We start from the raw sequence: 115,343 nt of genomic DNA on the forward strand, positions 1-115,343 counted from the left end.
GGCATGCCAGCGTAGGCGGCCAGCGGGGGCATGACGAACGACTGGATAACCTGAATGGCCAGGAAGGCAAAGATCGGCGAGATGTCCATGCCGCCCAGGTTAGGCACGATGCGGCGGAACGGTGCCAGCACCGGCTCGCTGATCTGGTAGGCCAGCTCGGCAGCCGGGTTGTGGCTGTTGGGCGCGACCCAGGACACGATCACCATGACGATCATCGCGACCCAGAAGATCTTGAGGAACAGCGAGGTGATACCGATGATCGCCCACATCAGCAGGTGCAGGACATCACCGAAGGTGCCGTAGGTAACCATCAGTACGAAGCCCATCAGCAACGCCTGGATGACCACCGACAGCAGCAACGACGAGGTATCCAGGCCGCCAACGCTGGGGATGATGCGACGAATCGGCTTGAGCAGTGGTTGGGTGGCGCGTACCGCGAACTGGCACAGCGGGTTGTAGAAGTTGGCCTTGACCAGCTGCAACACGAAGCGCAGCAGGACGATCACCAGGTACAGGCTGACCAGGGTTTGCACCACGAAGATCGCGGCGCCGGACAGTGCATTCATCAATGACTCCTTATTTGCCCAATTGCTCGGCCAGCTCGGCGGAACGCTTTGACGCAGCCTCCAGCGCCTGCTCGACGATGGCCTCGAAACCGTTGCTCTGGAACGATTTGATCGCCGCTTCCGTGGTGCCCGCCGGAGAGGTGACGCGGCGGCGCAGTTCGGCGGCGTCGACGTCACTGGCCACGGCCATGCGTGCGGCGCCCAGAGCAGTCTGCAAAGTCAGCTGGGAGGCGGTTTCACGCGGCAGGCCAAGTTTTTCCCCCGCCGCGGTCATGGCTTCGATCAGCAGGAAGAAATAGGCCGGGCCGCTGCCAGACACGGCAGTGACGGCATCGAGTTGTTGTTCCTGCTCCAGCCACAGGGCGGTGCCCACGGCCGACAGCAGCTGCTCGGCCTGCTGGCGTTGCTCGGCAGACACTTCTGCCGTGGCGTACAAGCCACTGACACCCTGGCGCAGCAGCGCCGGAGTATTGGGCATGCAGCGCACCACCGGGCGGGCGCCGACCCAGGCCTGCAGGCTGGCGCAGGTGATGCCGGCGGCGATGGAGACGATCAGTTGGCCCTTCTGCAGGGTGGGCTGCAGGGTCTGGCACACGGTCTTCATCACCTGCGGCTTGACCGCCAGGACGATGACGTCGGCATCGGCGATGGCCTGGGCGTTGTCATCGAAAACCTCGATGCCGTGCTCGGCCTGGACGCGGGCGCGGGTCTCGGCGCCCGGGTCGCTGGCGCGGATCTGTGCGGCGTCCAGGCCCTGGGCGCGCAGGCCGCCGATCAGGCTGGCGGCCATGTTGCCGGCGCCGATGAAAGCAATACGTGTCTTGCTCATGTCAGGTCCTTGAGGGAAAGAGTGAGTAAAGCATGGAATCAGACAGGCCCGTAATTGCGCACGCCGAACAGGGCGGTGCCGATACGCACCCAGGTCGCGCCTTGTGCGATTGCGGCTTCAAGGTCATGGCTCATGCCCATGGACAGCGTGTCCAGGCCGAGCCCCAGGCCTTCCTGCAACTGACGCAGGCTGGCGAAGGCAGCCTCTTGGGTAGCACGGTCTTCGCTGGGTTCGGGGATCGCCATCAGCCCGCGCAGGCGCAGGTTGGGCAACGCGGCCACGGCGTTGGCCAGTGCCGGCAGGTCTGCCGGGGCGCAGCCAGATTTGCTCTGTTCGCCGCTGACATTTACCTGCAGGCAGATGTTCAGCGGCGGCAGGGCACTGGGCCGCTGTTCTGACAGGCGTTGGGCAATTTTCAGGCGGTCCACGGAATGTACCCAGTCGAAATGCTCGGCGATGGCTTTGGTCTTGTTCGACTGAATGGGGCCGATGAAGTGCCAGATCAAGGGCAGGTCGCGCAGTTCGACCTGTTTGGCCAAGGCCTCCTGAAGGTAGTTTTCGCCGACATCGCGCACACCTGCGGCATGGATCTCGCGTATCGCGCTGGCCGGTTTGGTCTTGCTCACCGCCAGCAGGTGGACGCTGGCCGGCTCACGCCCAGCGGCCCGGGCTGCGCTATCGATACGGGTGGCGAGGGCGGAAAGGTTGTCTGCTATGGTGGACATGGATCGATGCCGTCGGCTCAGGAGTCTGCGGCATTCTACCTGCTTGATGGCCTTTGGGGAGTCTCATGGACGTGACCGACCTGCTGGCCCGGGCTGCGGAGGCAGGGGCCAGTGACCTGCACCTGGCTGCGGGCGAAATACCGATGTTGCGCCTGGATGGCGAGCTGCACCGCATGAACCTGCCTTGCGTACTGCCGGCGGCACTGACCGATAGCCTGGCGCCCTGGCTCGATGACGACCAGCGCCAGCAGTGGGCGCAGGGTGACGAGCAGGATCTTGCGCTGGCGTTACCGTCGATCGGCCGCTTTCGTCTGAACCTGTTTCGTCAACTGAAGGGGCCGGCGGCGACCTTTCGCCTCATTCCAAAGCGAATCGCGACCCTCGAGGAACTGAACCTTGAAGAAGTGTTTCGAGCTGTTGCGCAGTGCACGGATGGTCTGATTCTGGTCGGAGGGCCCACTGGCAGCGGTAAATCCAGCACGCTGGCAACCCTGATCGACCAGATCAACCGCGAGCGGTCCTTGCATATCGTCACACTGGAGGACCCAGTGGAAGTTATCCACAGCAGCCAGCGCAGCCTGGTCAACCAGCGTGAGGTCGGTCGGCACTGCCGTGACTTCGCTCACGGCTTACGCAGCGCGCTGCGCCAGGACCCGGACGTGATCATGATTGGCGAGCTGCGTGATCTTGAAACCATTCGCCTGGCATTACGGGCGGCGGAGACGGGGCACCTGGTGCTGGCGACAGTGCATACACGCTCGGCGGCGAGCAGCGTCGACCGGCTGGTAGAGGTGTTCGCTGCTGAGGAGAAGCCATTGGTGCGGGCAATGTTGGCCGAATCACTGCGCATGGTGGTGGCTCAGGTGTTGGTAAAGCGTGTGGGCGGCGGCCGTGTGGCTGCCAGGGAGGTGCTCATGGCCACGCCTGCGGTGCGCAACCTGATTCGCGAAGGGCGGATGGCGCAACTGTGCTCGGTGATGCAGGCGGGGGCCGCAGAGGGGATGCGGACAATGGAGGGGGCGCTGCGGGGGTTGAGGGATAAAGGGTTGATCAGCCCGTGCTAAGGGCGATCAGGGCCTCTTGCGCCGAGTGACGCGAAGAGGCCCGAATTGTCAGCGCTTGGCCAGCGCCAATTGCTGTTGATCCTTCGGCAGCACCCGCTTGGCGACCACATAGTGCTGCTGCCAGTAGGGCTTGCTCAGGTTGTCGATGCTCACTCGCTTGCCGCGCCGCGGTGCATGGATGAAGCGGTCGTTGCCCAGGTAGATGGCAACATGGTTGACCCGGCGGCTTTTAATGTTGAAGAAGATCAGGTCGCCTGGCTTGAGGTCACCCTTGGCCACCTTCACGCCGTGGCCCTGGGCCATGGCATTGGAGGTGCGCGGCAAATCGACGTCAGCCACATCGTTGAAGGCGTATTTGACCAGCCCGCTGCAATCGAAGCCTTTTTTAGGGCTGCTACCGCCCCAAACGTAGGGCGTACCGAGCACGTTGACGGCGCGGCTAAGGACGTCGCTGCTCTGCTTGGGCGACATCGCCGCCACGGCCGGCAGGTTATGGGCCTTGGCGGAAGAGCCCGGGCGGGCGCGCAACGTGGTCTGTTTGACCGGGGCATGTTTCACCGTGGCGTTGCTGGTATAGCCGGTGAAACCGCTGGGAAGACGTTGCTCACGGTTGGTGGCATGAGCGGCCAGGGGCAATAATAGGCAGAGGGTCAGCCATGTCTTGAATAAAGGCGGCATAGATGAAGCTCTTATGAATGTTGTGTGTAGGCGCGCAACTTTATAACAGCTTTTTGATCAGTTTCTGGGCCGTTGGTCGATTGTCATGGTGCCGTACGTCGGGCTGTGACGGAAAAGTCACATTTTTTCTTAGAAAATTTTCAGATAACCCTCGGGGGCTATGAATGAACAGTTATCAACAGGGGGCGCCGTATCACGACACCCATAGCAAGGTCATTGGCTACCTGCTGTGGATTTTCGGCTTTACCGGTTCGCACCGTTTTTATTACGGCAAGCCGATCACTGGGACGATCTGGTTCTTCACCCTGGGCCTGCTGGGCATAGGCTGGCTGATCGACCTGTTCCTGATTCCGTCCATGGATCGGGAGGCCGACATGCGCTTCCAGTCTGGGCGCATCGACTACAACATTGCCTGGCTCCTGCTGACATTCCTGGGCATTTTTGGCGCGCATCGCCTGTACCAGGGCAAATGGATCACCGCCATCATCTACTTCTTTACCGGCGGGCTGTTCCTGGTCGGTGTGCTGTATGACTTCTGGACGTTGAATGGCCAGATTTCCCAGGCCAACACCGAACGCCGCTAGGCAGAAAAAAGGCCTTGTCGCGCTGAGCGGCAAGGCCTTCTTCGTCACTGGCGCGTCTGGCGCTGTTGCAGCAACAGATTACTGAAACCTGCCCCTGCCAACTGCTTCTGCGCCACGGTCAGTTGTTCGCGGTTGCTGAATGGACCGACCAGCACGCGGTACCAGGTCTCATCCTTGACGGTGCCCGACTCCACCTTCACCGCCTGTCCGAGCAGAATGATCTGCGCTCGCACTTTATCGGCGTCGGCCTCCTTGCGGAACGAGCCGGCCTGCAGGAAGAACAGGGTGGTTGCCGCCGGCTTGATCACCGGAGGTGCTGGCGGTGGCGTTTGCCCCAGCAGGGCAGCCTGAGCCCGAGCAGTATCGATCTTCGCTGCTTCAGCAGGCGTAACCGGGGGCACCGGTTGTGCGGGCACGGGCGGCGTTTTTTCTGGCACCGCTTCTGGCGGCACGATCACTTCCGACTCGGGCAGCAAGGTGTAGAAGTCGTACTTCGGCTTCACGGGCTGCTGCTGCTGTTGCTGCTGGGCGCTGGCAGGCGTGGACTTGCTGGACTCGACGACCTTCTCCGACTTTTGTGGCTCGGGCTTGGCGCGTTTGATGTCGCCGCCACCGGGCTCGAGCTTCATCAGGAAGACGATGAAGGCGCCGACGGTGAGACCGACCGCCAGCCAAACCCAGCCGGGTATCGGCTGTTTGGCCGGCGCCTGGGTGCGGCTGGCGCCGCGCTTGGGTGCGGGTTTTTTCTTGGCAGCCAACTTACATGCGCTCCAGGGTTTCCAGGCCGAGCAGCTCCAAGCCTTGTTTCAGGGTGCGACCGGTCAGGGCGGCCAGGCGCAGGCGGCTTTGCTGCTGCTGCGGGGTTTCGGCTGCGAGGATCGGGCAGTTTTCGTAGAAGCTGGAGAACAGACCGGCGAGGTCGTACAGGTAGCTGCACAGCACGTGGGGCGTACCCTTTTCAGCCACGTTGTTGAGGATTTCGCCGAATTGCGCCAGGCGTGCGGCCAGGTCCTGCTCATGGGCGGCGTGCAGCTCGATCTTACCGTCCACCTCGTTGAAGCCTTTGCCCAACTTGCGGAACACACCCGCCACACGGGTATAGGCGTACAGCAGGTAGGGCGCAGTATTACCCTCGAAGTTGAGCATCAGTTCGAAGTTGAAGCTGTAGTCGCTGGTGCGGTGCTTGGACAGGTCGGCGTATTTCACTGCGCCGATACCCACCACTTCGCCGATGTGTCGCAGTTCTTCCTCGGCCAGGCTCGGGTTCTTTTCCTTGACCAGCGCGTAGGCACGGTCTTTGGCTTCAGTGAGCAGGTCGATCAGCTTGACCGTGCCGCCATCGCGGGTCTTGAACGGGCGGCCATCGGCGCCGTTCATGGTGCCGAAGCCCATGTGCTCCATCTGCATCGGGTGGCCGACGAAACCGGCGCGACGCGCAACTTCGAACACCTGGTTGAAGTGCAGCGCCTGGCGCTGGTCGACGAAGTACAGGGCGCGGTCGGCCTTGAGCACGTTGCTGCGGTAGCGCACGGCTGCCAGGTCGGTAGTGGCGTACAGGTAACCGCCGTCAGCCTTCTGCACGATCACTGGCAGCGGCTCGCCTTCGCTGTTCTTGAATTCATCAAGGAACACGCACTGGGCGCCCTGGTCTTCGACCAGCAGGCCCTTGGCCTTGAGGTCGGCAACCACGTTGGCCAGGTCGGCGTTGTAGGCGCTTTCGCCCATCACGTCGGCCATGGTCAGCTTGACGTTGAGCAACTCGTAGGTCTTCTGGCAGTGGGACAGCGAGATGTCTTTGAAGCGCGTCCACAGTGCCATGCATTCAGGGTCGCCAGCCTGCAGCTTGACCACCAGCCCGCGGGCGCGGGTGGCGAACGCTTCAGACTCGTCGAAGCGCTTCTTGGCGGCGCGGTAGAAGTTCTCCAGGTCCGACAGCTGGTCGCTGGTGATGGGATTCTCTTCCAGGTAGGCCAGCAGCATGCCGAACTGGGTGCCCCAGTCGCCGACGTGGTTTTGACGGATGACCTGGTCGCCGAGGAACTCCAGCACGCGGGCCACGCTGTCACCGATGATGGTCGAGCGCAGGTGGCCGACGTGCATCTCCTTGGCCAGGTTCGGTGCCGACATGTCGATCACCACCTTCTGGGCCGGGCCAGCCTTGCGCGCACCCAGGCGGGCGTCGGCCAGGGCGGCGTCCAGGCGGTTGGCCAGGGCATCGGTGTTCTGGAAGAAGTTGAGGAAGCCAGGGCCGGCGATCTCGACCTTGCTGATGTCGGCGCTGGCCGGCAGGGCGTCGATCAGTTTTTCGGCCAGCTCGCGCGGCTTCATGCCGGCCGGCTTGGCCAGCATCATGGCGATGTTGCTGGCGAAGTCGCCATGGGTCTTGTCCCGGGCGTTTTCCACCTGAATCGCCGGCGACAGCCCTTCAGGCAGCACACCGTCGGTGACGAGTTGGGTGAGGGCTTGCTGGATCAGCTGGCGAATGGTGTCTTTCATGGGGATCTCTTTTCGACCGCAAGCGCGGTGGAGCGCCTGGATGCGCAGGTGGAAAAACTGGGCATTATCCGTTGCCGGGGCCGGGTTGCCAACCTTTGAAGCGGTAAGCGTCAAGCGGCAGGCTGGTGGCATGCAGCCTGCTATTGTCTGCAGCTTAAGGCTCAGTACAGGTCCACCGGGTCCACATCCAGCGACCAGCGCACCTGGCGCCCACTCGGCATGTGCTCCAACACTAGCAACCAGGCACTGATCAGTCGATGCAGTGGCGCACGAGTGTTGGCCTGGATCAACAACTGGGCACGGAAACGCCCGGCTTTGCGCTCCATGGGAGCGGGCACCGGGCCCAACAGTTCAATGCCAGGCAGGTGTTGTTCAGTCACCAGGCGTTCTGCCGCGTTGCAAGCTTCGTCGAGGAAGCCTTCGGCTTGGCCCGGCTTGTGCGCTTCGGCGCGCAACAGTGCGAGGTGCGAGTACGGGGGCAGACCGGCAGCGTGACGCGCTTCCAGGGCCTGCTCGGCAAACGCGAAGTAGCCTTGTTCAGTCAACTGCACCAGCAGGGGGTGGTCAGCCAGATGGGTCTGGATGATTACCTTGCCGGGCTCTTCTGCGCGACCGGCACGCCCGGCCACCTGCACGATAAGCTGGGCCATGCGCTCGGTGGCACGGAAATCGCCGGAGAACAGCCCGCCATCGGCATCAAGGATGGCAACCAGGGTAACCCGCGGGAAGTGGTGCCCCTTGGCCAGCATCTGGGTGCCGACCAGAATGCTCGGCTGGCCACGCTGGATGGTGCTGAACAGGTTGTGCATGGCGTCCTTGCGCGCCGTGCTGTCGCGGTCCACCCGCAGGATCGGGTAGTCAGGGAACAGCACCTTGAGCCGCTCCTCGGCGCGCTCGGTACCTGCGCCCACCGGGCGAAGGTCGACGTGGCTGCACGTCGGGCACTGGTGCGGCAGGCGTTCGTCATAGCCGCAGTGGTGGCAGCGCAACACCCCAGAGCGCTGGTGCACGGTCATGCGCGCATCGCAGCGCGGGCATTCGCTGAGCCAGCCACAGTCATGGCACAACAGCGTCGGAGCGAAGCCGCGGCGGTTGAGGAACACCAACACTTGCTGGCCGGCTTCCAGGGTCTGACGAATGGCTTGCTGCAAGGGGCCGCTGATGCCGCTGTCCAGCGGCAGGCTTTTCACATCCAGGCGCAGCATGCGTGGCGGGCGCGCACCACCGGCGCGCTGGTCCATGCGCAGCAGGCGGTAGCGGCCGGTCAGTGCATTGTGCAGGGTTTCCAGCGATGGGGTGGCCGAGCCAAGCAGGATCGGAATGTTTTCCTGGTGGGCGCGCACCAGCGCCAGGTCGCGGGCGTGGTAGCGCAAGCCTTCCTGCTGTTTATAGGAGCCGTCATGCTCCTCGTCGATGATGATCAGGCCGGGGTTCTTCATCGGTGTGAACAGCGCCGAACGTGTGCCGATGATGATGTCGGCTTCGCCATCACGCGCCGCCAGCCAGGCATCGAGGCGCTCGCGATCATTTACCGCCGAATGCAGCAAGGCGATGCGGGCGTTGAAACGCTGCTCGAAGCGCGCCAGGGTCTGTGGGCCGAGGTTGATCTCCGGGATCAGGACCAGCGCCTGTTTGCCGGCTTCCAGGGTTTCGCGGATAAGTTGCAGGTAAACCTCGGTCTTACCGCTGCCGGTAACCCCTGCCAGGAGGAAAGCATTGAAGCCGTCAAAACCTTCGCGCACGGCGTCGAACGCTTCACGCTGTTCCTCGTTGAGCGGCAGCTCCGGTTGGGCCAGCCAGTGCTCATGACGTTGCGCTGGCAGATGGCGGCGGACCTCGAGCTGGACCAGTTCCTTGGCCAACAGCAGGTCCAGGCTGTCCTTGTTCAGGTTCAGCTTGCCCAGCAGGCTGTGCGCCACCCCGTGCGGGTGCTGGGCCAGGGTCTTCAGGGCATCGCGCTGGCGCGGGGCGCGGGCGATCCGGGGGTCTTCGAGGCGCGCACCTGGGGCCACATGCCAGAAGCGCTCCTGGCGCATCTCGGCCGGTTCACCCTGGCGCAGCAGCGTCGGCAAGGCCCAGCTCAGGGTATCGCCCAGGCTGTGCTGGTAGTACTGGGCGGTCCACAGGCACAGCTTGAACAGCGACGCCGGCACCGGTGATACGGGGTCGAGCAGGGAACTGGCAGGCTTGAGCTTGTCGGCGGGGACCTCGCTGTGGTCGCACACCTCGACCAGTACGCCGATCATCTCGCGACGGCCAAAGGGCACGCGAATCCGCATGCCTGGGGTAAGCGCCTGGCGCGCCATGCTCGCCGGTGCCCGGTAGTCGAACAGGCGACGCAGGGGAGAGGGCAGGGCAAGGCGCAGGATGACGTCGGACACGCGGAAGGTCTCGCAGGGCGTTTCAAGACTGGCGAGCCTAGCAGACGACGGTCGGTACAAGCGACAACTTGCGTCGACGCGGCGCTCTGGTATTATTCCCCGCCTAATTACGTGCGGTATTCAACAATTGGTGTTGGGTGGCGGCACGCAGCTCGAGGAAGTGACCATGAAAGCAGATATTCATCCGAACTACGAAGTAGTTGCAGTCACCTGCAGCTGCGGCAACAAATTCGAAACCCGTTCGACTCTGGGCAGCACCCTGGCGATCGACGTTTGCAACCTGTGCCACCCGTTCTACACCGGTAAGCAGAAAGTTCTGGACACCGGTGGTCGCGTACAGAAGTTCGCCGATCGCTTCGGTATGTTCGGTACCAAGAAGTAATCATGCGCATGGCGAATCCTTCGGGCTTCGCGTTGTTGCTGAAAAAGGCGCCCCTTGTGGGCGCCTTTTTTGTGGCTGCGATCTGGCACTTCCCGGCCCAGGCGTTCTGCCCGTTGCCGGGCAACCCACAAGCGGTGGCGGTGCGCCAGGTGGTCGATGGCGATACGTTGCGTCTCACCGATGGCCGTAGCGTGCGCATGATCGGCATCAATGCTCCGGAAATGGGGCGCAAGGGGCGCGCCAGCGAGCCTTACGCCGAGGCTGCCAAGCGGCGCCTGCAAGCGCTGGTCAAGGCCAGTGATGGGCGCGTGGGGCTGGTGCCGGGCGTCGAGTCCAAGGACAAGTACGGCCGCACCCTGGCGCACGTTTACGACCGTAGTGGTAACAATCTTGAAGCGCAATTGCTCAGTGAAGGGCTGGGTTACCGCGTGGCGATTGCACCCAATGTGCGCCTGGCTACCTGCCAGCAGATTGCCGAACAAGCGGCGCGCAAGGTGGGGGCAGGCTTGTGGCGCACGCCTGCGGTACGCCGTGCAAGCGACATCAGGCAATCGGGTTTTGCCCTCATCACGGGCCATATCCGCTCTATCGAGCGCAATCGCGGCGGCGTCTGGCTGGAACTGGACGGCAACGTGGTGCTGCAGATTCCCGCTCGTCTGCAACGCAACTTCCCATCCAGCTTCTTCGATAACCTCAAGGGGCGCCATGTCGAGGCGCGCGGCTGGGTGCTGGATCGTTCCCGCAAGGGTGGGCTGAAGCCGGGTCAGCAACGCTGGCTGTTGCCAATCACCGATCCGAGCATGCTTGAGCGTGTTTCGAGCTGAAAGATGTAGACATTTCGCTATTGGATTGTACACACTGCTAATCCAACGCCCCCGCGGGTTATAGCGTAAAGTCGTAGGCTAAAGGCCTTGACACAAGTGACCGACCAGTCTTGTGGCTCCCCGGCTCTTTGCGTATCCTCGGCGGTCCGTCAGAACAGTAAATAGCGGAATGCCCACCATGTCAGACCTGAAAACCGCCGCTCTCGAATACCACGCTCACCCTCGTCCGGGGAAACTGAGCGTCGAGCTTTCCAAGCCCACTGCCACCGCCCGTGACCTCGCCCTGGCCTACAGCCCAGGCGTAGCAGAACCAGTGCGTGAAATTGGCCGTGATCCTGAGCTGGCTTACAAATACACCGGCAAGGGCAACCTGGTCGCGGTAATTTCCGATGGCACCGCCATCCTCGGTCTGGGTGACCTCGGCCCACTGGCCTCCAAGCCGGTTATGGAAGGCAAGGGTGTTCTGTTCAAGCGTTTCGCCGGCATCGATGTATTCGACATCGAAGTCGAGTCGGAAAGCCCACAAGCGTTCATCGATACCGTTCGCCGCATCTCGATTACCTTCGGTGGCATCAACCTCGAAGACATCAAGGCACCTGAGTGCTTTGAAATCGAGCGCACCCTGATCGAACAGTGCGACATTCCGGTTTTCCACGATGACCAGCACGGCACCGCGATCGTTACCGCGGCCGGCATGATCAACGCCCTGGAAATCGCCGGCAAGACACTCGAAGACGCCAAGATCGTCTGCCTGGGTGCCGGTGCTGCCGCGATCTCCTGCATGAAGCTGCTGGTCAGCATGGGTGCCAAGGTCGAAAACATCTTCATGATCGACCGCAGCGGCGTGATTCACGCTGGCCGTGACGATCTGAACCAGTACAAGGCGCAGTTCGCCCACGCTACCGACAAGCGCACCCTGGCCGATGCCCTGAACGGTGCCGATGTGTTCGTTGGCCTGTCCGGCCCGAACCTGCTGAGCCCGGAAGGCCTGAAGTCGATGGCGGCCAACCCGATCGTGTTCGCCTGCTCGAACCCAGACCCGGAAATCTCGCCAGAGCTGGCCCACGCTACCCGCAACGACGTGATCATGGCTACCGGTCGTTCCGACTACCCGAACCAGGTCAACAACGTACTGGGCTTCCCGTTCATCTTCCGTGGTGCCCTGGACGTTCGCGCCAAGCGCATCAACGAAGAAATGAAGATTGCCGCCGCCATCGCCCTGAAAGACCTGGCCAAGCTGCCGGTGCCTAAGGAAGTGTGCGAAGCCTACGGCGTCGAGGGGTTGGAATTCGGCCGTGAGTACATCATTCCGAAGCCGCTGGACGCGCGCCTGATCACCGTCGTTTCCGACGCAGTGGCCAAGGCAGCCATCGAGTCCGGCGTTGCCACCCTGCCGTATCCGACGCACTACCCGCTGAACAGCGTGGACGAAGTGTTCAACGGCTAAAGCAGGACGCAAAAAAAGAACCGGCTCTTATGAGCCGGTTTTTTTTGCGTCAGCTTTCTGCGTCGTTCGCCAGGCCACGCCAGTCAGCACGGGCGCGGCCGACTTGGAGTGGCGGCTTAGAACAGATCCATCGGCGCGGCTTCGTCTGCCGGCAGCGGGCTGCCTGGCGCTGAACCGTTGCCCAGCTCATCCACCGACGGCGGCGAATCTTCAGCCTTGAATAGCTCGAAGTACGCATTCGGCGTGCTCGGTGAGGCCGCACGGCCGCTGACCGGATCAACGCGCAGGCTGAGGATGCCTTCCGGTTCCGCGGGCGGATGGTTCGGTTTGTCCTTCAGCGCCGCACCCATGAAGCTCATCCAGATCGGCAATGCCGCAGTACCGCCGTATTCGCGACGACCCAGGGTTTCTGGTTGGTCGAAACCGACCCACACGGTGGTGACGTAGTCGGCGTTGTAACCGGAGAACCACGCGTCCTTGGACTCGTTCGTGGTGCCGGTCTTGCCCGCCAGGTCGGTACGGCCCAGCGCCAGCGCACGGCGGCCTGTACCGCGCTTGATCACATCCTGCAGCATGCTGGTGAGGATGTAAGTGGTGCGGCCATCGATGATCTGCTCGGCGGCCACCGGCGCTTGTGGGGTTGGCGCCAGCTGCCCAGAGGCTGAAGGTGCCTCACCTGGCATGGCTGCAGTGCTGATCGGCTGTTCGGGTGCTGCCAGGCCCGCGTGGTCTTCGGCGCCTTGAGGCACCCGCGGCGGGTTGGCGATGAACAGCGTTTCACCGTTACGGCTTTCGATGCGATCGATCAGGTAAGGGGTGACCTTGTAGCCGCCGTTGGCGAAGGTGCTCCAGCCGGTGGCAATCTCCATCGGCGTCAGGGTCGCTGTGCCCAGCGCCAAGGACAGGTTGCGCGGCAGGTCCTGTTTGTTGAAGCCGAACTTGGTGATGTAGTCGATGGTGCGGTCAATGCCCATGGCCTGCAGCAGGCGGATCGACACCAGGTTACGCGACTTGTACAACGCTTCGCGCATCCGGATCGGCCCCAGGAAGGTGTTGGTGTCGTTCTTCGGGCGCCAGACCTTGTCCAGGTATTCGTCGACGAACACGATGGGCGCGTCGTTGACCAGGCTGGAGGCGGTGTAGCCGCTGTCCAGTGCAGCGCTATAGATGAACGGCTTGAAGCTCGAACCGGGCTGGCGCTTGGCCTGCATGGCGCGGTTGTAGTTGCTCTGCTCGAACGAGAAGCCGCCGACCAGCGCTCTAATGGCGCCATTGGCAGGGTCCAGGGTCACCAGTGCGCTTTGCGCGCCAGGTACCTGGCTGAACTTGAGCTTGCCGTTGTCCAGGCGCTGCAGGCGCACCAGGTCGCCAATTTGGGCCACGTCGGCCGGTGATTGCGGCGCGCGGCCCTGTGAGTTGCTGTTGATGAACGGGCGCGCCCACTTCATGGTGTCCCAGGCGACGGTTTCTTCCTCGCCGCTGCGGGTCAGTACCGTAAGGCCACTTTTGGCGACCTGGGTGACGATGGCCGGCTCCAGGCCGCCCAAGGTGCGCTGCTTGTTCAGTTCCTGCAGCCAGGCGGTGTGTGTCCTGCCTGGGAAGCGCGCCTCAGGGCCGCGGTAGCCGTGGCGCTCGTCATAGTCGCTGAGGCCGTTGAGGACAGCCTTGTTGGCCATTTCCTGCATGTCGCTAGGCACCGTGGTGGTGACACGGAAGCCTTCGGTGTAGGCATCGCTACCGTAGCGGCCAACCATTTCGGCCCGGGCCATCTCAGCCACGTAGGGCGCATTCACTTCAGGTGTCGGCACGTGGTAGCTGGCGTTGAGCGGCTCGGCCAGGGCGGCCTGGTAGCTGGCCTGGTCAATCTTGCCAAGCTTGTACATGCGCCCCAGGATCCAGTCGCGGCGTTCCTTGGCGCGCGTTGGGTTGGCCAGCGGGTTGAAGCGTGACGGCGCCTTGGGCAGGCCGGCGATCATGGCCATCTGCGCCAGGCTCACATCGCGGATCGACTTGCCGTAATACACCTGCGCGGCGGCATCGATGCCGTAGGCACGGTTACCCAGGTAAATCTTGTTGACGTACAGCTCGAGGATCTCGTCCTTGGTCAGCTCGCGCTCGATCTGCAATGCCAGCAGGATTTCGTTGGTCTTGCGCGAGAAGCTGCGCTCACTGGTCAGGAAGAAGTTCTTCGCCACCTGCATGGTGATCGTGCTGCCGCCGGTCTGGATGTGGCCGGTTTTCACCAACTGGGTGGCAGCGCGCATCAGGCTGCTTGGGTCGACCCCGTAGTGATTGAGGAAATTGTCGTCCTCGGCTGACAGCAGTGCCTGAATGAACTGTGGGGGAATTTCCGCAAAACGGATCGGCGAGCGCCGCATTTCGCCGAACTCGGCAATGAGTTTGCCGTCGCTGCTGTACACCCTCAGGGGGATCTGCAACTGGATGCTTCTGAGCGAGTCGACCGACGGCAGGCTGGGGCTAAGATACAGAAACGCACCGCTCACACCGAGTACGAGCGCGCAGATGACTGCGACAAAAGACCACCAGAAGAACTTCAGCAGGCGTATCAAGGCTTTTGGGTGTCCAGGTTGAGGGTGAATTGCGCACGGGGCCGGCGGACGAAAAAACGCTGGGCATTATAAGCATTTTTCGCCTCGCCGGGTGACCGGCCAGGCGGTCCGCTGCACCGTCTGGCCATGAAGGCCTGGCGCTGATGCGGGTTGATGAGTGTAACAAGGGAGCAGCGATGCTTGGACGCTTTGGCAGGGATGCCGGTTCACTGATGGGGGTGGAAATTGTCCCCGGTTCTGTACGTGTTTTACAGCTCAAACGCCGCAAGCGGCGCTGTGAGGTGGCTGCCTGGGCAACTGAAGCTTTCGAGCCGTGGGGCGGTGGTGACGGCTGGCACGACCCGGTCCGCATCGCGGCCGCGTTGCGCAATGCCCACAGGCGCAGTGGCAGCCGCCAGCGCCGGGTTGCGCTTGCGTTGCCAGCCTCGCAGGTCATCTGCAAGTTATGCCAGTTGCCGGCCGATCTGCCTGAAACCCAGATGGAGGCGCAACTGCTGGCGGACGCGGACAGGCTGTTCCCGTTCCCCTTGGACGATCTGGTAATCGATTTCCAGGTGCTCGCGCCTTGCCGAACGCAGGCGGGAATGCTGGATGTCATGGTGGCTGCCTGCAGGCAGAGCGCGCTGCAACCCCTTGAGCAGGTAGTCGATGAAGCCGGATTGCAACTGGGCGCGGTGGAGGTCGACAGCCTCGCCTTGCTACGGCTGTTGTCGCAACCGAGCGCTGGCGGCTCAGCAGTGCTGCGCATCGAACCCGACACGGTGACACTGCATTGCTGGTCGCCGGAAATGTTGCCGCTGAGGCGAGAATTGCCTTTGGAAGGGGCGGTGGGCCGGCTTCATGAGCTGTTTGACCAATGCCTGCAGTTGGAGGAATTGCTTGTTGCCGGTGCTTCATTGATCGAGCAGAACCGGCTTCGTGAGCTGGGCGAGTACCTGCAGGTGCAATGCCGGCCTCTGCCGCCGTTGGCTGGCCTTGAAGGTAGCGAAAACATGGCCCTTGCCTGGGCCTTGGCGCTGGGAGGTGTGCAGTGATGCTGCGTATCAACCTCTTGCCGTGGCGCGAACAGCAGCGCCTGGCAGCGTTTCGGCGCTTGCGGCTGATGGTACTGGGAGGGGTGGTCCTGGCGTTGGGTGCCGTGCTGTTGATGGACCAGCTGGCGCGTCAGCGTGCGCATCATCAGGCGCTGGCCAATGCCAGCCGCCAGGCTGCTGTGGCCGAGCTGGATGCGCAACTGGAGCAACTGGACGGTATCAGGCTTGCGCTCGAGTCTGTGCGGGGGCAAACGGACACCCTGGCCAGCCTGCATGCTGAACGCGGGCTTTTAAGCGTACTGCTTGCCGACCTGGAGCGGGCATTGCCGGAGGGGGTGCAGGTCATCGAGCTGACACTTGAGCACGCGCGGTTGCAGATCGTCGGGGTGGCTGTTTCTGGCGCCGTGGTGGCGCAATTCATGCGTGACCTTGAGCGCTCGAGCGGGTTGTTCGACCTAGAACTCAAGGGTTTGAAAAGCGTGGCAGCGGGCGATGAATTTGTGCTGCTGGCGCGTGTGGCGGCGTCCTGGTCGTGAGCCTGCTACCCCCTCTGGATTGGCAGGCGTTCATCGTACGCTCGCGCTTGATCAGGTGCACATTGCCTGTGCTCGCGGCGTTTCTGGTGCTTGCGGTGGGTTGCCTGGTTCGCCTCCCAGAGTGGCAGCAGCTGCAGCAACGAGAGCACGCCAGGCACAAGGCATTGGATGAGGAGCATGAAGGCAAGGCCACGCGGATGCAGGCACTGGCGCAAAGCCGCGAGGCCCTGGTTGGCGCCGAACAGCTGCTGCAGGACGCGCGCTGGCGCCTTGCGGCAGGGGGCAGCATGAGCGATCTGCTCGACCAGTTGGCAGCGTCAGGGCAAACCCATGGGCTGCACTTCGAGCGGCTCGATGTACTGGATGAGGTGAGGCAGGCGGGCTTTGTGCAAACGCCCTTGGATGTGCGCGTTGTGGGGCGTTATGCGGCGTTACGCCTGTGGCTAGAGGACTGGCTTGGGCAAATGCGCCTGCTGCGGGCTGGTGAACTGCACTTGGCCAGCGCTGATGGCAAGCCTGGGTTGGTGCGTTTACGCCTACGGGTCAACGCCTTTCACGCCCAGGGGCCCGTATCGGCACCCGCCTCGCTGGCCCTGGTGCCCGCCCGTGCAGCGGCGCTGCCGCCGGCGCTCGACCCCTTTTCGGCCTGGTCTACCCGTCGCGTCCGGGAGGGGTTGGCCCAGGTTCCGCTGGCTCAGTTGGAAATGGTCGGCAGTTTGTCCCGGGGGTTGGAACACGAGGCGCTGCTGGCATCGGCCGGGCGCTTGTACCGCGTGCGGCCCGGGGACCGGCTCGGGCGCGATGAAGGCGTGGTGGTGCACATAGGCCCGCAGCAGGTCGAGGTGCGTGAACGGTTGTTCGTAGGGGGCATGTGGCGCGAGCGCATGACATCGCTAACGCTCAGGAAGGGCGTGGACAGGGAGGTCAAGGAAGATCATGAAGAGGCTGATGACGTGGCTGGCGCTGGCCCTGCTGCCGATGCCATTGCTGGCGGCTACCCCCCATCGGGGTGAGCCGATTTCGCTGAACTTCCAGGATGTGGAAGTGCGTGCAGTGCTACAGGTGCTGGCCGATTACGCGGGTATCAACCTGGTCGCCAGTGACTCGGTGCAGGGCAACATTACCCTGCGTCTGCAGGACGTGCCCTGGGATCAAGCCTTGGCGCTGGTGTTGCGCAGCAAGGGGCTGGCCCGGCGTGAAGAGGGCAATGTACTGCTGGTGGCACCAGCGGCCGAGCTTGCCGAGCAAACCGTTGGTGCCCGCATCGGGCAGGCGCTGGACGCCCAGTTGCAACCGTTGCGCCGAGAGTTGCTGCCCATCCACCACGCCGACGCCGCGGCGCTGGCCGAGTTGCTGCTGGCCACGCTGGCTGACGACGGTATCCTGACCGGCCGCGGCAGTTTGAGTGTCGACGCCCGTACCAACACCTTGGTCGCGCATCAGCCCGAGGAGCGGTTGGTCGAGTTGCGACAGCTGGTTGCGCAACTGGACGTGCCGGTGCGTCAGGTAGCGATCGAGGCGCGCATCGTCGAGGCCAATGTCGACTACGAAAAAAGCCTTGGCGTGCGCTGGGGGCGACAGCTTTATGGCGAGGTCGCGCAACTGGGCAAGGACATGTTTGTCGATCTAGGGGTCGAGCGGGCGACGTCCAGCGTGGGCGTGGGGGTGTTGCGCGGCGGTGTGCTGCTCGACCTTGAGCTCAGCGCCATGGAAAAAAGCGGGAATGGTGAAATCATCTCCCAGCCCAAGGTGGTCACCGCCGACAAGGAAACCGCACGAATCCTCAAGGGCACCGAGGTGCCGTACCAGGAAACCACAAGGAGCGGTGCTACGTCTGTCGCATTCCGGGAGGCGTCGTTGTCCCTGGAGGTTACCCCGCAAATCACCCCAGGCGGGAATGTCATCATGACGGTCAAGGTGACCAAGGACGAGCCCGACTTCGTCAATGCACTGAACGATGTGCCGCCGATTCGCAAGAACGAGGTGAACGCCAAGGTCCGTGTGGCCGATGGCGAAACCATCGTCATTGGTGGCGTGTACTCGACCACGCAAAACAATGTGGTGGATAAGGTGCCATTTTTAGGCGATCTGCCGTATGTTGGGCGGCTGTTTCGACGCGATGCATTACAAGAGAAAAAATCCGAGCTGCTGGTCTTCCTGACTCCGCGTATCATGAGTGACCAGGCGATTGCTGTGAGTCGTTGATTCTGTGCGAAATTTGATACTTGTAGGGCCCATGGGGGCGGGTAAGAGCACCATCGGGCGCCTGTTGGCCAAAGAACTGCGTCTGTTGTTCAAAGATTCCGACAAGGAAATCGAACTGCGGACCGGTGCCAACATCCCGTGGATTTTCGACAAAGAAGGCGAGCCGGGCTTCCGTGACCGTGAGCAGGCGATGATCGCCGAGCTTTGCGCGCTCGATGGCGTGGTCGTGGCAACCGGTGGCGGCGCTGTCATGCGCGAGGCCAATCGCCGAGCGTTGCACGCCGGAGGCCGGGTCATCTACCTGCACGCCTCGGTGGAGCAGCAGGTTGGGCGTACCGCACGCGATCGCAATCGCCCCTTGTTGCGCACCGCCAACCCGGAAGCGACGTTGCGTAACCTGCTGGAGACGCGCGACCCGCTTTACCGTGAGATCGCCGACCTGGTGGTAGAAACCGACGAACGGCCACCGCGCATGGTGGTGCTCGACATTCTCGAGCGCTTGCAGCAGTTGCCGCCCCGCTAAGCCGGGACTATTCTCGGCCAGCGCCGGGGCGAGGTTCAACGTTAGTGCGTGGGTCGCTCAGCCGGCGCCGCGCCCAAGTACATTGTGGGGATACATGCAGACACTAAAGGTCGACCTGGGCGAGCGTAGCTACCCGATCTACATTGGCGAAGGCCTGCTGGACCAGCCCGAGCTGCTGGCGCCGCACATTGCCGGCCGGCAAGTCGCCATCGTTTCTAACGAAACCGTCGCGCCTCTGTATCTCGAACGTTTGAGCAAGACCCTCGGCGCCTACTCGGTACTGCCGGTGATCCTGCCGGACGGCGAAGCCCACAAGAACTGGCAAACCCTGCAACTGATCTTCGACGGCCTGCTGACTGCCCGGCATGACCGCCGTACCACCGTGGTGGCGCTGGGGGGCGGCGTGATCGGCGACATGGCGGGCTTTGCCGCCGCCTGTTACCAGCGTGGTGTCGATTTCATCCAGGTGCCGACTACCCTGTTGTCCCAGGTCGATTCCTCGGTGGGCGGCAAGACTGGCATCAACCACCCGCTGGGCAAGAACATGGTAGGTGCCTTCTACCAGCCCAACGCTGTGCTGATCGATACCACCAGCCTCAAGACCCTGCCCGAACGCGAGCTGTCGGCAGGCCTGGCGGAGGTAATCAAGTACGGCCTGATCTGCGACAAGCCATTTCTGGGCTGGCTCGAAGACAATATGCAGGCCCTGCGCGCCCTGGAGCCTGCAGCCCTGACAGAGGCCATTCGCCGTTCCTGTGCTGCCAAGGCAGCCGTGGTGGGCGCTGACGAACGTGAGTCCGGGGTGCGGGCCACGCTGAACCTTGGGCATACCTTCGGGCATGCCATCGAAACGCACATGGGTTACGGCGTCTGGCTACACGGTGAAGCCGTGGCGGCGGGCACCGTGATGGCCCTGGAGATGTCCATGCGCCTGGGCTGGATCGACCAGGCCGAGCGTGATCGCGGGATCCGCCTGCTGCAGGACGCAGGTTTGCCGGTGGTGCCACCACAGGAAATGACCCCGGCGCATTTCATGGAGCATATGGCGGTCGACAAGAAGGTGCTCGACGGTCGCCTGCGCCTGGTGCTTCTGCGCCAGCTGGGCGAAGCCGTGGTCACCGACGACTATCCGAAAGAGATTCTTCAGGCCACGTTGTCGGCGGACTACCGCGCGCTCGTGGCCCAGCTTTGAGGTTGTGACAGCGCAATGACCAGTTTGCATGCCGATGAGGCGTTTCTCGACCACTATCAGTTGAGCCACGATCCGTTCGCGCCGCGTGTGCCCGGCTTCAAGTTCTTCCCCGCCCAGCGCAAGCCTGTGCTCGGTCAATTGCATCACCTGGCCCGCTACAGCCAGCTGATGCTGGTTGTCACCGGCCCGGTGGGCAGCGGCAAGACCTTGCTGCGCCAGGCCTTGGTGGCCAGTACCAACAAGCAGTCGGTGCAAAGCGTGGTGGTGTCTGCCCGGGGCGCAAGCGATGCTGCGAGTGTGCTGGCGCAGGTGGCCCAGTCGCTGGAGGTGGCCCAGCCTGAGGTCCAGACCATTCTGTCCAAGGTGGTGCAGCTGGCGCTGACCGGGCAGGAAGTCTATTTGCTGGTGGACGATGCGGAACAACTTGACGAGTCGGCACTCCAAGCGTTGCTGGAACTGGCAGCGGGTGTTCCGGAAGGGCGCCCGCACGTGTTCCTGTTCGGCGAGCCGTCACTGATTGCCGGGTTGGAAGAGCTCAATGTCGAGGAAGAACGCTTCCACGTCATCGAACTCGCCCCCTACAGCGAGGAGGAGACCTGCGAGTACCTGGAGCAGCGCCTGGAAGGTGCCGGTCGGGGCCTGGAGGTGTTCACCCGTGAACAGCTTGTCGATATCCATGAAAACTCCGACGGCTGGCCTGGCAATATCAACCAGGTCGCCCGCGATACTTTGATCGAAGCCATGATCGCCAGCCGTACCACGGCCAAGCGACCATCCATGGGGTTCAAAATGCCTAAGAAACACGTGCTCGCGCTGTCCGCTGTGGTCGTGGTCGCCGTTGCTGCCGCGGTTCTCATGCCCAAGAAAGGCGACAAGGCGCCGGCTGAAGCGCCAGCGGCCCAGGCTCAGTTGCCATTGGGTGACGGCAAGTCGAACAACGGTAACCCGGCCATCGAATTCTCTGGCTCGTCGCAGCCGATGCCGCTGCCGCTGGTTGGCCAGTCGCAGCCGGTGATGCGTGAGCCGCTGGCGCAGGCCGCGGGCATGGGCGATGGCGATGAAAGTGGCCCGGCCGGTAACACGGCATTGCAGCCTGGTAACCCGCCGACGGTGACCACTATTGCGCCGCCGCAAGGCGTGGCGGCGGGGCCGGCACCGACTATGGCCCAGGCCACCACCAGCGCACCGGCGCAGCCGGTTGCGCCGGCCCAGAAGCCTGTAGCTACCCAGCCGGCCAAGCCGGTTGCACCCGCCAAGCCTGCCCCGGCGCCTGTCCAGGTCGCCACCGCCAAGCCTGCAGCCAAGCCTGTTGAAAAACCGGCGGCCGGTGGCAGTGGCAGCGGCGGTTGGTATGCGGGCCAGAAGCCAGGCAATTATGTGGTGCAGATCCTGGGTACCAGCTCGGAGGCATCCGCCCAGGCCTTCGTCAAGGCGCAGGGTGGCGACTATCGCTACTTCAAGAAAAACCTCCAGGGCAAGCCGCTCTACGTGGTCACGTATGGCAGCTTCGCCAACCGTGATGCGGCGGTTGCGGCAATCAAGAACTTGCCAGCGAAGGTCCAGGCTGGTAAACCTTGGCCACGTACCGTTGCCAGCGTCCAACAAGAGCTGGCGTCGGCCCGCTGATACCTTCCGGGCGGCATTACCCCGCCGCCCAGTTGCTGAGCGAATCCTGAACTTCGATTAGCCTGCTGCGCCACGTCGCGGCAGGCTTTTCTGTCCCAGACTGCCGGCCACAAGCCAATCTTGCAGTCATGGCTGAAACGCTTCAGACTCGAGCCAAGCCGCTATCACGGCGAATGGCGCAAAAACATTCAAAATTGCGACATAAATTTTCAATGGTGAGACATGAAAATTTGTGGGCATCGCTGTCGCTGTGCAACAATGGTTTTCCATGGCCACCGCAAAAAAGCTGGCATTTGATCGGCGTGGATGGTAAGTGGTTGTTAAAAAAGAGATTTGCCTCCGGTTGAGAGGTGAACCTGGTGAGAAAGTGTCTATGAAAACAGGTCTGTACCATCCCGAAGAATTCAAGGACAACTGTGGTTTTGGCCTGATTGCCCATATGACGGGCGAACCGAGCCACCACCTTCTGCAAACCGCCATGCAGGCGCTGACGTGCATGACCCACCGCGGTGGTATCAACGCCGACGGCAAAACCGGTGACGGTTGCGGCCTGCTCATGCAGAAGCCCGATCAATTCCTGCGTGCCATGGCCCAGGAGCACTTTGCAGTCGAGCTGCCCAAGCAGTACGCCGTCGGCATGGTGTTTTTCAACCAGGACCCGGTAAAAGCCGAAGCCGCCCGTGCCAACATGGACCGCGAAATCCTGGCTGCTGGCCTCACGCTGGTTGGCTGGCGCAAAGTCCCGATCGACACCCGCGTGCTTGGCCGTCTGGCCCTGGAGCGCCTGCCGCAGATCGAACAGGTGTTCATCGGCGGTGAAGGCCTGAGCGATCAGGACTTCGCCATCAAGCTGTTCAGTGCCCGTCGCCGTTCGTCCGTGGCCAACGCCCACGATGCCGACCACTACATCTGCAGCTTTTCGCACAAGACCATCATCTACAAAGGCCTGATGATGCCGCGCGACCTCGCGGCCTTCTACCCGGACCTGGGTGACGAGCGCCTGCAAACCGCGATCTGCGTGTTCCACCAGCGCTTCTCCACCAATACCCTGCCGAAATGGCCGCTGGCTCAGCCGTTCCGTTTCCTCGCCCACAACGGCGAGATCAACACCATCACCGGCAACCGCAACTGGGCCATGGCCCGTCGCACCAAGTTCGCCAACGACCTGATCCCCGATCTGGAAGAGCTTGGCCCGCTGGTCAACCGCGTGGGCTCCGACTCTTCGAGCATGGACAACATGCTGGAGCTGATGGTCACCGGTGGCATCGACCTGTTCCGTGGCGTGCGCATGCTGGTGCCGCCAGCCTGGCAGAACGTCGAGACCATGGACGCCGACCTGCGCGCCTTCTACGAGTACAACTCCATGCACATGGAGCCGTGGGACGGCCCGGCCGGCATCGTCATGACCGAAGGCCGCCACGCGGTGTGCCTGCTCGACCGTAACGGCCTGCGTCCGGCGCGCTGGGTGACCACCACCAACGGCTACATCACCATCGCGTCGGAAATCGGCGTATGGGATTACAAGCCGCAAGACGTTATCGCCAAGGGCCGGGTCGGCCCAGGGCAGATCTTCGCCGTCGACACCGAGACTGGCCAGATCCTCGACACCGATGCCATCGACAACCGCCTGAAGTCGCGCCACCCGTACAAGCGCTGGCTGCGTCAGCACGCCACGCGCATCCAGGCGACCCTGACCGACGACCAGGGTGCGGCCAGCTACGATGCTGACCAGCTCAAGCAATACATGAAGATGTTCCAGGTCACCTTCGAGGAGCGTGACCAGGTGCTGCGTCCGCTCGGCGAGCAGGGCCAGGAAGCCGTGGGCTCGATGGGCGACGACACGCCGATGGCAGTGCTGTCGCAGCGCGTGCGTTCCCCTTACGACTTCTTCCGCCAGCAGTTCGCCCAGGTCACCAACCCACCGATCGACCCGCTGCGCGAAGCGATCGTGATGTCGCTGGAAATCTGCCTGGGTGCTGAGCGCAACATCTTCCAGGAGTCCCCGGAGCACGCCTCGCGGGTCATCCTCAGCTCGCCCGTCATCTCGCCCGCCAAGTGGCGTTCGTTGATGAGTCTGGAGCGCGAGGGTTTCGATCGCCAACTGATCGACCTCAACTACGAACAGGGCGTCGGCCTGGAAGCCGCCATCCGCAACATCGCCGACCAGGCGGAAGAGGCGGTGCGCAGCGGCAAGACCCAGCTGGTGCTGAGCGACCGCTACATCGCCCCGGGCAAGCTGCCGGTGCATGCTTCGCTCGCCGTCGGCGCGGTTCATCACCGCCTGACCGAGCAAGGCCTGCGTTGTGACAGCAACATCCTGGTCGAAACTGCCACCGCGCGTGACCCGCACCACTTCGCCGTGTTGCTGGGCTTCGGCGCTTCGGCCGTGTACCCGTACCTGGCGTATGAAGTGCTGGCCGACCTGATCCGCACCGGCGAAGTACTGGGCGACCTGGACGAGGTCTTCAAGTACTACCGCAAAGGCATCTCCAAAGGCCTGCTCAAGATCCTGTCGAAGATGGGGATCTCGACCATCGCCTCGTACCGCGGTGCCCAGTTGTTCGAAGCCGTGGGCCTGGCTGAGGAAGTGGTCGGCCTGAGCTTCAAGGGCGTGTCCAGCCGCATCAAGGGCGCGCGCTTCGTCGACCTGGAAGGCGACCAGAAGCTGCTCGCCGCCGAGGCCTGGAGTGCGCGCAAGCCGATCCAGCAAGGTGGCCTGCTCAAATTCGTCCACGGTGGCGAATACCATGCCTACAACCCGGACGTGGTCAACACGCTGCAGGCTGCGGTGCAGCAGGGCGACTATGGCAAGTTCAAGGAATACACCACGCTGGTCGACCAGCGCCCGGTGTCGATGATCCGCGACCTGCTGAAAGTGAAAGTGGCCGACCAGGCCCTGGCGCTGGACCAGATCGAGCCGCTGGAGGCGATCCTCAAGCGCTTCGACTCCGCCGGTATCTCGCTCGGCGCACTGTCGCCAGAAGCGCATGAAGCGCTGGCCGAGGCGATGAACCGCCTGGGCGCGCGCTCCAACTCCGGTGAGGGCGGTGAAGACCCATCGCGCTACGGCACCCTGCGCAGTTCGAAGATCAAACAGGTGGCCACCGGCCGTTTTGGGGTGACTCCGGAGTACCTGGTCAACGCCGAAGTGCTGCAGATCAAGGTCGCCCAGGGCGCCAAGCCAGGCGAGGGCGGGCAACTGCCGGGCGGCAAGGTCAACGGCCTGATCGCCAAGCTGCGCTATGCGGTGCCCGGCGTGACCCTGATCTCGCCACCGCCGCATCACGATATCTATTCGATCGAAGACCTGGCCCAGCTGATCTACGACCTCAAGCAGGTCAACCCGCAAGCACTGGTTTCGGTCAAGCTGGTGGCAGAGGCAGGTGTCGGCACCATCGCCGCCGGCGTGGCCAAGGCCTATGCCGATCTGATCACCATCTCCGGTTACGACGGCGGCACCGGCGCTTCGCCGCTGACGTCGATCAAGTACGCCGGCGCTCCGTGGGAACTGGGCCTGGCTGAAACCCACCAGACCCTGCGCGGCAACGACCTGCGCGGCAAGGTGCGGGTACAGACCGACGGTGGCCTGAAGACTGGCCTGGACGTGATCAAGGCCGCCATCCTCGGCGCCGAGAGCTTCGGCTTTGGCACCGCGCCGATGATCGCCCTGGGCTGCAAATACCTGCGTATCTGTCACCTGAACAACTGCGCCACTGGCGTGGCGACCCAGAACGACAAGCTGCGCAAGGACCACTACATCGGCACCGTCGACATGGTGATCAACTTCTTCACCTTCGTCGCCGAAGAAACCCGTGAATGGCTGGCCAAACTGGGCGTGCGCAGCCTGGGTGAGCTGATCGGCCGCACCGACCTGCTCGAAGTGCTGCCTGGCGACACTGAGCGCCAGCAGTACCTGGACCTGACGCCGCTGTTGGGCAGCTCGCACATTCCGGCTGACAAGCCGCAGTTCTGCGAAGTCGACAAGAACCCGCCGTTCGACAAGGGCGAGCTGGCCGAGAAGATGGTCGACATGGCCCTGCCGGCCATCCGCGACCAGGCCGGGGGTGAGTTCGCCCTCGACATCTGCAACTGCGACCGTTCCATCGGTGCCCGTATCTCTGGCGAAATCGCCAGGCTGTACGGCAACCAGGGCATGGCTGACAAGCCGATCACCTTCCGCTTCAAAGGTACTGCGGGGCAGAGCTTTGGCGTGTGGAACGCCGGTGGCCTGAACCTGCACCTGGAAGGTGACGCCAACGACTACGTCGGCAAGGGCATGACCGGCGGCAAGGTCACCATCGTGCCGCCAGTTGGCAGCCCGTTCGAAACCCAGCACAGCGCCATCGTCGGCAACACCTGCCTGTATGGCGCGACGGGGGGCAAGCTGTTTGCCGCCGGTACTGCGGGCGAACGCTTCGCTGTGCGCAACTCAGGTGCCCACGCCGTTGTCGAGGGTACTGGCGATCACTGCTGTGAATACATGACCGGCGGCTTTGTCTGCGTTCTGGGCAAGACCGGTTACAACTTCGGTTCTGGCATGACTGGCGGCTTCGCCTACGTGCTCGACATGGACAACACCTTCGTCGACAAACTCAACCACGAGCTGGTGGAAATCCAGCGTATCAGTGGTGAGGCGATGGAGGCCTACCGCAGCCACCTGGCGCGCGTCCTTGCCGAGTACGTTGAAGAAACCGGCAGCGAGTGGGGGCGTGAGCTCTCGGAAAACCTGGACGACTACGTGCGGCGCTTCTGGCTGGTCAAGCCGAAGGCGGCCAATCTCAAGCAGTTGCTGTCCAGCACCCGTGCCAACCCGCAGTAACAACAGCTGCAAGTGGCAAGCCTCACGCTGCACATCCAGCAGCGTGAGGTTTGCCGGACCCAAGTGATCGACTTGCAGCTTGCAGCTTGTAGCTTGCGACTGCGGTAAAGAGGTTTTGAAAAATGGCTGAACGTCTGAGCAACGACTTCCAGTTCATCGAAGTGGGCCGCAAGGACCCCAAGAAAAAGCTGCTGCGCCAGCGCAAGAAGGAGTTCGTGGAGATCTACGAACCGTTCAAGCCGCAGCAGTCCGTAGAACAGGCGCACCGCTGCCTGGGCTGCGGTAACCCGTATTGCGAGTGGAAGTGCCCGGTGCACAACTTCATCCCCAACTGGTTGAAGCTGGTGTCCGAAGGCAACATCCTGGCCGCGGCAGAGCTGTCGCACCAGACCAACACCCTGCCGGAGGTGTGCGGCCGTGTCTGCCCGCAGGATCGTCTGTGCGAGGGGGCCTGCACCCTGAATGACGGTTTTGGCGCGGTAACCATCGGCTCGGTGGAGAAGTACATCACCGATACCGCCTTCGCCATGGGCTGGCGCCCGGACATGTCCAAGGTCAAGCCGACCGGCAAGCGTGTTGCCATCATCGGTGCTGGCCCTGCTGGCCTGGGTTGCGCCGATGTGCTTGTGCGTGCCGGCGTAACCCCGGTGGTGTTCGACCGCAACCCGGAAATCGGTGGGCTGCTGACCTTCGGCATCCCCGAGTTCAAGCTGGAAAAGACCGTGCTGAGCAATCGTCGCGAAGTCTTCACCGGCATGGGTATCGAGTTCCGCCTGAACACCGAAGTGGGTAAAGACATCACCCTGGAACAACTGCTCGCCGAGTACGACGCCGTGTTCATGGGCATGGGCACCTACACCTACATGAAGGGCGGCTTCCCGGGCGAAGACCTGCCGGGTGTGCATGACGCACTGGATTTCCTGATTGCCAACGTCAACCGCAACCTGGGCTTCGAGAAGTCACCGGAAGACTTCGTCGACATGCAGGGCAAGAAGGTCGTGGTGCTGGGCGGTGGCGACACTGCGATGGACTGCAACCGCACCTCGATCCGCCAGGGCGCCAAGTCGGTAACCTGCGCCTATCGCCGTGACGAGGCCAACATGCCCGGCTCGCGCAAAGAGGTGAAGAACGCCAAGGAAGAAGGCGTGAAGTTCCTCTACAACCGCCAGCCCATCGCCATTGTCGGTGAGGACAAGGTCGAAGGTGTGAAGGTGGTCGAGACGCGTCTGGGTGAGCCAGATGCCCGTGGCCGCCGCAGCCCCGAGCCGATCCCGGGGTCTGAAGAGATCCTGCCGGCTGATGCCGTGGTAATCGCTTTCGGCTTCCGCCCAAGCCCAGCGCCGTGGTTTGAGCAGCATGGCATCCAGATGGACAGCCAGGGCCGCGTCGTGGCACCGGAGAAGGGCAAGTTCAAGCACCAGACCAGCAACCCGAAGATCTTCGCAGGTGGCGACATGGTGCGCGGTTCTGACCTGGTGGTGACGGCCATTTTTGAAGGCCGTACGGCTGCTGAAGGCATCCTGGACTACCTGGAGGTCTGATCCATGGCATTCGCCGGGCACGCTCGCCCTTACAGGTTCCACGCCGAATCTATGCGGGCGGGCTTGCCTGGCGAAGGTTTTGTATACAAAAACGCTTGATCTATGGCATCCAATAGACAAAACGCATGGCCATGGCCGTGCCTTTTGGGCTGGCGTCTGAGAAAATGCCCGCACTTTTTTGCCGGATGCCGACATGACTGCCCTGAAGAACGATCGTTTCCTGCGTGCACTGCTCAAGCAACCCGTAGACGTGACCCCGGTCTGGATGATGCGCCAGGCTGGCCGCTACCTCCCGGAATACCGCGCCAGCCGCGCCAACGCCGGGGACTTCATGAGCCTGTGCATGAACCCGCAGTTCGCCTGCGAGGTCACCCTGCAGCCGCTGGACCGCTATCCACTGGACGCAGCGATCCTGTTCTCGGACATTCTCACCATCCCCGACGCCATGGGCCTGGGCTTGTACTTCGAAACGGGTGAAGGCCCGCGCTTCAAGAAGGTCATCAGCACCCCGGCCGATATCGAAGCGCTGCCGATTCCAGACCCGCAGAAAGACCTTGGCTATGTGATGGATGCGGTCAGCACCATTCGTCGCGAGCTCAACGGCCGCGTACCGCTGATTGGTTTCTCTGGCAGCCCCTGGACCTTGGCCACCTATATGGTCGAGGGCGGTTCGTCCAAGGACTTCCGCAAGACCAAGGCCATGGCCTACGACAACCCACAGGCGTTGCACCTGCTTCTGGACAAGCTGGCCCAGTCGGTGACCAGCTACCTCAATGGCCAGATCCTGGCCGGCGCCCAGGCGGTGCAGATCTTCGATACCTGGGGCGGCAATCTGTCGGCGGCGGCCTACCAGGAATTCTCCCTGGCTTACATGCGCAAGATTGTCAGCGGCCTGATTCGCGAGCACGAAGGCCGCAAGGTGCCGGTGATCCTGTTCACCAAGAACGGCGGCCTGTGGCTGGAAAGTATCGCCGAAGCCGGTGCTGACGCCCTTGGCCTGGACTGGACCTGTGACATTGGTGACGCCCGCCGCCGTGTCGGCGACAAGGTGGCCTTGCAAGGCAACATGGACCCAACCGTGCTGTACGCCAAGCCCGAAGCCATCCGTAACGAAGTGGCACGCATCCTGGCCAGCTATGGCAAGGGCACAGGCCATGTGTTCAACCTGGGCCACGGCATTACGCCGGAAGTCGACCCTGAGCATGCCGGTGTGTTCATCAATGCCGTGCATGAACTGTCGGCGCAGTATCACCAGTGACCTGATGCACGAAAAAGAACCGGCCTGCGTGCCGGTTTTTTTTGCATAAGTTATTCAGGCGTGTGGCGTAAGAGCGGGCATGGCCCGTGGAACAGGCAACGCGGTGGTTGGCCCCCGGCTTGGCCGCGGTTCGCGGGGCCAGCCCGCGCCCACAGAAGCCCTGCGTCAGGCGGTCTTGGGCGCCAGCTTGCTCAAGCGCAAGGCCACCAACAACGCCACCGTCAGCAAACTGCCAATGAACAGCCCGATGCCATTCCAGCCCCATTGGTGCCAGAACACCCCACCCGCCGTACCCGCCACGCTCGACCCTGCGTAATAGCAGAACAGGTACAGCGATGAAGCCTGCCCCTTGGCCGTCAGTGCCCGGCGGCCAATCCAGCTACTGGCCACCGAATGCGCGCCAAAGAAGCCAAAGGTGAATACCAGCATGCCAAAAATTACCAGTACCAAAGGCGTCGCCAAGGTCGTCAGCAAGCCGCCTGCCATCACCACGATACTGGCCCAGAACACCTTGCGCCGGCCCAGTTTGTCGGCCAGGGCGCCGACCTGCGCCGAGCTGTAGATACCCGACAGGTAAACCACCGACAACAAGCCGACCAACGCCTGGTTCATGTGGTAAGGCTCGGCCAGCAGGCGGTAACCGATGTAGTTGAACAGGGTGACGAAGGCGCCCATCAGCAAGAAGGCTTCGAGGAACAGCCAGGGCAGGCCGGCGTCCTTGAAGTGCATGACGAAGCCATTGAGCAGGCTGCGCGGGTGAAGCGTCTGCGGGCGGAAGTTGCGTGATTCGGGCAGTACCTTCCAGAACACCAGTGCTGCGAGCAGCGCCAGGCCACCGATGGTCAGCATTGCCGTGTGCCAGCTGACGAAGTCGATCAGCACGCCGGTAATAAGCCGGCCGCTCATGCCGCCGATGGCATTGCCACCGATGTACAGGCCCATGGCCAGACCGATGTGCTGGGGATGGATTTCTTCACTCAGGTAGGTCATCGCCACGGCCGCCAGGCCACTGAGTGACAGGCCCACCAGCGCGCGTGTGGCGAGCACCCCTTCCCAGGTCGGCATCACGGCGCTGACCATGGTCGATAGCGCGGCGCACAGCAACGCGAACACCATGACTGGCTTGCGCCCGATACGGTCGGAGATTGGCCCCGTGATCAGCAGGCCGAATGCAAGCATGGCGGTCGAGACCGACAGCACCAGGCTGCTCTGCGCGGCGTTGATCGAAAACTCCTGCGACAGCAGGGGCATCATCGGTTGTACGCAATACAGCAGGGCGAAGGTGGCGAAGCCGCCGCTGAACAGCGCCAGCACGGTTTTCATGAAGGCAGGCGTGCCTTTTTCGATCCAGATCTCGTTCAGCGTGGCAGGTTCGGGGTCGGCGGAAAGGGGGGCTACAGCAGTTTTCACGGGTGGGTACCTCAGGCGCAATGAAAAAAGCATATAGCTGGCTAATGATTAGATCCAATATATTGTTCGACCTATTTAAGAGCTTTTGCGACTCGTTTGGAGCCCTCTATGGAACTGCGCCATCTGCGTTATTTCATCGCCGTTGCCGAAGAGCTGCACTTTGGCCGCGCCGCCCAGCATCTGGGGATCTCCCAGCCGCCACTTAGCCAGCAGATCCAGGCCCTGGAGCAGGAGCTGGGGGCGCGGCTGTTCGAGCGGACCAATCGTCGGGTCGAACTGAGCGAGGCCGGGCGGTTGTTCCTCGACGAGGCCCGGCAGGTCATGGCGCAAGTGGAAAAAGCGGCCGATGTCGCGCGCCGTGCGCAACTGGGTGAGCTGGGCGAGATGAAAATCGGCTTCACCTCGTCCGCCCCGTTCACGTCGAAGATCCCCAAGGCCATTCATGCATTTCGCCAGCGGTTCCCCGCGGTACACCTGAACCTCAAGGAAATGAGCAGCCGTGACATTGCCGAGGGCGTCTTCGACGAGTCCATCGAGGTGGGGCTGATGAGGCCCATGCCGCTGCCGGACGGGCTGGTAGCCACCGAACTGTTTCGCGAGCCGCTGGTAGCCGTAATCAATGCGTCCCATCCGCTGGCCGAGGGGGCCGAGCAGGGTGTGTACATGGCGGCACTGGCGCAAGAGCCGTTCGTGTTCTTTCCACGCAGTTATGGCAGCGGGTTGTACGCGCAGTTGCTCAGCCTGGCGCGGCAGGCGGGCTTCAGCCCGCATTTTGCTCAGGAGGCCGGGGAGGCGATGACCATCATCGGGTTGGTGTCGGCGGGTCTGGGCGTGTCGGTGTTGCCGGCGTCGTTCCAACGCATGCGTATCGAGGGCGTGGTGTATCGCACGCTGCTCGATGAGGATGCAACATCGGCGGTGTGGCTGGTGCAGCGAACACAGGGTGGCTCGGCGATGGCAAAGGCGTTCGCCGAGCTGTTGACGGGGCGACCGCTGGGCTCAGTTGAGGTGTAGCGACCAGTGGCGCTCAGCGATACGCCGCAGGCACAGGCGCAAGTCGCTTTCCAGGGCACGGTCCTCGATGACGGGAGGGAAATCCGCCAGCAGGGCCGCGTGCATCTGTGCCAGGGGCGGTGGCAACGGTCGGCTGCCTGTCTCGCGGCCACGTAGCCATACGCCCTGGTTGGCAGCCAGCAATGCTGCTGCGGCGACTTGCTCGCTCAGCTCCAGCACGCGCAGGGCATCACGGGCCGCGATGGTGCCCATGCTCACTTTGTCCTGGTTGTGGCATTCCGTGGAGCGCGAAAACACGCTGGCCGGCATGGTCTGCTTGAGGGCCTCGGCGGTCCAGGCGCTGGCGCCGATCTGCACGGCCTTGAAACCATGGTTGAGCATGGCCCGCTCGGCCTGGGCTCCGGACAGGTTGCTCGGCAGGCCATGGTTGTAGCGCACGTCCACCAGCAGGGCGAGTTGGCGGTCGAGCAGGTCGGCGACGTTGGCCACCAGCGTCTTCAGGCTGTCCATGGCAAAGGCGATATGGCCTCCATAGAAATGCCCGCCATGCAGCACCCGTTCGGCATCACCGTCGATGATCGGGTTGTCGTTGGCGCTGTTGAGTTCCGTCTCGATGAAGCCGCGCAGCCAGCCCAGGCTGTCAGCCAGCACGCCCAGCACGTGCGGTGCACACCGCAGGGAATAGCGGTCCTGCAAGCGGTGCAGCGGTGGCAGCGGGGCGTCGACGGCCAGGTCCTGGCGTAGCCAGGCGGCGACCTGGGCCTGGCCTGGGTGCGGCTTGGCGGCGAACAGCCGTTCGTCGAAGTGCTCCGGGTTGCCCTGCAGGCCGATCACGTTGAGCGCGGTGATGCGGGTGGCCAGCTTGAGCAGGTAGTCGGCGCGGGCAAACGCCAGGCAGGCCAGGCCGGTCATTACCGCGGTGCCGTTCATCAGTGCAAGGGCTTCCTTGGGGCGCAGCACCAATGGCTGCCAGCCGAGCTCACGGTGCACCTCGGCACTGTTGCGGCGTTGCCCTTGGTACATCACTTCACGTTCACCGGCCAGGGTCGCGGCGACGTAGGACAAGGGCGTCAGGTCGCCACTGGCGCCCACCGAGCCTTCTTCGGGGATCAGCGGCAGGACGTCGTGGGCCAGGAAGTCGCGCAGGCGCTCCAGCAGCACCAGGCGCACACCCGATACGCCATGGCTCAGCGAGCGTAGCCGCGCGGCCAGTACGGCGCGGGTGGCGGACGCATCGAGCAGGCGCCCCAGGCCGCAACCGTGGAAGGTGTAAAGGTGGCGTGGCAGGGCTTCTACGTGCTCCAGGGGCACGGCGACCACACAGGAATCGCCGTAGCCGGTGGTGACGCCATAGATCACGCCTTCCTTGTCCAGCAGCGTATCCAGGAAGCGGGCGCCGCGTTCGATACGCTCGCGGTACGCCCCATCGTCCTGCAGGGTTACCGTGGCACGGCGTTCGGCCAGGGCCAGGACGTCTTCGATCACCAGCGGCAGCTCGCCGAAGGTTACAGGCTCATGCGGGTGCATCGTCATCGGTCTTCCGTCGTGTGTGGCGATTGATCTCGCGGGCAGGGTACCGTTGCCATCGGTGTCCGGCAATTGCTGCTGGCCATTGCTGCCGCGCCGCCACATACTCGGGCATTCGTTGATACACGGAGGTCTCTCATGCGGCGCGTGGTGTTCAATCAGAAAGGTGGCGTGGGCAAGTCGAGCATCGCTTGCAACCTGGCGGCGGTGAGTGCCAGCGAAGGCTACCGGACCCTGCTGATCGACCTGGATGCCCAGGCCAACTCGACTCAGTACCTGACGGGCCTGACCGGTGACGACATACCCATGGGTATCGCCGACTTCTTCAAGCAGAGCCTGTCCAGTGGGCCGTTCAGCAAGAAGAACAAGGTGGATATCTACGAAACGCCGTTCGACAACCTGCATGTGGTCACCGCCACCGCGGAGCTGGCCGACCTGCAGCCCAAGCTTGAGGCCAAGCACAAGATCAATAAGCTGCGAAAGTTGCTCGACGAGCTGGACGAGGATTACGAGCGAATCTACATCGATACCCCGCCCGCGCTGAATTTCTATGCAGTTTCCGCGCTGATCGCAGCCGATCGTGTACTGATTCCCTTCGATTGTGACAGTTTCTCGCGCCAGGCCCTGTATGGCCTGCTGGCAGAAATCGAAGAGCTCAAGGACGACCACAATGAAGACCTGGTGGTCGAAGGCATTGTGGTCAACCAGTTTCAATCCCGCGCCACACTGCCCCAGCAGATGCTTGACGAACTGCTCGCCGAGGGGTTGCCGGTGCTACCGGTGTACCTGGGCAGCTCGGTGAAGATGCGCGAATCGCACCACGCCAGCCTGCCGCTGATTCACCTGGAGCCCCGGCACAAGCTGACCCAGCAGTTTGTCGAGCTGCACGATCTGCTGGAGCGCGCTGACTGAGTCGAGCGATTGGGCGCTGGCATACCGGTAGGTGGCGGTCTTGGGCATGAAGCCTAGACCCCTTGGCTACGCAGCCACTCGAGCAATGACTGCAGTGGAAATGCGCCTGCCTGGCGGCTGATTTCGCGGCCGTTCCTGAACAGGATCAGGCTGGGGATCGAGCGGATACCCAGTTGCCCGGCCAGGTTGCGGTTGGCTTCGCTGTCGAGCTTGGCCAGGCGGCAGCGGCCGTTGAGCTGGCGGGCGGCCTGCTCGAAGGTGGGGGCGAAGGATTTGCACGGGCCGCACCAGTCGGCCCAGACGTCGATCAGCAGCGGCAGGTCGCCTTTGATCTGGCTGGCGTAGTTGCCTTCGCTGAGCTCGAATGGGTGGTTCAGCAGTACATCCTGTTTGCAGCGCCCGCATTTCGGTGCATCGCCCAGGCGCGCGGCGGGCAGGCGGTTGAGGCCGTTGCAGTGGGGGCAGGGGATCAACAGTGGCTCGGTCATGTCATTTCCTTGTGTTGTTCGTCCAGGCCTCGTCATGAGGAACAGCTGATTTCCAGATGCTTGCCCCATTCCGGTGGTCGCTCGGCGTAGCCCTGCATGCCGGCCTGTTCCTCGAACGGCTTGCTCAGCACCTGATGCAGCTGCCGTACTTCACTGTAGTCGCCGGCCTCGGCTGCTTCGATGGCTTTTTGCGCCAGGTAGTTGCGCAGCACGTAGAGCGGGTTCACCGCATGCATCCGTTCCCGGCGGCCCTCTGCGTTACCGGTTTCGCGCGCGCAGCGGGCCAGGTAATCGGCACCCCAGGCATCGAAGCCTGACAGGTCGATGAAATCATCGCGCACCACCTTGAGCGCCTCGTCCACCGGCCGCTCGCCCAGTTTGCGGAAGAACAGGTTGTAGTCCACGCCGCCGCTCTGCATGCGCTGCAGCAGGCGCTCGACCAGCGCCATGTCGTCGTCCTCGGCGGTGGTCAGGCCCAAGCGGCGGCGCATCAGGTCCAGGTAATGCGCCTGGTACAGCGGCAGGAACAGCCCCAGCGCTTCCTTGAGCGGTTCGACTTCGACAACCGTGGTCATGGCCTGGGCCAGTGCACTGAGGTTCCAGTGGGCGATAGGCACCTGATTGGCGTAGCTGTAGCGGCCGCGATCATCGGAATGGTTGCAGATGAAGTTGGCGTCGAAGTCATCCAGGAAGGCGTAGGGGCCGAAGTCGAAGGTGATGCCGAGGATCGACATGTTGTCAGTGTTCATCACCCCATGGCAAAAGCCATAGGCCTGCCATCGTGCGATCAGCTCGGCGTTGCGCTCGACGAGGGTACGGAACAGGGCCAGGTACGGTTGCTCGGCGTCGCGGCATTCAGGGTAATGCTGTTGCAGCACATGATCGATCAGCACGCGTTGCTGCTCGGGCTGGCGGGTGTAGTAGAAGTACTCGAAATGGCCGAAGCGCACGTGGCTTTGTGCCAGGCGCGTGAGCATGGCGGCGCTCTCGCGGGTTTCGCGCCAGACCGAGGTGCTGGACCCGATCACGCATAGCGCCCGGCTGGTGGGGATACCCAAGGCGTGCAACGCTTCGGACGCGAGAAATTCGCGAATCGACGAGCGCAGTACAGCGCGGCCATCGCCCATGCGCGAATACGGCGTCTGGCCGGCCCCTTTGAGATGCAGGTCCCAATGCTCGCCGTGGTCGTTGAGCACTTCAGCCAGCAACAGGCCGCGGCCATCGCCTAGGCGCGGGTTATACGAGCCGAACTGGTGGCCGGAATACACCATTGCCCGTGGATCTGCTGCTTCCCAGAGCTTTTGCCCGCTGAACAGCTCGGCAAAGAGCGGTGAGTCGACTTGGGCGGGGTCAAGGTCGAGCAGGGCCATGGCCGATTCGCTTGCGACCACCAGGCGTGGGTCTGCGATGGGGTCGGGCAGCACCTGGGTGGAGAATGCATCGCCCAGGCGGGCGAAGCGGTTGTCGAAGGTGAGTTGGTCGAGGGCTTTCACGGGCTGCTCCTGGGGTGGGTACCAAGGGGCCACCTTGCGGCCCCACCGCCGGCTTGCCGGCGATCGAGGGCGCAGCCCCCGCAGGCATTCTGGGCTTTCATGCCCTATGGAGTCTACTTACACCGGTTGAGTGCCATCGGGTTTGGGCTGTTCCAGGGGAATCAACTGCTGCTTGCCGCCCTTGGGGTCCATCAGGAACACCTCGACCTGGCGTACCGAGATCTTGATGTTGTGCGCCTTGAACTCGCGGTTGATGAAGCGGTTGATCTCGTCCAGCGTCGGGTTGCGGTCGCCAAGATCGCGGACATGCATGCGCAACTCGTGGTCCAGCGAGCTCTCGCCGAAGTTCAGGAAGTACACGATTGGCTCCGGGTCCTTGAGTACCCGGGGGTTTTCGTGGGCGCCCTTGAGCAGCAGCTCGCGTACCAGGTCCAGGTCGGAGCCGTAGTCGATGCCCAGTTTCAATGTCACCCGGGTTACCGTGTCGGTCAGCGACCAGTTGATCAGTTGGCCGGTGATGAAGGTCTTGTTGGGGACGATGATGTCCTTGCGGTCGAAATCGGTGATGGTAGTGGCGCGGATGCGGATCTTGCTAACCGTGCCGGACAGGTTGCCGATGGTGATGGTGTCGCCGATCCGTACCGGGCGCTCGAACAGGATCATGATGCCGGAGATGAAGTTGGCGAAGATTTCCTGCATGCCGAAGCCCAGGCCGACTGACAGCGCGGCCACCAGCCACTGCAGTTTGTCCCAGCTCACCCCCAGGGTAGACAGGGTGCTGACAATGCCGACCCCGACGATGGTGTACGAGAGCAGCGTGGTGGTGGCGTAGGCGCTGCCCTGGGCCAGGTTCAGGCGCGACAGCACCAGCACCTCGAGCAAGCCCGGCAAGTTGCCGGCCAGGGCGAAGGTGATGCCGACGATCACCAGCGCGCCAAGCAGGTCGCCGAGGCTGATGGGCACCATGCTGGCAGCGGTGCCGGTGCCGCTGGTGTATTCGTACAGGGTGAAGTTGTTGAGGTAGGCGAATACCGAGATCAGGTCCGACCACACCCAGTACAGGCCGGCCATGAACCCACCCAGCAAGGCCAGGCGGATCAGGCGCAGTGACTGTTGGTTGACCTGTTCGATGTCCAGCGTCGGCTCTTCGGTGATGACCTCGCCATCCAGCCCTTCCTTGGCTGCCGCACGCTTGCTCAGGGCGCGTTGGTAGGCCAGGCGCCGCGCGGCTACCGACAGCCCGCGCACGAATGCCGCTTCGATCACCAGCCAGAACATCAGCAGGTAAAGGGTGTAGATCAGGCGGTCGGTGAGCTTGAGTGCGGTGTAGTAGTAGCCGAAGCACACCGCCACGAACAGAGCGATCGGCAGCGCGGTGAAGGCCACCCCCACAGCCTTGCGGAACAGTGAGGTGTCGCGGTGCGCCGGGCTGCTCAGCAGCAGGCGGCTGAGCAGCCACGCCATCAAGGCGTAGCAGGTCAGCACCACGCCGATGCCCAGCACATCGTCGGCCAGCGCCGATGGCTGATGCTCGGCGACCGCCACCACGCCGACCAGGGCCAGTACCACGGTGCCCAGCCTGCGCACCCAACCCCGCAGGAACTCGACCTGGGGCTTGTGCCAGCGGAAGTGGATTTCCGCTACCCCGCCGGGGGCAAGAATGCGGTACGCGGTATAGAACACCAGCCAGGCCTGAGCCAGTTGCCACAGCGCTGCGCCCAGGTTGGCGTTCTGCCCGCGGGCGTCGATCTGCAGGGCATAGCTGCACAGAGCCAGGCCGAGGCTGACGGGCATCGCCAGCAGGATGTTGATCAGGATCGCCTGGGGGGTGTGCCACTGGCTGTCTCGGCGGAAGTGGCCGATGTCCTGGTGCACCTTGCTCAGCCGCTGGTAAAGGTACTTGCGGCGCCAGAGCAGGGCACCGATGACCAACAGCAGTGGCAGGAACAGTAGTGGGCGCTGGCTCAGGCCATCGGCCAGTTCCTTGAGGCCGGATCCCCAGGGCAGGTCAGCGACCTGTTTGGCGAAACGCTCCGGTACATAACTCAGCCAGTCCCAGTCCAGCGGCTTGTTGCTGGGGATCCAGAACATCTGCTCGTCCAGCGTGGTGCGCAGGCCCTGGGCGGTGCCGAGCAGTTGCTTCTGGTTGAGCTGCAGGGTGATCGATTCGTTGAGCAGGGCTGACAGTTCACGGTTCAGGCGTTCGAGCAGGTCGCTGCGGGTGATGGCAACTTCCAGCAGTGCCTTGCGCAGCGCCGGTGTCGCATCTTCCTGCGGCTGGTTGGCCAGCAGCTTGTCGACATAGGCTGCGGGGCTGCTCATCTGCTCGCGCTGCTGGTTGATCTCGAACTGGTACAGGCGAATGTCGGCGATCTGGTCGGCCAGGTCGCGGTCCACCTTCAGGTGCGGCAAGGCCTGCTTCTGCTTGTAGAGGATCTTCGACAGCAGCAGGCTGCCCTTGAGCACGCTGATCTGTTCGTCCAGGGCCTGGTCGGCCTGGGTCAGGCTGTCGAGCTGCTGCTTGGTGCGCAGGTTCTGTTGGGTCAGTTCGTTGAGGCGGTCGGTGCTTTTGAGCAGGTAGTCGGACAGCTTGAGGTTGGCGGCGCTCTCGCTGGCCAGCAGGCTGCTGCCGCCTGCCTTCTGCGCTTCGATCGACTGCTGGGTGACCGTCTCCTGAGACTGGGCCAGGCGCTTTTCGTTGATCAGCGTCTGCAGGTCCTGGATTTCCTGCTCCAGGCGGGCGGCGCGTTCGATCAGCAAGTCATGCCGCGCGTTGCCAAGGTCCTGCAGCAGGCCATTGCCGGCCAGTTCCTGGCGGCGCAGCAAGGTCACTGCATTCAGCGAGGCAAGTTCGGCGGCGAGCTGGTTACGCTGGTCGGCGTTGAGCGTCTTGCCGCCGTCCTTGCCGCTTTTGAGGCTGTTGTTGATCTGTTGGGTACGGGTCTGATTGTTGCTGATTTCGGCCTGGGCACGCTCGGGGCGTGTCTGGGAGTTGATGATCAGGCTGTTGGCTTCAGACAGCGCCTTCTGCAGCTCCCCCTGTTGGGTGTTGCGCTCGCTGAGCATCTGCTCGAGCTGCGGCACTGTGAGCGTGGCATAGCGTTGGGCGACCGGCTGCGGCTTGCTTTCCTTGAGCTTGGCCAGTTCTTTCTGGCTGTCGCTGGTCTCTTTTGGTGCGCTGGCCAGCTGTTGCTTGAGCGCAGCGAGCTTTTTCTCACTGTCCTCTTTGTTGGCCAGCAGGCCCAGGGTCTGCTCCAGTACCTGCTGCAGGGCCTTCTGATCGGCTTCCGGAAGTTTGCGCTCGGCGATCTTGTCGAGGCTGTGCTGAATACTGGCAGTGGTAGGGGTTTCGGCCGCTACAGCCGCGAACGAAAGGGACAGGCACAGCCCGAGCAGGGCTGTGCGAAGGTACACGCGCAGAGACATAGGCAGACTACTTGTGGATCAGGCGAAATCGGAGTTTAGAGGAACAATCCTGGTCCGGGTCGCGTTCCTTCGGGGAATCTGACGCCCACTTTCTGGATCTTGTTCCCGTCCATGGTCGCCACGGTCCAGATCGTGCTGTGCCATTCGACCTGGTCACCTACTACTGGAGCGCCTCCGACCTTCTGTCGGATGAACTGCGCCAGCGGCATTTTCGCGTCCAGGCCGTCGAGTTTCAGGCCATACAGCGCGGCCACAGCACCCAGTTCGGCATCGCCTTCGAGCACGAAGTCGCCGAAGAAACGCAGGTCCAGGCCGCGCTGGGGCGCTTGGCTGAACAACTTGCCCAACGCCGGCAGGTCATGTTCATGGCCGATCACGCAGAGCATGTCGCCGACCTCCAGCACGGTACTGCCCGACGGGTGTAGCAGTTGCTCGCCACGGAACAGCGCGGCGATACGGGTGCCTTCAGGCATCTTCAGTTCGCGCAGGGCTGCGCCGATGCACCACTTTTCCGCACCCAGGCGGTACACGAACAGCTCCCACTCGCTGGTGATGTGCACCTCGAGTGCCGAACGCGAGATGGGGGCCGGGTCCGGCGGTACCGTCACTTTCAGCAGCTTGGCCATCCACGGCAAGCTGGTGCCTTGCACCAGCAGCGACACCAACACGATGAAGAAGGCCAGGTTGAAGAACAGCTGGGCGTCCGGCAGGCCGGCCATCAGCGGGAACACGGCCAGAATGATCGGCACCGCACCGCGCAGGCCGACCCACGAGATGAAGCCTTTCTCGCGGCCATGGAAGGCTTTGAACGGCAACAGCGCGGCCACGACCGACAGTGGGCGGGCGACCAGGATCATCCACAGCGCCAGGCCCAGTGCCGGCAGGGCAATGGGCAACAGGTCATGGGGTGTGACCAGCAGGCCCAGCACCAGGAACATGCCGATCTGCGCCAGCCAGGCCATGCCATCGAGCATGTGCAGGATGCCATGGCGGCTACGGATCGGCTTGTTGCCCAGCACCAGGCCGCACAGGTACACGGCAAGGAAGCCGCTGCCGTGCAGGGCGTTGGTCAGCGAAAACACCACAAGCCCGCCGGCGACCACCAGAATCGGGTACAGGCCCCCGGCCAGGTTGATGCGGTTGACCAGTTGCAGCATCAGCCACCCACCGCCCAGACCGAGCAGGCCGCCGATGCCGAACTCGCGCAGCAGGTGGGTGAGCAGGCTCCAGTGCAGGCCGGTCTGGCCGCTGGCGATCATGTCGATCAGGGTTACGGTGAGGAACACCGCCATCGGGTCATTGCTGCCCGATTCGATTTCCAGCGTAGCGGTTACCCGTTCGTTCAGGCCTTTGCCGCCGAGCAGCGAGAACACTGCTGCCGCGTCGGTAGAGCCGACGATGGCACCGATCAGCAGGCCCTGGATCAGGCTCAGGTCGAACAGCCAGGCTGCCACCAGGCCAGTGAGCGCAGTGGTGATCATCACGCCGACGGTGGCCAGCGACAAGGCCGGCCACAAGGCCACGCGGAAGCTGGCCACGCGGGTACGCAGGCCACCGTCGAGCAGGATTACCGCCAGTGCCAGGTTGCCCACCAGGTAGGCCGTCGGGTAGTTGTTGAAGATGATGCCGCCACCGTCTACGCCGGCGACCATGCCGACGGCGAGGATGATGACCAGGATCGGAATACCCAGGCGCGATGACAGCGAACTGACCAGGATACTTGCACCCACCAGCAATGCGCCGATCAGGAACAGGCTGTTGATGGTGCTTGCATCCAAAGGCAGGTACTCCGGGACGGCGGGGGGAAAATGAACTGGGTAGCATGCTTTTCGGCAAAAGCTAGCAGGTCGCGTGCCAATCGATTCTAACCTGATGAATTGGCAGCATGTAAAGCGTTTCTGCAGATGTAGAAAAGGCACCGCGGTGGGTGCCTTTTCTACGTGTGCCTGGGCGGGCCTCATCGCCGGCTTACCGGCGACCGGGCCTGTCAGCCTTGCTTCACTTCCCGCATCGGCTTGCCTTTCACTGGCGCACCGTTGGCCACATAGTACTTGGCGGTGCTACGCGGCAGCGGCTTACGGCCACGGATCTTGTCCGAGATTTTCTCGGCGATCATGATCGTGGTGGCGTTCAGGTTGCCGGTGATGATGATCGGCATGATCGAGGCGTCGACCACACGCAGGCCCTGCATGCCATGCACGCGGCCTTCGTTGTCGACCACGGCCATGTCGTCGGTGCCCATCTTGCACGAGCACGATGGGTGGAAGGCGGTTTCGGCGTGCTCGCGGATGAACTTGTCCAGCTCTTCGTCCGTCTGCACGTGTTCACCTGGGCTGATCTCGCGACCGCGGTACGGGTCCAGCGCCGGCTGGGCCATGATTTCGCGGGTCAGGCGGATGCCGTCACGGAATTCCTGCCAGTCCTGCTCGGTGGCCATGTAGTTGAACAGGATGCTCGGGTGCTGGCGTGGGTCCTTGGACTTGGCCTGGATGCGGCCGCGGCTTGGCGAGCGCATCGAGCCCATGTGGGCCTGGAAGCCGTGCTCCTTCACGCCGTTGGAGCCGTTGTAGTTAATTGCCACCGGCAGGAAGTGGTACTGGATGTTCGGCCACTCGAACTCAGGGCGGGTACGGATGAACCCACCGGCTTCGAACTGGTTGCTGGCGCCGATGCCGGTACCTTTGAACATCCACTCGGCACCGATGGCCGGCTGGTTCCACCACAGCAGCGATGGGTACAGGGATACTGGCTGGGTGCAGGCGTACTGCAGGTAGAGCTCGAGGTGGTCCTGCAGGTTTTCGCCGACGCCCGGCAGGTCGTGCACCACCGGAATGTCGAGGCTTTCCAGCAGGGCGCGGGGGCCGACGCCGGAGCGTTGCAGCAGTTGTGGCGAAGCGATGGCGCCGGAGCTGACGATGACTTCCTTGCGGGCGCGGGCTTCGACGCGCTCTTCGCTGTCGCCGACCAGGTAGGTCACGCCAACGGCACGCTTGCCGTCGAACAGCACGCGGTCGCTCAGGGCATGAGTGACGATGGTCAGGTTAGGGCGTTTCTTCGACTGGTCCAGATAGCCGCGGGCGGTGCTGGAACGGCGGCCGTTCTTGGTCACGGTACGGTCCATCGGACCGAAGCCTTCCTGCTGGTAGCCGTTGAGGTCTTCGGTGCGCGGGTAACCGGCTTGCACGCCGGCTTCGACCATGGCGTGGAACAGCGGGTTGTTGCCGGCTTTAGGCGTGGTGACGCTGACCGGGCCTTCGCCGCCGTGGTAGTCGTTCGGGCCGATGTCGCGGGTTTCCGCTTTGCGGAAGTACGGCAGGCAATCCAGGTAGGTCCAGTCTTCCAGGCCTGGCAGTTTTGCCCAGCCGTCGAAGTCCAGGGCGTTGCCACGGATGTAGCACATGCCGTTGATCAGCGAGGAGCCACCCAGGCCCTTGCCGCGACCACACTCCATGCGGCGGCCGTCCATGTGCGGCTCTGGGTCGGTCTCGTAGGCCCAGTTGTAGCGGCGGCCCTGCAGGGGGAAGGCCAGGGCGGCAGGCATCTGGGTACGGAAGTCGAAGCGGTAGTCGGGGCCACCGGCTTCCAGCAGCAGTACGGTGACGCCGGCGTCTTCGGTCAGGCGGGTAGCCAGGGTGTTACCGGCAGAGCCGGCACCGACGATGATGTAATCGAATTCTTGGGACATGTGAGTACCCTCGTTTGGCGGTGATCAGGGAGCGCAAACGCCCGTGCGCAGTGGCACGGGCGTGGCTAGACAGGGTTTAGAAAACCGAGTTGTAGCCGCCCAGCTCGACCTGGACCGACTTGATGCGAGTGTATTGCGCCAGCGAGCTGACGCCGTTTTCACGGCCGACGCCCGATTGCTTGTAGCCACCGACCGGCATTTCGGCTGGCGACTCACCCCAGGCGTTGATCCAGCAGATGCCGGCTTCGAGCTTGTGGATGATGCGGTGGGCACGGGTGATGTCATTGGTGCACACGCCCGCGGCCAGGCCGTATTCGGTGTCGTTGGCGCGGCGGATGACTTCCTCTTCGGTCTCGTAGCTGAGGATGCTCATCACTGGGCCGAAGATTTCTTCCTTGACGATGGTCATGTCGTCGGTGCAATCGGTGAACACGGTCGGTGCGACGAAGGCGCCCTTGGCGAAGTCACCGGCAGTCAGACGCTCGCCACCGCACAGTACGCGTGCACCTTCTGCCTTGCCCTTGGCGATGTAGCCCAGCACGCTTTCCATGTGCTGGAAGCTGACCAGAGGGCCGAAGTTGGTGTTTTCGTCTTCTGGGTTGCCAACACGGATGCGGGCAACGCGCTCGGCGATCTTGGCTTCGAATTCGGCCTTCATCGCGGCAGGGATGAACACACGGGTACCGTTGGTGCAGACCTGACCGGAGCTGTAGAAGTTGGCCATCATCGCGATGTCGGCAGCCTTGTCCAGGTCGGCGTCGGCGCAGATGATCAATGGCGACTTGCCGCCCAGTTCCATGGTCACTTCCTTGAGCGAGGAGCTCGAGGCGCTGGCCATGACCTTCTTGCCGGTGGTGGTGCCGCCGGTGAAGGAGACTTTCTCGATGCGCGGGTGCTCGGTCAGCAAGGTGCCGACTTCGCGGCCGCTGCCGGTCAGGACGTTGAACACGCCGTCCGGCAGGCCGGCTTCGGTGTAGATCTCGGCCAGTTTCAGGGTGGTCAGCGAAGTGACTTCCGACGGCTTGAAGATCATCGCGTTGCCAGCGGCCAGGGCCGGTGCGGATTTCCACAGGGCGATCTGGATCGGGTAGTTCCACGCGCCGATACCGACGGTGACGCCCAGCGGCTCGCGGCGGGTGTAGACGAAGGAGCTTTCGCGCAGTGGGATCTGCTCGCCTTCGATGGCGGGCACCAGGCCTGCGTAGTATTCCAGTACGTCGGCACCGGTGACGATATCGACGTAGCGGGTTTCGGAGTACGACTTGCCAGTGTCCAGGGTTTCCAGCATGGCCAGCTCGTCGTTGCGCTCACGCAGGATGTCGACAGCGCGGCGCAGGATGCGCGAACGCTGCATGGCGGTCATCGCCGCCCAGACTTTCTGGCCGCGCTCGGCGCTCTCGACGGCGCGCTCGACGTCAGCCTCGGTGGCACGTTGCACGTGGGCGAGGACTTCGCCGGTAGCCGGGTTGATGGCTTCGAAAGTGGCATCGCTGCCAGCGTCGACATAACCACCATCGATGTAGAGTTTTTGCGTTCCGAAACGGGCCATAGTGTCCTCGCAAGTGCAGTGTGTGATTGGCTATCCGCGTAGCGCTCCTGCCTGTTGGGCAATGCCTGCGCGCGGTTGTTCAGAGGCCTGGTCGTTTGCGTTCAGGCACTGCTGCTTAGCCAGTTGTAGTTCCAGGTATTCATAAGCAATTCGTATTGCCTGGTCGGTATCGAAAGCATCCCCTGACAGGGCGCCACGCAACCACAAACCGTCGATCAAGGCAGCCAGACCGCGGGCTGCGCTACGCGCTTCGTCCTGCGGCAACACCCGGCGAAACTGGAAGCACAGGTTGGAATACAAGCGGTGATCGTTGATCCGCTGCAGCCTGTGCAAGGACGGCTGGTGCATGCTCGCGGCCCAGAAGGCCAACCAGGTTTTCATTGCCGGGCCGCTGACCTGGCTGGCATCGAAGTTACCCTCGATGATGACTTTCAGGTGCGCCCGCGGGCTGTCGTCGATGAGGGCCTGCCGACGTGCGACGGTACCTTCGCTCAACGCGTTCATGAGGTAGCGCATGGTCGCTGCGATCAGGCCGTTCTTGTCCTGAAAGTAGTGACTGATGATGCCGTTCGACACACCGGCCAAACGGGCAATCAGCGCAATGCTGGCATCCCCCAGGCCGACCTGGTCGACAGCCTGCAATGTGGCGTCGATCAACTGCTGGCGGCGAATGGGTTGCATACCGACCTTGGGCATCTTGCGAATCTCCTCAGGCCTGCGGGCAGACGACAAGCGGCTGCCTCGGCGAAGGCCAGTCTATTTTGTTTTGATTGAACGTTCAATCAATAAAGAATAAGCTCTGCGACAATTTGTGCCATTGACAGTTTTTCAGGCTGTTTCGAAGGCACGGATTGACACCCCAGGAAATCGTGTAACCCCCGGAATACAAGGCGTTGACGGGCAAGAGCGATGCGAAACACAGATTCTGCCAAACGGTCGTGGACCCTGCGGCGGGCCCTTGGAGCGGGCGGGGTGCTCTGTGGCCAATGCGCGCACCTGAACACAGGATGCGGCTCGGCCGGCAGACCACCTGTCTGGTTTTTGCAACGTTTCGATTCGGGATCACGGTTTCCAGGGTGCTTTTATAACACCTGAAGCAGTGGGGCTATTGCACCAATTGCTCGGGAAAAGACTGATTAGCCTCCACAGCCGTACTGCCCGGAGCATTCGTGCAATGAGTTCTGCCTCCCTAACCAAGCCCCCCGCCGAGAGGGTACGGGTCAACCGCGTGGTGTTCCTCACCTCCGCGCTGATGATCCTTGTTCTGACTGCCTTGCTTATCGCTGTACCCGAAACCGCCGGCCAGGTGCTGGGCGTGGCCCAGAAGTGGCTGACGCGCACCTTCGGCTGGTACTACATGCTGGTGATCTGCGGTTACCTGACATTCGTGGTTTACCTGGCCTTCTCCGACTACGGCAAGCTCAAGCTTGGTGGCAAGGACGATGAGCCAGATTTCAGCTATGGCGCCTGGGCCGGCATGCTGTTTTCCTCCGGTATCGGCATTTCGTTGCTGTATTTCGGTGCCTCCGAGCCCCTGGACCATTATTTCAACCCACCAGAAGGCACCCCTGCCAGCCTCGAAGCGGCGCGCCAGGGCCTGCAACTGACCTTCCTGCACTGGGGCCTGCACGGCTGGGCGATCTACGCCCTGGTCGGCCTGGCCGTGGGTTATTTCGCCTACCGTCACAACCAGCCGCTGGCGCTGCGCTCTGCGCTATATCCGCTGGTCGGGGAGCGTTGGGTCAAGGGTGCTGCCGGCAACGCCGTGGACATTTTCGGCATGTTCGTCACCCTGCTTGGCCTGGTGACCAACCTGGGTATCGGCTCGATGCAGGTGTCCTCCGGGCTTGAGTACCTGTTCGGCATGGACCACAGCAAGACCAACCTGCTGGTGGTCATTCTGGTGATGGCGGGGGTCGCGACCGTGGCCGCGGTGTCGGGTGTGGAAAACGGCATTCGCCGTCTGTCCAACCTGAACATCATGCTCTTCAGCGGCCTGTTGATATTCGTGCTACTGGGCGGCGAAACCCTGCACCTGCTCAACAGCTTCGTGCAGAACGTCGGCGATTACCTCAACGGCATCGTACTGAAGACCTTCGACTTGTATGTCTACGAAGACGAAGCCGGCAAGTCGGAACGCTGGCTGGGCCTGTGGACCGTGTTCTACTGGGCCTGGTGGATCTCCTGGGGCCCGTTCGTCGGCATGTTCATCGCGCGGATCTCCAAGGGCCGCACCGTTCGCCAGCTGGTGTGTGGTGTGCTGCTGATCCCGCTGGGCTTCACCCTGGCGTGGCTGTCGATCTTCGGCAATACCGCGCTGGATCTGGTGCTTAACCAAGGTGCCGTAGAACTGGGTAAGACAGCCCTCGAACAGCCCTCGATGTCGATCTACCAGCTGCTGGAGTACTTCCCTGCCGCGAAGATCGTGATCGGCGTGGCGGTGTTCGTCGGCTTCGTGCTGTTCCTCACCCCCGCCGACTCCGGCGCGGTGATGATGGCCAACCTGTCGTGCAAAGGCGGCAAGGTGGACGAAGACGCGCCGCACTGGATGGTGGTGTTCTGGTCGGTGGTCATTACCCTGGTTACCATCGGCCTGCTGTTCGCGGGCAACTTCGAAGCCATGCAGACCATGGTGGTGCTGGCCGGCCTGCCATTCTCGGTGGTGCTCGTGCTGTTCATGTTTGGCTTGTACAAGGCCATGAAGCAGGACGTGGTAGTGGAGCAGGAGCGTGCTGAGCTGGCCGCCCGTGGCCGCCGCGGTTTCAGCGAGCGCCTGACCCAGCTGGAGCTGCAGCCAACCCAGGCGGTGGTCCAGCGCTTCATGGACAAGCACGTCAGCCCGGCCCTGAAGGAAGCTGCCGAGCAAATGCGCACGCTGGGCTTTGAGGTCGAGAGCCGTGTGGGCCAGTCGCGCAACATGATGGGCCTGCGCGTGATGATGGAAGAGGGCAACCCCTTCGTTTACGAAGTGAGCCTGGATGGCTACCTGGCCGCGCCAAGCGAGGCGCCCGTGGAAGGCGAGCCGGAAGTGCGCCAGCGCTTCTACCGCGCCGAGGTGTACCTGCATGACGGCAGCCAGGAGTACGACCTGATGGGCTTTGCACCGGAGCAGATCGTGCGCGACGTGCTGGATCAGTTTGAAAGCCACCGCCAGTTGCTGGGGCGTGTTTACAGCTGATGCAATGAATCAGGCCCTGCTGTGAAGCAGGGCCTTTTTTCTTTTCCAGGCATGCAATAAGTAGCACCGTGACCGCAAACGCTCGCGCCACGCTTCTGGTTCATCTACCAGAAGGTCACGCGTATGCCCCGTTCCGATACCTCGACATTCGATTTCAGGCGAGCTGCAGCCCTGCAGTTCGCTGACCGCCCCACCTTGCGCCAGGTCGTCAGCGAACAGTTGCTCAAACTGATGCTGGCCGAGCTTCCATGGTTGGCATCGGTGCATCCGGCCTTGCCGTGCGCCGATGTGCTCACGCTCGACAGCCCGGACCCTGCGTCGACTTACTGGACCACTCAGCCATTGGTCGATCGTGTGCTGCAGGCCATGCTCGAGCGCAACCCTATCGACCTGGAGCCCATCGCCGGCCGTCATCATAATCTCGGCGTGCTCGATCCCTACCGCTTCGCTGGCGCCAATAGCCCGTTCGCCACTCGGCAGCTCAGTGGCCTGACAGACCCAGTGAATGAACTGATCGCGCAACTGCCGCAGCATTTCTGCCAGGCTCAACTCGACTACTGGCGCGCTCAAGGCAGTGCCGGGGTAAGCCGTGACGAATGGCTTCAGTTGCTGTTGAAGGCCGCCTTGTTGCGCGGCTTGCCCCTACAAGGCCTGGACAGCCAGGAGCAGGCATGCCTGCGGGGTCTGATCCGCGGTGGCGCCGACCAGCCGCCAGTGAGTTTTGTACAGGCGCGCCTGGTCAGCGGCGTCGAGCCTGCCGACGAGATGCTGTGCCACCTGCTGGTCAGCGCAGAGTGGGATGAGCGGCAAGTGGTGCTGTGGTGCGCGCCATCCGGCAACGTGAGCCGTTTTGCTTCATTGGCTGCGTTTGCCGTGGGGCTGCGTGATGAGCTGGCGCAACGCTACAGCTTCAACGGTATGTCGTGGCAGCGTTACCCAGTCGAGGGCAATGTGTTCGCTCAGCAGGCCGCATTGCTGCACGAGGCCATGTGCGACCGGGTGCATCGAGTACGCTACGGGCGTATCGCCGACATTGCAGCCCTTGAGCGGTTGTTCGCTCAATTGAGCGACCCGGCACAGTGGTTTGGTAGCTACCTTGACGAAAGTGCCGCTGTCAGCCCCCCGCCTGGTCTGCTGGCCAGCACTGGCAGCGACAGTTTTGCTTATCAGGCGGGGTTACTGCAGCTAGCAGCCGATCAGTTGGACGCTGAAGGGGTCGCTGCCTTGGAGGGGGTCCAGTCCCTGGCCGACTACACCCGTGAGCAGCTTGCCGAGCCCTTGCGCAAGGCGACCGGGGGCGACCTGTGTGCGGACGAACTGGTCCTTGAATTTTTCGTGGCGCAAGGCATGCCGGGTGGTGCCGCAACCGGAGCAGGCGGGGGTGAGCCTCTGGTCTTCGAAGGGCAGAAGACTTTGACCGAGTTTGCAATCGGCAGCCTCGGCGAGCTCAGGAACGCAACGATCAGGCGGATTCGCCGCCGAGACGGCGCGGACCTTCCCTTGGGGCTGAGTGTGGGCGCTGTGAACCAGATGGTCAGCCAGATCGATGTGGGGGGCCGTTACCCCCTCTATGTCGCGCGTAAGCTGGACGACCCGCAACAACGCCCGCAGCGCATCAGGCGTTTTGCCCGTGAATGGCGCAGTGCGATGCGCTTCAGTGCACTGCATGCCAAGCTCGACGGCAAGCTGAGCGAAGCCGGGCTGCAATGTGTGAATGATTTCTGCGCAGGCCATGACAACCCGTTGGCGCCGCGCATGATGCTGATGCCGTTGACGTTCAAGCGTCAGCCCGACTCGCACCAGCAGGACACTGTACGGGGCATGTACCTGTTGTTCTGCGCCGAGCCGGCGTTGGTGCTGTTGTATCGGCCTTTGTATGCCCAGGACACATTGCGCGAGTATGCAAGCTTTGACGCACTGCTCGAGCATATCCAGGAATCCGTCCGGCTGCAGTCGAGCATACTGGACTGGCTCGACCCTTTCGTTCGCCCTATCTACGATAACGGTGGGTTTCGCGAACCGCATGTCGGCAGCCTCGGTGTCGACCCTTATGACCTGCCTGAAAAACCGCTGCCACCAGTGATTGATCCGCCATTCTGGCGCTCCGGCCTCGACGACAAGCTGTATGACGCCAATCGCGATCTGCTGGTAGAGCTGGCAGACCTGCACTCCACCTCCAACGCAGAACGACGTTGGCAAGCCCTCGCTCAGGGTGCCTGGTTGCTGTTCGATACCGTCAGTCTGGTGCTCAGCGGCCCCATCGCCGCCGTGGCATGGCTGGTGCAATTGCTGGGGGCGTTGGAGGACGATCTGCTGGCGATCGAGCAGGGTGGCGCATTCGAGCGCTGCGCGGCGGTGGCGGACCTGATCGTGAACCTGAGCATGGTGCTGCTGCATGCGCGGCAGCCGCCGCTGACGCCTGGCCCGGTTGCAGAGCCGCCCGAAGCTGGGCTGTTCGAGGGGCCGGCGGCGCAGCGCGGGGCATTCGGCGAAGTCAGCGTGTTGCCGACCGGGGGTGAAGAAGCAGCCCTCGGCACCCTGGCAAGGTTGCCGGAGCGCCGGCTGGATTTGTCCTGGCGTGGCAACCATGGCTTCAACTGGTTGCCGCCTGCGCAGCGGCAGGCATTGCGGGCGATGCGTTCTGGTATAGCGCTGGAGGAGTCGATGTTGCAGGCCGACGGGGCGGCGCAGGGGCTGTATCAGGTCGACGACCGCTTTTATGCGGCGATGGGCGCCGATGTTTATCCCGTTCAGGTGCTACCTGAGGGGGTACGGGTGATTGATGGCCATGGTGGATATGGGCCGTGGTTGAGCTTTGCCAGGGGGGCCTGGCGGGTGGACACGTCACTGCGCCTCGCTGGCGGAATGAGGCAAGCCGGCACGCGAGCGAGCCTGGTGGCCCGCTTGAACAAACTGGAGAAAGCTGCCGATGCACTCACGCGTCAGGCCAATGCAGCGTCGGAGCGTTTCACGATGGCGGGGGCGGACGTTACACAACTGCGCGAGAAAATAACCAGGCTGGAAGATTTGCGTGCGCGGGAACAGGCCAAATTGGACAACGGCATGGACGATACCCAGCGCACTACGTCAACAGCCCTTATCGACCGGTACGATACGCGAATCGCCGAGTGGCGGACGGAACTATCCACCAAGCGCGAAGAGGCGGTTCGGGATCTAGAAGCAGCAGTGCGCTGCGACAACGAGGTGCTGGTCAAATATCAGGCGATTCTGGAACCCAAATTCGCCTCTGTTCGCCCAGCGATGGCGGAGCAGGTCCTCCCAGAGCAGGTGAATGTTATTCGCACCGCGCTCATTCGCCACAACGATTTTATCTACAACGAGTTGTTGAGCTTGGCGGACTACCCAGGTTTGGCTGAACTGCAACAGGCCCTCCACGGCCGTTCCCTGCACGAGGGACTCGAAACCTATCGTGCGTTTCGCCTCAAGCTCCAAGGGGTGGTTGATAGACAGGAGCGCATGCTGGCGGCGTACGAATACCTCGACCAACTGTTGACCGATGCGCCGCTGGACTTGCTCATCAGCCACCCCGACACAACGCCACGGCGAACGGTCGCCTCGCTCATTGCCGAACGCGAGTTGAGCACGGTGCAATTGCGTTTTCATCAGGTGATGAACCTCGCCGACCTGGCTTTGCACCTGGATTCCAGCACCGGGCGGGGGAAGCTTCGTGGTTTCAGGGATGAACTGATGAGCCTCGGCCTGCGCAGTGCTGCAGGGGCCCATGGTGACCTTGGGTTCGCCAGGCTGCCGCTGGATGACCGCATCACAGTCCTTCAGGAGGCCTGGGACGAATATGCCGCAGCACTGCTTAACAGTGCGCGGATTCGCGATCAGGGGGGCGCGCTGGTGGAAGTGTCGATGCTTGACCGTTATCGCACCCATCTGGAGAAGCTCAAGCTCGATGCAGGGCGCCGGCTGGTTGATGCCATGAAGGAGCAGGAGGGTGCCAGCGTTACCCCGGGCCGTGTTCCCTACGCTATCGCCAACACGCCACAGCGGGCGGTGCGCAACAGTGAGGGGCAACTGCTCATTGGCAACGAGGTCGTTGTGAATGGCCAGCCCATGGTTGAGGTGCGCGAGCCCTTCACCAAGGAGATCCTCACCCGTTTCGAGCAGCGGGATGGCCGGTGGGTCGAACAGGTGTCGGAGCCAGCGCCAGTGGAAGCCGAGCAGGTGCCGGCGGATACCGCTTTTCGGGTGCAGGCCTTGCAGGATGAAGCCAGGGCGCTGTCACAGAAAGCAGATGAATACGTCAGCTACGACCTCAACGGCATGAAGATCAGGCGGATGTTCGAACAACTGATCAACAAGCTCGGCCGAGAAGCAGCCTCGCTGACTGAGGAGGGCGCGGCCGCAGGCTTGATAAGGATCGTGGAGAATGCCGCTGACCAACTGCGTTCTGACATGAACTACAAGTTGACGAAGCTCTATACCGATACGAAGTATCCGACGGCTGAGGGCCTGCAGTTCTTGCACGAGCAGAAGTTGATCAGGGTGGAGTATGTCAGCCCGAGAAAGACCATGGCCAACGGCAGTGCATTTGACGAGTACAAGGTCCTGCGCTTGACGGGGGCAACAGGGGGGCGACCCCTGTGGGTTGCGCATTTTCACCTGCCCACGCTCGACGCCAATGCGCAGGACTTCACCCAGGGCCATCTGAAGACGTGGAGCCAGCGGCGTATGAGTGGCCGTGAAGAAGCGGCTCTGGGGCAGCGGGTACACCGCGGCAAGCTGACCCTGGAGCAAGCGCGCGGCATCATCCCGTTCGATTGAGGCGCGTCAGCGGTTGCTGTAACGGCCATGCCTGCCATGGGCTGGCATGGCCTGATTACCGCGTTCGGCGATCATCTGGTGCAGCCCGATGAGGACAATCCCTTGTGCCTGGAGCCGAGGTAATTCCCGCTCCAGCACCTGCAGCGTCTGAGGATAGGGGTGCCCGATCAGCACCGCCGACCCCTGCCGACGCGCCAGCTCGACCCCTTGCTGCAATTGGCCGGCGATTGCCTCGACCGTACGCTCGTCATCCAGGAACACATCACGCGATACGTGCGCCAGCCCGACTTCCTGAGCTTGGGCTGCCGCCACGGTGGCTGCGCTGGTACGGCTGTCGACGAAGAACAGGTGACGCCGCTGCAACTCGCCCATTAGCCAGGTCATGGCATCACGTTGCGAGGTCATACGGCTGCCCATGTGGTTGTTGATGCCCGCGGCGTAAGGCACTTTGGCCGGGGCGGCGTTCAGACGCTCGGCCAGTTCCGGGATTGCCAGGCCGGGGTGCCAGGCGTAAGGCCCGGTCGCAGGGTCCATGGGCATGTGCAGGATCACCGTCTTGCCGGCTTTGTGCGCCTGCCGGGCGAAATCACTGGCGTGCGGGGTGTCGGGCATGATCGCCATGGTCACCGGGCCAGGGAGCGCGAGGGTGCGGCTGTCGCGCTCGGTGCTTTGGCCCAGGTCGTCGATGATGATGCTCATGTAGGCCTTGGCGGGCGCCGCATGAGCAGCGCCCGCCAGCAGGCATAACAGCGTGAACAGCAGAGAACGCATGGCGGGTATCAATGGCCCTTGGTGACGTTCAGGCCCTTGAGCAGGCTAAGGGCCTGGCTCAGCTGGAAGTCGTCGTCCTGCGGGCGTTCCTTGCGCTTGCTGCTACCGGTCGGCCGGTCGGCACCGCCGTTGCCGTTGCCCAGGTGGCCTTGCAGGTCGGCTTCCTTGAAGTTGTCGGTATCGACTTCGGCAGTCAGCTTGGCCTGGCGAACCTCGATGTCCGGCACGATGCCCTGTGCCTGGATCGAGCGGCCGCTGGGGGTGAAGTACAACGCGGTGGTCAGCTTGAGGGCGCGGTCGTTGGCCAGCGGCAGTACGGTTTGCACCGAGCCTTTGCCAAAGCTGTCGGTGCCCATCAGCACGGCGCGTTTCTGGTCTTGCAGGGCGCCGGCGACGATTTCCGAGGCAGAAGCACTGCCGCCGTTGATCAATACCACCAGTGGCACACCTTCGCTGGCGTCGGCCGGGTCGGCAGAGAAGCGCAGCTCGGAGTTGGCGATGCGGCCCTTGGTGTAGACGATCAGGCCTTTGGTCAGGAAGTGGTCGGCCACTTCCACCGCCGATTGCAGCACGCCGCCTGGGTTGTTGCGCAGGTCCAGCACCAGTCCGCGCAGCTTCTTGCCGTTGTCCTTGCGCAGTTTGGCCAGCGCCTTGCCCACTTCCTCACCGGTCTTGACCTGGAATTGGGTGATGCGAATGTAGCCGTAGTCGTTCTCCAGCAGTTGGCTCTTCACGCTCTTGACCTGGATTACCGCGCGGGCAAGGGTCACGTCGAACGGGTTGCCGCCATCGCGTACCAGGGTCAGGGTGATCTTTTCGCCAATCTTGCCGCGCATCTTGTCCACGGCTTCGGTCATCGTCTGACCACGGGTCGGGGCACCGTTGATCTTGACGATCAGGTCGCCCGCCTGCACGCCGGCACGGGATGCCGGGGTGTCATCGATGGGTGAAACCACCTTGATGAAGCCGTCTTCCTGGCCCACTTCGATGCCCAAGCCGCCGAACTCGCCGCTGGTGCTTTCCTGCAGCTCCTGGAAGTCTTCAGGGCCAAGGTAGGCCGAATGCGGGTCAAGGTTACTGAGCATGCCCTTGATGGCGTTCTCCAGCAGGGTCTTGTCGTCTACCGGTTCGACGTAGGCTGCCTTGATGCGGTCCATGACCTCGGCAAAGGTACGCAGCTCCTCCAGCGGCAGCGGCGCCTTGGCCGTCACCTCGGTGGCCGGCACCGAGGCCGGCTTGGCTGGCTTGACCGCAGCCGGCTCGGCGGCGAGGGCCACGGGCGCGCCGACCGCCAAGGCGATGGTCAGGGCCAGCTGGGTGAGACGAGGCGAGTGCAGCATGTCGAACGAACTCCTGATCCTGTAGGCGCTCCCTGCGGAGCATCGGTGCAGCGCTGGCGCTACCCCGTAAAATTTGACTAGGCTTGAGCCCTAACCTCTGCACCACTGCGATGGGTCGGTAGGCCGCCCCTGCTGGCGAATGGCGAAATACAAGCCCGCGGCGTCCTGGCCGCCGCTGTCGCCAACGGTGGAAATGGCTTCGCCGGCCTTGACGATGTCGCCGGCATTCTTGAGCAGGCTCTGGTTGTGGCCGTACAGGCTCAGGTAACCATTACCATGGTCGAGAATGACCAGAAGTCCAGCGCCACGCAACCAGTCTGCGAACACCACGCGCCCGCCATGCACGGCGCGCACCTGGGTCCCAGGGTTGGCGCTGATCATCACCCCATCCCACTTGGCGCGGGCATCGCTGCCGCGGGCATCACCAAAACGCGCCAGCAATCGACCATTGACCGGCCAAGGAAGTTTTCCCCGGGCAGCAGAAAATGCACCGCCGTAGTTCGCACCATCGCTGGACACCATCGGGCCGAGGGTGGTGCGGGCCTTTTTCGGCGGTTCGGCATCGTCGCGGGCTGCCAGGGCGGCTTGCTGGCGGCGCTTCTCGGCTTCCTGTTGGGCGAGCAGGGCTTTCTGGCGTGCCTCTTCTGCTTCGCGGGCCTGGCGAGCGAGGGTTTCCTCGATGGTCTTGAGGACCTTGGCCAGGTCAGCCTGGTCCTGTTCGCGAGCCTGGAGTTTCTGGTCGCGGTCCTTCATGTCACCGTTGAGCTTGGCCAGCACCTGCTGGCGCTTGCTGCGTTCGGCTTCGAGTGCCTGACGACGGCCGTCGAGGTCTGCGCGTTGGGTCAGCAGCTGTTCTTGCTGGCGGCCGATGTCTTGCTCGACATTGGCCAGCTGGCGCAAGGTTTCGTTAAAGGCGCGCAGTTGCTCCATGCGCGCCTTGCTCAGGTAATCGTAATAGGTGAGGGTGCGGGCAAACTTCTCGGGGTTCTGCTGGTTGAGCAGCAACTTGAGGTATTCCTCGCGACCATTGTTCTGGTAAGCGGAGCGGGCCTGGACGGCGATCAGTCGCTGTTGTTCAACGCGGGCGCTCTGGAGTTTTTTTTTCTCGGTATCAAGGCGCTCCAGCTCGCCCTCGGTCTTTTTTAGTTCTTGCTGCAGGGCCTCCACCTGCTTTTCCAGCTTGCCGATGTCGGTCTCGGTGGATTTGAGGTCTTTCTGTACGCCGGCCTTTTCTTCCTGGAGCTTGCCCAGCGTCTTTTTGAGCTCGGCGATATCCTGGCGGGTGGCGTCCAGTTGTTGCTGGGTCTGCGCACGCTCATCGGCGAAAGCCGGGCTGAGCAGGCAAGACAGGGCTAGGAGGATCAGGGCGCGAAGCATGGGGTTGGGCGTACCAAGGATGGAGACTGGCCTAGTATGCCCGCGCGGGCTGGCAAAAAAAACGCCCCACCGCAGATGCGATGGGGCGTTTGTCTGGAATGCGATGGTTTCAGGCATCCACGAGGATTGAAGTCCCGGTCATTTCCGCAGGCGTCTCCAGCCCCAGCAGCTTGAGCATGGTCGGCGCCACGTCGGCCAGCACGCCGCCTTCGCGCACCTTGACCTTGCGCTTGCCCACATAGATGAACGGTACCGGCTCGGTGGTGTGCGCGGTGTGCGCCTGGCCTGTGCACTCGTCTTCCATCTGCTCGACATTGCCGTGGTCGGCGGTGATCAGCGCTTCGCCGCCCACCTTGTCCAGTGCTTCGACGATGCGCCCGACGCAGCTGTCCAGCGCTTCCACGGCCTTGACTGCGGCGTCGAACACGCCGGTGTGGCCGACCATGTCGCCGTTCGCGTAATTGACCACGATGACGTCATAGCGCTGCTGCTCGATGGCCTCGACGATTCGGTCGGTGACCTGCGGCGCGCTCATTTCCGGCTGCAGGTCGTAGGTGGCCACCTTCGGCGACGGGATCAGAATGCGCTCTTCGCCTTCGAACGGCTCTTCACGGCCGCCGGAGAAGAAGAAGGTGACATGGGCGTATTTTTCGGTTTCGGCGATACGCAGCTGGGTCTTGCCGTTCTTGGCCAGGTACTCGCCCAGTACGTTATTCAGGCTGGCCGGGGCGAATGCGGCAGGTGCCGGGATCTTCGCCGAGTACTGGGTCAGGCCGATATAGGCTGCCAGTTTCGGCATGCGGGCCCGGGGGAACTCGTTGAAGTCGGGTTCGACGAACACGCGCGACAACTCGCGGGCCCGGTCTGCACGGAAGTTCATGAAGATCACGGCATCGCCATCTTCGACCTTGACCGCTTCGCCGATGCGGGTGGCCTTGACGAATTCGTCACTCTCGTCGCGGGCATAAGCTGCTTCGAGGCCGGCCACGGCGCTGTCGGCAGCGTATTCGGCAACGCTATCGACGATAAGGTTGTAAGCGGCGCTGACGCGGTCCCAGCGATTATCGCGGTCCATGGCGAAGTAACGGCCAATCAGGCTGGCGATACGGCCTTTGCCCAGCCTGGCAAAGGTCGAGTCAAGCAGCTCGATGGACGATTGCGCGCTGCGCGGCGGGGTGTCGCGGCCGTCGAGGAAGGCGTGCAGGTAGATTTTCTCGGCGCCGCGCTGCGCGGCCAGTTCGGCCATCGCGACCAGGTGGTCCTGGTGGCTGTGCACGCCACCGTCGGAAAGCAGGCCCAGGATGTGCACGGCCTTGCCTGCACCCGCGGCCTTGTCCACAGCGCCCGTGAGCACAGGGTTCTGGAAGAACTCGCCATCACGGATGGCTTTGGTCACCCGCGTGAAGTCCTGATAGACGACACGGCCGGCGCCAAGGTTCATATGACCGACTTCGGAGTTGCCCATCTGCCCGTCCGGCAGGCCGACATCCATGCCTGAGCCGGAGATCAAGCCATGCGGCTGCTCGGCGCGCAGGCGGTCATAGACCGGGGTGTTGGCGGCAAAGATGGCATTGTATTCGGGGCTTTCGCTGTGACCGAAACCATCCAGGATGATCAGGACAAGGGGTTTGGGCGTGCTCGTCATCAATCAAACTCACGGTTGTTCAAAGATGATAAAGACACGCATTTTAGGGCAAATGCGCCATCAGCGGCGAATATTCGTCCCATAACCGTCAAACGGCAAAGATGAAGGTGAATTTGCTGCCGGCCTGCCGGGCTTTGGTGGTCATGGGGGGCTGTGTATACTGGCCGGCATTTTCAATCGCCTGGAACACCGCTGATGGTTGCTCACCTGATTCAATTCGCGACAGATCACTACATCCTGGTTGCGATCTTCGTTGTTCTGCTGGTCCTGCTGCTCCTCAATGAAGTCCGCCGTGGCGGCCAGAGCCTGAGCAACGGCCAGTTGACCGCCCTGGTCAACGCCGAGAAGGCCTTGGTCATCGACATCCGTCCGGCCAAGGAATATTCCGCCGGCCACATCGTCGGTGCGGTGAACATTCCTCAGGACAAGCTGGCCAATCGCATGACCGAGCTGGACAAGCACAAGGAAAAGACCCTGATCGTCGTCGACGCCATGGGCCAGCAGTCCGGCACCATCTGCCGCGAGCTGCTAAAGGCTGGTTACAACGCCGCCAAATTGAGCGGTGGCGTTTCCAGCTGGAAAGCCGATAACCTGCCCCTGGTGAAGTGATATGAAGCCCGTCATCGTCTACTCCAGCGACTACTGCCCCTACTGCATGCGTGCCAAGTACCTGCTCGAGAGCAAGGGCGTGGCCTTCGAGGAAATCAAAGTCGACGGCAAACCGCAGGTTCGCGCCGAAATGAGCCAGAAGGCCGGCCGTACTTCGGTGCCACAGATCTGGATCGGCAGCACCCATGTCGGTGGATGCGATGACCTCTATGCCCTGGAGCGCGCCGGTAAGCTCGACGCGCTGCTGGCGGCCTGATTTGCACTGCATTCAAAAACATTAGGATAAGGACCTGCCATGACTGACCAACAGACCAACGGCGCCGCCGCAGAAGACAACGGCCCTCAGTTCTCCATGCAGCGCATCTACGTGCGCGATCTTTCGTTCGAGGCCCCGAAAAGCCCGCAGATCTTCCGCCAGACGTGGGAGCCGAGCGTCGCCCTGGACCTCAACACCAAGCAGAAAGCCCTGGAAGGCGACTTCCATGAAGTGGTGCTGACCTTGTCGGTAACCGTCAAAAACGGTGACGAAGTGGCGTTCATCGCTGAAGTCCAGCAGGCCGGTATCTTCCTGATCAAGAACCTCGACGCCTCCTCGATGAGCCACACCCTCGGTGCGTTCTGCCCGAACATCCTGTTCCCATACGCCCGCGAGACCCTGGACAGCCTGGTGACCCGTGGTTCGTTCCCGGCCCTGATGCTGTCGCCGGTCAACTTCGACGCCCTGTACGCGCAAGAAATGCAGCGCATGCAGGAAGCGGGCGAAGCGCCGACCGTTCAGTAATCGCGGTTTGGTAACAAAGAGGCGACCCTGCGGGGTCGCCTTTTTATTGCCTGGTTGTCTGCATCAGCTACCGGCAAACCCCTGCTGGCGCCACGCTTCATACACCGTCACCGCCACGGTATTGGACAGGTTCAGGCTGCGGCAGCCCGGTCGCATTGGCAGGCGTAGGCGCTGTTCGGCCGGCAGGCTGTCGAGCACGTCGGCTGGCAGGCCACGGCTCTCCGGGCCGAACAGAAAAGCATCGCCCGGTTGGTAGGCCACCTCATGGAAGGGGTGCGAACCTTTGGTGGTAAAGGCGAACAACCGCGGGTTGCCGAGGCTGTCCAGGCATCCGGCCAGGCTTTCGTGGCGCTTGAGCGTGGCATACTCATGGTAGTCCAGCCCTGCGCGGCGCAGCCGTTTGTCGTCCAGCTCGAAGCTGATCGGCTCGATCAGGTGCAGGTCGCAACCGCTGTTGGCGCAGAGGCGAATGATGTTGCCGGTATTCGGCGGAATTTCAGGTTGAAAAAGGATGACGTGAAACATGCACGGCTCCAGGCATGAAGATGACGGGCATTCTACCCCCGAACCCGACTTGCGTTCGAAGGCCTTCCCGCGGGTGTTACTTTCACTGGCCATCGTCGGGCTTATGGTCGGCTTGATGATCGGCCGCTTGACCGCGCCCGAAGAGCGTGTGCTAGAGCAGGTGGAGGTGGTGCAGGATGGTTTGGACCTGTGGTTCAGCGACGAGCCCAGGTTGCATGGCGAGAACGTTGAAGGAACGGTAGCGTTACTGTTCGAGGCCGAGGGCAAGGCCCAGCGCGGGCAACTGAGCCTGCAAGGCAAGCCCGTGGGTTGGCGCTTGCAGAAAAGCGAGGAAGGCTTGTTGCTGACCGTGATCGCTGCGCGCCCCCTGCACGGCGAGTGGACCGGTGCAGAGGACGCTGGGCGCTGGCGGGTGCAGGTGAGGCTGCACGAATAAAAGAGGGGATGTCCCGGCCTGCCTGTACCGAGGTCCCCCAAAAGCGGGAGTGGCTGCGAATAAAAGAGGGGTTCACCCGGCCTGCCTGTACCGAGGCCCCCGAAACTGGAGATACAGTGCTTATTGCAGGTGGCGTGCCAGTTTTGAAAATGCCCGGAAACAGGGGGGGGCAGGGCTATCTGGCTGTGTTTCGAGGGGGAGTTGTGCCTTGGGGCGGTGCGGCGGGCACAGCTTCGGTGCATGAAGCTGAAATGAAGAGGGCTGCAAAGCAGCCCCAAACGTCTTACGGGTTCACGTGAGTGTCAGTGGTCTTCACCTTCATCATCATCCCCGCCATCCACATTCATCCCCAGCTCCTTGATCTTGCGGGTCAGGGTATTGCGCCCCCAGCCGAGCAGCACCGCTGCATCGCGACGCCGCCCGGCGGTATGCTTGAGCGCCGTCTCGATCATGATCCGTTCAAAGCTGGGTACGGCGCTGTCGAGCAAGTTAGACTGCCCGCGTGCCAGCGCCTGATCGGCCCATTGGCGCAGGGCCTGCTCCCAATTGGTCACGGGCACGGTATCGTGCGGCAGGTTGAGCAGCTCGGGCGGCAAATCGCCGATCAGCACTTCGCGGCTGGAGGCCATCACGGTAATCCAGCGGCAGGTGTTCTCCAGCTGACGCACATTGCCGGGCCAGGGCAGGTTGCGGATGAACTCTTCGGTTTCCGGCTTCAGCAGCTTTGGCTCGACGGCCAGCTCCTGTGCCGCACGGCCCAGGAAGTGCCGGGCCAGGGCGGGGATATCTTCGCGACGATCCGCCAGGCGTGGGATATGGATACGGATCACATTCAGGCGGTGGAACAAGTCTTCGCGGAACTTGCCCGCCTGTACGAGTGATTCGAGATTCTGGTGAGTCGCGGCGATGATGCGCACATCGACTTTTACTGGCACATGGCCGCCCACCCGATAGAACTCACCATCGGCGAGCACGCGCAGTAAGCGGGTCTGAGTGTCCGCCGGCATGTCGCCGATTTCGTCGAGGAACAGTGTGCCGCCGTCAGCCTGTTCGAAGCGCCCGCGCCGCAGGTTCGCCGCACCGGTGAAAGCGCCTTTCTCATGCCCGAACAGTTCGGACTCCATCAAGTCCTTGGGAATGGCCGCCATGTTCAGGGCAATGAACGGCGAAGCCGCGCGCGGGCTGTGGCGGTGCAGGGCGTGGGCGACCAACTCTTTACCGGTACCCGATTCACCGTTGATCAACACCGTGATGTTGGAGTGGCTGAGGCGACCGATGGCGCGGAACACCTCCTGCATCGCCGGCGCTTCGCCGATGATTTCCGGTGTGCGGGCCAGGACCTGAGGCACATCGAGGCCTTGTTGCTCCTGGGCGTGCTGGTTGGCCCGCTTGACCAGCGATACCGCTTCGTCCACGTCGAATGGTTTGGGCAGGTACTCGAAGGCGCCCCCCTGGTAGGAGGCTACGGCACTGTCCAGGTCGGAATGGGCCGTCATGATGATGACTGGCAGGCGCGGGTGCTGTTCGCGGATCTGTGCCAACAGGTCCAGGCCGCTGGCGCCGGGCATGCGAATGTCGGAAATGATCACATCCGGCTGCTGCCGAGCCAGACGACCCATCACGCCATCGGCGCTGTCGAAGCTCTGGGTGGTCATGCCTTCCTGTTGCAGGGCTTTTTCCAGGACCCAGCGGATGGAGCGATCATCGTCGACGATCCATACGGTTTCACTTCGGCTCATGAGGGGTGGCTCCTTGTTCCAGAGGCAGGAAGATCGAGAAGGCGGTGTGCCCTGCGTGGCTTTCACACTCGATCAGGCCCTGGTGCTGGCTGATGATGTTCTGGGTGATGGCCAGACCTAGCCCGGTACCGTCCGGGCGGCCGCTGACCATGGGATAGAAGAGGGTGTCCTGCAGTTCACTGGGAATGCCCGGGCCGTTGTCGATGATCTCGACACGGGCCACCAGGCGGTGGCGCACATGGCCAATGGTGAACTGGCGCATCGCGCGGCTGCGCAGGGTAATGCGGCCAAGGCGCAGTTCGTTCTGCGAGCTGATCGCCTGCATGGCGTTGCGCACGATGTTCAGCACGGCCTGGATCATCTGCTCGCGGTCGATCAGTACATCCGGCAGGCTCGGGTCGTAATCGCGCACCAAGGTGATGCAGCCCTGGCTTTCTGCCTCGACCAGGCTGCAGACCCGCTCCAGCACCTCGTGGATGTTGGTCATGGCCAGGGAGGGCAGCTTGTTGGAGCCGAGCATCCGGTCGACCAGGTTACGCAGGCGGTCGGCCTCTTCGATGATCACGTTGGTGTAGTCGCGCAGGCCGTCTTCGGGCAACTCGCGGGCCAGCAGCTGCGCCGCGCCACGAATGCCGCCGAGCGGGTTCTTGATTTCGTGGGCCAGGCCGCGCACCAACATCTTGGTGGTTTCCTGCTTGCTCAGCTGGGCCTCTTCCTTGGTGATGCGCAGCAGGCGGTCACGGGGGTGCACCTCCAGCAGCAGTAAGGTGTCGCCCTGGTGCAGGATCGGCGTCACGGCGTAGTCGACGGTGATGGTTTGCCCGGTCAGCGAGGTCAGCTGGGCTTCACGCTTGGTGAACGGGTGCGCCTGTTCGACGGCCTGACGCAGGGAATTGAGCGCCTCGGTCGATTCGGTGAACAGCTCGCTGATGAACTGCCCATGGCTGCGCTGCCCGCTGACGGCCAGAAGCATTTCTGCTGCCGGGTTCATGTATTCAAGGCGCAGTTCTGCGTTGAGCAGAAGCGTGGCCGTGGTCAGGTTGTCCAGAAGCAGACGGTGCTGTGCATCGCTGATGGTCATAAGGCGTCGTTGACCTCTTTTGGCGCTGGCATGCCCTTGGTCGAACCAAGGGCGAGCGCGCTATGGATCCGCTGATGCCAGGAAAATGCAAGAAACAAACCAAGGCTCCGAAAAGAAGCGGGATTCCTTGATAAAGACCTGAAATTGCGCTCAAACGGGCCAGAATATTCGGCTTTACCGTTTCACGTGACCTGTTTTGGGCCTCTTTGCGGGTCGCGGGGGTGTATTACGCACCAATATAGAGCATTCGCATGCTTAGCGTGCCGCGCACAGGTTTGCTGTGGCGCGAACCAGTGCCTGATGGCGTACAGGTTCGTCGCTACGCCTTGCCAGGGCCTGCGCGAGTTTTTTCCGGCACTGTGCCAGCGGTTGTTGGTCGAAACGAGCCAGTTCGAAAAGCAGTGTGGCCTGGAGCTCGTCAAGGCGCGGGCGAATGTCGTCGGCAAGGTCCAGCGCTGTAGTGGCGGGGCGTTTGCCCCGGGCGGCCCAACGGTTCAGCAGGCTGTACTGGATGAGTTTGCTGGCTTCGATCTGGTCATCGAAAAAAGCAGTGGCGCGGCCAGGGCTGAGGCCGAAGTGGGGTGCGGCTTCGCGGACCTGAGCCAATACCTGGTGTTCACGATCGGTCGCTTGTACAGGGAGTTGCTGATCCCACTTGTGGCCCGCGACGGCGCTGGCGAGGTCCAGTCGCTGCTCGATGCGCGACAGTAAGGGGGCGAACTCGGTTTGTGGTGGTGAGGCATTCTGGCAGCCGAGCAGGCCGAGCGTGAGCGTGAGGGTGACTGGGGCGAGGCGCATGGTGATCTCCTTGATGCGAGGAGATCCGATTGTTGGGCAGGGGAGCAGGCTCTGGTTGTAGGCGACGTCTGAATTGAACGTGCGTAAAAACAAAAACGGCCTTCCGAAGAAGGCCGTTTGGGGTGATGCAATCGGCGCGAGGCGCCGATCAGATCAGCAGCTGTAGTACAGCTCGTATTCCAGTGGGTGCACGAAGGTGCGGACCTTGATCTCTTCTTCGCTCTTCAGTTCGATGAAGGCATCGATGAAGTCGTCGGAGAACACGCCGCCCTTGGTCAGGAACGCACGGCCTTTATCCAGCTCTTCCAGAGCTTCTTTCAGGCTGCCGCAAACTTGCGGGATGTCTTTGGCCTCTTCAGGCGGCAAGTCATACAGGTTCTTGTCGGCAGCATCGCCTGGGTGGATCTTGTTCTGGATGCCGTCCAGGCCAGCCATCAACAGGGCCGCGAAGGCCAGGTATGGGTTGGCCGATGGGTCCGGGAAACGCGCTTCGATACGGCGGGCCTTCGGGCTGCCGACGTAAGGAATGCGGATCGAGGCGGAACGGTTGCGAGCCGAGTAGGCCAGCATTACCGGGGCTTCGAAGCCTGGGACCAGACGCTTGTAGGAGTTGGTCGACGGGTTGGTGAAGCCGTTCAGGGCCTTGCCGTGCTTGATGATACCGCCGATGAAGTACAGGGCGGTGTCGGACAGGCCGGCGTAGCCTTCGCCTGCGAAGGTGTTCTTACCGTCTTTCCAGATCGACATGTGCACGTGCATGCCCGAGCCGTTGTCGCCGTAGAGTGGCTTCGGCATGAAGGTGGCGGTACGGCCGTAAGCGTCGGCAACGTTGTGCACGACGTATTTCAGGGCCTGTACTTCGTCCGCTTTCTTCACCAGGGTGTTGAACTTGACGCCGATTTCGTTCTGACCGGCAGTCGCCACCTCGTGGTGGTGAACTTCAACGGTCTGGCCCATCTCTTCCAGAGCGTTGCACATGGCAGTACGGATTTCGTGGTCGTGGTCGAACGGCGGAACTGGGAAGTAGCCGCCTTTCACGCCAGGACGGTGGCCTTTGTTGCCGCCTTCCACGTCAGCGCCGGTCATCCACGAGCCTTGCTCGGAGAAGATCTTGAACATCGAGCCGGAAATGTCCGACTGGAACTTCACTTCGTCGAAGATGAAGAACTCTGGCTCTGGGCCAGCGAACACGGTGTCACCGATGCCGGTGCTCTTCAGGTACTCTTCGGCGCGCTTGGCGATCCCGCGTGGGTCACGATCGTAGCCTTGCATGCTCGACGGGTCGACGATGTCGCAGGTGAGGATCAGGGTCGGTTCTTCGGTGAACGGGTCCAGGACGGCAGTTTCGTCGACCGGCATCAGGATCATGTCGGAGGCTTCGATACCTTTCCAGCCAGCGATGGAGGAGCCGTCGAACATCTTGCCGACTTCGAAGAAGTCTTCGTCCAGAGCATCACGCGCTGGCATGGTCACGTGATGCTGAATGCCTTTGGTGTCCGTGAAACGCAGATCAATCCACTTGACGTCATGATCTTTGATGAGTTGAACCGACTTCGACATGTTGTCCTCCGGATGGTCGAGGGCGCAGTTGGCCGCTGCCCTGGAAAAAGGGTGTCGCCGGGCGCGGATAGTCGGCCAAGCTTACCTGCCTCACAAGGGAGCAATTTGCATGCCAGTGCCCGAAAATGGCGAGGGCGGGGTAAAAGGGGGCGTTTGCGGGTGTTTGCGTTAGGGTCACTGGGCAAAAGTGCACCCTTTAGAGGCGGCATCAAAGTCATCTGCACCATAAAGGTGCGTCGTGAAGGATCTGTGCTTCCTTTAAGGGCCTTGCCGTCTGCCTGCCGGTCCCGCACCGCTGGGTTGCCTTGCGGGCGCCGACTTACCGGCGATGGGCCGGTGCGGCCAATATAAATCCAACCTTCTGTACAAAAGTTGGTCAAATCCTGAGCAATTTCCGATATAATTCGCGCCCCTCATTTTCGGCAGGCCCTGCGCGCGCTGTTAAACCAATGAAACTTATCGTCAAAGTCTTCCCAGAGATCACCATCAAAAGCCGGCCGGTGCGCAAGCGCTTCATTCGCCAGCTCGGCAAGAACATCCGCAACGTGCTCAAGGACCTCGATCCGGAGCTCGTGGTTGATGGTGTCTGGGACAATCTCGAAGTGGTCACCCGCGTCGAGGACGAGAAGGTCCAGCGTGAAATGATCGAGCGCCTCACCTGCACCCCGGGTATCACCCATTTCCTGCAGGTCGAGCAATACCCGCTGGGTGATTTCGACGATATCGTCGCCAAGTGCAAACACCACTTCGGCCACTTGCTGGCCGGCAAGCGCTTTGCCGTGCGTTGCAAGCGGGGTGGGCACCATGACTTCACCTCGATGGATGTCGACCGCTACGTCGGCAGCCAGTTGCGCCAGCAGTGCGGCGCCGCCGGTATCGACCTGAAGACCCCAGAGATCCTGGTGCGCATCGAGATCCGCGATCAGCGCCTGTACGTGATCCACAATCAGCATCAGGGTATCGGCGGCTATCCGCTGGGCGCGCTCGAGCAGACCCTGGTACTGATGTCCGGCGGCTTCGACTCCACCGTGGCGGCCTATCAGATGATGCGTCGTGGCCTGATGACCCACTTCTGCTTCTTCAATCTCGGTGGCCGCGCCCACGAGTTGGGAGTGATGGAAGTGGCGCACTACCTGTGGAAAAAGTACGGCAGCAGCCAGCGCGTGCTGTTCATCAGCGTGCCGTTCGAAGAAGTGGTCGGCGAGATTCTCAACAAAGTCGACAACAGCTACATGGGCGTTACGCTCAAGCGCATGATGCTGCGCGCGGCTGCACGCATGGCCGACCGCCTGCAGATCGACGCGCTGGTCACCGGCGAGGCGATTTCCCAGGTTTCCAGCCAGACCCTGCCGAACCTGTCGATCATCGATTCGGCGACCGACAAGCTGGTGCTGCGCCCGCTGCTGGCCACCCACAAGCAGGACATCATCGACCAGGCAACCGAAATCGGCACGGCCGACTTCGCCAAGCACATGCCTGAGTACTGTGGCGTGATCTCGGTTAACCCGACCACCCACGCCAAGCGCCACCGCATGGAGCATGAAGAGAAACAGTTCGACATGGCCGTGCTGGAGCGTGCCCTGGAGCGTGCCAAGTTCATTTCGATCGACCATGTGATCGACGAGTTGGGCAAGGACGTGGAAATCGAGGAAGTGCACGAAGCCCTGCCTGGGCAGATCGTCATCGACATCCGTCACCCCGATGCCCAGGAGGACGAACCCCTGGTGATCGAGGGCGTCGAGGTCCAGGTCATGCCGTTCTATGCGATCAACAGCAAGTTCAAGCAGCTGGATGAAACTCGCCAGTACCTGCTGTATTGCGACAAAGGTGTGATGAGCCGTTTGCACGCACACCACCTGCTCAGTGAGGGACATGCCAATGTGCGTGTTTATCGTCCGACATAAGACGCCAGGGCTGTATGGCGGCAGCATCCGCCATCGCCCTCCCGACCGCCGGGCCCGCTGAGCTTTTAACTTCATATTGGCCGCCTAGACTGGCGGCAACCGAATCCTCTGATCGAGATACAGTTGTGATCGAAAATCTGCGTAACATCGCCATCATCGCCCACGTTGACCATGGTAAAACCACCCTGGTCGACAAACTCCTGCGCCAGTCCGGCACCCTGGAGCGTAACGAGCTCAACGACGAGCGCGTGATGGATTCCAACGACCAGGAAAAAGAGCGCGGCATTACCATTCTGGCGAAGAACACCGCCATCAACTGGAACGGCTACCACATCAACATCGTCGACACCCCCGGCCACGCCGACTTCGGTGGCGAGGTTGAACGTGTAATGTCGATGGTCGACTCCGTGCTGCTGCTGGTCGACGCCCAGGACGGCCCGATGCCGCAAACCCGCTTCGTGACCAAGAAGGCTTTCGAAGCCGGCCTGAAGCCAATCGTCGTGATCAACAAGGTCGACCGTCCGGGCGCGCGTCCTGACTGGGTTCTGGACCAGATCTTCGACCTGTTCGACAACCTCGGTGCCACCGACGAACAGCTGGACTTCAAAGTCGTCTACGCCTCGGCGCTGAACGGCATTGCCGGTCTGGACCACACCGCCATGGGCGAAGACATGACCGCCCTGTACCAGTCGATCGTCGACAACGTACCGGCGCCGGACGTTGACCGTGACGGTTCGTTCCAGATGCAGATCTCCGCGCTGGACTACAACAGCTTCCTCGGCGTTATCGGCGTTGGCCGTATCGCCCGTGGCCGCGTCAAGCCGAACACCCCGGTTGTCGCCATCGACACCAATGGCAAGAAGCGTAACGGTCGTATCCTGAAGCTGATGGGCCACCACGGCCTGCACCGCGTCGACGTCGAAGAAGCCCAGGCTGGCGACATCGTCTGCATCAGCGGTTTCGACGAGCTGTTCATCTCCGACACCCTGTGCGCCCCGGACGCGGTAGAAGCGATGAAGCCGCTGACCGTTGACGAGCCGACCGTTTCGATGACCTTCCAGGTCAACGACTCGCCGTTCTGCGGTAAGGAAGGCAAGTTCGTCACCAGCCGTAACATCAAGGATCGCCTGGACAAGGAGCTGCTGTACAACGTGGCCCTGCGCGTTCAGGAAACCGACTCCCCTGACAAGTTCAAGGTATCGGGCCGTGGTGAGCTGCACCTGTCTGTTCTGATCGAAACCATGCGTCGTGAAGGCTTCGAGATGGCCGTAGGCCGTCCTGAAGTGATCATCCGTGAAGTCGACGGCGTGAAGCAGGAACCGTTCGAGAACGTCACCATCGACATCCCTGAAGAATCCCAGGGCAAGGTCATGGAAGAGATGGGCCTGCGTAAGGGCGACCTGACCAACATGGTTCCGGATGGCAAGGGCCGTGTTCGCCTGGAGTACAACATTCCAGCCCGTGGTCTGATCGGTTTCCGTAACCAGTTCCTGACCCTGACCAACGGTGCAGGCATCCTGACCTCGATCTTCGATCGCTACGACACCATGAAGTCGGGCCAGATGTCCGGCCGCCTCAACGGCGTACTGGTTTCGGTCGAGACCGGCAAGGCTCTGACCTACTCGCTGGAAACCCTGCAGGCGCGTGGCAAGCTGTTCGTTGAACACGGTCAGGAGATCTACAACGGTCAGATCATCGGCCTGAACAGCCGCGACAACGACCTGGGCGTGAACCCGACCAAAGGCAAGAAGCTCGACAACATGCGTGCTTCGGGCAAAGACGAAGTCATCGCCCTGGTACCGCCAGTTCGCCACACCCTCGAGCAGGCCCTGGAGTTCATCCAGGACGACGAGCTGTGCGAAGTCACGCCGAAGTCGATCCGTCTGCGCAAGAAGATCCTGGACGAAGGCGAGCGTACCCGCGCTGCCAAGAAAGCCAAGAACTGAGTTAGCTCAGGCTGAATGAAAACGCCCCCGGTCGAAAGGCCGGGGGCGTTTTTGTTTGCTTTGTGAAAAGTGGCTGTAGGAGGCGGCTGTGTTTCGCGGCTGCACCTAATCACCGGTCCAGAGGCGGGCTCAGCGCATCATGCCCAACTCGGCATCGTCCAACAGCGCCTTGGCCAATGCACTCAGGTAGTGCGAAGCCCAGATCAGTTGCTGGTCGTTTTCCATCACGCCGGTAAGCGTCATGTCGCGTACATAGCCCATCAGTTCAGAGGCTTGTTCACGGGCGTTCTGGCACGGGATGCCGGCGGCTATCTGGAACAGCGGCTGGTCATGGGCTTCGCCTTGGTAGAAAAAGGTTTTGCCTGGCGTTGTTTTATCGTTTTCTGTCATCGGTCCATTTCCCCTGACTACTGCGATGGATGGCACCGGCTGCGCCGGTGTTCGCGGGACAAGCCCGCTCCCACAGGGGTTCGCAAGCTGTGCCGTCCTTGTGGGAGCGGGCTTGCCCCGCGAAGCGTCGAACATCAATGCAAGCTGCCGTGGGTGTAGGCGATCGTCAGGTAATGGGTGATGTTGACCACAACCTGGTCCAGGGGAACGAGGTTATTGCCAATGGCGTAGGTGAGATCTAAGGAACTGCCACCAACGTTTCCACACGTAGAGGCGGCAACTGTACGCAGGGTGGAAAAACCGGTCACCCAAGCTCCTCATCGCTGGCAAGCCAGCTCCTACAGGTCCTGCACCGATCCTGAGAGGGGCGAGTGCCTGTAGGAGCTCAAGGGCACTTGAATCAGCGAACGGTAGCCTTCGGTTTGTAGGCACAATACCCCGGCCGCGGCCCGACCTTCGGATGGTTCCGGCAGGTATCCGGGCGCTTGTCATAAATGGTGCACAGCCGGCTCTTACGATCCAGATAGAGGCAATCGTCATTGCTCATGCGGGTCAGGGTGAAGATCCCCGACTTCTGGTTGAAGCGCTCGATGATGCCGTCTTTCTGCAGGCGTTTGGCGATGTTCTTCGGGGGTTCGTCCTTCTCGAACTCGTCCACCACGCCAATGCGGATCAGGTCTTTGATCTTCACTTCAACGGGCAGCGTGCAACAGGTCGAATGGCAGCCACCGCACATGTGGCTGGCATAGCGCTGCCAAGTTTCCAGGCGGTCGACTTCGGCCGCGGCAATCAGGGTCGTTTTCATCGTTATATAGGGGGCTGGATCACGGTCTTGGGGCGCGCGATCATACCGGAGTTGCTCAATTTGTGAACAACCTTTTGCCGGATGGGCAAAGCGGGCATGAAAACTGCGAACCGTGGCTGTCACTCCCTGTCGAAGGGTCTAGTCTCAACACTCTCCCTGCGCTTTCGTCAACTTGCCCGAGGATGCCGCATGTCCCAGGAACCTAAAGCACGTGACGCCGAGGTGGCCGAATTTCGCGCCGCTGTACTGGATAAACTGACCTATGCGGTCGGTAAGGACCCGGAGCACGCCTTCGACCACGACTGGTTCGAAGCCATTGCCCTGGCCGCCCGTGATCACATGGTCGATCACTGGATGGATCACACCCGTCAGTCGTACCGGCGCAGCCAGAAGCGTGTGTATTACCTCTCCCTGGAGTTTCTCATCGGGCGCCTGCTCTATGACAGCCTGAGCAACCTCGGCCTGCTGGACATCGCCCGCGATGCGCTGGAAGGGCTGGACGTGGACCTCGAGCGCATCCGCCTGCTCGAGCCTGATGCAGCCTTGGGCAATGGCGGTCTTGGCCGTCTGGCGGCCTGCTTCATGGAGAGCATGTCGACCCTGGGGATTGCTGCCCATGGTTATGGCATCCGTTATGAACACGGGCTGTTCCGCCAGGCCATGGTCGATGGCTGGCAGCAGGAACAGACCGAGAATTGGCTGGACTTCGGTAACCCCTGGGAGTTCGAGCGTGCCGAGGTGATCTACCCGATCAGTTTCGGCGGCAGCGTCGAAACGGTGCTCGACGTCCATGGCCAACAGCGCCAGGTCTGGTGGCCGGGCGAAACCGTGCGGGCGGTCGCCTACGACACGCCGGTGGTCGGTTGGCGCGGTGCCAGTGTCAACACCTTGCGCCTTTGGCGTGCGCGAGCTCTGGAGGAGCTGCACCTGGAGCGCTTCAATGCCGGTGATCATCTGGGTGCGGTGGCGGAAGTGGCGCGGGCTGAAAGCATCTCGCGGGTGCTTTACCCGGCCGACAGCACCGAGGCCGGGCAGGAGTTGCGCCTGCGCCAGGAATACTTCTTTGTCTCCGCTTCGCTGCAAGACTTGCTGCGCCGCCACCTGAACATGCATAAAGACCTGCTCAACCTGCCGGATGCGGCAGCTATCCAGCTCAACGACACCCACCCGTCGATTGCCGTGGCCGAACTCATGCGGCTGTTGGTCGACCAACATGAAATTCCATGGGACAAAGCCTGGGAGCTGACCGTCGGTACCTTGGCCTACACCAACCACACCTTACTGCCCGAGGCTCTGGAAACCTGGCCCGTGGCACTGATGGAGCGCATGCTGCCGCGGCACATGCAGATCATCTACCTGATCAACGCGTACCATATCGACGCACTGCGCGCCAAAGGCCTGCACGACTTCGACGTGCTGCGGGCGGTGTCGCTGATCGAGGAGGACAACGGCCGCCGGGTGCGCATGGGCAACCTGGCGTTTCTTGGCTCCCACAGCGTCAACGGGGTGTCGGCGCTGCACAGCAAACTGATGAAGAGCACGGTGTTCGCCGAGCTGCACAAGCTTTACCCCCAGCGCATCAACAACAAGACCAACGGCATTACCTTCCGCCGCTGGCTCTACCAGTCCAACCCACAGTTGACGACGATGCTGGTCGAGGCCCTGGGGCCGGAGCTGCTGGACGACCCCGAGGGGCTGCTGGCCAACCTGGTGCCCTTCGCCGACAAGGCCAGTTTCCGTAAGCAGTTCGCCGCCCAGCGCCTGCACAGCAAGCGCGCCCTGGCCAGCATCATCCAGGACCGCCTGGGGGTTACGGTCGACCCAGAGGCGATGTTCGATGTGCAGGTAAAGCGCATCCACGAGTACAAGCGCCAGTTGCTCAACCTGCTGCACACCGTGGCGCTGTACCAGGCCATCCGTAACGACCCGGGTACCAACTGGGTGCCAAGGGTGAAGATCTTCGCCGGCAAGGCTGCGGCCAGCTACCACCAGGCCAAGCTGATCATCAAGTTGGCCAACGATATCGCCCGTGTGGTCAACAATGACCCTACCGTGCGCGGCCTGCTCAAGGTGGTGTTCCTGCCCAACTACAACGTCAGCCTGGCGGAAAGCATCATCCCTGCCGCGGACCTGTCAGAGCAGATTTCCACGGCCGGTTACGAGGCGTCCGGCACCAGCAACATGAAGTTCGGGCTCAATGGCGCCTTGACCATCGGTACCCTGGACGGTGCCAATGTGGAGATGTGCGAGCAGGTGGGCGCCGACAACATGTTCATCTTCGGTTTGACTGCGCAGCAGGTCGAGGCGCGCAAGCGTGCCGGCGACTTTGGTGCCAGTGCCGCGCTAGCCGCCTCCAACCGCTTGAACGATGTACTGCAGGCGATCCGCAGTGGTGTGTTCTCGCCGGATGATCCTGGGCGCTATGCCGGGCTGATTGACGGGCTGGTGGCCTACGACCGCTTCCTGGTCTGCGCCGATTTTGATGCCTACTGGGATGCCCAGCGGCGCGTCGAGGAGCTGTGGCATACACCGCAGGAGTGGTGGCGCGTTGCAGTGCTGAACACGGCACGGATGGGCTGGTTCTCTTCGGACCGGACCATTCGCGAGTACGCGACCGATATCTGGAAGGCGCTGGAGTGAGTGCTGGGGCCGCGTGGCGGCCCATTCGCGGGTCAAGCCCGCTCCCACAGGATCTCCGTTACCTTGTGTGGGAGCGGGCTTGACCCGCGAATGGACTGCAAAAGCAGCCAACGCTGAACTACCGACATAATGTGCCGTCTGACTGCCCAGCGAGTCTCTTTGCTCGCTAGCATTCAACTCTCACTGTAAACTGCGGGGGTTTTTCTCCCCCAATCCGTTCGGAGCCATACATGTCCCGCGTTACCCTGAGTCGCTATCTGATTGAGCAGACCCGCAGCAACAATACCCCTGCCGATCTGCGCTTCCTGATCGAAGTGGTGGCGCGTGCGTGCAAGGAAATCAGCCACCACGTGTCCAAGGGCGCCCTTGGCGGCGTGCTGGGCAGCATGGGCACCGAAAACGTGCAGGGCGAAGTGCAGAAGAAGCTGGACGTGATTTCCAACGACATTCTGCTTGAAGCCAACGAGTGGGGCGGCCACCTGGCCGGCATGGCGTCCGAAGAAATGGACAACGCCTACCAGATCCCGGGCAAATACCCGAAAGGCGCTTACCTGTTGGTCTTCGACCCGCTGGATGGCTCGTCGAACATCGACGTCAACGTCTCGGTCGGTACCATCTTCTCGGTACTGCGTTGCCCTAACGAATACCTGAGCCAGAACGAAACCCTCAACGAAAACGCCTTCCTGCAGCCAGGTACTCAGCAAGTTGCCGCCGGTTATGCCATCTACGGCCCGCAGACCATGCTGATCCTGACCCTGGGTAATGGCGTCAAGGGTTTCACCCTCGACCGCGAACTGGGCAGCTTCGTACTTACCCACGAAAACATTCGCGTACCGGAAACCACTGCTGAGTTCGCCATCAACATGTCCAACCAGCGTCACTGGGAAGCCCCGGTACAGCGCTACGTGGGCGAATTGCTGGCTGGTGAGACCGGCCCGCTGAAGAAGAACTACAACATGCGCTGGATCGCCTCGATGGTGGCCGACGTGCACCGTATCCTGACCCGTGGCGGTCTGTTCATGTACCCGCGCGACGCTCGTGAACCGAGCAAGCCGGGCAAACTGCGCCTGATGTACGAAGCCAACCCGATGTCGTTCATCATCGAACAGGCCGGCGGCGCGTCCACCAACGGTTACGATCGCATCCTCGACATCCAGCCAGAAAGCCTGCACCAGCGTGTGTCGGTCATTCTCGGCTCGAAGGAAGAGGTCGAGCGCGTTACCGCCTACCACAAGGAGTAAGTCATGCTCGCACCTTGGCAGCCGTTGCTGGAATGGTGGTTCGGTTGGGGAGCCAGTCCCCAGGCCGTGGCTGACGAGAAGAGCACGCTGTGGTTCGGCAAGCATCACGATGCTGACGCCCAGGCGCTGTTCGGCGACCTGGTCGAGCATGCCCTGGCGGGTGGGCTGGACGAATGGCAGCAGAGTCCGCAGGGCTGGCTCGGCCTGCTGCTCTTGCTCGACCAGCTGCCACGCATGATCTACCGCGACACACCGCGCGCTTTCGAGGGTGACCGGCGTGCCCAGGTGGTGGCCATGCAGGGCCTGCAAAAAGGCTGGGATTACCAACTGCTGCCGATCCAGCGGGTATTCGTGCTGCTGGTGCTGGAGCATGCCGAGGTGCTGGACTGGCAGAACCTGTGCGTCGAGCGTTATCAGGTGCTGCTCGATGAGCAGCCGGAGGCCAATCGTCGGCTGTTCGAGGGGTTCCTCGACTATGCCCAGCAGCACCAGCGGGTGATCGCCCGATTCGGCCGCTTCCCGCATCGCAACCTGCTGCTGGAGCGGCCTAGCACCAGTGAAGAGATGGACTTCCTGCTTGAACCAGGGTCCAGATTCTGAAAGACCAGGGGGCCGCAATGCGGCCCCCTTTGCTTTACGCGCAAAAAACCTGCCGCCTCCTGCCTGTCGACCAACGGTGTAGAACGAAAGGGTGTGTGTGAGGGAACCAGGGACCGTTTTTCCCGTCGAAGGTCCCTGCAGGCCACTCGCCTGTGTCCACCTTCCAGGAGTGTCCCTTCATGTCGTTGCGTTCCCTCGCCCTGTTGTCCTTGTGCGTCGTCCTGACTGCGTGCAGCAAGATCAATCAGGAAAACTACTCCAAGCTCAAGGCCGGGATGAACAAGGCCGAAGTCGAGCAACTGCTCGGCACGCCTACCGAATGCTCCGGCGCGCTGGGCATGAGCAGTTGCACCTGGGGGGACGAGAAGCGCTTCATCAGCGTGCAATACGCAGCAGACAAGGTACTGATGTACTCAGGGCAGGGCCTCAAATGAGGCGTCTGCAGCTGCTGTTGGGGTTGTGCCTGGTGATGCTGTTAGGTGGCTGCGCCACCTCGGGCAACGACCCGCTGGCACCGAAGACGGCGGGCAATGTCGACCTTAAGCGCTATCAGGGCAAATGGTTCGAGCTGGCACGCCTGCCGATGCCTTACCAGAGCGATTGCGCCCAGTCCGAGGCCCATTACAACCTCAAGCCCGACGGTTCGTACGGTGTGCTCAACCGCTGCCGCACCCTGGGCGATGAGTGGCTGCGTGCAGAAGGCCATGCCAACATTCAGGAGGCGGGGCATACCGACAAGTTGTGGGTAGAGTTCGACAACTGGTTCACCCGCCTGGTGCCCGGTTTGACCAAAGGGGAATACTGGATTCTCTACGTGGATGAGCGCTATCGCACCGCGGTGGTCGGCAGCCCGGATCGTAAGTACCTGTGGATCCTGTCGCGTACGCCGAGCCTGCCAGCTTGGGAGCGCGAGAGTTTGCTGTCCAAGGCGCGGCAGCAGGGCTATGACACCAGTCGGCTGATCTGGCGGGCGGCGGACAAGCAGATCGTCCAGATGCATTGAGGCCGTTTGTCACTGCCCGCGCCGGCGTGCCGGCGACAGGGCAGTGACAAAGCAACCCGTCAGCCGAGCAACTGCCGCAGCACTTGGATAAACGCCAGCCCGCTTTCCTCTTCCTGCGCATGCCGCCCCTGGCGCACTACCCACTGCCCGTTGACCATCACATCGCGCACCTGGCGATCGCCACCGGCGAACAGCCAGCGGTTGAGAATCGCATCCCCGGTCGCCATGGCGATATACGGGTCCTGCCCATCGAGCACCAGCCAATCGGCACGTTTGCCCACCGCCAGTTCACCAACCGGTTGTCCAAGCGCCTGAGCGCCGCCCACCAAGGCTGCGTCATACAACGTGCGTCCGACCATCGGCTGGTCTTCACGGTAGAGCCGGTTGCGCCGTTGGTCACGCAGACGCTGCCCGTATTCCAGCCAGCGCAGCTCCTCGACCACGCTCAGCGAAACATGGCTGTCTGAACCGATACCCATGCGCCCGCCCTGGGCCAGGTAATCCACGGCCGGGAAAATACCGTCGCCCAGGTTGGCCTCCGTGGTCAGGCACAGCCCGGCCACGGCGCCGCTGCGGGCCATGGCCGCGACCTCGTCGGGCTGCGCGTGGGTGGCATGCACCAGGCACCAGCGCGAATCTACCGGCACATGCTCATACAGCCATTGCAGAGGGCGCAGGCCGCTCCAGGCAAGGCAGTCGTCGACTTCCTTCTGCTGTTCGGCGATATGAATGTGGATCGGGCATTGTGGGTTGCCCGCTGCCAGTACCTCGGCAATCTGCCCCGGCGTGACCGCCCGCAGGGAGTGGAAGCACAGGCCCAGTTGCTGTGCCGGTTGTGCAGCCAGCAGGGGGGCAAGTTGCGCTTGCAGGCTCAGGTACCGCTCGGTGGAGTTGATGAAACGGCGTTGCCCTTCGTTGGGGGCCTGGCCGCCAAAACCTGCGTGGCTGTACAGCACTGGCAGGAGTGTCAGGCCAATGCCGCTGCTGGCTGCCGCAGCGCTTATGCGGCGTGACAGCTCGGCAGGGTCGGCGTACGGCTTGCCCGCCTGGTCATGGTGTACATAGTGGAATTCGGCCACCGAGGTGTAGCCTGCCTTGAGCATCTCGATGTACAGCTGCCGGGCAATGACTTGCAGCTGCTCGGGGCTGATCTTGCCCACCAGCCGATACATCAGCTCCCGCCAGGTCCAGAAGCTGTCATTTGGGTTGCCCGCCACTTCCGCCAGGCCTGCCATGGCGCGTTGAAACGCATGCGAATGCAGGTTGGGCATGCCAGGCAGCACGGGCCCTTGGAGGCGCTCGGCGCCCTCTGCGCTGGCACCGGCGTCAATGGCGGTCAGGTGGCCATCGGCGGCTACCTCAAAGCGGACATGGTCGGCCCAACCGCTGGGTAGCAGGGCACGTTCGGCGAAATAGGCGGGCATTTGCGCTATCCTGTTAGTGTTCAACTTGTATATACATATACAGCCGTTTGCCTGCCGGGTAAACTCCGGCAAGCTACCGCTCAATCAATTCGCACAAGGACCAAACGCCGTGCCGACACCTCCTGTCTCCGCGCTGGTAGCCCAGATGGGCGAGGGCCCGGCGCCGTTGTATGCCCGGGTCAAGCAGATGATCATCCAGCAGATCGAAAACGGCAGCTGGCCGCCACACCACCGGGTGCCTTCGGAAAGCGAACTGGTCAGCGAGCTGGGCTTCAGCCGCATGACCATCAACCGCGCATTGCGCGAGCTTACTGCCGAAGGGTTGCTGGTGCGCATGCAGGGCGTCGGTACGTTCGTGGCCGAACCCAAGACGCGTTCGGCGCTGTTCGAGGTGAATAACATTGCCGACGAGATTGCCGCCCGTGGCCATCAGCATAGTTGCAAGGTCATCACCCTCGCCGAGGAAGCGGCCGGGTCTGAACGTGCCCTGGCCCTGGATATGCGCGAAGGCCAGCGGGTGTTCCATTCGTTGATTGTGCACTACGAAAACGGCCTTCCGGTGCAGATTGAAGACCGCTATGTCAACGCACAGATCGCCCCGGACTACCTCAAGCAGGATTTCACCCGGCAAACGCCCTATGCCTACCTGTCCCAGGTGGCACCGCTGACCGAGGGTGAGCATGTGGTCGAAGCGATTCTGGCCGAGGCCGATGAGTGCCAATTGCTGCAGATCGAGGGTGGCGAACCGTGCCTGTTGATCCGCCGTCGTACCTGGTCCGGTCGCCAACCTGTTACCGCTGCGCGGTTGATTCACCCCGGTTCCCGTCATCGCCTGGAAGGACGTTTCAGCAAATGAGCCAGTTGCAGTGGTTGCGCGCCAAAGACTACCCACGCATGCCGTGGAAGAACGGCGGTGGTTTCACCGAAGAAATCACCCGTGACGCCGGCGATGGGCTGGAGGGTTTTGGCTGGCGCCTGTCGATTGCCGATATTGAAGCGTCGGGTGGCTTCTCTAGCTTTGCCGGTTACCAACGCATCATTACCGTGTTGCAGGGGGATGGCATGCGTCTGACAGTGGACGGTGAACCCAGCCGGCCGCTGCTGCCGTTCGACGCCTATGCGTTCAGTGGCGAAAGCCAGGTGAGCTGCACCTTGCTCGGTGGCGCGATCCGCGATTTCAACCTGATCTATGCGCCCGCGCGTTACCGGGCGCGGTTGCAGTGGTTCAACGGCGGTAGCCGGTTGTTCACTGCTGCCAGTAGCGTGCTGGTGTTCAGTGCCCAGGCCGAGCTGCAGGTGCGTATAGATGGCCTGGTGCAGCCGGCGCTTGGGCTGTATGACTGCTTGCAGGTGGGCAGTAACGACCGTTTGCTGGAAGTGGATGTGCTGGGCCGCTGCTGCGTCATTGAACTGTCTCAGCTTTGCTGATGGTGCTACCGGCCCGTTTGCGGTTTACCCCTGAACGGGCTGCTAAAGCCGCCATGAGAGTTACCCGGTAACGCTTCCTGATGGAGCACCCTGTTACCGAATGCCCCAAGATGGCGCAATGCTGTCCCGCCTGTCATTCGCCGCGCTAAGCGCTCCGCAATTTTTTTCCTCCTCCTCTATCCCTTGTTCTGCGTGGTCTGCAAGGCCTCCGCCTGGCGCGGGTTGCAGCCCTGGATGGCGACTTGGCAATTCAATTGCATATGCTTGTATGTACAAGTAAAGCCAAGTGCGTGAAAGTGGATAGGCCGTCCCTTTCGCGCTGTAGAGACCGCACCACTGGCCCGCCGATCGCGTCGGGTTTGGATAGATCGCTCGAGGAGCACTTTTCGTGACTGACAACAAGCTGAACAAATTCCGTGACGTCGAGATCCGCGCCCCGCGTGGCAACAAGCTGACGGCCAAAAGCTGGCTGACCGAAGCGCCACTGCGCATGCTGATGAACAACCTCGACCCGCAGGTTGCCGAGAACCCAAAAGAGCTGGTGGTGTATGGCGGTATCGGCCGGGCTGCGCGCAACTGGGCCTGCTACGACAAGATCGTTGAATCGCTCACCCAGCTCAATGACGATGAAACCCTGCTGGTGCAGTCGGGCAAGCCGGTCGGCGTGTTCAAGACCCACGCCAACGCCCCGCGTGTGCTGATCGCCAACTCCAACCTGGTGCCGCACTGGGCCAACTGGGAACACTTCAACGAGCTGGACGCCAAGGGGCTGGCCATGTACGGCCAGATGACCGCCGGCAGCTGGATCTACATCGGCAGCCAGGGCATCGTCCAGGGCACCTACGAAACCTTCGTGGAGGCTGGGCGCCAGCACTACGGTGGTAGCCTGAAAGGCAAGTGGGTACTGACTGCCGGCCTCGGTGGCATGGGGGGAGCCCAGCCACTGGCCGCGACCTTGGCCGGTGCCTGCTCGCTGAACATCGAATGCCAGCAGAGCCGCATCGACTTCCGTCTTGAAACCCGTTATGTCGACGAGCAAGCCACCGACCTCGACGACGCCCTGGCGCGCATTGCCAAGTACACCGCCGAAGGCAAGGCCATCTCCATCGCCCTGCACGGCAACGCCGCCGAGATCCTCCCCGAGCTGGTCAAGCGTGGCGTGCGCCCCGACATGGTCACCGACCAGACCAGCGCCCACGACCCGCTCAACGGCTACCTGCCGGCTGGCTGGAGCTGGGAGCAGTACCGTGACCGCGCCCAGACCGAGCCGGCTGCCGTGGTCAAGGCGGCCAAGCAGTCCATGGCCGTGCACGTGCAGGCCATGCTGGACTTCCAGAAACAAGGTGTGCCGACTTTCGACTACGGCAACAACATCCGGCAGATGGCCAAGGAAGAAGGCGTGGCCAATGCCTTCGACTTCCCAGGCTTTGTCCCAGCCTACATCCGCCCGCTATTCTGCCGCGGCATCGGCCCGTTCCGCTGGGCTGCGCTGTCGGGCAACGCCGAAGACATCTACAAGACCGACGCCAAGGTCAAGGAATTGATCCCTGACGACGCTCACCTGCACCGCTGGCTGGACATGGCCCGCGAGCGCATCAGCTTCCAGGGGCTGCCGGCACGTATCTGCTGGGTTGGCCTGGGCCTGCGTGCCAAGCTGGGCCTGGCGTTCAACGAGATGGTGCGCAGCGGCGAGCTGTCGGCACCGATCGTGATCGGCCGCGACCACCTGGACTCCGGTTCAGTGTCCAGCCCCAACCGTGAAACCGAAGCCATGCAGGACGGTTCGGATGCCGTGTCCGACTGGCCACTGCTCAACGCCCTGCTCAACACCGCCAGCGGTGCTACCTGGGTGTCCTTGCACCATGGCGGCGGCGTCGGCATGGGCTTCTCGCAGCATTCTGGCATGGTGATCGTGTGCGACGGCACCGATGAAGCGGCCGAGCGTATCGCCCGGGTGCTGACCAACGACCCGGCCACCGGGGTGATGCGTCATGCCGATGCGGGTTATCAGATTGCGATTGATTGCGCCAAAGAGCAGGGGTTGAATCTGCCGATGATTACTGGCTGATAGGCCCTGGGGCTGCGGCGCAGCCCTATCGCCGGCAAGCCGGCGCCCACAGGGTTCAACGCGGTACATGTGGGCGCTGGCTTGCCAGCGATAGGGCCGCGAAGCGCCCCCTGATCGGCCCTTTTGCTTGCAAGGACTGCCGATTTCCACTTTCAAGTTTGGGAGCGTCACGCAATGAAAACCAATAAGACCTTGCTTGCCTCGCTGTTCACCCTTGGCCTGCTCGGCTTTGCCGGCAGCAGCCAGGCGGCTGGCTGGTGCGAGTCTGGCAAACCGGTGAAGTTCGCCGGACTGAACTGGGAAAGCGGCATGCTGCTGACCGATGTGATGCAATTTGTGCTGAAGAATGGCTACGGCTGCACCACCGATAGCCTGCCCGGCAACTCCATCACCATGGAGAACGCCCTGGGCACCAATGACATTCAAGTTTTCGCCGAAGAGTGGGTCGGCCGCAGCGAGGTATGGAAGAAGGCCGAAGCCGCCGGCAAGGTGGTCGGCGTCGGCGCCCCGGTCGTGGGCGCGCAGGAGGGCTGGTACGTACCCCGCTACGTGATCGAGGGCGATGCCAAGCGCAAGCTCGAGGCCAAGGCGCCTGAACTCAAGAGCGTGGCAGACCTGAGCAAGTACGCCAGTGTGTTCAAAGACCAGGAAGAGCCCAGCAAGGGGCGCTTCTACAACTGCCCGGCCGGGTGGACCTGCGAGCTGGACAACACCAAGATGCTCAAGGAATACGGCCTGGAAAGCAGCTACACCAACTTCCGCCCCGGCACCGGCCCGGCGCTGGATGCTGCAGTACTGTCGAGCTACAAGCGCGGCGAACCGATCCTGTTCTACTACTGGACCCCAACCCCGCTGATGGGCCAGGTCGACCTGGTCAAGCTGCAGGAAAAAGACGGTGTGGACAAGACCGTCTCGATCAAGGTCGGCCTGTCCAGGGCCTTCCACGAGCAAGCCCCTGAACTGGTTGCGGTGCTGGAGAAGGTCAACCTGCCTATCGACCTGCTGAACCAGAACCTGGCGCGCATGACCAAGGAAAGAATCGAATCGCCGGCACTGGCCAAGCTGTTCCTCAAGGAACATCCTGAAGTCTGGCAGGCCTGGGTCAGCGAAGAGGCTGCCAAGAAAATCAACGCGGCGCTTTAAGCGTCCTCAGCTGATGAGTGGGACCTATGTTTCCTGACAACCTGACATTCTCCATCGCCGACTGGGTCAACGGTTGGGTCGATGCGCTGGTGACCAATTACGGCGATGTGTTCCGGCACATCTCCGACACCCTGTTGTGGGCTATCGTCAGCCTCGAAGGGCTGTTGCGCGCCACCCCGTGGTGGCTGATGCTCGGTGTGGTAGCGCTGATCGCCTGGCACGCGACACGACGCCTCCTGCCGACCCTGGTAATCACTGGCCTGTTGTTCCTGGTCGGCGCCGTGGGCCTGTGGGACAAACTGATGCAGACCCTGGCACTGATGCTGGTAGCCACGCTGATCTCGGTGCTGGTGGGCATCCCCCTGGGCATCCTGTCGGCGCGCAGCAACCGCCTGCGCGCGGTGCTGATGCCGTTGCTGGACATCATGCAGACGATGCCCAGCTTCGTTTACCTGATCCCGGTGCTGATGCTGTTCGGCCTGGGCAAGGTGCCGGCGATCTTCGCCACCGTGATCTATGCCGCGCCGCCGCTGATCCGCCTGACCGACCTGGGCATTCGCCAGGTAGACGGCGAGGTGATGGAGGCGATCAACGCCTTTGGCGCCAACCGCTGGCAGCAGTTGTTCGGCGTGCAACTGCCCCTGGCCCTGCCCAGCATCATGGCGGGTATCAACCAGACCACCATGATGGCCCTGTCGATGGTGGTGATCGCCTCGATGATCGGTGCCCGTGGCCTGGGCGAGGACGTGCTGGTGGGCATCCAGACCCTCAACGTCGGCCGTGGCCTCGAAGCGGGCCTGGCCATCATTATTCTCGCGGTGGTGATCGACCGCATTACCCAGGCCTATGGCCGGCCACGCCATGAGGTGAGCAAATGAGCACGCAGCCGATCAGCAAGATCGAAGTGAAGAACGTCTTCAAGATCTTCGGCGATCGCGCCGAAGAGGCTCTGCAGCTTATCCGCAACCAGCAGGGCAAGGAGCAGGTGCTGGCGCAGACTGGCTGCGTGGTCGGGGTCAACGACTTGTCGCTGTCCATCGGCAGCGGCGAAATCTTCGTCATCATGGGCCTTTCCGGGTCGGGCAAGTCGACCCTGGTGCGCCACTTCAACCGCCTGATCGACCCCACCAGTGGGCAGATCCTGGTGGATGGCGAGGACATCCTGCAGTACGACATGGAGGCCCTGCGCGAATTCCGCCGGCGCAAGATCAGCATGGTGTTCCAGAGCTTCGGCCTGCTGCCGCACCGCAACGTGCTGGACAACGTCGCCTATGGCCTGAAGGTGCGTGGCGAGAGCAAGCAGTTGTGTGCCGAGCGTGCCCAGCAGTGGATCGAGACGGTGGGCCTCAAAGGCTACGAGAAGAAGTACCCGCACCAGCTGTCTGGCGGTATGCGCCAGCGCGTCGGCCTGGCCCGGGCGTTGGCGGCTGACACCGACATCATCCTGATGGACGAGGCCTTCAGTGCCCTGGACCCGCTGATCCGTGCCGAAATGCAGGACCAGTTGCTGGAACTGCAGAAGACCCTGCACAAAACCATCGTTTTCATCACCCATGACCTCGACGAAGCCGTGCGCATCGGCAACCGCATCGCCATCCTCAAGGACGGCCGTCTGATCCAGGTAGGCACCCCCCAACAGATCCTCCACAACCCGGCCGACGAATATGTCGACCGTTTCGTCCAGCGCCGCGCGGTCGCGGTATGAGGAGCACCATGTCGCAAGCTGAAACTGTAGTCATCACTACCGCCCCACTGCGCTGGCAGGACATCGCCGCCGTGGCCCGACATGGCGCACGCCTGGAGCTGGCTGCGGCGGTGTGGGCGGGGATCGACAATGCCCAGGCGATCGTGCGCCATATCGTTGAAAGCGGTGAGCGGGCCTACGGCGTGAATACCGGCCTGGGCGCGCTGTGCAATGTGTCGTTACAGGGTGAGCAGCTCAGCCAACTGTCGCGCAACACCCTGCTCAGTCACGCCTGTGGTGTGGGCCCAGTGCTGCCTGACGAGCAAACCCGGGCCATCATCTGTGCTGCTATTGCCAACTACAGCAAAGGCAAGTCCGGTATCCAGCGCGCGGTGGTCGAAGCGCTGCTGGCCCTGCTCAACCACGGTATTACGCCGCAGGTTCCATCTCAGGGCTCCGTCGGCTACCTGACCCACATGGCCCATATCGGCGTATGCCTGCTGGGCATCGGCAAGGTCAGTTACCGAGGGCAGGTCGTCGAGGCGGCTCAGGCCCTGGCCGCCGAAGGGCTGGCACCGGTGCAGCTGGGGGCCAAGGACGGCTTGTGCCTGGTCAATGGCACGCCGTGCATGACCGGCCTGGCCAGCCTGGCCCTGGAAGACGCCAGCCGCTTGCTGCAATGGGCCGACGTGATCGGTGCCATGAGCTTCGAGGCCCAGCGTGGCCAGATCGCAGCCTTCGACCCCGAGATCATCGCGCTCAAACCGCACCCGGGCATGCAGCAGGTGGGTGAAAACCTGCGCGCCCTGCTTGCTGACAGCGAAGTGATCGCCTCCAGCAAAGGCATCCGCACTCAGGATGCATTGAGCATCCGTTCGATTCCGCAAGTGCACGGCGCGGCTCGTGACCAGCTGGCCCATGCCGTGCGGCAGATCGAGGCCGAGCTCAACGGGGTCAGCGACAACCCGATGCTGTTGGGTACCCCGGAAGATTTCCGTGTCGTGTCCCAGGCCAACCCCCACGGTCAGTCGGTGGCCATGGCTGCCGATCTGCTGGCCATCGCCATGGCCGAGATCGGCTCGATTGCCGAGCGCCGCCTGGATCGCCTGGTCAACCCGCACGTCAGTGGCCTGCCGGCGTTCCTGGTGAGTGAACCGGGGGTCAACTCCGGCATGATGATCGCCCAATACGTCGCCGCCTCGTTGTGCGCGCAGAACCGCCAGCTGGCGCAACCGGCAGTGCTCGACAACTATGTCACCTCGGGCCTGCAGGAAGACCACCTGAGCCTGGGCACCAACGCCGCGCTCAAACTTCACCAGGTGCTGGAGAACTGCACCCAGATACTGGCGATCGAGTACCTGCTGGCAGCTCAGGCTTTCGAGTTCCTCAAGGAGCAGCGCTTCGGTGTCGGTACCGGCGCCGCCTGGCGTTTGCTCCGTGAACAGGTACCGCCTTACCTGCAGGACCGCTGGCTGGCGCCGGACATCGCCCAGGCCGCTGCGCTGTTGAAAGCATCGCAAGGGCCGCAGCCGGTGCTGTCGACACTGCATTGAACAATCACAAGGAGTAAGCCCATGGAAGCCCTGAACCTCATTCCTGGCCGCCTGACCCTGGCCCAGCTGCGCCGCATTCACCAGGCACCGCTGCGTCTGAGCCTGGATGCCAGTGCAGGTGCGGCCATCGATGCCAGCGTTGCCGTTGTCGAGCGGATCATCGCCGAGGATCGCACCGCCTATGGGATCAACACCGGCTTCGGCCTGCTGGCCTCGACCCGTATCGCCAGCCATGACCTTGAAAACCTGCAGCGCTCACTGGTGCTGTCCCACGCCGCTGGCATCGGTGCGCCGCTGGACGACGCCATGGTGCGCTTGATCATGGTGCTCAAGATCAACAGCCTCAGCCGTGGTTTCTCCGGCATTCGCCGCAAGGTCATCGATGCGCTGATCGCCTTGGTCAATGCCGAGGTCTACCCGCATATTCCGCTCAAGGGCTCGGTCGGTGCGTCCGGCGACCTGGCGCCGCTGGCGCACATGTCGCTGGTGTTGTTGGGTGAGGGCAAGGCCCGCTACAAGGGTGAATGGCTGTCGGCCAGCGAGGCCCTGGCGGTGGCGGGCCTCGAGCCGCTGACCCTGGCCGCGAAGGAGGGCCTGGCACTGCTCAACGGTACCCAGGCGTCCACCGCGTATGCCCTGCGCGGCCTGTTCCAGGCCGAAGACCTGTTCGCCGCGGCCATCGCCTGCGGCGGCCTGACCGTCGAGGCGGTGCTGGGGTCGCGTTCGCCGTTCGACCCGCGCATCCATGCCGCGCGTGGCCAGCTTGGGCAGATCGACACGGCCGCCTGCTTCCGCGACCTGCTGGGCGACACCAGCGAAGTATCGCTGTCGCACAAGCACTGCGGCAAGGTTCAGGACCCGTACTCGCTGCGGTGCCAGCCTCAGGTCATGGGCGCATGCCTGACCCAGCTGCGGCAGGCCGCTGACGTGCTGGCGATCGAGGCCAACGCGGTGTCGGACAACCCTCTGGTGTTCGCCGACGAAGGCGATGTGGTTTCGGGCGGTAACTTCCATGCCGAGCCCGTCGCCATGGCGGCCGACAACCTGGCCTTGGCCATCGCTGAAATCGGCGCGCTGAGCGAGCGCCGTATCTCCCTGATGATGGACAAGCACATGTCGCAGTTACCGCCGTTCCTGGTGGAAAACGGCGGGGTCAACTCCGGCTTCATGATCGCCCAGGTCACGGCGGCGGCCCTGGCCAGCGAGAACAAGGCGCTGTCGCATCCACACAGTGTCGACAGCCTGCCGACCTCGGCCAACCAGGAAGACCACGTGTCCATGGCACCCGCCGCGGGCAAGCGTCTGTGGGAGATGGCCGAGAACACCCGTGGTGTATTGGCCATCGAGTGGCTGGGCGCGTGCCAGGGCCTGGACCTGCGCGAGGGGCTGAAAACCTCGGTCAAGCTTGAGCAGGCGCGCCAGGTGCTGCGCCGCGAAGTGCCGCACTATGACCGCGACCGGTTCTTCTCCCCCGATATCGAGGTAGCCAGCGCGTTGTTGGCCGAAGGGAAACTGACAGGGTTGTTGCCCGCCGGCGTGCTGCCAAGCCTGTAATGCCGGCAGGGCCGTACCACCATCGCCCACAGGTTGTTGATTTTCGAAGTGCCCGGTGCCGTCCCCGACACCGCGGCGCCTTCGCCAGTTACGGAGACAGTGAATGAGAACCCTCTGGCAGCACTGCCATGCGGCAACCATGGCCCAGGGCAGCTACTCGATCATCGAGGATGCGGCCATCATCAGCAATGCCGGGTTGATCGAATGGGTCGGCCCACGTAGCGATGTCCCGCCGTTGGAGATCGCCCGCCGTGTCGACCTGGGCGGCGCCTGGGTGACCCCGGGGCTGATCGATTGCCACACCCATGCGGTGTTCGGTGGCAATCGCAGCGGTGAATTCGAACAGCGCCTGCAGGGCGTCAGCTATGCCGAGATCGCCGCACAAGGCGGTGGCATTGCCAGTACCGTGCGGGCCACCCGTGCAGCCAGCGAAGACGAACTCTTCGCCAGCGCTCGCCAGCGCGTTCAGGCGTTGATGCGCGATGGCGTGACCACGCTGGAGGTCAAGTCGGGCTATGGCCTGGACTTGGCCAACGAGCGCAAGATGTTGCGCGTGGCCCGGCGCCTGGCGGATGAACTGCCGCTGTCTGTTCGCACCACCTGCCTGGCCGCCCACGCGTTGCCACCGGAATATGCGGGGCGGGCAGATGACTACATTGCACACATCTGCAACGCGATGCTGCCGGCCCTGGCGGAAGAAGGGTTAGTGGATGCGGTGGATGCGTTCTGCGAGCACCTGGCATTCTCCCCGGCGCAAGTCGAGCGGGTGTTCATCAAGGCCCGCGAGCTGGGCCTGCCGGTGAAGCTGCACGCCGAGCAATTGTCGTCGCTGCATGGCTCAAGCCTGGCGGCGCGTTACCAGGCGTTGTCGGCCGACCATCTGGAGTTCATGACCGAGCAAGACGCTGTCGCCATGGCAGTGGCTGGCACCGTCGCCGTGCTGCTGCCGGGCGCGTTCTACTTTCTGCGTGAAACACAGTTGCCGCCGATGGACGCCCTGCGCCGCCATGGGGTGAAGATCGCCCTGGCCAGTGATCTCAACCCGGGAACCTCGCCAGGACTGTCGCTGCGCCTGATGCTCAACATGGGCTGCACGTTGTTCCGCATGACCCCGGAAGAAGCGCTGGCCGGTGTGACGGTGCATGCCGCCACGGCCCTGGGCCTGGGTGAGAGCCACGGCTCGCTGGAGGCCGGCAAGGTGGCGGACTTCGTCGCCTGGCAAATCGAACGCCCCGCCGACCTGGCCTATTGGCTCGGTGGCGACCTGCCCAAGCGCGTGGTGCGCCGGGGCCACGAAATTTCCAACTGAGCGAGGCGAGATGGACAAGGTATTGAATTTCCACAAGGGCCGGTTGCCTCTGCTGATCAGCATGCCCCATGCGGGCCTGAAGCTAACTTCGAGCGTGCAGGATGGCCTGGTCGATCAGGCGCGCAGCCTGCCTGATACGGACTGGCACATCCCGCGCCTGTATGACTTCGCCCGCGAACTGGGTGCCAGCGTGCTGGCCGCCGAGTACTCGCGTTTCGTCATCGACCTCAACCGCCCGGATGACGACAAACCGCTTTACGCGGGCGCCACCACAGGGCTGTTCCCGTCCACTCTGTTCGACGGGCAGCCACTGTTCAAGGACGGCAAGGTGCCGTCTGCCGAAGCGCGTAAAACCTACCTCGATGCAATCTGGCGGCCCTATCACGAGACGCTTCAGGCTGAGCTGGCGCGCCTGCGTGATGAGTTTGGCTATGCGTTGCTCTGGGATGCTCACTCGATCCGCTCGCAGATCCCGCACCTGTTCGACGGCAAGCTGCCGGACTTCAACCTGGGCACCTTCAACGGCGCCAGTTGCGCTCCCGAGCTGGCTGAGCGGCTACAGGGCGTATGTGCCCAGGCCCAGGGCTACAGCCATGTACTGAATGGGCGCTTCAAGGGCGGCCATATCACCCGCCATTATGGTGACCCGGCCAACCGTGTTCACGCGGTGCAACTGGAGCTGGCCCAGAGTACCTACATGGATGAACAAGAACCCTTCAGTTACCGCGAAGACCGAGCCGTCCCCACCCAGGCCGTGCTGCAGCAATTACTGCGCACGGTCCTGGAGTGGGGCCAGCTCAGGTTCGGCCGGTAGGGTTCACGTGCGATCCGGGGCTGCCCGTATGGTCAGCTCGCGGATCAGGTTGCGTTCTTTCATCAGTTTGTTGCGGGCCAGCGCCTCGAACTCGCCTTCGAGCGCTCCCAGCGTGCTGCCGGGGAACCGGTCGGGCAGGTCTGTCACTTCAGCCTGATAGGCCTGTTCTATCGCCGCGAAGCGGTCGACATGGGCTTGACGCAAGTGCTCGACCCAGCGCGCGTTGTCGGCGGCAAAGCTCAGAAACGCCTCCCCCCGCTCGCCGTTCTGCACCTGCGTGATCGCGTTGTCCAGTTCGCTGCGGTGTACATCAGCGCTTGCCTCGTAGAGCATGCGATCCAGCGGCACGCCTAGATCCAGCTCGCTGCTCAGGCGGTACCGATAGGCCAGCCGAACCTCCGCTTCGTCCCTGCCTGCGGCCCTGCGGCGCGCGATGGTGTCGAGCTCGTGCAGGCGGTACAAGCGGCGCAGCTCGCGGTAAAGGTTTTCCTCCGAGTCAGCGGCCTCGATCACCAGCTCCTGGTTGGCGATCAGCAGTTCAAGGTTCTGAAATACCAGCAGCGCACCATCGTGGCAGGTCTGGTTACCGGTATCAGGCTGCACCAGTGCCTCCTGGGCCACGGCATTGAACAGTGCGCGGTTATCCGGGCTGACGAGCGCTTTGACCAGAACCATGCGAACCCGCTGGCTGAACGTCTGACGACTCTGCCCATTGCGATACGGCGCGGCGCGGCGCAGGCGCCCCACCAGGGCGAGCAGGTTCTGGGCGTCTCCTGCCGCGTCAAGCTGTTGCCAGGTGTCTTTGAGCGCCTGGTTCTCATCAGCGGTGCCGTGCAGCCAGTCCTCGACGTTGGGCGCATCTTCGCTGGTGTCCAGCACAGGGATGTGCAGGTGGCTGCCGATGGAGCCTTCATCGGAGGAGTCCGTGGGCAGGAGGTGGTCCGGGAGGTCCAGGGCAAAGGTATAGCTGCTGGTCGAGGAGGTCCGCGCGCGGTTGATCAAGTCGTTGGTCAGTGGGTTGCCGTACAGCGAAATCGACGAAATGGGGAAGTCGTTTTCAGCATTTTCAACGATGAACGGCGGCAGCTCGGTCAAGCGGTTATCGCTCAGCTCCAGCAGGTCCAAGGGCAGCAAGCTGTTCACCCAGTCGGGCCACTGGGTCAGCCCTGTGCTGTTCAGGTCCAGCCTGCGCAGGCCCTGCAGTGTCGCTGGCGCCTCGCTGATGGCGCCGAGGCGGTTACCGCTGAGGTCCAGGGAAACCAGGTGGGTAAGCCGCCCGATACTGTCGAGCGCCTGCTGGTCGATCACAAAGCCCATGTTGCGCATTGTCAGGTCGGTTAACTGGGTCAGGTGCGTGATGGCCAAGGGTAGTGAACGTTGCGCCTCGAGGTAGTCGTCTAAGGTCAGGCGGCTCAACTGAGGAAAGAGCCTGAGTACCCGTTCCAGTTGGGCGGTGGTGCCGCTGACGTGTGCCAGCGCCAGGCTGCGAACGCGTTCGGTGAAGAAACCGGGCAGCTCGGTGGGGAAAAGGTGCAGGGCAATGTTGTCCAGGCGCAGCGTAGTTTGTGTCCGGCCCTGTTCCTGGGCGTGCCAGAACGCGTTAAGCGCCGTAGCGATGCTGTTCCGGCTGGCAAGCACGGCCTGATTTGGCGCTGCGCTGGAGCCGGAGGCGTTGGCCCACTGATCGATCACTTCACGCAAGTGGCGCCGTTGAGCCAGGTGATGGGTGAGGCTTTCCTGAACGTTGGGCGTGACACTCAAGCTCAGGCGCTCTGCGTGGCCATCTTCACTCAGCAGCACACGCAACACATGCTCGTCGATGAGGGTGTTGCCCTGGAGGGAGACGTGGGCCTGGTCGGGCGAGCCGTGATACTCCTCCAGCAGCAACGCCGGTAACGTGCGGATACTGTTGTCGCGCAGCGAAATTTCACGGATGCGAGTCATCGCCGCCTGATTCAAGCCCATCGGCCAGTGATCCAGCAGCGAGCGCTCCAGGCCAAGGTAGTCGAGCTCGAGCTCGCTGAAATCGGGTGGGTTGCGGTCGGCAAGGCGGTTGCCACTCAAGTCCAGCCTTCGCAGGCGTGGCAGTTGGGCCAGTTGCGTCACATCGTATGCGGAAATGGCGATGTTCTGGTTCAGCAGGGTCAGCGATTCGAGCTCGCGCAGATGCTCGGCGATCAGCGGCAGGCTGAGCGCAAAGGCAGAAGGCGGGCTGTCCGGCGTGTAGCCACGCTGGATGGTCAACGCGCGTAACCCTGAAAACTGCCGGAGCAGGTCGCTCAGACCGGTCTCGTGTTGCCGCCAGTTCAAGAACCCCCCGGGCTCTGTATCGACCAGTTCGAGACTGCGCACGCTTGTGGTAAAAAAATCAGGCAACCGGGTTGGTATCTCGTGCAGCGATACGCCTTGCAGGCGCAATGTCGGGGCATTGCCCATAGCGGGCGCGAAGGCTGTGTCGTACCAATACTGCAGTATTGCCTGACGTACCTCATCCAGCACCGGCTGGCGCTGTGGGGGGCTGGTCGGGTTCGCCTGGTGCCAGTCGTTCAAGCGGTCCTGCAGCTCGGCATTCTGCGCTCTCAATTGCTGCAACCGGGCCTGGATGGCGCTTCGGCTCATGCCGCTGTTTTCCATTGCCGAAAGGATGAGTTCGGCGGCGCGGGGCGAGGCCACGGTCTGGCCTAGCTGGCGCACCACATTGAGCAGGCTGTGACGCGAAACGCTCCCACTGCGGGCGCGCATGCCGCTAAGCGGGTAGCCCAGACGGCCGTCGGCCAGGCGCATGGGTGAGGTATAACCTGGCCGTGCAGGCCGCATGCCCAGCACTTCCCTGAGGGTTTGACGCGCAAGCAGGGGGGCGGCTTGGATTTTCTGTCGGAGCGCCGTGCCGTGGTCGAGGGCCAGCGCCTGTCGCAGCGAAGGGGTGAGCGCCTCGTAGAGAGCGTCATACAAGGTGTCGTGAATCACCGGCTCCTGGTCCAGGTCGACGGCGTCCCCAACGATGTAGCCAGCCCTGGCACAGATGATCGACCGCTGCAGTGCCGCTTGTCGTGGGCCTATGCTGTCGATCTGGCCTGGCGAAAACCGGCGTTGCTCCAGCACGACCCGGAGGTCTGCGCGCCAGTCGGGAAGCTGTGCCAGGGTGTGCAGGATGAGGCGCTCACTGTCCCAGTTGCGTGGCGCGCGCAGGTACAGGCCTTCGTAGGCGCGAGCGAGGCGGATATGGTGTTGGAAACAGCGGATTTCCTCGCCCAGCCGTCCGGGAATCTTCCCGTGATCCAGGGCCTGCAGTTCGGCCTCGTCCGCACTGAGCAGCAGTGTTTCCAGCACGGGCCTGGGGAGCGTGGGGTAGACCCTGCGAACCAGCTCGGCTCGCGGCCCCTGTGCTGTCAAGCTGGCTGCATAGCGCTGCTCGAACAGGGTAGCGCGTGTGTGCGGTGGCGCCTCTGGGTGGGACCGCTCCAGTTCGTGGTCCAGCTTGAAGCGCAATAAGGTGTCCTGCAGCAACGCCGGTAAGGGTTCGCGCTCTGCAAGCACCCGGCGCAGCACATCCTCCGAGGTACCGCTGACCTGCATGATCTGCCGTGCGGCCTGGTCGTCGAATGCGGCTGTCAGATGGCCCAGGCGGCGGAACAGTTTCAAGCCTTGCCATTCGCGCGGCCGTTCATCTTCCTGCAACCAGGCACCCGCACCGTTGTGGAGCATGCGAGGTTGGTAACGCTCAGGCCCGCGTGGGTGCTCAAGGTGATAGTCGTTGGTCTGGGGATGCTGGCGGATCGAATAGGTCTGGTCTTCCAGTGCCAGCCACATTTTGCCCTGGTGCTGGTACACGCCGAATTCGTCCGGCTGCAGGTCGGCAGGCAGCACGATGTCATGGGCGAACGGGCGCAGGTCGGGGAGCCATAGGCGTGTTTGGCCATCGGGCAGCTCGATGGGTTTGAGTTCTGTGATGAACGACGGCCTTTCGACCGGGATCTTTTCATTGGCCGGTGTGCCTGCTGCACGGCCTGCGGCACCCAGGGCGGCGGTAAGGGCAAGGTTCTCCAGCACATCCAGAAGATCGTCCAAGGCTTTATCGCGATCGCCATCGGCCCAGCTCTCGAACCCTTCGAATACTTCGTAACTCAGCTGGATGACGGACAGGCCCATCATCAACTGGCCCAGGCCGGGTACGAAAAACGCGCCTACGTTGATGGCGTTGAACGCCAGCTGCGAAAAGTAACTGATGCGCTTCTGGGTCGTCTTCTGGTCTTCGAGTGCGGTGGGGACGGCGTGGAAGCGAGCGTCGTCCTTGAGCCGCTGGTACTTCTGGTGCACCAGGGCGTCGACAAAGGGCCGGCGCAGCGGCTGCAAGGTTATTGCGACCCAGTGCGCAGCCTCCTGCCTGGCCTTTTCGAGGAAATCGTGTTGATGACGCTCAGGCACCAGTGCCCGCAGTTCAGCCACAGGGAGGGTGGAAATCTGTTGGCTCACGTGGGCCTGCACTTGATGGCTGGTCGTGTGCACCATCAAAGGCGCAGGTGCGCCTGGCAAGTAAGTGATCAGCACCTCTTTATAGGGCAGCAGCGTCACGTCGTAGGCCAGCAATCGCTCGGGTGAAGGGACAACACCTATGGCCATCGCGCCGGTCAGGGTTACGCCGAACACCTCGAGGAACGCACAGCGTATCGGGCTGCCCAGGTAGTCGGCCTGGCCATCGTCGGCAAGCTTCAGCAGCGCCTGACAAAGGGATTCGTCGATGGCGTTGGTCAGAAAGGCCATATGTACCTGCAGGCGAAAGGCCGAGTGTTCCGTGTCGCTGAAGGCCTGCCAGGCATCGGACGGCGCTGGGGGCGTGGTCGAAGGTGCGTAGACGGCATCGATCATCGTCTGGTATTGCCCGCCGATGTCCAGTTCCCGCACCAGTGCTGCGAATGCCGGTGCGGCCATGGCAATGGGTTGGCCGAGGGGTTGCAGTGCCAAAAAGGTGTTGCTGTCGACCACCCTGGAGGTGAGTGTGTCAACGTCCAGCCCCTCGGCGTGGGTCTCGGCTGCTTCGAAGTTCTGCAGTGCGCAGTGCAACAGCGACTGGGTGGCCAGCTTCAGCGCACGCTGACTGTCAACCAATGGATCGCCAGTGAGAGAGCGTTTATAGGCCACGGCTTTGCTGGCATTGATCAGGTAGGTCCGGGTCACGTCCAGGCGCAGGCCGAAGCGTTGTTCGATGGCCTGGGTCAGTTGCTCGCAGGCAAACCCTTGCAGCGGTGGCAAGGACGCGAGCAAGGTGTGCGCCTGCTCCTGCGCGCGTCGGTAGCTGCCGTATTCCGCCACCAGTGCCCGAGCGGCCGCTGGCCGCTCCAGGCAGGCCTGCTCGAACCACGGTGCGCGGGGACGCGCCGCCGTGCGCAGGTGGCGATAGGTGTCAGGGGGCAAATTGCGCATCCAGGCCGGCGCCTTGCCGGCAATCAGGTGGTGCGGGTGGGCCTCATGGTCCGGGGACGGCGGGATCGAAAAGTCATTCATGGGCAGCGCTCGCTTGATGGAGCTGCGATGCTATGAAAAGGGCTACCGGGCACGTGCATAACATGATCTACCACTGACACATGCTCAAAGCGCAATTCAGGTTTATGATGCCCAACGGCAGACTTAATCCTCACACGGAGTGCGCAATGCAGACCCTCTACCCGCAGATCAAACCCTACGCCCGGCACGATCTGGCCGTGGAAGCGCCGCATGTGCTGTATGTCGATGAAAGCGGCTCGCCTGAAGGTTTGCCGGTGGTGTTCATCCACGGCGGCCCGGGCGCGGGTTGCGATGCCCAGAGCCGTTGCTACTTCGACCCCAACCTGTACCGCATCATCACCTTCGACCAGCGTGGCTGTGGCCGCTCCACCCCGCACGCAAGCCTGGAGAACAACACCACTTGGCACCTGGTCGAGGACCTGGAGCGCATCCGCGAGCACCTGGGTATCGACAAGTGGGTCCTGTTCGGCGGCTCCTGGGGCTCGACCCTGGCCCTGGCCTATGCCCAGACCCACCCCGAGCGGGTGCATGGTCTGATTCTGCGCGGCATCTTCCTGTGCCGGCCGCAAGAGATCCAATGGTTCTACCAGGAGGGCGCCAGCCGCCTGTTCCCCGACTACTGGCAGGACTACATCGCGCCCATCCCGGCGGACGAGCGGGGTGACCTGGTCAAGGCATTCCACAAGCGCCTCACCGGCAACGACCAGATTGCCCAGATGCATGCCGCCAAGGCGTGGTCGACCTGGGAGGGCCGTACGGCCACGCTGCGCCCCAATCCGCTGGTGGTCGATCGTTTCTCCGAGCCGCAGCGAGCGTTGTCGATCGCCCGTATCGAATGCCACTATTTCATGAACAATGCGTTTCTGGAGCCCGACCAACTGATCCGCGACATGCCCAAGATCGCCCACCTGCCGGCCGTGATCGTGCATGGCCGCTACGACGTGATCTGCCCGCTGGACAACGCCTGGGCATTGCATCAGGCTTGGCCGAACAGCGAGCTCAAGGTTATCCGTGACGCAGGCCATGCCGCGTCCGAACCGGGCATCACCGATGCCCTGGTACGTGCCGCCGACCAGATGGCGCGGCGTCTGCTCGATCTGCCCCTGGAAGAAGCATGAAGGGGCTGCTGCAGCGCGTGCGAGGCGCGCGGGTTGAAGTGGCAGGCGAAATTGTCGGTGCCATTGATCAGGGGCTACTGGTGCTGGTGGCGGTCGAGCCTGAAGATACGCGGGAACATGCCGATAAGTTGTTGCACAAACTCCTCAACTATCGGGTGTTCAGTGACGAGCAGGGCAAGATGAACCTGTCGCTCAAGGACAAGGGTGGTGGTTTGCTGCTGGTGTCGCAGTTCACCTTGGCGGCGGATACGCGCAGCGGCTTGCGGCCGAGCTTTTCGACGGCCGCGCCACCGGCGCTGGGAGCCGAGTTGTTTGACTATTTGTTGCAGCAAGCCCAGGCCCAGCACGCCGAGGTGGCGAGCGGGCGTTTTGGTGCAGACATGCAGGTGCACCTGGTCAATGATGGCCCTGTGACATTTATGTTACAAATCTGAGGTAAAAAAACCCCTTGTTTCTAGGAAAACAAGGGGTTTTGTACGATAAATAGTTGGTCCAGCCTGATGCGTTGTAACGCGACCTGCTGGATAATCGCGCGCTGCGTGGGCCTGCGTTCGCAGGTTCGTTTCACTCTGACTCGAGCATTGTCTGGATCCGTTTGGGGAATCATTACGCCCTTACGGGGTCCGAACAGTGCTCGCCAACCCGGCATTTGTCGCTGGCCGTTGGTTTCATGATCTGTTTTCGGCGAGGGTTGCTCGTGATTGTTAGTCCCCAAAAAGCATCAAGAATCCCCGGCACGCGGCTGCGCAAGGCCCTGATGGCCAGTGTGGCACTGGTCGGCCTGATGAGCGCTGGCCAGCTGTGGGCATTCAATCTTGACGATGTTGCAGCCAAGGCAAAGGATCTGGCCGGCCAGAAGTACGAAGCGCCAAAAAGCAACCTGCCGGCGGTATTCCGCGACATGAAGTTCGCCGATTACCAGAAGATTCACTTCCTGCAGGAAAAGGCCGAGTGGGCCCAGGACAAGACGCCGTTCAAGCTGTCCTTCTACCACCAGGGCATGCATTTCGACACGCCGGTGAAAATCAACGAAATCACCGCTTCCAAGGTCGAGGAAATCAAGTACGACCCGAGCCGTTTCGAGTTCGGTGATGTGCCGCACGATGCGGACACCACCAAGAACCTGGGCTACGCCGGTTTCCGCGTGCTGTACCCGATCAACAAGGCCGACAAGCAGGACGAAATCATGACCCTGCTGGGCGCCAGCTATTTCCGCGTGGTCGGCAAGGGGCACGTATACGGCCTGTCGGCCCGTGGCCTGGCCATCGACACCGCGCTGCCGTCGGGCGAAGAGTTCCCGCGCTTTACCGAGTTCTGGGTCGAAAAGCCCAAGCCGGCCGACAAGCACCTGGTGATCTACGCCCTGCTCGATTCGCCGCGCTCCACCGGCGCCTACAAGCTGATTCTGCGCCCAGGCAACGATACCGTGGTCGATGTGCAATCGCGCGTGTTCCTGCGTGATCACGTCAGCCGCCTGGGCATTGCGCCGCTGACCAGCATGTACCTGTTCGGCCCCAACCAGCCTTCCAAGGTCATGAACTACCGTCCGGCCCTGCATGACTCCGAAGGCCTGTCGATCCACGCCGGTAATGGCGAGTGGCTGTGGCGCCCGCTGAACAACCCGAAACACCTGGCCGTTAGCAACTTCAGCGTCGAAAACCCGCGCGGTTTCGGCCTGATGCAGCGTCAGCGCGCCTTCAGCGATTACGAAGACCTTGACGACAACTACCAGAAGCGTCCGAGCGCCTGGATCGAGCCGAAGGGCGACTGGGGCAAAGGCACTGTCGACCTCGTCGAGATCCCGACCGCCGACGAGACCAACGACAACATCGTTGCCTTCTGGAGCCCGGAAAAGCTGCCTGAGCCCGGCAAACCGTTCGAGTACGCCTACCGCCTGCACTGGACCATCGAAGAGCAGCAGTTCCAGGCGCCGGACCTAGGCTGGGTCAAGCAGACCCTGCGCTCCACCGGCGACGTCAAGCAGTCCAACCTGATCCGTCAGCCGGACGGCAGCGTGGCCTTCCTGGTCGATTTCGCCGGCCCGGCGCTGGCAGCCCTGCCGGAAGACACCGCCGTGCGTAGCCAGATCAGCGTCGGCGACAATGCCGAGGTGGTCGAGAACAATCTGCGCTATAACCCGGAGACCAAGGGCTGGCGCCTGACCCTGCGCCTGAAGGTCAAGGAAGCCAACAAGGCTACCGAAATGCGCGCTGCGCTGGTCCGTGACGTGCCGGCCGAGGCGGCCAAGCCTGCCCAGGAAGCCAAGCAGGAAAAACCCGCTGCCAAGCACGCCAAGCACGAAAAAACTGCCAAGGCGCAGGAGCCAGCCAAGGCCGAACAACCTGCCGCCGATGCGGCGTCCACCAACGGGACCCCGGCCACCACCGAGAAAGTGCTGACCGAGACCTGGAGCTATCAGTTGCCTGCCGATGAGTAACTCAAGCGCAAGGCCAGAATCGCTTGGCGAGTACCTGGCCCACCTCCCACTGAGCGACGAGCAGCGCGCTGAACTCGCCAGCTGCACGTCGTTCAGCGAGCTGCACCAACGCCTGGCGGCCAACCCAGTCGCCAACGCCAGCGAGGCCGTGCAGGCCTCGGTTGGCCCGCGCCTGACCGTGGGCAGCGCCGCCGAGCTGGAAGAGGCCCAGATGCTCGGCCTCGACGGCAGTGGCCGGTTGTGCCTGAAGATCGCGCCACCGATCAAGCGTACCCGCGTGGTGCCCGAGCCATGGCGCACCAATGTGCTGGTCCGCATGTGGCGGCGCATGACCGGGCGCACCAATGCCCCGCAGCCGGTGGAGCGCGAGCTACCCAAGGCGCGCTGGCGCACGGTCGGTTCGATCCGCCGCTACATCCTGCTGGCCTTGATGATCGGCCAGACCATCGTCGCCGGCTGGTACATGAAGGGCATCCTGCCGTATCAGGGCTGGTCTTTCGTCGACCTCGACGAAGTCGTCAGGCAGCCGCTCTGGGACACCGTGGTGCAGGTCTGGCCCTATGCCCTGCAAACGTCCATCCTGATCCTCTTCGGTATTCTTTTCTGCTGGGTTTCGGCGGGTTTCTGGACCGCGCTGATGGGCTTTCTGGAGTTGCTCACCGGGCGTGACAAGTATCGTATCTCCGGCAGCAGCGCCGGGAGTGAGCCGATTGCCCCCGAAGCGCGCACCGCGCTGGTGATGCCGATCTGCAACGAAGACGTGCCGCGGGTGTTCGCTGGCCTGCGGGCGACCTTCGAGTCCGTCGCTGCAAGCGGCAACCTCGACCGTTTCGACTTCTTCGTGCTCAGCGACACCAATGACACCGATATCGCCGTGGCCGAGCAACAGGCCTGGCTGGACGTGTGCCGCGAGACCAAGGGCTTCGGCCGCATCTTCTATCGCCGTCGCCGCCGACGGGTCAAGCGCAAGAGCGGTAACCTCGACGACTTCTGCCGTCGCTGGGGCGGCGAGTACAAGTACATGGTCGTGCTCGACGCCGACAGCGTCATGAGCGGCGAGTGCTTGAGCAGCCTGGTGCGCCTGATGGAGGCCAACCCGGACGCCGGCATCATCCAGACTGCCCCCAAGGCGTCGGGCATGGACACCCTGTATGCACGCATGCAGCAGTTTGCCACCCGTGTATACGGCCCGCTGTTCACCGCCGGCCTGCACTTCTGGCAGTTGGGCGAGTCGCACTACTGGGGCCATAACGCGATCATCCGCATGAAGCCGTTCATCGAGCACTGCGCCCTGGCGCCGTTGCCGGGCAAGGGCGCGTTTGCCGGTGCGATCCTTTCCCACGACTTCGTCGAAGCCGCGCTGATGCGCCGCGCCGGCTGGGGCGTGTGGATCGCCTACGACCTGCCGGGCAGCTACGAAGAGCTGCCGCCCAACCTGCTCGATGAACTCAAGCGTGACCGGCGCTGGTGCCACGGCAACCTGATGAACTTCCGCCTGTTCCTGGTCAAGGGCATGCACCCGGTGCACCGTGCGGTGTTTCTCACCGGCGTGATGTCGTACCTGTCGGCGCCGCTGTGGTTCTTCTTCCTGGTACTGTCCACTGCACTGCTGGCGACCAATACGCTGATGGAACCGCAGTATTTCATCGAGCCGTATCAGCTTTACCCGCTGTGGCCGCAGTGGCACCCGGAAAAGGCCGTTGCGCTGTTCTCCACCACCATCGTGCTGCTGTTCCTGCCCAAGCTGCTCAGTATCATCCTGATCTGGGCCAAGGGCGCAGTCGAGTTCGGTGGGCGCATCAAGGTCACCCTGTCGATGCTGATGGAGATGCTGTTCTCCATGTTGCTGGCCCCGGTGCGGATGATTTTCCACACCCGCTTCGTGCTGGCCGCGTTCCTCGGCTGGGCGGCGACCTGGAATTCGCCCCAGCGTGACGACGACTCTACCCCGTGGAGCGAAGCGGTGCGCCGCCATGGCCCGCAGACCCTGCTGGGCTTCGCCTGGGCCGCGCTGGTGGCCTGGCTGAACCCAAGCTTCCTGTGGTGGCTGGCGCCAATCGTCGGTTCACTGGTGCTGTCGATCCCGGTGTCCGTGATTTCCAGCCGCACGCGCCTGGGCCTGGCAGCCAAGGACGAGAAACTGTTCCTGATCCCTGAGGAATACGCGACGCCTCAGGAGCTGCTGGCGACGGACCAGTACACCCACGAGAACCGCTGGCATGCCCTGCACGACGGCTTCGTGCGGGCAGTGGTCGACCCGCGGCAGAACGCCCTGGCCTGCGCCATGGCCACTGCCCGCCATGGCCAGGCGGCACCGATCGAAGCGCTGCGCGCTGAGCGTGTGGCCAAGGCGATCGAGGTTGGCCCCAAAGGGCTGGACCTCAGCACGCGCCTGGCCTTGCTCAGCGACCCAGTTGCCCTGTCGCGCCTGCATGAGCAGGTCTGGGCCGAGCACAATGCGGCGTGGATCGACGTGTGGCGCGCGTCGATCAAGAACGACCCGCATTCGCCGCTGTTGCCGCTGCACCCGGAGAATGAAGGCCAACCGGCACTCGTCGGCGCCTGATCGACCCCTGGGTTTGCAGCCCATTCGCCGGCTCGCCGGCGAATGGGGGCTACCCCATCGCCCTGATCACCTACGGATTTTGGCCAACAAAGTCCCCCCTGGCTCTAGGTCCCAGAGCCGCCATGCGTTAGCATCCCTCTCCGATAAGCCACGCCGGCCAGTACGGCCGTGCCAACAATAAGATTCGCTACTTTTCTTGCTAGGGGACTTGGTGATGATGAAGAAATACCTTTCGCGGCTGCTGGTAGGCGTCACCGCGCTGGTCGCAGTGGCCTCGGCCCAGGCCGGCGCCATCGACGACGCGGTCAAGCGCGGCACCCTGCGGGTGGGCATGGACCCAACCTACATGCCGTTCCAGATGACCAACAAGCGCGGCGAGATCATCGGCTTCGAAGTCGATATCCTCAAAGCCATGGCCAAGTCCATGGGCGTCAAGTTCGAGGCAGTCTCCACCGCCTATGACGGGATCATTCCCGCCCTGCTGACCGACAAGTTCGACATCATCGGCAGCGGCATGACCCTCACCCAGGAACGCAACCTGCGCCTGAACTTCAGCGAACCCTTCATCGTGGTTGGCCAGACCCTGCTGATCCGCAAGGAGCTGGCGGGCGAAATCAAGTCGTACAAAGACCTGAACAACGAGAAGTACCGCATCACCTCCAAGCTGGGCACCACCGGTGAGATGGTGTCCAAGAAGCTGATCGCCAAAGCCAAGTACCACGGCTACGACAACGAGCAGGAAGCGGTGATGGACGTGGTCAACGGCAAGGCTGATGCCTTCGTCTACGACGCGCCGTACAACGTGGTGGCGGTCGAGAAGGCGGGTGCTGGCAAGCTGCTGTTCCTCGAGGAGCCGTTCACCTACGAGCCGCTGGCCTTCGGCCTGAAGAAAGGCGACTACGACAGCATCAACTTCATCAACAACTTCCTGCACCAGATCAAGCATGACGGGACCTACGATCGTATCCACGACAAGTGGTTCAAGAACAAGGACTGGCTGAAGGAAATGGAATAAGGCCCAGGCCACAAGCCCCAGGCTTTGACCCCAACGCGCAGGTAAACCCTGCGCGTTCGCATTTACGGAAGTACCCACGTGATCAAACACAAGAAAGCCCAGTGGCCCTGGCATGCGCTGACCGCGCTGGTCCTGGTGGGCCTGGCGATCAGCCTGTACCTGGCCACCTCGATGATTTCCTATGAGTGGCGCTGGAACCGCGTACCACAGTACTTTGCCTACAAGGCCGAGGAAGTGCAGCGTGCCAGCGGTTACGGCACGGTGCAGGAAATTGTCGTCTCCGGCGATAACGCCCGCGTTACGCTCAAGGACGAGAACGGTGATGAGCAAGTGCTCGACGTGGCGAAGGACAGCCTGCAACTGAGCCGCGGTGACGATGTCGCCGAAGGCGACCAGGTCGGCGTCACCCGCCACTGGGCGGCGGGCCCGCTGGCCTGGGGCCTGTGGACCACGCTGTGGCTTTCGGTGGTATCCGGTGCCTTGGGGCTGCTGATCGGCCTGTTCGCAGGCTTGTGCCGGCTGTCGAACAACCCGACCCTGCGCGACCTGTCGACCGTGTATGTCGAGCTGGTGCGCGGCACGCCGCTGCTGGTGCAAATCTTTATCTTCTACTTCTTCATCGGCACCGTGCTCAACCTGTCCCGCGAGTTCGCCGGGGTCGCGGCGCTGGCGCTGTTCACCGGTGCCTACGTGGCGGAGATTGTACGTGCCGGCGTGCAGTCGATCGCCAAGGGCCAGAACGAAGCCGCCCGCTCGCTGGGCCTGAACGCCAGCCAGTCGATGCGCCACGTGATCCTGCCGCAGGCTTTCAAGCGCGTGCTGCCGCCCCTGGCAGGGCAGTTCATCAGCCTGGTCAAGGACACCTCGCTGGTGTCGGTGATTGCCATCACTGAATTGACCAAGAGCGGCCGTGAGGCCATCACCACCTCGTTCTCGACCTTCGAGATCTGGTTCTGCGTGGCAGGCCTGTACCTGCTGATCAACCTGCCGCTGTCGCACCTGGCCAGCCGGCTCGAGCGGAGGCTTGCGCAAAGTGATTGAAGTCCGTGACCTGTTGAAAGTCTTCGATACCCGGGGCCAGGTGGTTCGTGCGGTGGACAACGTCACCACCCAGGTGGCCAAGGGTGAAGTGGTGGTGGTGCTGGGCCCGTCGGGTTCCGGCAAGTCGACCTTCCTGCGCTGCCTGAATGGCCTTGAGCACTTCGACGAAGGCCATGTGGCCATCAACGGCCTGCGCCTTGAAGACCCGAAGACCGATATCAACGCCTACCGCCGTGAAGTCGGCATGGTGTTCCAACATTTCAACCTGTTCCCGCACATGACGGTGCTGGAAAACCTGTGCCTGGCGCAGAAGGTCGTGCGCAAGCGCGGCAAGGCCGAGCGTGAGGCCAAGGCGCGGGCGCTGCTGGAGAAGGTAGGCATTTCGCAGAAGGCCAACGAATACCCCTCGCGGCTTTCCGGTGGCCAGCAGCAGCGGGTAGCGATCGCCCGCGCCTTGGCGATGGAGCCTAAGGTGATGCTGTTCGACGAGCCGACCTCGGCGCTGGACCCGGAAATGGTCGGCGAGGTGCTGGACGTGATGAAGACCCTCGCCCAGGAAGGCATGACCATGGTTTGTGTCACCCATGAAATGGGCTTTGCCCGGGAAGTGGCGGACCGCGTGCTGTTCTTCGATCACGGCAAGCTACTGGAAGATTCGCCGCCGAACGAGTTCTTTGCCGCGCCGAAGGACCCGCGTGCGCAGGCGTTTCTGCGCCAGGTGCTGTAACGGTACGGGGCCGCGCAGCGGCCCCGGCAATCTCAGAGGCTGAACCGCCCCACCATCCCCCGCAGTTGCTGCCCCAGGTGCTCCAGCTCCCCGCTCGACGCCGCGGTCTGCTCACTGGCCGCGCTGGTCTGGTCTGACACGTCGCGCACGTTGATCACGCTGCGGTTGATCTGGTCGGCGACTACGCTCTGTTCTTCGCTGGCCGTGGCAATCTGCTGGTTCATACCCTGAATGCTCGACACCGTATCGGTGATCTGGCTCAAGGCTTGCCCGGCCTTGCGGCTCAGCTCGACACTCTGCTCGGTCAGACGTTTGCTATTGTCGAGCAGGCTGGTGACCTCATCGGTGCCGCTGTGCAGGCTTTCAATCAATTGTTCGATCTCTTCAGTGGATTGCTGAGTACGTTGAGCCAGCCCGCGTACCTCGTCCGCTACCACCGCAAAGCCACGCCCGGCCTCGCCAGCGCGGGCGGCCTCGATGGCCGCGTTCAACGCCAGCAGGTTGGTCTGCTCGGACACCGACTTGATGACATCCAGAATGCTGCCGATGCGCTGGCTTTCACCGGCCAGGTGTTGCATGGCGGCCAGGCACTCGTCCATCTGCCCGGCCAGACGTTCAATGCGCTCAATGGCATCGGCCACCACCTGGTCACCCACCTGCGCTTGCTGGTCGGCGTTGGTTGCCGCCAACGATGCCCGCTCGGCATTCTGCGCTACCTCCTGAACCGTCGCGCTCATCTGGTTCATGGCGGTGACCACCTGGTCAGTTTCCTCGCGCTGCTGGTTGATGCGCAGCTTGGTGTTTTCGCTGCTGGCAGCCAGCTGCGTGGCGGCCTGTGACAGGTGGCCCACTCCCTGGTCGATACCGCCAATCAGCTCGCGCAGGCTCAGGGTCATTTCGCGCATGCTGGTTTGCAGTTGACCCATCTCGTCACGGCGCTGTACTGGCTCCAGCTGGCTCAGGTCGCCACGGGCGATGCGCGCCGCCACAGACAGGGTCTGGCCCAAGGGTTGGGTGATCTGCTGGGTAATCAGCCAACCAGCCAGCACGCCCACCAGCAGCGCCAAAAGGGCCACACTGGTCAATAGCGAGCGCGCTGCCAGCGCCTCGCTGTCGCGTTGTTCGATCTTTTTGGCGCTCAACTCAAGGCTGGTCGCCCGCAGCTGGTTGCCCATCTGCTCCATTTCGTTTTGCAGCTGCTCCACCTGCAGGGCGGTACGCCGGTATTGGTCAAGGCTGGCGCGATACCTGGCCAGTTCCAGGCCTGGCTGCTCCATCACCGCGCGCGGCAGGCCCAGTGCAGCCAGGCCTTTGAGCAATTGGGCGAGGCTGGTGTCGGCGGCGGTCAGGGCAGCGTCGCCCACCTTGGCGAAATCCTCCAGCGGCGAAAAGGTATAGGCGGGTACCAGGCTCTGCTGGTTGGCGCCGTCGATGTGTCGGCTGAGGGTATCCATCAGGCCCAGCACACCACCTTGCTGACTGTCGGCGGGCATCTTCAGCAGCGCTTGGGTCTGCAGCTCGTCGATGGCGTCATTGAGCTTCTGTTCCTGCACCTGCATGGCCTCGCGCAAGGCACGCCGGTGCTCGACGCTGCGCTGCAAGGTGGTGAAGTTTTCGCGCAGGTGCTGCAGCATCTGCACCTTCTGGCTCAGCATCTGGCGCGACTCATCGACGCTGCTGCGTTGCTGCAGCAGGGTCAGCTTGGCTTCCAGTTGCTGAAGGGTGCTGGCGATCTGCGCCTTGCTGGTTTCGTCGGCGAGCACCCTGTAGGTGATGCGTTCGGCACGCAGGTCTTTGGCCAGGTCATTGATCTGGCCAATTTCACTGAGTTGCTCCGAGCGGGTGATGGCGCCGTCCAGGGCACGCCAGCCGCTCACGGTGGTGGCCAGGGTGAGCAGCAGGACCACGGCGAAGCCCAGGGCGAGCTTGGCGCCGACACTTATGTTGCCGAGTCTGCGGTTGAGGTAGCCGAACATGGCAAGTCTCCGTCCAGGTGAGAAGGGATGCCACGCCGGCCTTCTGCTGGCATGACACCCTGCCCATCGGCGGAGGAGGTGTAAGACTTGACCTGAGAATCGAGTAGGAAAATTCAGCCAAGAATGTATGAATCAGTACCCTACTCGTGTTTACAGGCGGAACCGCCCTACCAGGCCCTGCAAATGCGTGCCCAGCCGCGCCAACTCAACGCTAGAGCTGGCCGTCTCTTCGCTGGCTGCCGAGGTCTGGTCGGAGATATCCCGCACATTCATCACGCTGCGATTGATCTCCTCGGCTGTCGCACTCTGCTGCTCTGCCGCCGTGGCGATCTGCTGGTTCATCGCCTGGATCGACGACACCGTTCGGGTGATGGTCTCCAGTGAAGTGCCTGCACGGCGTGTCAGCTCGACGCTGCTATCGGTGAGCTGACGGCTGGCGTCCATTACGCTGGCCACACGCTGGGTACCGCTTTGCAAGCCGGCGATCAGTTCTTCGATCTCTTCGGTGGACTGCTGGGTGCGCTGGGCCAGGCTGCGCACTTCATCGGCGACCACGGCAAAGCCGCGCCCGGCCTCACCGGCCCGCGCGGCTTCGATAGCGGCGTTAAGGGCCAGCAGGTTGGTCTGCTGGGCCACCGATTTGATCACGTCGAGCACGCTGCCAATCTTGTCACTTTCAGCCTTGAGTACATTCATCGCTTCACTGGAGTTGATCACTTCGCTGGCCAAGCGCTCGATCTGGTTGACTGCCTCGGTGACCACGCGATCACCCTCACGGGCCTGCTGGTCAGCCATCAGTGCCGCCTCCGAGGCCTGCTCGGCATTGCGCGCCACTTCATGCACGGTGGCGGCCATTTCGTTCATGGCAGTCGCTACCTGGTCCGTCTCGATCTTCTGATTGTTGACTCCGGCGCTGGTCTGCTCGGTCACCGCCGACAGTTCCTCGGCAGCGCTGGCGATCTGCGTGACGCCGTCGCCTATGCCGCCGATCAGTTCGCGCAGGCCTTGGGTCATGCGCTGCATGCTGGCCTGCAACTGGCCCAGCTCGTCGCGGCGGGTCGCTGGCAGGTCCTGGCTCAGGTCACCATTGGCCACTCGCTCAGCGGCGGCGAGCGTCTGGCGCAGCGGGATGATGATCTGCCGGGTGATTGTCCAGGCGGCCAGTAGCCCAAGCAGCAGGGCCAGGCCAGTGGCAATCGCCAGCATGGTCTTGGCCTGGCGAGTCCCGGCATCACGCACGGCGGTTTGTGAGAGGGTCATCGCCTGGCTGGTATCCAGCAGCACTGAGCCTTGCTCAGCCATCACCTGCAGGGCCTGCTCACTGGCCGACTGTGCATTGCCGAACTGGTTGACAGCATCACGGTAAGCGGCGAGGGCGTCCGCGGAATCGTCCAGGCTGGCGGCGTATTCGGCCGGCAGCTTGGCCGGCAGTGCCTTGAGGTTGGCCATGGCCTGATCGATGGCTGCGAGTGCGGTCTGCTGGTAGTCGGCGTTGCCGCTGTAGGTGTAGCCGCGTACCTGGAAGCGTGCCTGCTGCACCAGTGCGCTGACCTCTACCGCGCTTTGGTATGGCGCGATATCGCCGCTTTGCAGCAAGCGTTGCTGAACCCGGCTGATCAGCTCGGCGGCCTTGTCGGCGCTGTCACCCAGCACACTGCGGCTGGCTTCGCGCCGTTGTGCGGCCTGCTTGAGGTCGGTGAAGGCCTGTTGATACTTGCGCACGGCGTCCTGTTGCTGCTGCAGGCGCTGGCGGTCGGCAGGGTGTTCGATCTGGCCGAGCATGAAGGTGATCTGGCGTTCCAGGCCTGCGAGGGCTTTTTCCAGTTCCCCGATCGCGGCGTCGTTTCGGTCGCGCTGGTAGTGCTGGCGTGCAATGCGCAGTTCCTGGGTGCCTTGGAGGATAAGCGAGATGTTACCCAGCTTGTCGCCTCGGGCGATGACGCTGTTCAAGCCCAGCCAGCCCGTCAAGGTGATCGCTAGGGTCAGTAACAATACCAGGCCGAAGCCCAGGCCCAGTTTGCGATTGACGCTCACATTCCCCAGCGAGTGGGATAACCATCGGTACATGTTCGACTCCCCGGTAACTCGGCAGCACAGTTTAATTGTTGTGTTGCCAAGGCCATCGGCTTGCGCCGGGGAAACTTGATGGGGGGAAAGTCTACTTGGCTCGTCAGAAAATTCGCGATAGGAGCGCCGTCACGGCCGTTTCTACCCGCAAAATCCGTTCGCCCAGTTGTACCGGGGCAAGGCCCGCCTTGCCCAGCAGTTCGACTTCATAGGGGATCCAGCCGCCTTCGGGGCCGATTGCCAGGGTTACCGGCCCTTCTACGGCGCGTGGGCAGGCCGGGTAAGGGCCAGGGTGGCCAACCAGGCCCAGGGTGCCGTCGGCGATGGCGGGTAAACGGTCTTCGACGAACGGCTTGAAACGTTTCTCCATGATGACTTCGGGCAGCACCGTGTCGCGGGCCTGTTCAAGGCCCAGCACCAGGTTCTCGCGGACAGTCTCCGGGTTGAGGAAGGGCGTTTGCCAGAAGCTCTTCTCGACCTTGTAGCTGTTGACCAGGATCAGCCGTGGCACACCCAGCGTGGCCACGGTCTGGAACAGCCGGCGCAGCATTTTGGGCCGTGGTACAGCCAGTACCAAGGTCAGTGGCAGCTTGGCAGGGGGCTGCTGGTCGAAGCCGACTTCGAGCTCGGCTTCGTGCGGTGCCAGGCGCACCACCGTGGCGCTGCCCATCAGGCCGTTGATGCGGCCCACGCGCAGGGTGTCACCCACCGCTACACGGTGAATGTCCTGCATGTGGGTAAAGCGCCGGTCGGCAAGGACGACGCGGTCGGGCGCGACGAAGTCGGCCTCTTCGAGGAGCAACAGGTTCACGGCTGGGTCGCTGGCGGCTGGTCGTTAGGGTCGTCTGCCGCTTCATCGCGGTCATGGCTGCGTTTACGGATCAAGCTGCCACACAGCACGCCGATCTCGAACAACAGCCACATGGGCACGGCGAGCAGGGTCTGGGAGAAGATGTCCGGCGGGGTCAGGATCATCCCTACCACGAAACAGCCGATGATCACGTAAGGGCGGACCTTCTTCAGGTATTGCACATCGACCACGCCGATCCATACCAGCAGCACCACCGCCACGGGGATCTCGAAGGCGACGCCGAAGGCGAAGAACAGGGTCATGACGAAATCCAGATAACTGGAGATGTCAGTCATCATCGACACGCCTTCCGGCGTGGCGCTGGCGAAAAAGCCGAAGATCAGCGGAAATACCAGGAAGTAGGCGAACGCCATGCCGGCGTAGAACAGGAAGATGCTCGAAACCAGCAGCGGGATGGCGATGCGCTTTTCATGACGATACAGCCCAGGTGCGATAAAACCCCAGATCTGTTGCAGGATGAACGGGATGGCCAGGAACAGCGAGACGATCATGGTCAGCTTGAACGGCGTCAGGAACGGCGAGGCCACATCGGTGGCAATCATCGTCGCATTGGCCGGCAGGTGCGCACGCAGTGGCGCGGAGACCAGGGTGTAGATCTGCTGGGCGAAAGAGAACAGGCCAGCAAAGATCAGGAAGATGGCGGCAACGCAGCGCAACAGACGCGTGCGCAGTTCGGTCAGGTGCGAGACCAGCGGCATGGGCTGGTCGTCTTGCGGATTTTCGCTCATGGGGCTCGCGGCGGTTGAGGCTGTTCGGGCTGTTCAGGCGTGCTTGTCGGCGCTGCAGGCGCAGGCGCAGCTTCGGGCGGCGTGGCAGTGTGCTCGGCGGCCGTCGCGGCCGGGGCCTGGGCAGGTGGCGTCTGCGGATTGAGAATGCGCTTGGCTTCCTGCTCCATCTGCAGGATGTGCTCGTTGTGCAACTGGCGGCGGATGTCGTCGGCGCCGATTTCGCGCTCGACTTCCATCTTGATCGCGTTGAAGCTGCGTTTCAGGCGGCCGATCCACAGCCCCGCCGTTCGCGCAGCACCCGGCAAGCGCTCAGGGCCCAGTACCAGCAGGGCGACCAGGCCGACGAGCAGCAGCTCACTGAAACTGATGCCGAACATGGCTCAGTCTTTCCGCTGCGGCTCTTGGACCGGCTGTGCCTGGCCCTCGATGGTGTGCCCCGCACCCTGGTTCTGCTGTGTGGTGGTCTGTACCGGTGGCACTGGCTGGGCGGGCGGCGGGGCCTGCTCGGCCGGCTTGGTCTCTTCTTCGTTCATGGCTTTGCGAAAGCCTTTGATCGACTCGCCCAGGTCGCTGCCGAAGTTCTTCAGCTTCTTGGTGCCGAACACCAGGACCACGACGACCAGCAGGACAATCCAGTGTTTCCAGTCAAAAATACCCATGGTGTTCTCCTAGAATGCGATTCAGTCAGGCCGAGGGCTGACGGGCGGCCTTTTCATCGTGCCCGGACAGGCCGAAACGGCGCTCCAGTTCATCGAGCACGGCTTGTGGATGCTGGCCCAGCGCGCTGAGCATGACCATGCTATGAAACCACAGGTCTGCGGTTTCATAGATGACATCACTGCAATCCTTGCTGATCGCGGCATCTTTTGCAGCAATGATGGTCTCGACGGACTCTTCGCCGAGCTTCTCGAGGATCTTGTTCAGGCCCTTGTGGTACAGGCTGGCCACATAGGAACTGTCGGGGGCCGCGTGTTTGCGCTCCTCGAGCACTTCGGCCAGGCGAGTGAGGGTGTCGCTCATGTCAGTGTCCTGCGCTGTAGATGGCATCCGGTTCTTTCAGGACCGGGTCGACGGTTTTCCACTGGCCGTCTTCGAAGACGCGATAGAAACAGCTTTCACGGCCGGTATGGCAGGCGATATGGCCCAGTTGCTCGACCATCAGGATGATCACGTCGGCATCGCAGTCCAGGCGCATTTCGTGCAATTTCTGCACATGGCCCGATTCTTCACCCTTGCGCCACAGCTTGCCACGGGAGCGCGACCAATAGATGGCGCGTTGCTCGGCGGCAGTCAGTGCCAGCGCTTCGCGGTTCATCCAGGCCATCATCAGCACGCGTCCGGTCTTGTGGTCCTGGGCGATCGCCGGTACCAGGCCATCGCTGTTCCACTTGATCTCGTCCAGCCAGTCTTTCATCGTCGACTCCAAAGCCGGGCCCGCTCCTGTACCGGGCCCTTTGCGCTAGTGTGCCAGCCAGCAGCGCGGCTGGCTATTGGCGCACGATCAGGTAAAGGCCTGCGGCAAGCATCAGCCAGGCGGGCCAAGCCGCCGGGGCGGCCAGGCTGGCGGCCTCGGCGGCACCCGCAGCCAGCACGGCACCGCCCCCTAGCAGGCCAGCACCCAGCAGGCGCAGCGCCCAGCGGTCGCCCGGACGACGTCGCTCGGGCAGCTGCGGGTCGTGCAGGTGTGGCTGCGACAGGCGTTCGAGCAGGTCGCGGGTCATGTTGGCCAGATGCGGTAATTGCTCGACCTGGCTGTGCAGGTTGCCCAGCATGGCTTTGGGGCTCATGCGGTCGCGCATCCAGCGCTCCAGGAAGGGTTTGGCGGTGCTCCACAGGTCAAGGTCGGGGTACAGCTGACGCCCCAGGCCTTCGATGTTGAGCAGGGTCTTCTGCAGCAGGACCAACTGCGGCTGGACTTCCATGTTGAAGCGCCGGGCGGTCTGGAACAGGCGCATCAGCACCTGGCCGAAGGAAATGTCCTTGAGCGGTTTTTCGAAGATCGGCTCGCACACGGTACGGATGGCCGCTTCGAACTCGTTGACCTTGGTGTTCGCCGGCACCCAGCCCGAATCGATGTGCAGTTCGGCGACGCGGCGGTAATCGCGCTTGAAGAAGGCGATCAGGTTGCGCGCCAGGTAGTCCTGATCCTCGGCCGTGAGGCTGCCGACGATACCGCAGTCGATGGCGATGTACTGCGGGCTCCACGGTTTGACCGTGCTGACGAAGATGTTGCCCGGGTGCATGTCGGCGTGGAAGAAGCTGTCACGGAACACCTGGGTGAAGAATACCTCCACGCCCCGTTCGGCCAGCAGCTTCATGTCGGTGCGCTGGTCAGCCAGGGTCGCCATGTCGGTGACCGGCACCCCGTAGATGCGCTCCATCACCAGTACCTTGGGGCGGCACAGGTCCCAGTAGACCTGGGGCACGTACATCAGCTGCGAACCTTCGAAGTTGCGCCGCAGCTGGCTGGCATTGGCTGCTTCGCGCAGCAGGTCGAGTTCGTCGTAGATGGTTTTCTCGTAGTCGCCGACGATTTCCACCGGGTGCAGGCGGCGGGCGTCGGCCGAGGCCCGTTCAGCGCCTTTGGCGATCAGGAACAACCAGGCCAGGTCCTGGGCAATCACGGGCTTGAGGCCCGGGCGCACGACCTTGACCACCACTTCCTCGCCGCTTTTCAGGCGCGCGGCATGCACCTGGGCGACCGATGCCGATGCCAGCGGCTCGACGTCGAAGCGGCTGAACACCTCGCTGACCTTGGCACCGAGCTGTGCCTCGATCAGCGCCACGGCCTTTTGCGGGTCGAACGGTGGTACGCGGTCCTGCAAGAGCATCAGCTCGTCGGCGACGTCGGTGGGCAGCAGGTCGCGCCGGGTAGACAGCAACTGGCCGAACTTGATGAAGATCGGCCCCAGGTCCTGCAGCGCCAGGCGCAGGCGCGCGCCGCGGCTGAGTGCCGACGGTTTGCGCGGCAGCCAGCGCCACGGCATCAGCAGGCGCAGGCTGCGCAGCCACCAGGGCAGGGGCAGGTCGAACAACAGGTCATCGAGACGGTAGCGGATCACCACGCGCTGGATGCGGAAAAGACGGCGGACGGCGAGCAGCTTCATGCGTTATCGCTGGTATCAAGGGATCGGGAGAGGCGCTGCAGGCGCGCCTCGAGGCGTTCTATATCGACCTTCAGGGTATCGAGCTCACTGAAAGCAGCTTCGGCTTCGCGCTTGCCAACCAGTGTGCGCGACTCTTCGGCCAGGTACTCGGACAGATTCTGGCTGAATCGTGCCAGGCCCTGGCGGGTCCAGCGTGCGCGCAAGCGCACATGGCCGGCCAGCAGCGAAGTGGCGACGGGGCCTAGCCAGCGTTGCAGCTCGTGCTCCCAGTCCAGCTCCAGGTCCTGCAGCACACCGAACAGGTCGAGCAGCGCGACACTGTCGCCATGCAGTTCGACCTGCGGGCTGTGCAGTACGGCGCTCTTGTCCTTGGCCGCGGCCAGTTGCAGCAGGCTGCCGGCCGGGGCGCGCAGGCTGCAGTCGACCTCGCCCTGCCATTGCCCGGCGAGCATCAAGCCCTCTTCATCGGGCAGGATGAATACCTGCAGGGCCGGCTGGCGGCAGTCGATTTCGATGACCTTGCCCTCCAGCGCGGCCAGCCGCGGCAGGGCCGTGCTGTCCATGCGCAGGACGCGGTTCAGGCCATGTTCGACGCTGGCGAGCAGCCCTGCCAGCAACATCAGGGCTTGATTCCCCGGTGCACGGCGACGATACCGCTGGTCATGTCGTGGTAGGTGACGCGATCGAAACCGGCATCGATCATCATGGCCTTGAGGGTTTCCTGGTCGGGGTGCATGCGGATCGACTCGGCCAGGTAACGGTAGCTTTCCGAGTCATTGGTGATCAGCTTGCCGGCCAGGGGCATGAACGCGAACGAGTAGGCGTCGTAGGCCTTGGACATCAGCTTGTTGGTCGGCTTGGAGAACTCCAGCACCAGCAGGCGCCCGCCCGGTTTGAGCACACGCAGCATCGAGCGGATGGCTTCGTCCTTGTGGGTGACGTTGCGCAGGCCGAAGGCGATGGTGACGCAGTCGAAGTGGTTATCCGGGAACGGCAGTTTTTCCGCGTCGGCCTGGACGAACTCGATGTTGCCGGCCACGCCACGGTCGAGCAGGCGGTCGCGGCCGACCTTGAGCATCGATTCGTTGATGTCTGCGAGCACCACCTGCCCGGTGGGGCCGACGAGGCGCGAGAACTTGGCGGCCAGGTCGCCGGTACCACCGGCGATGTCCAGTACCCGGTTGCCGCTGCGCACGCCCGACAGCTCGATGGTGAAGCGCTTCCACAGGCGGTGCATGCCGCCGGAGAGCACGTCGTTCATCAGGTCGTACTTGGCGGCCACCGAGTGGAACACCTCGGCGACTTTTTTCGCCTTCTGGCTCTCGGGAACATCCTGATAGCCGAAATGAGTGGTGGGTTCGGCGTGTTCGCCTTTGCGCTGGTCGTTCATATCGCTTCACCGAAAAAAATTACCGCCATTCTAGGGCGAACGGGCGGATTTGTCTTGGCGGGGTGTGCCATGCGGCAGGGGCGGGCATAATGCCAATTATGTCTTCATATCCAGGATCCCCCGCATGACCCAGATCAGCGTCGAACGCAAACACTCCCTCGGCCGCGACGCCGCCCGTGCCAAAGCAGAGGCGCTGGTGGACAAACTGAGCCGTGAATATGACCTCAAGGCTACCTGGAACGGTGATCGCGTCGATGTAGCGCGCAGTGGCGCCAATGGCAGCGTGCACATCGGTGATGACAGCATCCGGGTCGAGCTCAAACTGGGCATGATGCTGTCGATGATGAGCGGCACCATCAAGGGCGAGATCGAACGGGCATTGGACAAAGCGTTGGCCTGAGTGGAACGGGCCGACGCATGTCGGCCCATTGCAGGATCAATCGGGGGGGAACGGTATGATATCTGCCACCTCTTCGAGCTTCAGATCGCCGCGGTAGATCTTGATCCGTTCGGCATTCGTGGCGTTCTTCAGCTTCTCTTCTCGCTCCAGGCTCCTGGGCTCCCAGAACTTCAAGTGTCCCTTGACGAAGCGGCGGGCGCTGGCTTGCGTGCTGCGGTAATGAAAATGCGCTTCCCAGAGCACCGCTGTGGGGGCGTGCGTGTCGCGCACCTCATACACATCCAGGTAATCATCAGGCCGGCGCGTGGGTTTTCGTACCACGGTTGGGGTGATCTGCAGGCGTTGTTGTTCATGCAGGTAACGCAATGCAGTGCCATCGGGGTGTTGCGTGGTGAGGTAAGACTGCGTAAGCAGGCGTTTTTTCTCCGCCCGCACGTGTGCGGCTGCGGCACGCAGTTCTTGGGTCAAGGCCAGCGACCGAGGCGTGTCCTCGATGGCCTGGAGTTTATGGGTGATTTCGAGAAGGTCTTCGATGTGCCAGTCCATCAAATCTGACAGGGCATTCGGTTCGTTGAGGTGACGTGCGGCTTTTGCTATGCGCACGTCACGGTTGGCGAGCAGGCTGGTCGCGCGTTGGCGCAGTTCGGCTGTGTCGAGCGTTACCGGCGGTTCCGGCGGGGCCAGCTCGAACCACTCGCCGTCCCGCTGTTCGAAATTGCTGACCGGTTGCTGGGTGACGGGGTCATGCTGAACCGCGCGGTTGCTGTCCTGTGATCGATCAACCAATAGCCGGCGGCCTTGGGCGGTCTTGATGACCGTACTTCTGCGAGGATGCACGCGGTGCATCACAGGTGCTGGGGCGGGGCTTGCGCCGCTGTCCACGTTGACCAGGGCATTGGCAAGCTGCGTTTCGGTGATGCGCACCAGCACAGACAATTCTTCGATGTACGCTTTGAGCATGCTCTGGTCGAGGGCCGGGTGATCGAAGGCCTGCAGGTACTGAGCCTTGCCAAGGGTGGTTTGATATTCGCGCAACGCGTCGCCGAGCAATCCTGCCTGCTCTTCCTGGGACAGGTTGGCCGTCGCTATGCCGTCCTGTGTCCAGATGGTTTGTGCGAACTCTCGGCTGTCCAGCGTTTGCTGCAGCGGCAACAGATCGACGGCCGCCTGCTCGGTCAGGCGCGTCTTGTCCAGTAGCAGGTACGCCATGTCACTGAGCTTCTGCGCGCGAATGATCAGCGTAGAGTAGGGGCGCAGGCCTATGGCGTTCTCGATCTTGGCTTTCTTGTCCTTGTTCTGAAACACGATCAGCGGGTCGTCGAGCATCTGAGGCAAGAGCGTGTCCAGCCGTTCACTCACCGTGAGAAGGCGGCTGATGTTGTCCAGCGTGTCCCGTATCGCCTGGCGGAACGTAACGTGTTGCTGGACCTGCTCATCGGTAGCAGGCCGTTTTTTCAGGCCGACGGACTTTTGC

General features: G+C 62.7%; 91 protein-coding genes and 2 pseudogenes (2 of these 93 cut by a window edge). 48 read left to right on the forward strand and 45 right to left on the reverse strand.

The window, feature by feature from the left end:
- The 3 genes in view from L6D80_RS07840 to L6D80_RS07850 are tightly spaced (at most 38 nt apart) and all read right to left on the reverse strand, a layout consistent with a single transcriptional unit that may run on beyond the window.
- A protein-coding gene (locus L6D80_RS07840; RefSeq protein ID WP_054901873.1) for a YggT family protein crosses the window boundary here: on the reverse strand, nucleotides 1-566 show its 5' portion. It extends 25 nt beyond the left edge of the window; the window shows 566 of its 591 coding nt (coding positions 1-566); the start codon lies at nucleotides 564-566; the stop codon falls past the left edge of the window.
- Between the two features lie 10 nt (nucleotides 567-576).
- Complete coding sequence (proC, locus tag L6D80_RS07845; protein WP_176514982.1) at nucleotides 577-1,395, reverse strand: pyrroline-5-carboxylate reductase; 819 nt, start codon at nucleotides 1,393-1,395, stop codon at nucleotides 577-579.
- Nucleotides 1,396-1,433: 38 nt separating this feature from the next.
- Entirely contained in the window at nucleotides 1,434-2,120 is a 687-nt protein-coding gene (locus L6D80_RS07850; RefSeq protein WP_054901871.1) for a YggS family pyridoxal phosphate-dependent enzyme, read from the reverse strand.
- A 65-nt stretch (nucleotides 2,121-2,185) separates the two neighbouring features.
- On the opposite strand from L6D80_RS07850, the gene L6D80_RS07855 reads away from it, so the two are divergent.
- Nucleotides 2,186-3,184, forward strand: a complete 999-nt coding sequence (locus L6D80_RS07855) for a type IV pilus twitching motility protein PilT (protein ID WP_182387195.1) — start codon at nucleotides 2,186-2,188, stop codon at nucleotides 3,182-3,184.
- Between the two features lie 48 nt (nucleotides 3,185-3,232).
- On the opposite strand, the gene L6D80_RS07860 is transcribed toward L6D80_RS07855, so the two are convergent.
- The gene (locus L6D80_RS07860) at nucleotides 3,233-3,862 is read right to left on the reverse strand and encodes a C40 family peptidase (RefSeq protein WP_054901869.1); all 630 of its coding nucleotides are present in this window, start codon (nucleotides 3,860-3,862) and stop codon (nucleotides 3,233-3,235) included.
- A 164-nt stretch (nucleotides 3,863-4,026) separates the two neighbouring features.
- On the opposite strand from L6D80_RS07860, the gene L6D80_RS07865 reads away from it, so the two are divergent.
- Nucleotides 4,027-4,446, forward strand: coding sequence for an NINE protein (locus tag L6D80_RS07865; protein WP_054901868.1), 420 nt, complete (start codon nucleotides 4,027-4,029; stop codon nucleotides 4,444-4,446).
- Between the two features lie 44 nt (nucleotides 4,447-4,490).
- Here the strand turns inward: L6D80_RS07865 and L6D80_RS07870 are convergent, their stop codons facing one another.
- The 3 genes from L6D80_RS07870 to L6D80_RS07880 all read right to left on the reverse strand — a co-directional run bounded on the left by L6D80_RS07870 (nucleotide 4,491) and on the right by L6D80_RS07880 (nucleotide 9,323).
- Nucleotides 4,491-5,204, reverse strand: coding sequence for an SPOR domain-containing protein (locus L6D80_RS07870; protein WP_176512603.1), 714 nt, complete (start codon nucleotides 5,202-5,204; stop codon nucleotides 4,491-4,493).
- Nucleotide 5,205: 1 nt separating this feature from the next.
- Nucleotides 5,206-6,942, reverse strand: coding sequence for an arginine--tRNA ligase (gene argS / locus L6D80_RS07875; protein ID WP_054901866.1), 1,737 nt, complete (start codon nucleotides 6,940-6,942; stop codon nucleotides 5,206-5,208).
- A gap of 161 nt (nucleotides 6,943-7,103) precedes the next feature.
- A complete protein-coding gene (locus tag L6D80_RS07880) occupies nucleotides 7,104-9,323 on the reverse strand; it encodes a primosomal protein N' (RefSeq protein WP_176512602.1) in 2,220 nt (739 codons plus the stop codon).
- A gap of 166 nt (nucleotides 9,324-9,489) precedes the next feature.
- Between L6D80_RS07880 and rpmE the strand changes: the two genes are divergently transcribed.
- From rpmE to L6D80_RS07895, 3 genes are all read left to right on the forward strand, one after another.
- Nucleotides 9,490-9,705, forward strand: coding sequence for a 50S ribosomal protein L31 (gene rpmE / locus L6D80_RS07885; protein ID WP_003257833.1), 216 nt, complete (start codon nucleotides 9,490-9,492; stop codon nucleotides 9,703-9,705).
- A 2-nt stretch (nucleotides 9,706-9,707) separates the two neighbouring features.
- Nucleotides 9,708-10,529 (forward strand): thermonuclease family protein, encoded by an 822-nt coding sequence (locus L6D80_RS07890; protein ID WP_176512601.1) that lies wholly within the window; start codon nucleotides 9,708-9,710, stop codon nucleotides 10,527-10,529.
- 178 nt (nucleotides 10,530-10,707) lie between these two features.
- Nucleotides 10,708-11,976: a malic enzyme-like NAD(P)-binding protein gene (locus L6D80_RS07895; protein WP_054901863.1), complete on the forward strand. Its 1,269-nt coding sequence runs from the start codon at nucleotides 10,708-10,710 to the stop codon at nucleotides 11,974-11,976.
- Nucleotides 11,977-12,092: 116 nt separating this feature from the next.
- Here L6D80_RS07895 and L6D80_RS07900 read toward each other — a convergent pair whose 3' ends face one another.
- Nucleotides 12,093-14,543, reverse strand: a complete 2,451-nt coding sequence (locus L6D80_RS07900) for a penicillin-binding protein 1A (protein WP_371419525.1) — start codon at nucleotides 14,541-14,543, stop codon at nucleotides 12,093-12,095.
- Between the two features lie 179 nt (nucleotides 14,544-14,722).
- Here L6D80_RS07900 and pilM point away from each other — a divergent pair, with 179 nt between their 5' ends.
- From pilM to hemE, 10 genes are all read left to right on the forward strand, one after another.
- Nucleotides 14,723-15,580, forward strand: coding sequence for a type IV pilus biogenesis protein PilM (pilM, locus tag L6D80_RS07905; RefSeq protein WP_176512599.1), 858 nt, complete (start codon nucleotides 14,723-14,725; stop codon nucleotides 15,578-15,580).
- Nucleotides 15,580-16,116 carry a PilN domain-containing protein gene (locus tag L6D80_RS07910; protein WP_054901860.1) on the forward strand — a complete coding sequence of 179 codons (537 nt, stop codon included), beginning with the start codon at nucleotides 15,580-15,582 and terminating at the stop codon, nucleotides 16,114-16,116. The genes pilM and L6D80_RS07910 overlap by 1 nt, the downstream gene beginning before the upstream one ends.
- The gene (locus L6D80_RS07915; protein WP_176512598.1) at nucleotides 16,113-17,129 is read left to right on the forward strand and encodes a pilus assembly protein PilP; all 1,017 of its coding nucleotides are present in this window, start codon (nucleotides 16,113-16,115) and stop codon (nucleotides 17,127-17,129) included. Before L6D80_RS07910 ends, L6D80_RS07915 begins: the two co-directional genes overlap by 4 nt.
- On the forward strand, nucleotides 17,053-18,321 hold the full coding sequence (locus L6D80_RS07920) for a type IV pilus secretin PilQ (RefSeq protein ID WP_176512597.1): 1,269 nt from the start codon (nucleotides 17,053-17,055) through the stop codon (nucleotides 18,319-18,321). The genes L6D80_RS07915 and L6D80_RS07920 overlap by 77 nt, the downstream gene beginning before the upstream one ends.
- 4 nt (nucleotides 18,322-18,325) lie before the next feature.
- Nucleotides 18,326-18,844, forward strand: a complete 519-nt coding sequence (gene aroK, locus L6D80_RS07925; RefSeq protein WP_054901858.1) for a shikimate kinase AroK — start codon at nucleotides 18,326-18,328, stop codon at nucleotides 18,842-18,844.
- A 94-nt stretch (nucleotides 18,845-18,938) separates the two neighbouring features.
- Nucleotides 18,939-20,036: a 3-dehydroquinate synthase gene (gene aroB, locus L6D80_RS07930; RefSeq protein ID WP_054901857.1), complete on the forward strand. Its 1,098-nt coding sequence runs from the start codon at nucleotides 18,939-18,941 to the stop codon at nucleotides 20,034-20,036.
- Between the two features lie 15 nt (nucleotides 20,037-20,051).
- Nucleotides 20,052-21,662 carry an SPOR domain-containing protein gene (locus L6D80_RS07935; RefSeq protein WP_054901856.1) on the forward strand — a complete coding sequence of 537 codons (1,611 nt, stop codon included), beginning with the start codon at nucleotides 20,052-20,054 and terminating at the stop codon, nucleotides 21,660-21,662.
- A gap of 373 nt (nucleotides 21,663-22,035) precedes the next feature.
- The gene (gene gltB, locus L6D80_RS07940; RefSeq protein ID WP_176512596.1) at nucleotides 22,036-26,481 is read left to right on the forward strand and encodes a glutamate synthase large subunit; all 4,446 of its coding nucleotides are present in this window, start codon (nucleotides 22,036-22,038) and stop codon (nucleotides 26,479-26,481) included.
- Nucleotides 26,482-26,603: 122 nt separating this feature from the next.
- Nucleotides 26,604-28,022, forward strand: coding sequence for an FAD-dependent oxidoreductase (locus L6D80_RS07945; RefSeq protein ID WP_054901854.1), 1,419 nt, complete (start codon nucleotides 26,604-26,606; stop codon nucleotides 28,020-28,022).
- Between the two features lie 193 nt (nucleotides 28,023-28,215).
- A complete protein-coding gene (gene hemE / locus L6D80_RS07950; protein WP_176512595.1) occupies nucleotides 28,216-29,280 on the forward strand; it encodes a uroporphyrinogen decarboxylase in 1,065 nt (354 codons plus the stop codon).
- A 165-nt stretch (nucleotides 29,281-29,445) separates the two neighbouring features.
- Here the strand turns inward: hemE and L6D80_RS07955 are convergent, their stop codons facing one another.
- Nucleotides 29,446-30,690, reverse strand: a complete 1,245-nt coding sequence (locus tag L6D80_RS07955; RefSeq protein WP_054901852.1) for an MFS transporter — start codon at nucleotides 30,688-30,690, stop codon at nucleotides 29,446-29,448.
- 108 nt (nucleotides 30,691-30,798) lie between these two features.
- Here L6D80_RS07955 and L6D80_RS07960 point away from each other — a divergent pair, with 108 nt between their 5' ends.
- Entirely contained in the window at nucleotides 30,799-31,704 is a 906-nt protein-coding gene (locus L6D80_RS07960) for a LysR family transcriptional regulator (RefSeq protein WP_176512594.1), read from the forward strand.
- Here L6D80_RS07960 and L6D80_RS07965 read toward each other — a convergent pair.
- Nucleotides 31,690-33,237, reverse strand: coding sequence for an HAL/PAL/TAL family ammonia-lyase (locus L6D80_RS07965; protein WP_176512593.1), 1,548 nt, complete (start codon nucleotides 33,235-33,237; stop codon nucleotides 31,690-31,692). The two genes, L6D80_RS07960 and L6D80_RS07965, sit on opposite strands and share 15 nt — an antisense overlap.
- Before the next feature lie 132 nt (nucleotides 33,238-33,369).
- Between L6D80_RS07965 and L6D80_RS07970 the strand changes: the two genes are divergently transcribed.
- Nucleotides 33,370-34,143 (forward strand): ParA family protein, encoded by a 774-nt coding sequence (locus L6D80_RS07970; protein ID WP_054901849.1) that lies wholly within the window; start codon nucleotides 33,370-33,372, stop codon nucleotides 34,141-34,143.
- 53 nt (nucleotides 34,144-34,196) lie between these two features.
- On the opposite strand, the gene trxC is transcribed toward L6D80_RS07970, so the two are convergent.
- The 7 genes from trxC to betI form a co-directional block, all read right to left on the reverse strand.
- Nucleotides 34,197-34,631, reverse strand: a complete 435-nt coding sequence (gene trxC / locus L6D80_RS07975) for a thioredoxin TrxC (RefSeq protein WP_054901848.1) — start codon at nucleotides 34,629-34,631, stop codon at nucleotides 34,197-34,199.
- A gap of 32 nt (nucleotides 34,632-34,663) precedes the next feature.
- A complete protein-coding gene (gene selO / locus L6D80_RS07980) occupies nucleotides 34,664-36,124 on the reverse strand; it encodes a protein adenylyltransferase SelO (RefSeq protein WP_176512592.1) in 1,461 nt (486 codons plus the stop codon).
- A gap of 117 nt (nucleotides 36,125-36,241) precedes the next feature.
- Complete coding sequence (gene mscK, locus L6D80_RS07985; RefSeq protein WP_054901846.1) at nucleotides 36,242-39,550, reverse strand: mechanosensitive channel MscK; 3,309 nt, start codon at nucleotides 39,548-39,550, stop codon at nucleotides 36,242-36,244.
- Between the two features lie 35 nt (nucleotides 39,551-39,585).
- A complete protein-coding gene (locus tag L6D80_RS07990; protein ID WP_054901845.1) occupies nucleotides 39,586-41,328 on the reverse strand; it encodes a potassium/proton antiporter in 1,743 nt (580 codons plus the stop codon).
- 209 nt (nucleotides 41,329-41,537) lie between these two features.
- Complete coding sequence (gene betA / locus L6D80_RS07995) at nucleotides 41,538-43,235, reverse strand: choline dehydrogenase (protein ID WP_054901844.1); 1,698 nt, start codon at nucleotides 43,233-43,235, stop codon at nucleotides 41,538-41,540.
- Between the two features lie 76 nt (nucleotides 43,236-43,311).
- Entirely contained in the window at nucleotides 43,312-44,784 is a 1,473-nt protein-coding gene (betB, locus tag L6D80_RS08000; protein WP_054901843.1) for a betaine-aldehyde dehydrogenase, read from the reverse strand.
- A gap of 30 nt (nucleotides 44,785-44,814) precedes the next feature.
- Nucleotides 44,815-45,480 (reverse strand): transcriptional regulator BetI, encoded by a 666-nt coding sequence (gene betI / locus L6D80_RS08005; protein ID WP_176512591.1) that lies wholly within the window; start codon nucleotides 45,478-45,480, stop codon nucleotides 44,815-44,817.
- Nucleotides 45,481-45,958: 478 nt separating this feature from the next.
- Here betI and L6D80_RS08010 point away from each other — a divergent pair, with 478 nt between their 5' ends.
- Nucleotides 45,959-47,962, forward strand: a complete 2,004-nt coding sequence (locus L6D80_RS08010; protein WP_054901841.1) for a BCCT family transporter — start codon at nucleotides 45,959-45,961, stop codon at nucleotides 47,960-47,962.
- 123 nt (nucleotides 47,963-48,085) lie between these two features.
- A complete protein-coding gene (locus L6D80_RS08015; RefSeq protein ID WP_176512590.1) occupies nucleotides 48,086-52,756 on the forward strand; it encodes a dermonecrotic toxin domain-containing protein in 4,671 nt (1,556 codons plus the stop codon).
- Between the two features lie 6 nt (nucleotides 52,757-52,762).
- Here L6D80_RS08015 and L6D80_RS08020 read toward each other — a convergent pair whose 3' ends face one another.
- The 4 genes from L6D80_RS08020 to gpmI form a co-directional block, all read right to left on the reverse strand.
- Nucleotides 52,763-53,527, reverse strand: a complete 765-nt coding sequence (locus tag L6D80_RS08020; RefSeq protein WP_176512589.1) for a divergent polysaccharide deacetylase family protein — start codon at nucleotides 53,525-53,527, stop codon at nucleotides 52,763-52,765.
- 8 nt (nucleotides 53,528-53,535) lie between these two features.
- The gene (locus tag L6D80_RS08025) at nucleotides 53,536-54,867 is read right to left on the reverse strand and encodes a S41 family peptidase (RefSeq protein WP_176512588.1); all 1,332 of its coding nucleotides are present in this window, start codon (nucleotides 54,865-54,867) and stop codon (nucleotides 53,536-53,538) included.
- Nucleotides 54,868-54,957: 90 nt separating this feature from the next.
- Complete coding sequence (locus tag L6D80_RS08030; protein WP_054901837.1) at nucleotides 54,958-56,244, reverse strand: murein hydrolase activator EnvC family protein; 1,287 nt, start codon at nucleotides 56,242-56,244, stop codon at nucleotides 54,958-54,960.
- A 109-nt stretch (nucleotides 56,245-56,353) separates the two neighbouring features.
- A complete protein-coding gene (gpmI, locus tag L6D80_RS08035) occupies nucleotides 56,354-57,889 on the reverse strand; it encodes a 2,3-bisphosphoglycerate-independent phosphoglycerate mutase (RefSeq protein ID WP_054901836.1) in 1,536 nt (511 codons plus the stop codon).
- Nucleotides 57,890-58,084: 195 nt separating this feature from the next.
- Here gpmI and L6D80_RS08040 point away from each other — a divergent pair, with 195 nt between their 5' ends.
- Genes L6D80_RS08040 through secB form a run of 3 tightly spaced genes read left to right on the forward strand, consistent with a single transcriptional unit; the run spans nucleotide 58,085 to nucleotide 59,279 of the window.
- On the forward strand, nucleotides 58,085-58,498 hold the full coding sequence (locus tag L6D80_RS08040; protein WP_054901835.1) for a rhodanese-like domain-containing protein: 414 nt from the start codon (nucleotides 58,085-58,087) through the stop codon (nucleotides 58,496-58,498).
- A gap of 1 nt (nucleotide 58,499) precedes the next feature.
- Nucleotides 58,500-58,754 (forward strand): glutaredoxin 3, encoded by a 255-nt coding sequence (grxC, locus tag L6D80_RS08045; protein ID WP_003249204.1) that lies wholly within the window; start codon nucleotides 58,500-58,502, stop codon nucleotides 58,752-58,754.
- A gap of 39 nt (nucleotides 58,755-58,793) precedes the next feature.
- A complete protein-coding gene (gene secB, locus L6D80_RS08050) occupies nucleotides 58,794-59,279 on the forward strand; it encodes a protein-export chaperone SecB (RefSeq protein WP_054901834.1) in 486 nt (161 codons plus the stop codon).
- A 63-nt stretch (nucleotides 59,280-59,342) separates the two neighbouring features.
- Here secB and trmL read toward each other — a convergent pair whose 3' ends face one another.
- Nucleotides 59,343-59,804: a tRNA (uridine(34)/cytosine(34)/5-carboxymethylaminomethyluridine(34)-2'-O)-methyltransferase TrmL gene (gene trmL, locus L6D80_RS08055; RefSeq protein ID WP_054900378.1), complete on the reverse strand. Its 462-nt coding sequence runs from the start codon at nucleotides 59,802-59,804 to the stop codon at nucleotides 59,343-59,345.
- Here trmL and L6D80_RS08060 point away from each other — a divergent pair.
- On the forward strand, nucleotides 59,803-60,240 hold the full coding sequence (locus L6D80_RS08060; RefSeq protein ID WP_054900377.1) for a hypothetical protein: 438 nt from the start codon (nucleotides 59,803-59,805) through the stop codon (nucleotides 60,238-60,240). The genes trmL and L6D80_RS08060 overlap by 2 nt on opposite strands.
- 302 nt (nucleotides 60,241-60,542) lie before the next feature.
- Here the strand turns inward: L6D80_RS08060 and ntrC are convergent, their stop codons facing one another.
- The 4 genes from ntrC to glnA form a co-directional block, all read right to left on the reverse strand.
- Complete coding sequence (gene ntrC, locus L6D80_RS08065) at nucleotides 60,543-61,979, reverse strand: nitrogen regulation protein NR(I) (protein ID WP_054900376.1); 1,437 nt, start codon at nucleotides 61,977-61,979, stop codon at nucleotides 60,543-60,545.
- The gene (gene glnL / locus L6D80_RS08070; protein ID WP_054900375.1) at nucleotides 61,966-63,060 is read right to left on the reverse strand and encodes a nitrogen regulation protein NR(II); all 1,095 of its coding nucleotides are present in this window, start codon (nucleotides 63,058-63,060) and stop codon (nucleotides 61,966-61,968) included. The genes ntrC and glnL overlap by 14 nt, the downstream gene beginning before the upstream one ends.
- A 255-nt stretch (nucleotides 63,061-63,315) precedes the next feature.
- Complete coding sequence (locus L6D80_RS08075; protein WP_176512587.1) at nucleotides 63,316-63,858, reverse strand: chorismate mutase; 543 nt, start codon at nucleotides 63,856-63,858, stop codon at nucleotides 63,316-63,318.
- Between the two features lie 153 nt (nucleotides 63,859-64,011).
- On the reverse strand, nucleotides 64,012-65,418 hold the full coding sequence (glnA, locus tag L6D80_RS08080; RefSeq protein ID WP_054900373.1) for a type I glutamate--ammonia ligase: 1,407 nt from the start codon (nucleotides 65,416-65,418) through the stop codon (nucleotides 64,012-64,014).
- 449 nt (nucleotides 65,419-65,867) lie between these two features.
- On the opposite strand from glnA, the gene thiI reads away from it, so the two are divergent.
- Together thiI and typA are read left to right on the forward strand one after the other, a co-directional pair.
- Nucleotides 65,868-67,322: a tRNA uracil 4-sulfurtransferase ThiI gene (gene thiI / locus L6D80_RS08085; RefSeq protein ID WP_176512586.1), complete on the forward strand. Its 1,455-nt coding sequence runs from the start codon at nucleotides 65,868-65,870 to the stop codon at nucleotides 67,320-67,322.
- 125 nt (nucleotides 67,323-67,447) lie between these two features.
- On the forward strand, nucleotides 67,448-69,268 hold the full coding sequence (gene typA / locus L6D80_RS08090) for a translational GTPase TypA (RefSeq protein WP_027921032.1): 1,821 nt from the start codon (nucleotides 67,448-67,450) through the stop codon (nucleotides 69,266-69,268).
- Nucleotides 69,269-69,397: 129 nt separating this feature from the next.
- Here the strand turns inward: typA and L6D80_RS08095 are convergent, their stop codons facing one another.
- The 3 genes from L6D80_RS08095 to L6D80_RS08105 all read right to left on the reverse strand — a co-directional run bounded on the left by L6D80_RS08095 (nucleotide 69,398) and on the right by L6D80_RS08105 (nucleotide 70,463).
- A complete protein-coding gene (locus tag L6D80_RS08095) occupies nucleotides 69,398-69,658 on the reverse strand; it encodes a DUF3077 domain-containing protein (protein WP_054900371.1) in 261 nt (86 codons plus the stop codon).
- Between the two features lie 134 nt (nucleotides 69,659-69,792).
- A complete protein-coding gene (locus tag L6D80_RS08100) occupies nucleotides 69,793-69,966 on the reverse strand; it encodes a hypothetical protein (protein ID WP_176512532.1) in 174 nt (57 codons plus the stop codon).
- Nucleotides 69,967-70,058: 92 nt separating this feature from the next.
- A complete protein-coding gene (locus L6D80_RS08105; RefSeq protein WP_054900370.1) occupies nucleotides 70,059-70,463 on the reverse strand; it encodes a YkgJ family cysteine cluster protein in 405 nt (134 codons plus the stop codon).
- Nucleotides 70,464-70,652: 189 nt separating this feature from the next.
- Here L6D80_RS08105 and L6D80_RS08110 point away from each other — a divergent pair, with 189 nt between their 5' ends.
- The 5 genes from L6D80_RS08110 (at nucleotide 70,653) to L6D80_RS08130 (ending at nucleotide 75,947) form a co-directional block, all read left to right on the forward strand.
- On the forward strand, nucleotides 70,653-73,103 hold the full coding sequence (locus tag L6D80_RS08110; RefSeq protein WP_176512585.1) for a glycogen/starch/alpha-glucan phosphorylase: 2,451 nt from the start codon (nucleotides 70,653-70,655) through the stop codon (nucleotides 73,101-73,103).
- A gap of 230 nt (nucleotides 73,104-73,333) precedes the next feature.
- Complete coding sequence (locus L6D80_RS08115) at nucleotides 73,334-74,344, forward strand: class 1 fructose-bisphosphatase (RefSeq protein WP_054900368.1); 1,011 nt, start codon at nucleotides 73,334-73,336, stop codon at nucleotides 74,342-74,344.
- A gap of 3 nt (nucleotides 74,345-74,347) precedes the next feature.
- Nucleotides 74,348-74,944 carry a DUF924 family protein gene (locus tag L6D80_RS08120; protein ID WP_054900367.1) on the forward strand — a complete coding sequence of 199 codons (597 nt, stop codon included), beginning with the start codon at nucleotides 74,348-74,350 and terminating at the stop codon, nucleotides 74,942-74,944.
- 179 nt (nucleotides 74,945-75,123) lie between these two features.
- Nucleotides 75,124-75,378, forward strand: coding sequence for an outer membrane protein assembly factor BamE domain-containing protein (bamE, locus tag L6D80_RS08125; RefSeq protein WP_054900366.1), 255 nt, complete (start codon nucleotides 75,124-75,126; stop codon nucleotides 75,376-75,378).
- Nucleotides 75,375-75,947, forward strand: coding sequence for a lipocalin family protein (locus L6D80_RS08130; RefSeq protein WP_176512584.1), 573 nt, complete (start codon nucleotides 75,375-75,377; stop codon nucleotides 75,945-75,947). Before bamE ends, L6D80_RS08130 begins: the two co-directional genes overlap by 4 nt.
- Before the next feature lie 59 nt (nucleotides 75,948-76,006).
- Here L6D80_RS08130 and L6D80_RS08135 read toward each other — a convergent pair whose 3' ends face one another.
- Nucleotides 76,007-77,371 carry a formimidoylglutamate deiminase gene (locus L6D80_RS08135; protein ID WP_176512583.1) on the reverse strand — a complete coding sequence of 455 codons (1,365 nt, stop codon included), beginning with the start codon at nucleotides 77,369-77,371 and terminating at the stop codon, nucleotides 76,007-76,009.
- Between the two features lie 145 nt (nucleotides 77,372-77,516).
- On the opposite strand from L6D80_RS08135, the gene hutC reads away from it, so the two are divergent.
- The 10 genes from hutC (at nucleotide 77,517) to hutG (ending at nucleotide 88,924) form a co-directional block, all read left to right on the forward strand.
- Entirely contained in the window at nucleotides 77,517-78,227 is a 711-nt protein-coding gene (hutC, locus tag L6D80_RS08140; protein WP_176512605.1) for a histidine utilization repressor, read from the forward strand.
- Entirely contained in the window at nucleotides 78,224-78,799 is a 576-nt protein-coding gene (locus tag L6D80_RS08145) for a HutD/Ves family protein (protein ID WP_176512582.1), read from the forward strand. The genes hutC and L6D80_RS08145 overlap by 4 nt, the downstream gene beginning before the upstream one ends.
- 388 nt (nucleotides 78,800-79,187) lie before the next feature.
- Entirely contained in the window at nucleotides 79,188-80,867 is a 1,680-nt protein-coding gene (gene hutU / locus L6D80_RS08150) for a urocanate hydratase (protein WP_054900361.1), read from the forward strand.
- A 174-nt stretch (nucleotides 80,868-81,041) separates the two neighbouring features.
- Nucleotides 81,042-82,010: an ABC transporter substrate-binding protein gene (locus L6D80_RS08155; protein WP_054900360.1), complete on the forward strand. Its 969-nt coding sequence runs from the start codon at nucleotides 81,042-81,044 to the stop codon at nucleotides 82,008-82,010.
- A gap of 26 nt (nucleotides 82,011-82,036) precedes the next feature.
- Nucleotides 82,037-82,888, forward strand: a complete 852-nt coding sequence (locus tag L6D80_RS08160) for an ABC transporter permease (RefSeq protein WP_176512581.1) — start codon at nucleotides 82,037-82,039, stop codon at nucleotides 82,886-82,888.
- Entirely contained in the window at nucleotides 82,885-83,715 is an 831-nt protein-coding gene (locus tag L6D80_RS08165; protein ID WP_054900358.1) for a quaternary amine ABC transporter ATP-binding protein, read from the forward strand. The genes L6D80_RS08160 and L6D80_RS08165 overlap by 4 nt, the downstream gene beginning before the upstream one ends.
- An 8-nt stretch (nucleotides 83,716-83,723) precedes the next feature.
- A complete protein-coding gene (hutH, locus tag L6D80_RS08170) occupies nucleotides 83,724-85,247 on the forward strand; it encodes a histidine ammonia-lyase (RefSeq protein WP_054900357.1) in 1,524 nt (507 codons plus the stop codon).
- A 21-nt stretch (nucleotides 85,248-85,268) separates the two neighbouring features.
- Complete coding sequence (gene hutH / locus L6D80_RS08175; RefSeq protein WP_176512580.1) at nucleotides 85,269-86,801, forward strand: histidine ammonia-lyase; 1,533 nt, start codon at nucleotides 85,269-85,271, stop codon at nucleotides 86,799-86,801.
- Between the two features lie 103 nt (nucleotides 86,802-86,904).
- A complete protein-coding gene (gene hutI, locus L6D80_RS08180) occupies nucleotides 86,905-88,110 on the forward strand; it encodes an imidazolonepropionase (protein WP_176512579.1) in 1,206 nt (401 codons plus the stop codon).
- A gap of 10 nt (nucleotides 88,111-88,120) precedes the next feature.
- Nucleotides 88,121-88,924, forward strand: a complete 804-nt coding sequence (gene hutG, locus L6D80_RS08185) for an N-formylglutamate deformylase (RefSeq protein WP_176512578.1) — start codon at nucleotides 88,121-88,123, stop codon at nucleotides 88,922-88,924.
- A 3-nt stretch (nucleotides 88,925-88,927) separates the two neighbouring features.
- Here the strand turns inward: hutG and L6D80_RS08190 are convergent, their stop codons facing one another.
- Nucleotides 88,928-94,426 carry an NEL-type E3 ubiquitin ligase domain-containing protein gene (locus L6D80_RS08190; protein WP_176512577.1) on the reverse strand — a complete coding sequence of 1,833 codons (5,499 nt, stop codon included), beginning with the start codon at nucleotides 94,424-94,426 and terminating at the stop codon, nucleotides 88,928-88,930.
- Between the two features lie 146 nt (nucleotides 94,427-94,572).
- Between L6D80_RS08190 and pip the strand changes: the two genes are divergently transcribed.
- The 7 genes from pip (at nucleotide 94,573) to L6D80_RS08225 (ending at nucleotide 103,330) form a co-directional block, all read left to right on the forward strand.
- A complete protein-coding gene (pip, locus tag L6D80_RS08195; protein WP_054900352.1) occupies nucleotides 94,573-95,544 on the forward strand; it encodes a prolyl aminopeptidase in 972 nt (323 codons plus the stop codon).
- Complete coding sequence (gene dtd, locus L6D80_RS08200; RefSeq protein ID WP_176512576.1) at nucleotides 95,541-95,978, forward strand: D-aminoacyl-tRNA deacylase; 438 nt, start codon at nucleotides 95,541-95,543, stop codon at nucleotides 95,976-95,978. Before pip ends, dtd begins: the two co-directional genes overlap by 4 nt.
- 263 nt (nucleotides 95,979-96,241) lie before the next feature.
- A complete protein-coding gene (locus L6D80_RS08205; protein WP_218187068.1) occupies nucleotides 96,242-97,981 on the forward strand; it encodes a glucan biosynthesis protein G in 1,740 nt (579 codons plus the stop codon).
- Nucleotides 97,974-100,547, forward strand: coding sequence for a glucans biosynthesis glucosyltransferase MdoH (mdoH, locus tag L6D80_RS08210; protein WP_054900349.1), 2,574 nt, complete (start codon nucleotides 97,974-97,976; stop codon nucleotides 100,545-100,547). Before L6D80_RS08205 ends, mdoH begins: the two co-directional genes overlap by 8 nt.
- Before the next feature lie 217 nt (nucleotides 100,548-100,764).
- Nucleotides 100,765-101,562 carry a transporter substrate-binding domain-containing protein gene (locus L6D80_RS08215; RefSeq protein ID WP_054900389.1) on the forward strand — a complete coding sequence of 266 codons (798 nt, stop codon included), beginning with the start codon at nucleotides 100,765-100,767 and terminating at the stop codon, nucleotides 101,560-101,562.
- 78 nt (nucleotides 101,563-101,640) lie between these two features.
- Nucleotides 101,641-102,603, forward strand: a complete 963-nt coding sequence (locus L6D80_RS08220) for an amino acid ABC transporter permease (RefSeq protein ID WP_054900348.1) — start codon at nucleotides 101,641-101,643, stop codon at nucleotides 102,601-102,603.
- On the forward strand, nucleotides 102,596-103,330 hold the full coding sequence (locus L6D80_RS08225; RefSeq protein WP_054900388.1) for an amino acid ABC transporter ATP-binding protein: 735 nt from the start codon (nucleotides 102,596-102,598) through the stop codon (nucleotides 103,328-103,330). Before L6D80_RS08220 ends, L6D80_RS08225 begins: the two co-directional genes overlap by 8 nt.
- Before the next feature lie 32 nt (nucleotides 103,331-103,362).
- Here the strand turns inward: L6D80_RS08225 and L6D80_RS30245 are convergent, their stop codons facing one another.
- From L6D80_RS30245 to ubiE, 13 genes and pseudogenes are all read right to left on the reverse strand, one after another.
- A complete protein-coding gene (locus tag L6D80_RS30245; protein WP_371419526.1) occupies nucleotides 103,363-104,256 on the reverse strand; it encodes a methyl-accepting chemotaxis protein in 894 nt (297 codons plus the stop codon).
- A gap of 9 nt (nucleotides 104,257-104,265) precedes the next feature.
- Nucleotides 104,266-105,306 (reverse strand): annotated as a pseudogene (locus tag L6D80_RS30250) (methyl-accepting chemotaxis protein); the annotation flags it as partial.
- Nucleotides 105,307-105,456: 150 nt separating this feature from the next.
- A complete protein-coding gene (locus tag L6D80_RS30515; RefSeq protein WP_409456846.1) occupies nucleotides 105,457-106,329 on the reverse strand; it encodes a methyl-accepting chemotaxis protein in 873 nt (290 codons plus the stop codon).
- Nucleotides 106,312-107,373 (reverse strand): annotated as a pseudogene (locus L6D80_RS30520) (methyl-accepting chemotaxis protein); the annotation flags it as partial. The gene L6D80_RS30515 and the pseudogene L6D80_RS30520, both read right to left, overlap by 18 nt.
- Nucleotides 107,374-107,476: 103 nt before the next feature.
- Entirely contained in the window at nucleotides 107,477-108,184 is a 708-nt protein-coding gene (locus L6D80_RS08240; protein ID WP_054900345.1) for a 16S rRNA (uracil(1498)-N(3))-methyltransferase, read from the reverse strand.
- Complete coding sequence (tatC, locus tag L6D80_RS08245; protein WP_054900344.1) at nucleotides 108,181-108,972, reverse strand: twin-arginine translocase subunit TatC; 792 nt, start codon at nucleotides 108,970-108,972, stop codon at nucleotides 108,181-108,183. The genes L6D80_RS08240 and tatC overlap by 4 nt, the downstream gene beginning before the upstream one ends.
- A complete protein-coding gene (gene tatB, locus L6D80_RS08250) occupies nucleotides 108,969-109,349 on the reverse strand; it encodes a Sec-independent protein translocase protein TatB (RefSeq protein WP_176512574.1) in 381 nt (126 codons plus the stop codon). The genes tatC and tatB overlap by 4 nt, the downstream gene beginning before the upstream one ends.
- Nucleotides 109,350-109,352: 3 nt before the next feature.
- Nucleotides 109,353-109,631 (reverse strand): twin-arginine translocase TatA/TatE family subunit, encoded by a 279-nt coding sequence (locus L6D80_RS08255; RefSeq protein WP_054900342.1) that lies wholly within the window; start codon nucleotides 109,629-109,631, stop codon nucleotides 109,353-109,355.
- A gap of 25 nt (nucleotides 109,632-109,656) precedes the next feature.
- Nucleotides 109,657-109,992: a phosphoribosyl-ATP diphosphatase gene (locus tag L6D80_RS08260; protein ID WP_054900341.1), complete on the reverse strand. Its 336-nt coding sequence runs from the start codon at nucleotides 109,990-109,992 to the stop codon at nucleotides 109,657-109,659.
- Nucleotide 109,993: 1 nt separating this feature from the next.
- Nucleotides 109,994-110,386 (reverse strand): phosphoribosyl-AMP cyclohydrolase, encoded by a 393-nt coding sequence (hisI, locus tag L6D80_RS08265; RefSeq protein ID WP_054900340.1) that lies wholly within the window; start codon nucleotides 110,384-110,386, stop codon nucleotides 109,994-109,996.
- A 73-nt stretch (nucleotides 110,387-110,459) separates the two neighbouring features.
- Complete coding sequence (ubiB, locus tag L6D80_RS08270) at nucleotides 110,460-112,079, reverse strand: ubiquinone biosynthesis regulatory protein kinase UbiB (RefSeq protein WP_176512573.1); 1,620 nt, start codon at nucleotides 112,077-112,079, stop codon at nucleotides 110,460-110,462.
- The gene (locus L6D80_RS08275) at nucleotides 112,076-112,699 is read right to left on the reverse strand and encodes a ubiquinone biosynthesis accessory factor UbiJ (protein WP_176512572.1); all 624 of its coding nucleotides are present in this window, start codon (nucleotides 112,697-112,699) and stop codon (nucleotides 112,076-112,078) included. The genes ubiB and L6D80_RS08275 overlap by 4 nt, the downstream gene beginning before the upstream one ends.
- Nucleotides 112,699-113,469 (reverse strand): bifunctional demethylmenaquinone methyltransferase/2-methoxy-6-polyprenyl-1,4-benzoquinol methylase UbiE, encoded by a 771-nt coding sequence (gene ubiE, locus L6D80_RS08280; RefSeq protein ID WP_176512571.1) that lies wholly within the window; start codon nucleotides 113,467-113,469, stop codon nucleotides 112,699-112,701. The genes L6D80_RS08275 and ubiE overlap by 1 nt, the downstream gene beginning before the upstream one ends.
- A 124-nt stretch (nucleotides 113,470-113,593) precedes the next feature.
- Between ubiE and L6D80_RS08285 the strand changes: the two genes are divergently transcribed.
- The gene (locus L6D80_RS08285) at nucleotides 113,594-113,869 is read left to right on the forward strand and encodes a polyhydroxyalkanoic acid system family protein (protein ID WP_003249289.1); all 276 of its coding nucleotides are present in this window, start codon (nucleotides 113,594-113,596) and stop codon (nucleotides 113,867-113,869) included.
- Between the two features lie 36 nt (nucleotides 113,870-113,905).
- Here the strand turns inward: L6D80_RS08285 and L6D80_RS08290 are convergent, their stop codons facing one another.
- Nucleotides 113,906-115,343, reverse strand: the end of a protein-coding gene (locus L6D80_RS08290; RefSeq protein WP_176512570.1) for a DUF6543 domain-containing protein. It continues 3,290 nt past the right edge of the window; only the last 1,438 of its 4,728 coding nucleotides appear in the window; its start codon lies off the right edge, out of view; its stop codon occupies nucleotides 113,906-113,908.

Source organism: Pseudomonas ceruminis (assembly GCF_021602025.1).
In the GTDB taxonomy this organism is placed as follows: domain Bacteria; phylum Pseudomonadota; class Gammaproteobacteria; order Pseudomonadales; family Pseudomonadaceae; genus Aquipseudomonas; species Aquipseudomonas ceruminis.

Excerpts from the sequence above, each read along its gene's own strand:
- proC (WP_176514982.1), bottom strand. The coding sequence starts at position 1,395 with ATGAGCAAGACACGTATTGCTTTCATCGGCGCCGGCAACATGGCCGCC.
- L6D80_RS07850 (WP_054901871.1), bottom strand. The coding sequence starts at position 2,120 with ATGTCCACCATAGCAGACAACCTTTCCGCCCTCGCCACCCGTATCGAT.
- L6D80_RS07855 (WP_182387195.1), top strand. The coding sequence starts at position 2,186 with ATGGACGTGACCGACCTGCTGGCCCGGGCTGCGGAGGCAGGGGCCAGT.
- L6D80_RS07860 (WP_054901869.1), bottom strand. The coding sequence starts at position 3,862 with ATGCCGCCTTTATTCAAGACATGGCTGACCCTCTGCCTATTATTGCCC.
- L6D80_RS07865 (WP_054901868.1), top strand. The coding sequence starts at position 4,027 with ATGAACAGTTATCAACAGGGGGCGCCGTATCACGACACCCATAGCAAG.
- argS (WP_054901866.1), bottom strand. The coding sequence starts at position 6,942 with ATGAAAGACACCATTCGCCAGCTGATCCAGCAAGCCCTCACCCAACTC.
- rpmE (WP_003257833.1), top strand. The coding sequence starts at position 9,490 with ATGAAAGCAGATATTCATCCGAACTACGAAGTAGTTGCAGTCACCTGC.
- L6D80_RS07890 (WP_176512601.1), top strand. The coding sequence starts at position 9,708 with ATGCGCATGGCGAATCCTTCGGGCTTCGCGTTGTTGCTGAAAAAGGCG.
- L6D80_RS07895 (WP_054901863.1), top strand. The coding sequence starts at position 10,708 with ATGTCAGACCTGAAAACCGCCGCTCTCGAATACCACGCTCACCCTCGT.
- pilM (WP_176512599.1), top strand. The coding sequence starts at position 14,723 with ATGCTTGGACGCTTTGGCAGGGATGCCGGTTCACTGATGGGGGTGGAA.
- L6D80_RS07910 (WP_054901860.1), top strand. The coding sequence starts at position 15,580 with ATGCTGCGTATCAACCTCTTGCCGTGGCGCGAACAGCAGCGCCTGGCA.
- L6D80_RS07920 (WP_176512597.1), top strand. The coding sequence starts at position 17,053 with ATGAAGAGGCTGATGACGTGGCTGGCGCTGGCCCTGCTGCCGATGCCA.
- aroB (WP_054901857.1), top strand. The coding sequence starts at position 18,939 with ATGCAGACACTAAAGGTCGACCTGGGCGAGCGTAGCTACCCGATCTAC.
- L6D80_RS07935 (WP_054901856.1), top strand. The coding sequence starts at position 20,052 with ATGACCAGTTTGCATGCCGATGAGGCGTTTCTCGACCACTATCAGTTG.
- gltB (WP_176512596.1), top strand. The coding sequence starts at position 22,036 with ATGAAAACAGGTCTGTACCATCCCGAAGAATTCAAGGACAACTGTGGT.
- L6D80_RS07945 (WP_054901854.1), top strand. The coding sequence starts at position 26,604 with ATGGCTGAACGTCTGAGCAACGACTTCCAGTTCATCGAAGTGGGCCGC.
- hemE (WP_176512595.1), top strand. The coding sequence starts at position 28,216 with ATGACTGCCCTGAAGAACGATCGTTTCCTGCGTGCACTGCTCAAGCAA.
- L6D80_RS07960 (WP_176512594.1), top strand. The coding sequence starts at position 30,799 with ATGGAACTGCGCCATCTGCGTTATTTCATCGCCGTTGCCGAAGAGCTG.
- L6D80_RS07965 (WP_176512593.1), bottom strand. The coding sequence starts at position 33,237 with ATGACGATGCACCCGCATGAGCCTGTAACCTTCGGCGAGCTGCCGCTG.
- L6D80_RS07970 (WP_054901849.1), top strand. The coding sequence starts at position 33,370 with ATGCGGCGCGTGGTGTTCAATCAGAAAGGTGGCGTGGGCAAGTCGAGC.
- trxC (WP_054901848.1), bottom strand. The coding sequence starts at position 34,631 with ATGACCGAGCCACTGTTGATCCCCTGCCCCCACTGCAACGGCCTCAAC.
- mscK (WP_054901846.1), bottom strand. The coding sequence starts at position 39,550 with ATGTCTCTGCGCGTGTACCTTCGCACAGCCCTGCTCGGGCTGTGCCTG.
- betA (WP_054901844.1), bottom strand. The coding sequence starts at position 43,235 with ATGTCCCAAGAATTCGATTACATCATCGTCGGTGCCGGCTCTGCCGGT.
- betB (WP_054901843.1), bottom strand. The coding sequence starts at position 44,784 with ATGGCCCGTTTCGGAACGCAAAAACTCTACATCGATGGTGGTTATGTC.
- betI (WP_176512591.1), bottom strand. The coding sequence starts at position 45,480 with ATGCCCAAGGTCGGTATGCAACCCATTCGCCGCCAGCAGTTGATCGAC.
- L6D80_RS08010 (WP_054901841.1), top strand. The coding sequence starts at position 45,959 with ATGAGTTCTGCCTCCCTAACCAAGCCCCCCGCCGAGAGGGTACGGGTC.
- L6D80_RS08015 (WP_176512590.1), top strand. The coding sequence starts at position 48,086 with ATGCCCCGTTCCGATACCTCGACATTCGATTTCAGGCGAGCTGCAGCC.
- L6D80_RS08020 (WP_176512589.1), bottom strand. The coding sequence starts at position 53,527 with ATGCGTTCTCTGCTGTTCACGCTGTTATGCCTGCTGGCGGGCGCTGCT.
- L6D80_RS08025 (WP_176512588.1), bottom strand. The coding sequence starts at position 54,867 with ATGCTGCACTCGCCTCGTCTCACCCAGCTGGCCCTGACCATCGCCTTG.
- L6D80_RS08030 (WP_054901837.1), bottom strand. The coding sequence starts at position 56,244 with ATGCTTCGCGCCCTGATCCTCCTAGCCCTGTCTTGCCTGCTCAGCCCG.
- gpmI (WP_054901836.1), bottom strand. The coding sequence starts at position 57,889 with ATGACGAGCACGCCCAAACCCCTTGTCCTGATCATCCTGGATGGTTTC.
- L6D80_RS08040 (WP_054901835.1), top strand. The coding sequence starts at position 58,085 with ATGGTTGCTCACCTGATTCAATTCGCGACAGATCACTACATCCTGGTT.
- grxC (WP_003249204.1), top strand. The coding sequence starts at position 58,500 with ATGAAGCCCGTCATCGTCTACTCCAGCGACTACTGCCCCTACTGCATG.
- secB (WP_054901834.1), top strand. The coding sequence starts at position 58,794 with ATGACTGACCAACAGACCAACGGCGCCGCCGCAGAAGACAACGGCCCT.
- L6D80_RS08060 (WP_054900377.1), top strand. The coding sequence starts at position 59,803 with ATGCACGGCTCCAGGCATGAAGATGACGGGCATTCTACCCCCGAACCC.
- trmL (WP_054900378.1), bottom strand. The coding sequence starts at position 59,804 with ATGTTTCACGTCATCCTTTTTCAACCTGAAATTCCGCCGAATACCGGC.
- ntrC (WP_054900376.1), bottom strand. The coding sequence starts at position 61,979 with ATGAGCCGAAGTGAAACCGTATGGATCGTCGACGATGATCGCTCCATC.
- glnL (WP_054900375.1), bottom strand. The coding sequence starts at position 63,060 with ATGACCATCAGCGATGCACAGCACCGTCTGCTTCTGGACAACCTGACC.
- L6D80_RS08075 (WP_176512587.1), bottom strand. The coding sequence starts at position 63,858 with ATGCGCCTCGCCCCAGTCACCCTCACGCTCACGCTCGGCCTGCTCGGC.
- glnA (WP_054900373.1), bottom strand. The coding sequence starts at position 65,418 with ATGTCGAAGTCGGTTCAACTCATCAAAGATCATGACGTCAAGTGGATT.
- thiI (WP_176512586.1), top strand. The coding sequence starts at position 65,868 with ATGAAACTTATCGTCAAAGTCTTCCCAGAGATCACCATCAAAAGCCGG.
- L6D80_RS08095 (WP_054900371.1), bottom strand. The coding sequence starts at position 69,658 with ATGACAGAAAACGATAAAACAACGCCAGGCAAAACCTTTTTCTACCAA.
- L6D80_RS08105 (WP_054900370.1), bottom strand. The coding sequence starts at position 70,463 with ATGAAAACGACCCTGATTGCCGCGGCCGAAGTCGACCGCCTGGAAACT.
- L6D80_RS08110 (WP_176512585.1), top strand. The coding sequence starts at position 70,653 with ATGTCCCAGGAACCTAAAGCACGTGACGCCGAGGTGGCCGAATTTCGC.
- L6D80_RS08115 (WP_054900368.1), top strand. The coding sequence starts at position 73,334 with ATGTCCCGCGTTACCCTGAGTCGCTATCTGATTGAGCAGACCCGCAGC.
- L6D80_RS08120 (WP_054900367.1), top strand. The coding sequence starts at position 74,348 with ATGCTCGCACCTTGGCAGCCGTTGCTGGAATGGTGGTTCGGTTGGGGA.
- bamE (WP_054900366.1), top strand. The coding sequence starts at position 75,124 with ATGTCGTTGCGTTCCCTCGCCCTGTTGTCCTTGTGCGTCGTCCTGACT.
- L6D80_RS08130 (WP_176512584.1), top strand. The coding sequence starts at position 75,375 with ATGAGGCGTCTGCAGCTGCTGTTGGGGTTGTGCCTGGTGATGCTGTTA.
- L6D80_RS08135 (WP_176512583.1), bottom strand. The coding sequence starts at position 77,371 with ATGCCCGCCTATTTCGCCGAACGTGCCCTGCTACCCAGCGGTTGGGCC.
- hutC (WP_176512605.1), top strand. The coding sequence starts at position 77,517 with ATGGGCGAGGGCCCGGCGCCGTTGTATGCCCGGGTCAAGCAGATGATC.
- L6D80_RS08145 (WP_176512582.1), top strand. The coding sequence starts at position 78,224 with ATGAGCCAGTTGCAGTGGTTGCGCGCCAAAGACTACCCACGCATGCCG.
- L6D80_RS08155 (WP_054900360.1), top strand. The coding sequence starts at position 81,042 with ATGAAAACCAATAAGACCTTGCTTGCCTCGCTGTTCACCCTTGGCCTG.
- L6D80_RS08160 (WP_176512581.1), top strand. The coding sequence starts at position 82,037 with ATGTTTCCTGACAACCTGACATTCTCCATCGCCGACTGGGTCAACGGT.
- L6D80_RS08165 (WP_054900358.1), top strand. The coding sequence starts at position 82,885 with ATGAGCACGCAGCCGATCAGCAAGATCGAAGTGAAGAACGTCTTCAAG.
- hutH (WP_054900357.1), top strand. The coding sequence starts at position 83,724 with ATGTCGCAAGCTGAAACTGTAGTCATCACTACCGCCCCACTGCGCTGG.
- hutH (WP_176512580.1), top strand. The coding sequence starts at position 85,269 with ATGGAAGCCCTGAACCTCATTCCTGGCCGCCTGACCCTGGCCCAGCTG.
- hutI (WP_176512579.1), top strand. The coding sequence starts at position 86,905 with ATGAGAACCCTCTGGCAGCACTGCCATGCGGCAACCATGGCCCAGGGC.
- hutG (WP_176512578.1), top strand. The coding sequence starts at position 88,121 with ATGGACAAGGTATTGAATTTCCACAAGGGCCGGTTGCCTCTGCTGATC.
- L6D80_RS08190 (WP_176512577.1), bottom strand. The coding sequence starts at position 94,426 with ATGAATGACTTTTCGATCCCGCCGTCCCCGGACCATGAGGCCCACCCG.
- pip (WP_054900352.1), top strand. The coding sequence starts at position 94,573 with ATGCAGACCCTCTACCCGCAGATCAAACCCTACGCCCGGCACGATCTG.
- dtd (WP_176512576.1), top strand. The coding sequence starts at position 95,541 with ATGAAGGGGCTGCTGCAGCGCGTGCGAGGCGCGCGGGTTGAAGTGGCA.
- mdoH (WP_054900349.1), top strand. The coding sequence starts at position 97,974 with ATGAGTAACTCAAGCGCAAGGCCAGAATCGCTTGGCGAGTACCTGGCC.
- L6D80_RS08215 (WP_054900389.1), top strand. The coding sequence starts at position 100,765 with ATGAAGAAATACCTTTCGCGGCTGCTGGTAGGCGTCACCGCGCTGGTC.
- L6D80_RS30245 (WP_371419526.1), bottom strand. The coding sequence starts at position 104,256 with ATGGGTCAACTGCAAACCAGCATGCGCGAAATGACCCTGAGCCTGCGC.
- L6D80_RS30515 (WP_409456846.1), bottom strand. The coding sequence starts at position 106,329 with ATGCAGCGCATGACCCAAGGCCTGCGCGAACTGATCGGCGGCATAGGC.
- tatC (WP_054900344.1), bottom strand. The coding sequence starts at position 108,972 with ATGAGCGAAAATCCGCAAGACGACCAGCCCATGCCGCTGGTCTCGCAC.
- tatB (WP_176512574.1), bottom strand. The coding sequence starts at position 109,349 with ATGTTCGGCATCAGTTTCAGTGAGCTGCTGCTCGTCGGCCTGGTCGCC.
- L6D80_RS08255 (WP_054900342.1), bottom strand. The coding sequence starts at position 109,631 with ATGGGTATTTTTGACTGGAAACACTGGATTGTCCTGCTGGTCGTCGTG.
- L6D80_RS08260 (WP_054900341.1), bottom strand. The coding sequence starts at position 109,992 with ATGAGCGACACCCTCACTCGCCTGGCCGAAGTGCTCGAGGAGCGCAAA.
- hisI (WP_054900340.1), bottom strand. The coding sequence starts at position 110,386 with ATGAAAGACTGGCTGGACGAGATCAAGTGGAACAGCGATGGCCTGGTA.
- ubiB (WP_176512573.1), bottom strand. The coding sequence starts at position 112,079 with ATGAAGCTGCTCGCCGTCCGCCGTCTTTTCCGCATCCAGCGCGTGGTG.
- L6D80_RS08275 (WP_176512572.1), bottom strand. The coding sequence starts at position 112,699 with ATGTTGCTGGCAGGGCTGCTCGCCAGCGTCGAACATGGCCTGAACCGC.
- ubiE (WP_176512571.1), bottom strand. The coding sequence starts at position 113,469 with ATGAACGACCAGCGCAAAGGCGAACACGCCGAACCCACCACTCATTTC.
- L6D80_RS08285 (WP_003249289.1), top strand. The coding sequence starts at position 113,594 with ATGACCCAGATCAGCGTCGAACGCAAACACTCCCTCGGCCGCGACGCC.